At 64.2% G+C, this 113,663-nt stretch carries 103 protein-coding genes and 1 pseudogene (2 of these 104 cut by a window edge); 43 read left to right on the top strand and 61 right to left on the bottom strand.

Annotation, left to right across the window (positions count from 1 at the left end; translation table 11 throughout):
- A protein-coding gene (glgX, locus tag AC07Y0_RS23875) for a glycogen debranching protein GlgX (protein WP_498680080.1) crosses the window boundary here: on the top strand, positions 1-1,226 show its 3' portion. It extends 859 nt beyond the left edge of the window; 1,226 of the gene's 2,085 nt are visible here — the last part of the coding sequence; its start codon lies off the left edge, out of view; it ends in the stop codon at positions 1,224-1,226.
- A gap of 33 nt (positions 1,227-1,259) precedes the next feature.
- Here glgX and AC07Y0_RS23870 read toward each other — a convergent pair whose 3' ends face one another.
- Entirely contained in the window at positions 1,260-2,270 is a 1,011-nt protein-coding gene (locus AC07Y0_RS23870; RefSeq protein ID WP_498680079.1) for a diguanylate cyclase, read from the bottom strand.
- 424 nt (positions 2,271-2,694) lie between these two features.
- On the bottom strand, positions 2,695-3,882 hold the full coding sequence (locus AC07Y0_RS23865; protein ID WP_454289443.1) for an acyl-CoA dehydrogenase: 1,188 nt from the start codon (positions 3,880-3,882) through the stop codon (positions 2,695-2,697).
- 99 nt (positions 3,883-3,981) lie between these two features.
- On the opposite strand from AC07Y0_RS23865, the gene AC07Y0_RS23860 reads away from it, so the two are divergent.
- From AC07Y0_RS23860 to AC07Y0_RS23825, 8 genes are all read left to right on the top strand, one after another.
- Positions 3,982-4,905, top strand: coding sequence for a LysR family transcriptional regulator (locus AC07Y0_RS23860; RefSeq protein ID WP_498680078.1), 924 nt, complete (start codon positions 3,982-3,984; stop codon positions 4,903-4,905).
- Between the two features lie 73 nt (positions 4,906-4,978).
- The gene (locus AC07Y0_RS23855) at positions 4,979-5,656 is read left to right on the top strand and encodes a FadR/GntR family transcriptional regulator (protein ID WP_498680077.1); all 678 of its coding nucleotides are present in this window, start codon (positions 4,979-4,981) and stop codon (positions 5,654-5,656) included.
- A gap of 62 nt (positions 5,657-5,718) precedes the next feature.
- Entirely contained in the window at positions 5,719-6,936 is a 1,218-nt protein-coding gene (locus AC07Y0_RS23850) for a CynX/NimT family MFS transporter (protein WP_498680328.1), read from the top strand.
- 109 nt (positions 6,937-7,045) lie between these two features.
- Positions 7,046-12,502 carry an MG2 domain-containing protein gene (locus AC07Y0_RS23845; protein ID WP_498680076.1) on the top strand — a complete coding sequence of 1,819 codons (5,457 nt, stop codon included), beginning with the start codon at positions 7,046-7,048 and terminating at the stop codon, positions 12,500-12,502.
- Positions 12,502-14,592, top strand: a complete 2,091-nt coding sequence (gene pbpC, locus AC07Y0_RS23840) for a penicillin-binding protein 1C (protein WP_498680075.1) — start codon at positions 12,502-12,504, stop codon at positions 14,590-14,592. Before AC07Y0_RS23845 ends, pbpC begins: the two co-directional genes overlap by 1 nt.
- A 133-nt stretch (positions 14,593-14,725) precedes the next feature.
- Positions 14,726-15,079, top strand: a complete 354-nt coding sequence (locus AC07Y0_RS23835; RefSeq protein ID WP_498680327.1) for a hypothetical protein — start codon at positions 14,726-14,728, stop codon at positions 15,077-15,079.
- A gap of 98 nt (positions 15,080-15,177) precedes the next feature.
- A complete protein-coding gene (locus tag AC07Y0_RS23830) occupies positions 15,178-15,597 on the top strand; it encodes an OsmC family protein (RefSeq protein ID WP_498680074.1) in 420 nt (139 codons plus the stop codon).
- Positions 15,598-15,954: 357 nt separating this feature from the next.
- Positions 15,955-17,052, top strand: a complete 1,098-nt coding sequence (locus AC07Y0_RS23825) for a DUF475 domain-containing protein (protein ID WP_498680073.1) — start codon at positions 15,955-15,957, stop codon at positions 17,050-17,052.
- 74 nt (positions 17,053-17,126) lie between these two features.
- On the opposite strand, the gene AC07Y0_RS23820 is transcribed toward AC07Y0_RS23825, so the two are convergent.
- The 3 genes from AC07Y0_RS23820 to AC07Y0_RS23810 all read right to left on the bottom strand — a co-directional run bounded on the left by AC07Y0_RS23820 (position 17,127) and on the right by AC07Y0_RS23810 (position 18,966).
- On the bottom strand, positions 17,127-17,300 hold the full coding sequence (locus AC07Y0_RS23820; RefSeq protein WP_498680072.1) for a hypothetical protein: 174 nt from the start codon (positions 17,298-17,300) through the stop codon (positions 17,127-17,129).
- Between the two features lie 62 nt (positions 17,301-17,362).
- On the bottom strand, positions 17,363-17,812 hold the full coding sequence (locus AC07Y0_RS23815) for an acyl-CoA thioesterase (RefSeq protein WP_498680071.1): 450 nt from the start codon (positions 17,810-17,812) through the stop codon (positions 17,363-17,365).
- Positions 17,806-18,966, bottom strand: coding sequence for an iron-containing alcohol dehydrogenase (locus AC07Y0_RS23810; protein ID WP_498680070.1), 1,161 nt, complete (start codon positions 18,964-18,966; stop codon positions 17,806-17,808). The genes AC07Y0_RS23815 and AC07Y0_RS23810 overlap by 7 nt, the downstream gene beginning before the upstream one ends.
- 193 nt (positions 18,967-19,159) lie before the next feature.
- Between AC07Y0_RS23810 and AC07Y0_RS23805 the strand changes: the two genes are divergently transcribed.
- Both AC07Y0_RS23805 and AC07Y0_RS23800 read left to right on the top strand, forming a co-directional pair.
- Entirely contained in the window at positions 19,160-19,783 is a 624-nt protein-coding gene (locus AC07Y0_RS23805; protein ID WP_498680069.1) for an exopolysaccharide biosynthesis protein, read from the top strand.
- Positions 19,784-19,957: 174 nt separating this feature from the next.
- On the top strand, positions 19,958-21,181 hold the full coding sequence (locus AC07Y0_RS23800) for a YeeE/YedE family protein (RefSeq protein WP_498680068.1): 1,224 nt from the start codon (positions 19,958-19,960) through the stop codon (positions 21,179-21,181).
- Positions 21,182-21,200: 19 nt separating this feature from the next.
- On the opposite strand, the gene AC07Y0_RS23795 is transcribed toward AC07Y0_RS23800, so the two are convergent.
- Positions 21,201-22,142 carry a LysR family transcriptional regulator gene (locus AC07Y0_RS23795; RefSeq protein ID WP_498680067.1) on the bottom strand — a complete coding sequence of 314 codons (942 nt, stop codon included), beginning with the start codon at positions 22,140-22,142 and terminating at the stop codon, positions 21,201-21,203.
- Between the two features lie 105 nt (positions 22,143-22,247).
- Between AC07Y0_RS23795 and AC07Y0_RS23790 the strand changes: the two genes are divergently transcribed.
- Genes AC07Y0_RS23790 through AC07Y0_RS23750 form a run of 9 tightly spaced genes read left to right on the top strand, consistent with a single transcriptional unit; the run spans position 22,248 to position 31,500 of the window.
- Positions 22,248-23,297: a class 1 fructose-bisphosphatase gene (locus AC07Y0_RS23790; protein WP_498680066.1), complete on the top strand. Its 1,050-nt coding sequence runs from the start codon at positions 22,248-22,250 to the stop codon at positions 23,295-23,297.
- Positions 23,298-23,307: 10 nt separating this feature from the next.
- Positions 23,308-24,177: a phosphoribulokinase gene (locus AC07Y0_RS23785; protein WP_498680065.1), complete on the top strand. Its 870-nt coding sequence runs from the start codon at positions 23,308-23,310 to the stop codon at positions 24,175-24,177.
- An 11-nt stretch (positions 24,178-24,188) separates the two neighbouring features.
- Positions 24,189-26,216: a transketolase gene (tkt, locus tag AC07Y0_RS23780; protein WP_498680064.1), complete on the top strand. Its 2,028-nt coding sequence runs from the start codon at positions 24,189-24,191 to the stop codon at positions 26,214-26,216.
- 49 nt (positions 26,217-26,265) lie between these two features.
- Positions 26,266-27,345: a class II fructose-bisphosphate aldolase gene (fba, locus tag AC07Y0_RS23775; RefSeq protein WP_498680063.1), complete on the top strand. Its 1,080-nt coding sequence runs from the start codon at positions 26,266-26,268 to the stop codon at positions 27,343-27,345.
- A 31-nt stretch (positions 27,346-27,376) separates the two neighbouring features.
- Positions 27,377-28,837, top strand: coding sequence for a form I ribulose bisphosphate carboxylase large subunit (locus AC07Y0_RS23770; protein ID WP_498680062.1), 1,461 nt, complete (start codon positions 27,377-27,379; stop codon positions 28,835-28,837).
- Positions 28,838-28,863: 26 nt separating this feature from the next.
- Entirely contained in the window at positions 28,864-29,253 is a 390-nt protein-coding gene (locus tag AC07Y0_RS23765) for a ribulose bisphosphate carboxylase small subunit (RefSeq protein ID WP_498680061.1), read from the top strand.
- Positions 29,254-29,268: 15 nt separating this feature from the next.
- A complete protein-coding gene (cbbX, locus tag AC07Y0_RS23760) occupies positions 29,269-30,213 on the top strand; it encodes a CbbX protein (RefSeq protein WP_498680060.1) in 945 nt (314 codons plus the stop codon).
- Positions 30,210-30,905, top strand: a complete 696-nt coding sequence (gene rpe, locus AC07Y0_RS23755) for a ribulose-phosphate 3-epimerase (protein WP_498680059.1) — start codon at positions 30,210-30,212, stop codon at positions 30,903-30,905. Before cbbX ends, rpe begins: the two co-directional genes overlap by 4 nt.
- 4 nt (positions 30,906-30,909) lie before the next feature.
- Positions 30,910-31,500, top strand: a complete 591-nt coding sequence (locus AC07Y0_RS23750; RefSeq protein WP_498680058.1) for a thioredoxin family protein — start codon at positions 30,910-30,912, stop codon at positions 31,498-31,500.
- A 249-nt stretch (positions 31,501-31,749) separates the two neighbouring features.
- On the opposite strand, the gene gfa is transcribed toward AC07Y0_RS23750, so the two are convergent.
- From gfa to AC07Y0_RS23700, 10 genes are all read right to left on the bottom strand, one after another.
- Entirely contained in the window at positions 31,750-32,319 is a 570-nt protein-coding gene (gene gfa / locus AC07Y0_RS23745; protein WP_498680057.1) for an S-(hydroxymethyl)glutathione synthase, read from the bottom strand.
- A 136-nt stretch (positions 32,320-32,455) separates the two neighbouring features.
- On the bottom strand, positions 32,456-33,250 hold the full coding sequence (locus AC07Y0_RS23740) for an ABC transporter permease (RefSeq protein WP_498680056.1): 795 nt from the start codon (positions 33,248-33,250) through the stop codon (positions 32,456-32,458).
- Complete coding sequence (locus AC07Y0_RS23735; protein ID WP_498680055.1) at positions 33,247-33,975, bottom strand: ABC transporter ATP-binding protein; 729 nt, start codon at positions 33,973-33,975, stop codon at positions 33,247-33,249. The genes AC07Y0_RS23740 and AC07Y0_RS23735 overlap by 4 nt, the downstream gene beginning before the upstream one ends.
- Positions 33,972-34,604, bottom strand: a complete 633-nt coding sequence (locus AC07Y0_RS23730) for an ABC transporter ATP-binding protein (protein WP_498680054.1) — start codon at positions 34,602-34,604, stop codon at positions 33,972-33,974. The genes AC07Y0_RS23735 and AC07Y0_RS23730 overlap by 4 nt, the downstream gene beginning before the upstream one ends.
- Positions 34,601-35,362 carry an ABC transporter permease gene (locus tag AC07Y0_RS23725; protein ID WP_498680053.1) on the bottom strand — a complete coding sequence of 254 codons (762 nt, stop codon included), beginning with the start codon at positions 35,360-35,362 and terminating at the stop codon, positions 34,601-34,603. The genes AC07Y0_RS23730 and AC07Y0_RS23725 overlap by 4 nt, the downstream gene beginning before the upstream one ends.
- The gene (locus AC07Y0_RS23720) at positions 35,355-36,326 is read right to left on the bottom strand and encodes an ABC transporter substrate-binding protein (RefSeq protein ID WP_498680052.1); all 972 of its coding nucleotides are present in this window, start codon (positions 36,324-36,326) and stop codon (positions 35,355-35,357) included. The genes AC07Y0_RS23725 and AC07Y0_RS23720 overlap by 8 nt, the downstream gene beginning before the upstream one ends.
- 95 nt (positions 36,327-36,421) lie before the next feature.
- Complete coding sequence (locus tag AC07Y0_RS23715; RefSeq protein WP_498680051.1) at positions 36,422-36,679, bottom strand: hypothetical protein; 258 nt, start codon at positions 36,677-36,679, stop codon at positions 36,422-36,424.
- A 27-nt stretch (positions 36,680-36,706) separates the two neighbouring features.
- Complete coding sequence (locus tag AC07Y0_RS23710) at positions 36,707-37,174, bottom strand: hypothetical protein (protein WP_498680050.1); 468 nt, start codon at positions 37,172-37,174, stop codon at positions 36,707-36,709.
- A 39-nt stretch (positions 37,175-37,213) separates the two neighbouring features.
- Positions 37,214-38,188, bottom strand: a complete 975-nt coding sequence (locus AC07Y0_RS23705) for a YVTN family beta-propeller repeat protein (RefSeq protein WP_498680049.1) — start codon at positions 38,186-38,188, stop codon at positions 37,214-37,216.
- Between the two features lies 1 nt (position 38,189).
- Positions 38,190-39,377 carry an ABC transporter substrate-binding protein gene (locus AC07Y0_RS23700; RefSeq protein WP_498680048.1) on the bottom strand — a complete coding sequence of 396 codons (1,188 nt, stop codon included), beginning with the start codon at positions 39,375-39,377 and terminating at the stop codon, positions 38,190-38,192.
- Between the two features lie 124 nt (positions 39,378-39,501).
- Between AC07Y0_RS23700 and AC07Y0_RS23695 the strand changes: the two genes are divergently transcribed.
- From AC07Y0_RS23695 to AC07Y0_RS23680, 4 genes are read left to right on the top strand one after another with little or no spacing between them, the layout of a single operon-like run.
- Positions 39,502-40,011 (top strand): DUF3280 domain-containing protein, encoded by a 510-nt coding sequence (locus AC07Y0_RS23695; RefSeq protein WP_498680047.1) that lies wholly within the window; start codon positions 39,502-39,504, stop codon positions 40,009-40,011.
- A gap of 8 nt (positions 40,012-40,019) precedes the next feature.
- Positions 40,020-40,553: an SRPBCC family protein gene (locus AC07Y0_RS23690; RefSeq protein ID WP_454747597.1), complete on the top strand. Its 534-nt coding sequence runs from the start codon at positions 40,020-40,022 to the stop codon at positions 40,551-40,553.
- Entirely contained in the window at positions 40,525-41,502 is a 978-nt protein-coding gene (locus tag AC07Y0_RS23685; RefSeq protein ID WP_498680046.1) for a beta-propeller fold lactonase family protein, read from the top strand. Before AC07Y0_RS23690 ends, AC07Y0_RS23685 begins: the two co-directional genes overlap by 29 nt.
- 4 nt (positions 41,503-41,506) lie before the next feature.
- Positions 41,507-42,337 (top strand): quinoprotein dehydrogenase-associated SoxYZ-like carrier, encoded by an 831-nt coding sequence (locus AC07Y0_RS23680; RefSeq protein ID WP_498680045.1) that lies wholly within the window; start codon positions 41,507-41,509, stop codon positions 42,335-42,337.
- Here AC07Y0_RS23680 and AC07Y0_RS23675 read toward each other — a convergent pair.
- From AC07Y0_RS23675 to AC07Y0_RS23650, 6 genes are all read right to left on the bottom strand, one after another.
- Positions 42,331-42,918 carry a PQQ-dependent catabolism-associated CXXCW motif protein gene (locus AC07Y0_RS23675; RefSeq protein ID WP_498680044.1) on the bottom strand — a complete coding sequence of 196 codons (588 nt, stop codon included), beginning with the start codon at positions 42,916-42,918 and terminating at the stop codon, positions 42,331-42,333. The genes AC07Y0_RS23680 and AC07Y0_RS23675 overlap by 7 nt on opposite strands.
- A complete protein-coding gene (locus tag AC07Y0_RS23670) occupies positions 42,915-43,781 on the bottom strand; it encodes a substrate-binding domain-containing protein (protein ID WP_498680043.1) in 867 nt (288 codons plus the stop codon). The genes AC07Y0_RS23675 and AC07Y0_RS23670 overlap by 4 nt, the downstream gene beginning before the upstream one ends.
- Positions 43,741-44,271, bottom strand: a complete 531-nt coding sequence (locus AC07Y0_RS23665; protein WP_498680042.1) for a c-type cytochrome, methanol metabolism-related — start codon at positions 44,269-44,271, stop codon at positions 43,741-43,743. The genes AC07Y0_RS23670 and AC07Y0_RS23665 overlap by 41 nt, the downstream gene beginning before the upstream one ends.
- 79 nt (positions 44,272-44,350) lie before the next feature.
- Positions 44,351-46,153 (bottom strand): lanthanide-dependent methanol dehydrogenase XoxF5, encoded by a 1,803-nt coding sequence (gene xoxF5, locus AC07Y0_RS23660; protein WP_498680041.1) that lies wholly within the window; start codon positions 46,151-46,153, stop codon positions 44,351-44,353.
- A 275-nt stretch (positions 46,154-46,428) separates the two neighbouring features.
- A complete protein-coding gene (gene fghA, locus AC07Y0_RS23655; RefSeq protein ID WP_498680040.1) occupies positions 46,429-47,259 on the bottom strand; it encodes an S-formylglutathione hydrolase in 831 nt (276 codons plus the stop codon).
- Positions 47,260-47,267: 8 nt separating this feature from the next.
- On the bottom strand, positions 47,268-48,395 hold the full coding sequence (locus AC07Y0_RS23650) for an S-(hydroxymethyl)glutathione dehydrogenase/class III alcohol dehydrogenase (RefSeq protein ID WP_028737966.1): 1,128 nt from the start codon (positions 48,393-48,395) through the stop codon (positions 47,268-47,270).
- 170 nt (positions 48,396-48,565) lie between these two features.
- On the opposite strand from AC07Y0_RS23650, the gene AC07Y0_RS23645 reads away from it, so the two are divergent.
- Positions 48,566-49,156 carry a hypothetical protein gene (locus AC07Y0_RS23645; RefSeq protein ID WP_498680326.1) on the top strand — a complete coding sequence of 197 codons (591 nt, stop codon included), beginning with the start codon at positions 48,566-48,568 and terminating at the stop codon, positions 49,154-49,156.
- 9 nt (positions 49,157-49,165) lie between these two features.
- Here the strand turns inward: AC07Y0_RS23645 and AC07Y0_RS23640 are convergent, their stop codons facing one another.
- Positions 49,166-50,230 carry a quinoprotein relay system zinc metallohydrolase 2 gene (locus tag AC07Y0_RS23640; protein ID WP_498680039.1) on the bottom strand — a complete coding sequence of 355 codons (1,065 nt, stop codon included), beginning with the start codon at positions 50,228-50,230 and terminating at the stop codon, positions 49,166-49,168.
- 169 nt (positions 50,231-50,399) lie between these two features.
- Here AC07Y0_RS23640 and AC07Y0_RS23635 point away from each other — a divergent pair, with 169 nt between their 5' ends.
- Entirely contained in the window at positions 50,400-51,212 is an 813-nt protein-coding gene (locus AC07Y0_RS23635) for a quinoprotein dehydrogenase-associated SoxYZ-like carrier (protein ID WP_498680038.1), read from the top strand.
- An 18-nt stretch (positions 51,213-51,230) separates the two neighbouring features.
- Here the strand turns inward: AC07Y0_RS23635 and AC07Y0_RS23630 are convergent, their stop codons facing one another.
- The 5 genes from AC07Y0_RS23630 to AC07Y0_RS23610 form a co-directional block, all read right to left on the bottom strand.
- Positions 51,231-51,581 (bottom strand): hypothetical protein, encoded by a 351-nt coding sequence (locus AC07Y0_RS23630; RefSeq protein ID WP_498680037.1) that lies wholly within the window; start codon positions 51,579-51,581, stop codon positions 51,231-51,233.
- A complete protein-coding gene (locus AC07Y0_RS23625) occupies positions 51,578-52,258 on the bottom strand; it encodes a hypothetical protein (RefSeq protein ID WP_498680036.1) in 681 nt (226 codons plus the stop codon). Before AC07Y0_RS23625 ends, AC07Y0_RS23630 begins: the two co-directional genes overlap by 4 nt.
- 74 nt (positions 52,259-52,332) lie before the next feature.
- The gene (locus AC07Y0_RS23620) at positions 52,333-54,579 is read right to left on the bottom strand and encodes a hybrid sensor histidine kinase/response regulator (protein ID WP_498680035.1); all 2,247 of its coding nucleotides are present in this window, start codon (positions 54,577-54,579) and stop codon (positions 52,333-52,335) included.
- On the bottom strand, positions 54,576-55,745 hold the full coding sequence (locus tag AC07Y0_RS23615; RefSeq protein ID WP_498680325.1) for an FIST N-terminal domain-containing protein: 1,170 nt from the start codon (positions 55,743-55,745) through the stop codon (positions 54,576-54,578). The genes AC07Y0_RS23620 and AC07Y0_RS23615 overlap by 4 nt, the downstream gene beginning before the upstream one ends.
- A gap of 47 nt (positions 55,746-55,792) precedes the next feature.
- Positions 55,793-56,482 carry a response regulator gene (locus AC07Y0_RS23610; protein ID WP_498680034.1) on the bottom strand — a complete coding sequence of 230 codons (690 nt, stop codon included), beginning with the start codon at positions 56,480-56,482 and terminating at the stop codon, positions 55,793-55,795.
- 426 nt (positions 56,483-56,908) lie between these two features.
- Between AC07Y0_RS23610 and AC07Y0_RS23605 the strand changes: the two genes are divergently transcribed.
- On the top strand, positions 56,909-58,528 hold the full coding sequence (locus tag AC07Y0_RS23605) for a thiamine pyrophosphate-dependent enzyme (RefSeq protein WP_498680033.1): 1,620 nt from the start codon (positions 56,909-56,911) through the stop codon (positions 58,526-58,528).
- A 33-nt stretch (positions 58,529-58,561) separates the two neighbouring features.
- Here AC07Y0_RS23605 and AC07Y0_RS23600 read toward each other — a convergent pair whose 3' ends face one another.
- The 5 genes and pseudogenes from AC07Y0_RS23600 to nirK form a co-directional block, all read right to left on the bottom strand.
- Complete coding sequence (locus AC07Y0_RS23600; RefSeq protein ID WP_498680032.1) at positions 58,562-59,161, bottom strand: DUF922 domain-containing Zn-dependent protease; 600 nt, start codon at positions 59,159-59,161, stop codon at positions 58,562-58,564.
- Between the two features lie 154 nt (positions 59,162-59,315).
- Positions 59,316-59,759 carry a pseudoazurin gene (locus tag AC07Y0_RS23595; RefSeq protein ID WP_498680031.1) on the bottom strand — a complete coding sequence of 148 codons (444 nt, stop codon included), beginning with the start codon at positions 59,757-59,759 and terminating at the stop codon, positions 59,316-59,318.
- A gap of 128 nt (positions 59,760-59,887) precedes the next feature.
- Positions 59,888-60,589: a Crp/Fnr family transcriptional regulator gene (locus tag AC07Y0_RS23590; RefSeq protein WP_498680030.1), complete on the bottom strand. Its 702-nt coding sequence runs from the start codon at positions 60,587-60,589 to the stop codon at positions 59,888-59,890.
- A gap of 92 nt (positions 60,590-60,681) precedes the next feature.
- Complete coding sequence (locus AC07Y0_RS23585) at positions 60,682-61,578, bottom strand: SUMF1/EgtB/PvdO family nonheme iron enzyme (RefSeq protein WP_498680029.1); 897 nt, start codon at positions 61,576-61,578, stop codon at positions 60,682-60,684.
- An 88-nt stretch (positions 61,579-61,666) separates the two neighbouring features.
- Positions 61,667-62,810 (bottom strand): annotated as a pseudogene (nirK, locus tag AC07Y0_RS23580) (copper-containing nitrite reductase).
- Between the two features lie 259 nt (positions 62,811-63,069).
- Between nirK and AC07Y0_RS23575 the strand changes: the two are divergent.
- Positions 63,070-64,281, top strand: a complete 1,212-nt coding sequence (locus AC07Y0_RS23575) for an NnrS family protein (RefSeq protein ID WP_498680028.1) — start codon at positions 63,070-63,072, stop codon at positions 64,279-64,281.
- A 69-nt stretch (positions 64,282-64,350) separates the two neighbouring features.
- Here AC07Y0_RS23575 and AC07Y0_RS23570 read toward each other — a convergent pair whose 3' ends face one another.
- The 4 genes from AC07Y0_RS23570 to AC07Y0_RS23555 are packed head-to-tail and all read right to left on the bottom strand — an operon-like array spanning position 64,351 to position 66,876.
- Positions 64,351-64,671: a metal-sulfur cluster assembly factor gene (locus AC07Y0_RS23570; protein WP_498680027.1), complete on the bottom strand. Its 321-nt coding sequence runs from the start codon at positions 64,669-64,671 to the stop codon at positions 64,351-64,353.
- Positions 64,672-64,675: 4 nt separating this feature from the next.
- Entirely contained in the window at positions 64,676-65,197 is a 522-nt protein-coding gene (locus AC07Y0_RS23565) for a DUF2249 domain-containing protein (protein WP_498680026.1), read from the bottom strand.
- Positions 65,197-66,555 carry a hypothetical protein gene (locus AC07Y0_RS23560; RefSeq protein ID WP_498680025.1) on the bottom strand — a complete coding sequence of 453 codons (1,359 nt, stop codon included), beginning with the start codon at positions 66,553-66,555 and terminating at the stop codon, positions 65,197-65,199. Before AC07Y0_RS23560 ends, AC07Y0_RS23565 begins: the two co-directional genes overlap by 1 nt.
- A 39-nt stretch (positions 66,556-66,594) precedes the next feature.
- Positions 66,595-66,876 carry a DUF2249 domain-containing protein gene (locus AC07Y0_RS23555; RefSeq protein WP_498680024.1) on the bottom strand — a complete coding sequence of 94 codons (282 nt, stop codon included), beginning with the start codon at positions 66,874-66,876 and terminating at the stop codon, positions 66,595-66,597.
- A gap of 216 nt (positions 66,877-67,092) precedes the next feature.
- On the opposite strand from AC07Y0_RS23555, the gene hemN reads away from it, so the two are divergent.
- Entirely contained in the window at positions 67,093-68,445 is a 1,353-nt protein-coding gene (gene hemN / locus AC07Y0_RS23550) for an oxygen-independent coproporphyrinogen III oxidase (RefSeq protein WP_498680023.1), read from the top strand.
- Positions 68,446-68,527: 82 nt separating this feature from the next.
- On the opposite strand, the gene AC07Y0_RS23545 is transcribed toward hemN, so the two are convergent.
- The 6 genes from AC07Y0_RS23545 to AC07Y0_RS23520 form a co-directional block, all read right to left on the bottom strand.
- Positions 68,528-70,426, bottom strand: coding sequence for a nitric oxide reductase activation protein NorD (locus tag AC07Y0_RS23545; protein ID WP_498680022.1), 1,899 nt, complete (start codon positions 70,424-70,426; stop codon positions 68,528-68,530).
- A gap of 11 nt (positions 70,427-70,437) precedes the next feature.
- Positions 70,438-71,244, bottom strand: coding sequence for a CbbQ/NirQ/NorQ/GpvN family protein (locus AC07Y0_RS23540; protein ID WP_498680021.1), 807 nt, complete (start codon positions 71,242-71,244; stop codon positions 70,438-70,440).
- Between the two features lie 185 nt (positions 71,245-71,429).
- Entirely contained in the window at positions 71,430-72,776 is a 1,347-nt protein-coding gene (locus AC07Y0_RS23535; RefSeq protein WP_498680020.1) for a cbb3-type cytochrome c oxidase subunit I, read from the bottom strand.
- A gap of 28 nt (positions 72,777-72,804) precedes the next feature.
- The gene (locus AC07Y0_RS23530) at positions 72,805-73,257 is read right to left on the bottom strand and encodes a c-type cytochrome (RefSeq protein WP_028737943.1); all 453 of its coding nucleotides are present in this window, start codon (positions 73,255-73,257) and stop codon (positions 72,805-72,807) included.
- A gap of 178 nt (positions 73,258-73,435) precedes the next feature.
- Positions 73,436-73,675, bottom strand: coding sequence for a cytochrome C oxidase subunit IV family protein (locus tag AC07Y0_RS23525; RefSeq protein WP_498680019.1), 240 nt, complete (start codon positions 73,673-73,675; stop codon positions 73,436-73,438).
- Between the two features lie 46 nt (positions 73,676-73,721).
- On the bottom strand, positions 73,722-74,291 hold the full coding sequence (locus AC07Y0_RS23520; RefSeq protein ID WP_498680018.1) for a cytochrome c oxidase subunit 3: 570 nt from the start codon (positions 74,289-74,291) through the stop codon (positions 73,722-73,724).
- A gap of 102 nt (positions 74,292-74,393) precedes the next feature.
- Between AC07Y0_RS23520 and AC07Y0_RS23515 the strand changes: the two genes are divergently transcribed.
- From AC07Y0_RS23515 to AC07Y0_RS23505, 3 genes are read left to right on the top strand one after another with little or no spacing between them, the layout of a single operon-like run.
- Positions 74,394-74,549 carry a hypothetical protein gene (locus AC07Y0_RS23515; RefSeq protein ID WP_498680017.1) on the top strand — a complete coding sequence of 52 codons (156 nt, stop codon included), beginning with the start codon at positions 74,394-74,396 and terminating at the stop codon, positions 74,547-74,549.
- A gap of 13 nt (positions 74,550-74,562) precedes the next feature.
- Positions 74,563-75,036, top strand: a complete 474-nt coding sequence (locus tag AC07Y0_RS23510) for a hemerythrin domain-containing protein (protein ID WP_498680016.1) — start codon at positions 74,563-74,565, stop codon at positions 75,034-75,036.
- Positions 75,033-75,716 (top strand): NnrU family protein, encoded by a 684-nt coding sequence (locus AC07Y0_RS23505; protein ID WP_498680015.1) that lies wholly within the window; start codon positions 75,033-75,035, stop codon positions 75,714-75,716. Before AC07Y0_RS23510 ends, AC07Y0_RS23505 begins: the two co-directional genes overlap by 4 nt.
- Here the strand turns inward: AC07Y0_RS23505 and AC07Y0_RS23500 are convergent.
- Both AC07Y0_RS23500 and AC07Y0_RS23495 read right to left on the bottom strand, forming a co-directional pair.
- Positions 75,713-76,297 (bottom strand): UbiX family flavin prenyltransferase, encoded by a 585-nt coding sequence (locus AC07Y0_RS23500; RefSeq protein ID WP_498680014.1) that lies wholly within the window; start codon positions 76,295-76,297, stop codon positions 75,713-75,715. The two genes, AC07Y0_RS23505 and AC07Y0_RS23500, sit on opposite strands and share 4 nt — an antisense overlap.
- On the bottom strand, positions 76,294-77,802 hold the full coding sequence (locus tag AC07Y0_RS23495; RefSeq protein ID WP_498680013.1) for a UbiD family decarboxylase: 1,509 nt from the start codon (positions 77,800-77,802) through the stop codon (positions 76,294-76,296). The genes AC07Y0_RS23500 and AC07Y0_RS23495 overlap by 4 nt, the downstream gene beginning before the upstream one ends.
- Positions 77,803-77,912: 110 nt before the next feature.
- On the opposite strand from AC07Y0_RS23495, the gene ubiT reads away from it, so the two are divergent.
- Genes ubiT through ubiV form a run of 3 tightly spaced genes read left to right on the top strand, consistent with a single transcriptional unit; the run spans position 77,913 to position 80,361 of the window.
- Complete coding sequence (gene ubiT / locus AC07Y0_RS23490; RefSeq protein WP_498680012.1) at positions 77,913-78,422, top strand: ubiquinone anaerobic biosynthesis accessory factor UbiT; 510 nt, start codon at positions 77,913-77,915, stop codon at positions 78,420-78,422.
- Positions 78,413-79,390, top strand: coding sequence for a ubiquinone anaerobic biosynthesis protein UbiU (gene ubiU, locus AC07Y0_RS23485; protein WP_498680011.1), 978 nt, complete (start codon positions 78,413-78,415; stop codon positions 79,388-79,390). Before ubiT ends, ubiU begins: the two co-directional genes overlap by 10 nt.
- A 2-nt stretch (positions 79,391-79,392) precedes the next feature.
- Positions 79,393-80,361: a ubiquinone anaerobic biosynthesis protein UbiV gene (gene ubiV / locus AC07Y0_RS23480; RefSeq protein WP_498680010.1), complete on the top strand. Its 969-nt coding sequence runs from the start codon at positions 79,393-79,395 to the stop codon at positions 80,359-80,361.
- Between the two features lie 48 nt (positions 80,362-80,409).
- On the opposite strand, the gene AC07Y0_RS23475 is transcribed toward ubiV, so the two are convergent.
- Positions 80,410-82,032, bottom strand: a complete 1,623-nt coding sequence (locus AC07Y0_RS23475) for an ABC-F family ATP-binding cassette domain-containing protein (RefSeq protein WP_498680009.1) — start codon at positions 82,030-82,032, stop codon at positions 80,410-80,412.
- Between the two features lie 292 nt (positions 82,033-82,324).
- Here AC07Y0_RS23475 and AC07Y0_RS23470 point away from each other — a divergent pair, with 292 nt between their 5' ends.
- The 5 genes from AC07Y0_RS23470 (at position 82,325) to AC07Y0_RS23450 (ending at position 88,761) form a co-directional block, all read left to right on the top strand.
- On the top strand, positions 82,325-84,148 hold the full coding sequence (locus AC07Y0_RS23470) for a sensor histidine kinase (protein WP_498680008.1): 1,824 nt from the start codon (positions 82,325-82,327) through the stop codon (positions 84,146-84,148).
- On the top strand, positions 84,148-85,503 hold the full coding sequence (locus AC07Y0_RS23465) for a sigma-54-dependent transcriptional regulator (RefSeq protein ID WP_498680007.1): 1,356 nt from the start codon (positions 84,148-84,150) through the stop codon (positions 85,501-85,503). Before AC07Y0_RS23470 ends, AC07Y0_RS23465 begins: the two co-directional genes overlap by 1 nt.
- Positions 85,504-85,706: 203 nt before the next feature.
- Positions 85,707-86,690 carry a tripartite tricarboxylate transporter substrate-binding protein gene (locus tag AC07Y0_RS23460; protein WP_498680006.1) on the top strand — a complete coding sequence of 328 codons (984 nt, stop codon included), beginning with the start codon at positions 85,707-85,709 and terminating at the stop codon, positions 86,688-86,690.
- A 94-nt stretch (positions 86,691-86,784) separates the two neighbouring features.
- Complete coding sequence (locus AC07Y0_RS23455; protein ID WP_498680005.1) at positions 86,785-87,246, top strand: tripartite tricarboxylate transporter TctB family protein; 462 nt, start codon at positions 86,785-86,787, stop codon at positions 87,244-87,246.
- Between the two features lie 9 nt (positions 87,247-87,255).
- A complete protein-coding gene (locus tag AC07Y0_RS23450; RefSeq protein WP_498680004.1) occupies positions 87,256-88,761 on the top strand; it encodes a tripartite tricarboxylate transporter permease in 1,506 nt (501 codons plus the stop codon).
- 138 nt (positions 88,762-88,899) lie between these two features.
- Here the strand turns inward: AC07Y0_RS23450 and AC07Y0_RS23445 are convergent, their stop codons facing one another.
- The 4 genes from AC07Y0_RS23445 to AC07Y0_RS23430 form a co-directional block, all read right to left on the bottom strand.
- Positions 88,900-90,327 (bottom strand): aldehyde dehydrogenase family protein, encoded by a 1,428-nt coding sequence (locus AC07Y0_RS23445; RefSeq protein WP_498680003.1) that lies wholly within the window; start codon positions 90,325-90,327, stop codon positions 88,900-88,902.
- Between the two features lie 77 nt (positions 90,328-90,404).
- The gene (locus AC07Y0_RS23440) at positions 90,405-91,892 is read right to left on the bottom strand and encodes a glutamine synthetase family protein (protein WP_028738229.1); all 1,488 of its coding nucleotides are present in this window, start codon (positions 91,890-91,892) and stop codon (positions 90,405-90,407) included.
- Positions 91,893-91,938: 46 nt separating this feature from the next.
- On the bottom strand, positions 91,939-93,261 hold the full coding sequence (locus AC07Y0_RS23435) for a type I glutamate--ammonia ligase (protein ID WP_498680002.1): 1,323 nt from the start codon (positions 93,259-93,261) through the stop codon (positions 91,939-91,941).
- 67 nt (positions 93,262-93,328) lie between these two features.
- On the bottom strand, positions 93,329-96,235 hold the full coding sequence (locus AC07Y0_RS23430; protein WP_498680001.1) for a sulfite reductase subunit alpha: 2,907 nt from the start codon (positions 96,233-96,235) through the stop codon (positions 93,329-93,331).
- 469 nt (positions 96,236-96,704) lie between these two features.
- Between AC07Y0_RS23430 and AC07Y0_RS23425 the strand changes: the two genes are divergently transcribed.
- The 3 genes from AC07Y0_RS23425 (at position 96,705) to AC07Y0_RS23415 (ending at position 100,157) form a co-directional block, all read left to right on the top strand.
- A complete protein-coding gene (locus tag AC07Y0_RS23425) occupies positions 96,705-97,430 on the top strand; it encodes a type 1 glutamine amidotransferase (RefSeq protein ID WP_498680000.1) in 726 nt (241 codons plus the stop codon).
- A 104-nt stretch (positions 97,431-97,534) separates the two neighbouring features.
- Complete coding sequence (locus AC07Y0_RS23420) at positions 97,535-98,710, top strand: PAS domain-containing protein (RefSeq protein ID WP_498679999.1); 1,176 nt, start codon at positions 97,535-97,537, stop codon at positions 98,708-98,710.
- A 4-nt stretch (positions 98,711-98,714) separates the two neighbouring features.
- Positions 98,715-100,157, top strand: coding sequence for a sigma 54-interacting transcriptional regulator (locus tag AC07Y0_RS23415; RefSeq protein ID WP_498679998.1), 1,443 nt, complete (start codon positions 98,715-98,717; stop codon positions 100,155-100,157).
- Between the two features lie 36 nt (positions 100,158-100,193).
- Here AC07Y0_RS23415 and AC07Y0_RS23410 read toward each other — a convergent pair whose 3' ends face one another.
- The 11 genes from AC07Y0_RS23410 to AC07Y0_RS23360 all read right to left on the bottom strand — a co-directional run.
- Positions 100,194-100,976, bottom strand: a complete 783-nt coding sequence (locus AC07Y0_RS23410) for an ABC transporter permease (protein ID WP_498679997.1) — start codon at positions 100,974-100,976, stop codon at positions 100,194-100,196.
- An 11-nt stretch (positions 100,977-100,987) separates the two neighbouring features.
- Positions 100,988-101,857 (bottom strand): ABC transporter permease, encoded by an 870-nt coding sequence (locus tag AC07Y0_RS23405; RefSeq protein WP_037173803.1) that lies wholly within the window; start codon positions 101,855-101,857, stop codon positions 100,988-100,990.
- Positions 101,854-102,972: an ABC transporter ATP-binding protein gene (locus tag AC07Y0_RS23400; protein WP_498679996.1), complete on the bottom strand. Its 1,119-nt coding sequence runs from the start codon at positions 102,970-102,972 to the stop codon at positions 101,854-101,856. Before AC07Y0_RS23400 ends, AC07Y0_RS23405 begins: the two co-directional genes overlap by 4 nt.
- Before the next feature lie 86 nt (positions 102,973-103,058).
- The gene (locus AC07Y0_RS23395; RefSeq protein WP_498679995.1) at positions 103,059-104,123 is read right to left on the bottom strand and encodes an ABC transporter substrate-binding protein; all 1,065 of its coding nucleotides are present in this window, start codon (positions 104,121-104,123) and stop codon (positions 103,059-103,061) included.
- A gap of 445 nt (positions 104,124-104,568) precedes the next feature.
- Positions 104,569-105,453 (bottom strand): formyltetrahydrofolate deformylase, encoded by an 885-nt coding sequence (gene purU / locus AC07Y0_RS23390; RefSeq protein WP_498679994.1) that lies wholly within the window; start codon positions 105,451-105,453, stop codon positions 104,569-104,571.
- Positions 105,454-105,664: 211 nt separating this feature from the next.
- A complete protein-coding gene (gene glnT / locus AC07Y0_RS23385) occupies positions 105,665-106,972 on the bottom strand; it encodes a type III glutamate--ammonia ligase (RefSeq protein ID WP_498679993.1) in 1,308 nt (435 codons plus the stop codon).
- Between the two features lie 84 nt (positions 106,973-107,056).
- Entirely contained in the window at positions 107,057-108,385 is a 1,329-nt protein-coding gene (locus AC07Y0_RS23380) for an FMN-binding glutamate synthase family protein (RefSeq protein ID WP_498679992.1), read from the bottom strand.
- Positions 108,386-108,401: 16 nt separating this feature from the next.
- Positions 108,402-109,088, bottom strand: a complete 687-nt coding sequence (locus AC07Y0_RS23375) for a GltB/FmdC/FwdC-like GXGXG domain-containing protein (protein WP_498679991.1) — start codon at positions 109,086-109,088, stop codon at positions 108,402-108,404.
- Between the two features lie 34 nt (positions 109,089-109,122).
- Positions 109,123-110,028 carry a class II glutamine amidotransferase gene (locus tag AC07Y0_RS23370; RefSeq protein ID WP_498679990.1) on the bottom strand — a complete coding sequence of 302 codons (906 nt, stop codon included), beginning with the start codon at positions 110,026-110,028 and terminating at the stop codon, positions 109,123-109,125.
- 91 nt (positions 110,029-110,119) lie between these two features.
- Entirely contained in the window at positions 110,120-110,788 is a 669-nt protein-coding gene (locus AC07Y0_RS23365; RefSeq protein ID WP_498679989.1) for a helix-turn-helix domain-containing protein, read from the bottom strand.
- A 284-nt stretch (positions 110,789-111,072) separates the two neighbouring features.
- Positions 111,073-113,663, bottom strand: partial view of a DNA translocase FtsK gene (locus tag AC07Y0_RS23360; RefSeq protein ID WP_498679988.1) — the 3' portion only. 223 nt of this gene lie beyond the right edge of the window; only the last 2,591 of its 2,814 coding nucleotides appear in the window; the start codon falls outside the window, past its right edge; it ends in the stop codon at positions 111,073-111,075.

The raw sequence follows: 113,663 nt of genomic DNA, 5'->3' as shown, positions 1-113,663 counted from the left end.
GACCGACCCTCTCCTTCAAGGGCATCGACAATTTCTCCTACTACCGCACCATGCCCGACAATCACCGCTACTACATCAACGACACGGGAACCGGGAACACGGTCAACACCTCCCATCCCCGCGTCCTGCAGATGGTGATGGACAGCCTGCGTTACTGGGTGGAGGACATGCATGTCGACGGATTCCGCTTCGATCTCGGAACCATTCTCGGTCGCGAGCCGGAGGGCTTCGACCAGCGCGGCGGCTTCTTTGACGCCGTGGCGCAGGATCCGGTCCTGTCGAAGGTCAAGCTGATCGGTGAGCCCTGGGACATCGGCCCTGGAGGATACCATGTCGGCGGCTTCCCGCCGGGTTGGGCCGAGTGGAACGACAAGTATCGCGACTCGACCCGCGACTACTGGCTGGACAAGGACAATGGCGCGCCGGACTTCGCGGCCCGACTGCTGGGCTCAGGCGACATCTACGACCTCAGGGGCCGGCGCCCGTGGGCCAGCGTCAACTTCGTCACCGCCCATGACGGCTTCACCCTCAATGACCTCGTTTCCTATGACGGCAAGCACAACGAGGCGAACGGCGAGGGCAACAACGACGGCCACAACGACAACCGGAGCCACAATTACGGCACCGAAGGCCCGACGGATGACGAGGGCATCAACGCGCTTCGCGAACGTCAGAAGCGCAATTTCCTCGCCACGCTGTTCTTTTCGCATGGGACGCCGATGCTGCTCGCCGGGGACGAATTCGGGCGCTCGCAGATGGGCAACAACAACGGCTATTGCCAGGACAGCGAGATCAGCTGGCTGCATTGGGAAAACCTGCCGCAGGGCTGCGAGGTGCTACGGGAATTCACGAAAAAGCTCATTGCCCTTCGCAAACAGCAGCCGCTGCTGCGCCGCGCCAGTTGGCGAGACGGTACGACGATCGAATGGTACAACGTGAAGGGCGGTGCCCAGCGCCCGGAGCACTGGCTGGACCGCAATCCCCTCGCGCTGAGACTGCAACGCGACGATCTCGAAAAGATCGAGGGCGCCTGGCCGGAGATCCTGATCCTGTTCAATCCCGTCGATGCGGAAATGCACTTCACGATGCCCAAGAGCCGCGGAGGCGCCAGCAATTGGCAGCTGGAACTCGACACGAGCGATCCTGTTCGGCACGGCGATCAGGTCGCTGCAACGGAGACCATGTCGCTTCTACCCCGTTCGCTCGCCCTGTTCCGCCGCGCCTGACGCGGCGGCCCCGGCGATCAAAAGGGATCCGGCTCAGATCTGTGAAGCGTCGGTGATGACCTCAAAGTCGTAGAGCGCGCCGGCGAGCTTCAAACGGCGGGCCGAGATGAGGATCGGGACGATCTCACCCCTGGCGTTGCGGATTTCCGCACGCTCGCCCGAATAACCGCCCTGCTGGTCCAGCATCGCCAGTCGTCGCTCGCGCGCATCGTTGCCGATCACCAGTCCGGCGGAAACCATTTCGTGGCCGCGGATTTCTTCCCAGGTCTTCCCCACCAACTCCAGATAGGCATTGTTGACGCGCACATAGCGCGAACTGTTCTTGCCGATGGTGGAAATCGAGAAAGCCACGGGAGACAGGTCGAAGAGCGTCTGGATAAGAGCATCCGACGCGCCTTCGGTTTTTCCGGGATCGCCGATCAAGCGGTCCAGATCCTCCAGTCCACGGGCCATCGGGACTTCGTTGTCGACGGGCATGGAGGCTTCGTCGCGAACGACCGCAACCAGACGCCACAGATCGACCTCGAGGAACAAGGGCTTGGTCGCCTCCGTCACCTCGTCCAGACTGGCGGGCAAGGCGCGCGCAGCCTGCCCCAACCGCTCGACCTCGACCGGGGACCGCGCTGCCGCGGCAAGCCCCTGATAGGCTTTGACCGCCATCTGCCTGAGGAGTTCGTAGGCTTCGCCGAGAAGGGCGCGACGGGATGCGTCCAGCGTCTCGTCGACCAGCACCATTTCATCGCTCGTCGGTAACCGTTCGAGAATCCGCCAGACGCGCGCCTCGTCGGGGCTTTCCCACGTCATCGGTGTCCCGTGCGGGGCAAACCGGATCAGCGCCAGCACGGTGTCGGTGGAAAACGCGCTCGGGTCTGCCGGACGGTCGACGCCGTCCGCCCCGACCTCGATCGCCGTCAGACGTGCGGGGCTGCCATTGTCGTCGAAGAAGAGCGAGACCTCGCGCACCTTTTCGGGAAATCCCAACCAAGGATGCTCCCGCCTGAATCCGGCCAGGGCTTGCTTGTCCAATACGGCTACGGCGTACATGTTTGCTTCTCCTCGCAATGGGCAAATCCGGACTCGGATATATGTCACGATCCAATACGTGCCGGCAGTGCGATCGGATCGATTGCGCGCCGACACGGGAGATCGCGCGGTCCGAACGACCGTCCCGTGGGATTGCCGCAGGTGGCGCATCTCAAATTCTAGCAAACCGTGAATCGTTTGCGCACTGCTAACTGCGGAGCAGTTGGTGAACAACTAGATTTCGCTGTCGATGGATAAACCGCAAGAATCGAAGGATTTTCAGGGAAGTTCATGCCAAGACCTCGGAAATCGAGGCTGTGCAATCGCCTCCGTATTCAACAAGACGGACCGTGCCGGCCCGAAATGGACCGGGAACTGCAGCAAGTGCCAAAAAAAGTAAGGCGGCCCGGTGGCCGCCTTTTCGGTTAGCTCACTGCATCCTGCCTCAGAAGAAGGCCTGGATGCCGGTTTGCGCTCGGCCAAGGATCAGCGCATGAACGTCATGCGTGCCCTCGTAGGTGTTGACCGTCTCCAGGTTCTGCGCGTGACGCATGACGTGATACTCGATCTGGATGCCGTTGCCGCCGTGCATGTCGCGGGCCTGGCGGGCGATGTCGAGCGCCTTGCCGCAATTGTTGCGCTTGATCAGCGAGATCATTTCCGGAGCGAACTGGTGCTCGTCCATCAGCCGGCCGACGCGCAGCGAGGCAAACAGGCCGAGCGTGATTTCCGTCTGCATGTCGGCGAGCTTCTTCTGGTAGAGCTGCATGCCGGCAAGCGGCTTGCCGAACTGCTTGCGATCGAGGCCATATTGACGCGCACGATGCCAGCAATCCTCGGCCGCCCCCATGACGCCCCAGGAAATGCCGTAGCGGGCGCGGTTGAGGCAGCCGAACGGACCCTTGAGGCCGGAAACGCCCGGCAGGATCGCATCTTCGCCCACCTCGACGCCGTCCATGACGATTTCGCCCGTGACCGAGGCGCGCAGTGACAGCTTGCCGCCGATCTTCGGTGCAGAGAGGCCCTTCATGCCCTTTTCGAGCACGAAGCCGCGGATCTCGCCGCCATGGGCTTCCGACTTCGCCCAGACGACGAAGACGTCGGCGATCGGCGCATTGGAGATCCACATCTTGGAGCCGCGCAGACGATAGCCGCCCTCGATCTTCTCCGCACGGGTCTTCATGCCGCCCGGATCGGAGCCGGCATCCGGCTCGGTCAGGCCAAAGCAGCCGATCAGCTCGCCCGAGACGAGACCCGGCAGATACTTGTCTTTCTGCTCTTCCGAGCCGTAGGCATAGATCGGATAGATGACCAGCGAGGACTGCACGCTCATCATCGAGCGGTAGCCGGAATCGACACGCTCGACTTCGCGGGCGACAAGACCGTAGGAGACATAGCTCGCATCCGCCGCGCCGTACTTCTCCGGCAGGGTGACACCCAGCAGGCCGGCCTGGCCCATGAGCTTGAACAGTTCGGGCGCAACGGTTTCGCCGAGATAGGCTTCGTTGATGCGCGGCATGAGCTCGCTCTGGGCAAAGGCCTCGGCGGAGGCCTGGATCATGCGCTCGTCTTCGGAGAGCGCCTCCGCCATCAGGAATGGATCACTCCAGGAAAACGGCCGCATTTCGCTCATAGGTCTGATATCCTCTTTAAACTGGTGCATAGATTGATGAAACGGGAAGCGAACGCAAGACATGTTTACTCATGCGGCTATCAGGTCTATTCATAGCCAATGCTGACCCATCAACGCCGTTTCCTGCCTTCGACCAGTGCGCTCGCCGCCTTCGATTCCGTCGCCAAGCTCGGCAGTTTCTCCGCCGCCGCCAACGAACTGAACCTGACCCAGGGCGCGATCAGCCGGCAGATATCCCTCCTCGAAGACCAGCTCGGGGTCAAGCTGTTCGACCGCAACAACCGCGGCGTGGAGCTCACATCCATCGGCCGGGATTATGCCAAGGGGATCGGCGACGCGCTGGCGACCATACGCACCTTGTCATTGGAGGCGATGGCGAAAGCGGAAGACACCCACCTGCGGCTCGCCATCCTGCCGACCTTCGGCACGCGCTGGCTGATGCCGCGCATCCCGGACTTCCTGCAGAAGCACCCCTCGATCATCATCGACTTCGCCACCCGCATAGGCCAGTTCGATTTCGAAAGCTCTGGCCTCGATGCCGCGATCCACATCGGCGAGCCCAACTGGCCCGGCACCGATTGCCAGTTCCTCATGCAGGAAATGGTCGTGCCGGTCTGCAGCCCCGCCTTTCTGCGCGATCATCCCGTGTCGCGGCCGGAAGACATGCTCTCCATGCCGCTGTTCGACATGGCCTCGCGTCCGCGCGCTTGGGAACACTGGTTCGCAAGCCTCGGCATAGCCAACGGCCGCGGCGGCAGCATGCGCTTCGAACAATTCTCAAACGTGGTCCAGGCCTGCCTTGCCGGCCTCGGCATTGCATTGGTGCCGACCTTCCTGATCGAGCCGGAACTGGCGAGCGGGCAACTGGTCCGCGCCTGGAACCACGAGGTAAAGAGCGCCAGCGCCTATTATCTCGTCCGCCCGCTGTCGAAGATGGCCTACCAGCCCGCCACCGCCTTTTCCAACTGGCTGCTGGGACAGGTGCGGGAATTCAACGCTTCGAACGACGGCGCAGCCGGATAACCGAATGAAGGCCAAGCCGCCCACGGCGAAGGTTCCGCTTGCCAAAGTCATCCGATGATTTAATCTATTCGACATGAAGCCCGTTCAGAAGACCAGCCTTGCCGACACGGCGACCGAAGCCATTCGCGCCGAGATCATCTCCGGGCGTTTCGCTGTCGGCTCGCGCCTGCCAAACGAAGCGACCCTGTCGGCCACGCTCGGCATCAGCCGCGGAACCGTTCGCGAGGCCGTAAGGGTGCTGGCCTCTCAGGGCCTGCTCGAAGTGCTGCAGGGTTCCGGCACCTATGTCCGCTCCGCCGTCGACAGCCGCCGCACGCTGGAAGTCGCCCGCCATGCGAGCCTTCGGGACCGCTTCGAGGCCCGCTGCGCGCTCGACGTCGAGGCCGCCCGGCTTGCCGCCAAGCGTGCAGGCCCGGCGACGATCACGCGGCTGCGCGCCCTGCTCGCCCAGCGCGGAAATTCCGATGCCGGCGACCGGGAGAGTTTCATTGCCCGCGACCTCGCCTTCCACAAGGCGGTGATCGCCGCCTCGGCAAACCGCGCCCTGATCGAGCTTTTCGATTTCTTCTCCACCTCGATCGCGGAGACGATCCAGGCCACGATCGCCGGCGACCTGCCCGAACCAGACATGGCCGCCCATGTCGCGATCGTCGACGCGATTGAGACCGGCGACCCGGACAAGGCCGATGCCGCCGTGCGGCGTTTCATGGCGCCGGTCTTCGCCTTCCTCGACGGAAGACTTGAAGCGTGACCATCTCCGGACCGACCAGACCGCTGGACCTTGGCGACGAACTCCTGATCGATGCCGAGGACATGGCACCCGAGGCTCCACCGACCGCTTCGATGAGCCCGCTGGCACGCCTGCTGCTCGGCATCAGCCTGGTGCTGATCGCCTTCAACTTGCGGCCGCTGTTTTCCAGTGCCTCGGCGCTACTGCCGGAAATCCGCTCCGAACTCGGGCTGTCGGCGGCCGGCGCGAGCCTGCTCACCACCGTGCCCGTCGCGTGCCTAGGGCTCTTCTCGCCCCTCGCGCCGCGCCTGGCCGCGCGTCTCGGCGCCGAGCGTACCCTGCTGGCGGCCGTCGCTCTTCTTGCCCTCGGCACGGCTCTGCGCGCCTTCCACTCCCTCCCCCTGCTCTTCCTCGGCACCGCCCTTGCCGGCGCCTGCATCGCCGTCGGCAATGTCCTGCTGCCCGGACTGGTCAAGCGCGACTTTCCCGACAAGGCCGCGCTGATGACCGGCTTCTACACCATGGCGCTCTGTGCCGGTGCAGCGGGCGCCGCCGGCCTCACCCTGCCGATCGAGACGGCGCTTGGCGGTTCGCTCGGCGCTGCCCTGGCGATCTGGGCCATCCCCGCCGCCGTCGTCGGGTTGATCTGGCTGCCCCAGGCCCTCGGCAGCAGGGCGAAACCGGCAAAGACCAGTTTTCGCGTCGAAGGCCTCTGGCGCGACAGGCTCGCCTGGCAGGTCACCCTGTTCATGGGTCTGCAATCGGCTCTCGCCTATTGCGTCTTCGGCTGGCTGGTCCCGATCCTTCGCGATCGCGGCATTGACGGCGTCACCGCGGGCGCGATCGTTTCGCTCTCGGTCATGGTTCAGGCCGCCTCCTGCATCGTCTCACCGCAGATCGCCGTGCGCGGCAAGGACCAGCGCGTGGTGCATGTTGTCCTCGCCGCAATCGCCGTCATCGGCCTGCTCGGCCTTCTGTTCGCACCACTCTGGACCGTGTGGCCCTTTGCCATTTTGCAGGGCATCGGCCAGGGCGGGCTGGTTGCCGTGGCGCTCACCGCCGTCGTGCTGCGCTCGCCCGACCAGCATGTCGCCGCACACCTTTCCGGCATGGCACAATTCGTCGGCTATACGCTGGCCGCCGTCGCACCGCTCTTGGTCGGCCTGATCCGCGACTGGACCGGCAGTTTCGCCGCCACATCCGTCGTCTTCATCGCCTTCGGCGTGGGCGCCGCGATCAACGGCTGGGGTGCGGGGCGCGCCCTGCACGTTGACGTCAGGACCATCCAGAATCCGGCGTGACGCAGACCTGTGTCGGCGCTCACAGCGCGTCATCGGCGCCGATTGACAAGCGCCTGTTATGGACGAAGAGTACTCTCCGCTAAAATGCTCGAGCGTGGGGAGGGACATCATGTCCAGGCGCAGGTCCAACGGTTTCACCGCACTCTTGTTTGGCCTTCTGGCGCTTGCGCCACCCGCGCTTTCCGCCGGCGGACGCAGCGTCGTCACCACGCGCGACGGCGACTATTTTGGGTTCGACCTCAGAACCGAACAGAATGTTTCGCTCGCCCAGTGCCAGTCGAGCTGCATCGCCGACCAGGAATGTCGCGCCTTCACCTACAATCCCAAGGTGAAATGGTGCTTCCTGAAATCCGACTTCAACCAGCTGAACACCTTTGCCGGTGCCGTGGCCGGACGCATCGTCGAGCAGGGCGCGGAACCCGATATCGGCGCGCCCCAGCGACCCGATTTCGTCTCCGACCAGCTGATGGAAGATGCCCGACAGCAGCGCGCGGACCTCGCGCTGGGTGAAGACCAGCAAGGTTTCGGCCATAACGCCCTGCTCGACCAGGGGCGGCAGGCGTTGCTTGCCGGCAATTACGAGGGCGCCCTCCACGCCTTCAAGGGCGCTCTCGCGCTCACCCCCGAAGATCCGGCCCTGTGGATCGAGGTGGCCCGCGCCGCCAATTCCGTCACCGGCAACAGCGAAATGACCGGCCAGGGCGTGCTTGCCGCGCTCAACGGTTTTCTCCTCACCCGCTCCACCCAGGCCCGCGCCGATGCGCTCGCCGTGCTCGCCAAGGGGCTGGAGAATTCGGAAAACTATCGCGGCGCGCTCAGCGCCTACAAGGCCAGCCTCGAACTGGTGACGGCCAAGACCGTGCAGGCCGCCTTTAACGACCTGCGCGCCCGCAAGGGCTTCCGCGTCGTCAGCCACACCGTCGATGCCGACAGCCTGACGCCGCGTGCCTGCGTCGAGTTCTCCGATCCGCTGGTCAAGCGCGGCGTCGACTATACGCCCTTCGTCACTCTCGATGGTTCAGCCCCGAAAGCCGTCGACGCCAAGGACAACCAGATCTGCGTCGAAGGCCTGACCCACGGCCAGCGCTACAAGCTGGCGCTCCGTGCCGGCCTGCCCTCCTCCGTCGAGGAAAACCTCGAGGCCCAGGTCGATCTCGATGTCTATGTGAAGGACCGCTCGGCCGCCGTGCGCTTCACCGGCGACAATTTCGTCCTGCCGTCGACCGCCCGGCGCGGCATTCCGATCGTCTCCGTCAACACCGAGAACGCCAAGCTGGAACTCTACCGGATCGGCGACCGCAATGTGGCCCCGCTGCTGGCCGGCTCGCAGTTCCTCACCCAGCTCGACGGCTACGGCGCCGACCGCATCGAAAGCGAAAGCGGCGAGTTGATCTGGCAGGGCACGATCGACATTGCCAGCGAGCTCAACAAGGACGTGATCACCAGCTTCCCGGTCGATGAGGCACTGCCCAAGCGCCGCGCCGGCATCTATGTGATGACCGCGGCCGTCGCCAATGCCACCAGCGAGGACTGGGACACCCGGGCCACCCAGTGGTTCGTCGTCTCCGACATCGGGCTTTCGACCTTTGCCGGCACTGACGGCCTGCATGTCTTCGCCCGCTCGCTGGCAAGCGCCGCACCGCTGGCCGATGTCGATCTGCAGCTGATCGCCAAGAACAACGAGATCCTCGCCACCGCCCGCACCGATGCAGACGGCCGCGCCCGCTTCGATGCCGGCCTGATGCGCGCCGGGGCAGCCCTTGCTCCCGCCGTCATCGTCGCCCGCAAGGGCGAGGATGACAACGTCTTCCTCGACATGACCCGAGCCGGCTTCGACCTGTCGGACCGCGGCGTCACCGGACGTCCGGCGCCCGGCGCCATCGACGTGCTCGCCTGGACCGAACGCGGCATCTACCGCCCCGGCGAAACCGTCCATGCGGCGGCCCTGTCGCGCGACACCGAGGCCGATGCGATCGAAAGGCTGCCGCTGACCTTCATCTTCAACCGCCCCGACGGCGTCGAATTCCGCCGCATGGTGGTGACCAGCGATACGCTCGGCGGTTATTCCGCCGACCTCCCGCTGCTGGCCGATGCCATGCGCGGCACCTGGACGATCAACATCCACACCGATCCGAAGAAGGAACCGATTGCGCAGAAGGGTTTCCTGGTCGACGATTTTGTGCCGGACCGGCTGGAATTCGACATCACCAGCGAGACCAAGAGCGTCGAGCCGGGCGTCCCCGTTCCGGTCTCTGTCGACGGCCGCTATCTCTATGGCGCTCCGGCGGCCGGCCTGATGCTCGAGGGCGAGGTGAACATCCGCCCGACCCGCACGAGCCCGGCCTTCGAACGTTATGTCTTCGGCCTTGCCGACGAGGAGCAGAGCGAAGACACCCGCATCCCGCTCGAGGCGCTCGAACCGCTCGACGAGGACGGCAAGACCAGCTTCGACGTCGACATCAGCGAACTGCCGTCGACCACGCAGATGCTGGAAGCCGAGATCGTGCTGCGCATGGTCGAAGGCGGTGGCCGGGCCGTCGAGCGCAAGCTCACCCTGCCGGTCCGTCCCGAAGGGGCGATGATCGGCGTGAAGCCGGAGTTCACCGGCGACCTCGCCGAGAATTCCACAGGCCGCTTCCACGTGATCGCCGTCGGACCCGACGGTGAAAAGCAGGCGCTGGCCGGCGCCAGGTGGAAACTCGTCAGCCTGGAACGGAACTACCAGTGGTATCGCGAGGGCTCGTCCTGGCGCTATGAACCGATCATCACCACCAAGCAGGTGGCCGACGGCACCGTGGACATCGAAAGCGACGGCGCGGAGATCGCCGTGCCCGTCACCTGGGGCCGCTATCGCCTCGAGATCGAACAGGCGAGCACCGACGGTTCCGCGTCCAGCGTCGAATTCGACGCCGGCTGGTTCGTCGAGGCCAGCTCGACCGAAACGCCCGACGCGCTGGAAATCGGTCTCGACAAGGAGAACTACAAGGTTGGCGATACCGCCAAGCTGAAGGTGTCCCCGCGCTTTGCCGGCGAACTGTTGCTGACCGTCGGCACCGATACGCTGGTGACCGCCCAGACCGCCAGCATCACCGTCGGCGGTGGCGAAGTCGAGATCCCGATCACGGCCGATTTCGGCCCCGGCGCCTATGTAACCGCCACCCTCTTCCGTCCCGGCGAGGCCCAGGAAAGCCGCATGCCGATGCGCGCGATCGGCGTTACCTGGCTGACGGTCGATCCGGGCGCCGACAAGCTGGCGATCAAGCTTTCGCCCCCGGACAAGACGCTGCCGCGCCAGGCCCTGCAGATCCCGATCGAGGTGGCCGGAGCCGGTATCGGCGAGGAAGCCTATGTCATGGTCGCCGCCGTCGACGTCGGCATCCTCAACCTGACGCGTTACGAAGCGCCCGATCCGGAGACCTGGTATTTCGGCCAGCGCCGCCTGGGCATCGAGATGCGCGACCTCTATGGCCGCCTGATCGACGGTTCGCTCGGTGCGACCGGCAAACTGCGCACCGGCGGTGACGGCGGCGAGATGCCGCTTCAGGGCAATCCGCCGAAGGAAAAGCTCGTCGCCTTCTTCTCCGGTCCGGTGAAGCTGGATGCAGAAGGCAAGGCGACCGTCAGTTTCGACATTCCGCAGTTCAACGGCACGGCCCGCATCATGGCGGTCGCCTGGTCGAAGACTGGCCTCGGCCATGCCCAGACCGATGTGATCATCCGCGATCCGATCGTGGTCACGGCAAGCCTGCCGCGCTTCCTCGCCCCCGGCGACGTCAGCGCGCTCAGGCTCGACATCGTCGCCACCGACGCACCGGCCGGGGACTACACGCTGGCGGTCACGCCGAGCGATCCGGTCTCGGTCAATGCAAACGATGCCACGCAGACGATCAGCCTCGAAGCCGGCGGCAAGACGACGGTGACCCTGCCGCTGACCGGCGTGCAACCGGGCCAGGGTACCATCGACATCACGCTTTCCGGTAGCGATGGGATTTCGCTCGACCAGCAGCTTATCGTCCCGGTCAGGCCGTCCTCGCTGCCGGTCACCGAACGTCGGATTATCAACCTTGCCGCCGGCCGCAGCCTCACCGTTGACGGCGACCTTCTGGCCGACAGCCTGTTGCAGGATGCCTCGGTCAGCCTGAACGTCTCCCGTGCCGAGGGCTTTGACATCCCGGCGCTGATGATGAGCCTCGACCGCTACCCCTATGGCTGCGCCGAGCAGACCACCAGCCGCGCGCTTCCGCTCGTCTATTTCGACGAGCTGCAGTCCGGCTCCGGCCTGCCCGCCGACGCCGAGATCAAGAAGCGTGTCCAGGACGCGGTCTATCGCGTGCTGTCCTACCAGTCGTCCAGCGGCAGTTTCGGCCTCTGGGCACCGGGCTACGAGGACCTCTGGCTCGACGCCTATGTCAGCGATTTCCTGACCCGGGCGCGCGAACAGAAGTTCGACGTGCCGGACGAAGCCATGGTGCAGGCGCTGCAAAACCTGCAGAACCGCATCGGCTACGACACCAACATCAAGGATCGCGGCAACGAGATCGCCTATTCGCTCTACGTGCTTGCCCGTAACCGCAAGGCCGCGATCAGCGACCTGCGCTACTATGCCGACACGATGCTTGGCGATTTCCCGACGCCGCTCTCCAAGGCGCATCTGGCGGCCGCCCTCGCCCTTTACGGCGATGCCGAACGCTCGCGCGCCGTCTTCCTCGATGCCGCCGGCATGTCGGAGGAGGCACGCATCCACAAGGTCAGCCTCAACCGCTCGGACTACGGCTCGTCCTTGCGCGACGCCGCTGCCGTCCTCGCGCTCGCCGCCGAGAGCCGGCCCGTGCCGCCGATCGTGCCCATGCTGGCCAAGGTGGTCAGTGCGGAACTGCGCGAGAAGCGTTACCTCAGCACCCAGGAACAGACCTGGGCGCTGCTCGCCGCCCGCGCGCTCGACCAGGGCGACGAGGGGATCCGCGTGGAGGTCAACGGCGCCGACCATAGCGGCGGCTACCGCGCCAGCATTCCCGGCGACGCGCTGCTTCAACATCCGGTCACGCTGACCAACAAGAGCAGCGATCCGCTGACGGCGTCGGTCACCACGGTCGCCGCGCCGAGCGTGCCGCTGCCGGCAACCGAGGAAGGCTTCACCATCGCCCGCAGCTACTTCACGCTCGACGGCGAGGAAGCCAATGTCAGCGAAGCCAGCCAGAACGAGCGCTACGTCGTCGTGCTCGAAGTCACCGAAAACGACGAATGGCCGGCCGAACTGCTGATCACCGACCTTCTGCCGGCAGGCTTCGAGATCGACAATCCGAGCCTCGTCGACAGCGCCAAGCTCGCCAATTTCGACTGGATCGGCGAAACCGAAACCGCCCATCTCGAATTCCGTAACGACCGCTTCGTGGCGGCCATCACGCGGAACGCGGGGGAGAATGGTGCGATCACGCTGGCCTATGTCGTCCGCGCGGTCACGCCTGGCGTCTATGACCACCCCGCCGCCCATGTCGAGGACATGTATCGGCCGCAGTTCTTCGCCCGCACGGCGACGGGACGCATGGAGGTTCTGGCAGCGGAATAATGAGGCTGGCTCGAACCATCGCCATCGGCACCCTCGCCGCCTCCCTGGCGGCGGGCATGCTGGTCGTCGGCCTTTTCTGGGCCGACCGGGCGTTCCCTCCGCCGCTGGAAGGGACCGCAAGCGTCTCTGCGGAAGTGGTGGATCGCGACGGCCGGTTGTTGCGCGCCTTTGCCACGCGGGACGGGCTTTGGCGCCTGCGGACGCGGGCCGCGGATGTCGATCCGCAATTCCTCAAGATGCTCATTGCCTATGAGGATCGACGGTTCGAGGACCATGACGGGGTCGATCCCGTGGCACTTGGCCGGGCTGCGCTCCAGCTACTGGCCAATGGCCGCATCATCTCCGGCGGCTCGACCATCAGCATGCAGGTGGCACGCCTGATCGAGCCGCGGCGCGAGCGGTCGATCACCGCCAAGCTGATCCAGATCGCCCGGGCGATCCAGATCGAGCGGCGCCTCGGCAAGGCGGAAATCCTTGATCTCTACCTGACGCTCGCGCCCTATGGGGGCAATCTCGAAGGCGTGCGGGCCGCAAGCCTTGCCTATTTCGGCAAGGAGCCGCGCCGGCTGTCGGTGGCGGAGGCCGCCCTGCTCGTCGCCTTGCCGCAACTACCGGAACGTCGCCGGCCCGATCGCCATCCAGCAACGGCCGAAGCCGCCCGTCACCGGGTTCTCAAGCGCATGCAGACGGCCGGTGTGCTCGACGCGAGCGAGATCGCCCGCGCCGACACAAGTGCCGTTCCGACCCGGCGTGCGCAGCTGCCGGCGCTGGCCGCGCACCTGGCCGAAGCCGCGCGCAAGAAGGACTCGACGGCCGAGCGCCACGAAACGACTTTGAACGCAGACATCCAGCAGAGGCTGGAAACCGTCGCGCTGCATGCCTCGGCCAAGCTCGACCCCAAGGTTTCGCTCGCCCTGATGATGGCCGATGCGGAGACCGGCGAAATCCTCGCCGAGGTCGGCGCCGCCGACTATTTCGACGCCTCGCGTTCGGGCTGGATCGACATGACGCGCCAGAGCCGCTCGCCGGGCTCGACGCTGAAACCCTTCATCTACGGCCTCGCCTTCGAAGAGGGCATCGTCGCCCAGGAGACCATCGTCGAGGACCGCCCCGCCGACTTCTTCGGCTATCGACCGAAGAATTTCGACATGACCTATCAGGGTGACGTGTCGGTCCGTCAGGCACTGCAGTTGTCGCTCAACGTGCCGGCGGTTCGTCTACTCGATGCGCTCGGCCCGACCAAGCTGATGGCGCGCCTACGCCGCGCCGAGGTCACGCCGCGCCTGCCGACGGCCGAAGCGCCGGGACTCGCGATCGCGCTCGGCGGGGTCGGCCTGTCGCTGAAGGATCTTGTCCAGCTCTATGCAGGGCTCGCGAGCCGCGAGAAGCCGGTAAGGCTCGGTGACGGCATTCGCGATCTGCCCGGAGCGATCGACAGCCCGCCACTGTTCGAACCCGTCGCCGCCTGGAATGTCGCCGACGTGCTCTCAGCCGTTCTGCCGCCGCTCGGCAGCCCGAAAAGCGGCATCGCCTACAAGACCGGCACCAGCTACGGCTACCGCGACGCCTGGTCCGTCGGCTATGACGGGCGCTACGTGATCGGCGTGTGGATCGGCCGGCCCGACAACGCCGCCATTCCTGGCATCTCCGGCTATGCCACCGCCGCGCCCGTGTTGTTCGAGGCCTTCGCCAAGTCCGGCATTGCCGGCACGCCGCTTCCCCCGGCACCGCGCGGCGCAGCCCGCATCGCCCAGGCCGAGCTGCCCGTCAGCCAGCGGCGGTTCTCCATTCAGGCGAACGGCCTCATCTCGGCATCTGCGCGGGAAAAGCCACCGCAGATCGTCTATCCGCCGGAAGGTGCCCATGTGGAGCTCGGCATCGCGCCGGACGGCACGGCCCTGCCGTTGATCCTCAAGCTGCAGGCCGGGCGCGCGCCGTTCCGCTGGCTCGCCAATGGCAAGCCGCTCGCCGAACCGACGAGGCGGCGCACCAGCGACTGGACGCCCGAGGGCTCCGGCTATTCGACGCTGACCGTGATCGACGCCGCCGGCCGCGCGGCAAGCGTCGGCATTTTCATACGCTCGCCCTGACAAGGCACTGATCCACCGCCCCATCCGGTGCGTATCCCTCAACGGAACACGCTTGGAAACCGGCAGGGAGACCAGACAAATGACGACAGCAAAGGCGATCACGGTGTTTGCAGCGCTTGCCTCTGCGCTTCTTATGACAAGCACCGCCGTTGCCAATCAGGAACGCTACAGCGCCACCGACATTCAGCAGTCGATTATCGGCCGGCGGATCTATCTCGCTGTGCCGCTCGGCGGCGAATTCCCGCTCAATTATCGCCCCAACGGACAGGTGGACGGCTCCGGCGAGGCGCTCGGCCTCGGACGGCTGGCAAAACCCACCGACACCGGTCGCTGGTGGATCGATGGCGACCGCCTCTGCCAGAAGTTCACCAGCTGGTACAAGGGCGAACCGATGTGCTTCGAACTCGAGCGCATCAGTGACAGCAAGCTGAAGTGGACGCGCAACAACGGCCAGACCGGGACGGCCCGCATCGGCAGCGCGCTCTGACCTTACGCACGATCGGCGATACACGGTCACCTGCCGGCTTGCAGGACGGCGCCTTTGACCGCTAAGCATTGGCCATTGCAGAGCGAGAAAGTGAGGCGATGCACGAACCGAAGACGCGGGCGACCGGAGCTACGGCACGACTCGGCCGCACCGGCTTTCCCCATATCGTCACCCCGACGGGCGGAGCGCTGGACATCGTGACCGGAGCATCCCAGCCCGGCTTCAACCCGCTCGACCTGCTCTATGCATCGCTTGCGGCCTGCATCGCGATGAGCGCTCGTATCGCCGCAAGCCGCAGGGGCGTGCTTGAGCATATCCGCGATATCCGCGCGCAGGTCAGTGGAGAAAAGGCGGCAGGTGAACCGTCCCGCATCGCCCGCTTCGAAATCGTTCTCACCATCGACGGCGATCTCGATGCGGCCACGAAAATGGCCCTCGTCCATGAGGCCGAGGAAATCTGCACGGTCAGCAATACGCTTGGCTCAGCCCCCGTTGTGGACCTACGGCTCGCAGAATGAGGCTTTCTCCCGCGCAATGACCGCGGCCCGCATTTGGACAAGCCGGAATACCACCCTAAATCGATTAGCGCGCGGTCAGCGACCAACGAAGTCTTGACGCAAGGTCCGACTTCGTTGAAAACGACCGGGTTCCGTGGCTCAAGGACCAGAGTTCGCCACGGTTAAACTATGGTGCCGGGCCCCTCTGGCGAGAGTATACGGCGCTCTCGTGATGTCGGTACCGCCAGCAATATGAGCCGGCGGATTCAAGAAAATGATCTCTTTGAACATGCCACTAACCCGTGCGTGCTGGGCGACGCGCGGAGAAACCTCACGCCTTTTCTCTTTGACGACGGTTTTCGCCGGGGAGATGCGTCGATGAACAATCAAGCCACCGGAAACAGCACCCTCGGTTATTTCAAATGGGCCTTCATCGTGACCATCGCCGGCCTGGCGCTCGGCGCCTGGCTCGGTTGGCAGACAACCGGCACGATCGGCGGCATGGCGACGGTGTTCTTCATCTGCGCCGTTCTCGCAGTGCTCGAAATCTCTCTCTCTTTCGACAACGCCATCGTCAATGCCAACAAGCTCAAGGACATGACGCCGATCTGGCAGCATCGCTTCCTGACCTGGGGTATCGTGATTGCCGTGTTCGGCATGCGTATCGTCTTCCCGCTGCTGATCGTCGTCATCGCCGCCGGCATCGGGCCGGTCGACGCCATCATCCTCGCGGCGCACGAACCGGCCGAATATGCCCGCATCATGAACGAGGCGCACCTGCCGATCGCAGCCTTCGGCGGCACCTTCCTGATGATGGTCGGCCTCACCTATTTCTTCGACCATGAGAAGGACGTGCACTGGATCGAGATGATCGAGAAGCACATGGCGCGGTCGGCCACCATCAAGGGGATCGAGATCGCCTTCGTCCTCATTCTCATCCTGCTGTTCTCGAACCTGCTCGAGGGCGAGGAATCCGTGACCTTCGTCTATTCGGCGATCTACGGCCTCCTGACCTTCCTCGCCGTCGAAGTGCTGGGTGGGCTTCTCGACCAGTCGCAAAAAACCATGTCGGCAGCGGCCAAGGGCGGTCTCGGCGCCTTCATCTACCTCGAAGTGCTCGACGCCAGCTTCTCCTTCGACGGCGTCATCGGCGCCTTTGCGCTGAGCCAGAACCTCTTCGTCATCGCCATCGGCCTCGGTATCGGCGCCATGTATGTGCGTTCGATGACGATCATGTTGGTCGAAAAGGGAACGCTCGCCGAATACCGATACCTCGAGCACGGCGCCTTCTACGCGATCCTGATCCTGTCAGTGATCATGTATTGCCAGACACTGGTGCACATCCCGGAGGTGATCACCGGCCTCGGTGGCGCCGGCCTGATCGGCGTCTCGCTGTGGTCCTCGATCCGCTACAACCGCCAGGAACGGGCGGAAGAACTGCAGCGCGAGCGGGAAACTGTCGCCGAAAACATCTGAGACGATCGCAACCAGATACAGAGAGGCCGGCGGACACCCGCCGGCCTCTCGTCATTTCCGCCATATCGCGCTGCTCAATCGGGACCGACATCGGCCTTGGCAGCGCCGGGTTCCGGCAAGGAGCCGGTTCCCGGAGTCTCCATCGGGTCGGTCAGTTCCTTGCGGGCGTGCGGGCCGGCCGCCGGCATTTCCTCGTCGCGGCGCTCGCGTTTCAACTCGGCGGGGTCGATCTTCTTCTCGCGGCTCATCATGGTCTCCCGGTTTCCATGTCGGAGAAACAGCAAAGCCCTCCTTCCGGTCCCAGCCACCATCAGTCGACCATAAGCAATGCCAGCGCGAGACGCGTGTCCTCGTCGAGCGCCAGCGGCCGACGCGTCGCGCGATCGACTTGCACATGGATGAAATAGCCTTCCGCCGCGGCCGTCGGCTCTTCATTACGGAACAGGCCGACCTCGTAGCGAACGGACGAACCTCCGAGCCGGGCCACCCGGATGCCGGCATGCACGACATCCGGAAAGGCCATTTCCTCGAAGTAGCGGCAGCCCGTCTCGACGACGACAAAGATTCGACCACCGGCATGGATGTCGAGCACGCCTTTCTCGATCAGAAAGCCGTTCACCGCCGTGTCGAACAGGCTGTAGTGCACCACATTGTTCATGTGGCCATAGATGTCGTTGTCCGCCCAGCGCGTGGTCAGCGTGCGGAAGACCTTGTAGGCAGCACGATCGGCCGCTATTGCCCTGCTCACGCCGCTCACCATGCCGCCCGGTAGATCGCCAGTGCATCGGCCTCGGCAAGGTCGCGGGGGTTGTTGACCAAGAGACGTGTCTGTTTCATCGCATCCTTCGCCATCCGCGGCAGGTCCGCTTCGCCGATGCCGACATCGCGCAGCCGGGTTTGCAGCCCGAGCCTCCGCGACAGGTCGGAAAGACGCTCGATGAAGGCCGCACAGCGCCCCTGCGTCCCCTCCACCGCCACCAGATCGGGAAAGACATCCACGGCGATCTCGGCATAGAGAGCAGCCGCGTCCGGCGCGTTGAAGCGCAACACGTGGGGCAGAACGAGCGCATTGGACAGCCCATGGGGGACATGGAAGATCCCGCCAATCGGATAGGCAAGCGCATGGACAGCCGCCACCGGGGAATTAGCGAAGGCCTGGCCCGCCAGCATCGAGCCGAGCAACATGGCACCCCGTGCCTGGCGATTGGAGCCGTCGAAGACCGCCGTCTCGATATTTGCCCCCAGCAGTTGCAGCGCCTGGCGCGCCAGCATCTTCGACAGGAGATTGTTGTTGGCGTTCTTCGACGCATAGGCTTCGATGGCGTGAACCATCGCATCGACGCCGGTGGCCGCCGTGATCGGCGCCGGCAGCCCGAGCGTGAGGTCGGGATCGAGCAGGGCGAGATCCGGCAGCAGGATCGGCGACGACACGCCGCGCTTCTCCTCGCCGCCGACGGTGATGATCGACACCGGCGTGACTTCCGAACCGGTGCCCGCTGTCGTCGGCACCAAAACGAGCGGAAGGCGTGGACCTTTGGCATTGCCGACGCCCCAGGCGGAATCGATCGGTTCGCCCGAGCCGAGAAGCAAGGCGACGACCTTGGCGACGTCGAGCGAAGAGCCTCCACCGAAACCGATCACGCCGGTCACACCCGCCGCGCGGCCGGCCTCCACGGCCGCCATGACCGTCGCAAGCGAGGGGTCGGCTTCGACCCTGTCGAACACCGTCACCACAAGTCCGGCTTGCTCGAGCGAGCCCAGCGCCGGATCGCACAGACCGAGCCGGCGAAGCCCGGGATCCGTGACAACAAGCGTCCGCGTCCCGCATCGTCCGGCGACCACGGAGGCGAAGTCGGTCGCAGCACCCGGCCTGAAAACGACTTGCGGCGTGGTGTTGAATTGAAACGGCTGCATTGCTCCTCCTTCAGATCCGGTTTCCCGGCCGGCATGCTAGTCGAGGCGCGATGCGATGGCCACAGGAGCCAGCCACGGAAGCGCTCCTGTCCTTGTCCCGTCCGCCGGCGGCCTTACATATAACGACATGCACAGTGCCAGGAAGGGAAGAGCGTCCCGTCGATCGGGCGACAAATATGCAGAGGATCGAACCTTGGACCATGTTCCACCGGAAAACCGGTCAGGGACCGCCTCGCTGCAACTCGCTGCGCTCGCACAAGCCGCCGGCGAAGCGGGAACGATAACGCTTGGCGAACTCCTGGCCGCCATGGGCCGCACCGGCATCGCCTTTGCCATCCTCATCCTGGCGCTGCCGGCTCTGACACCGATCCCCGGCCCGTTCGGCATGTTCTTCGGCACCTGCCTTGCGATCGTCTCGCTGCAGATCATCGGCGGGGCACGGTCCATCTGGTTGCCGCGAGTACTGGCAAGGAGAAGCCTGTCGGCCGCGACCGTCGAACTCGTGGTGCGCCATACCTCCCCCTTCATCCAGCGCGTCGAGACGATCCTGCGCAGGGACAGGCTGAGGCTTCTGACCGGACGCACCGCCGAGACCCTGCTCGGCGTTCCCGTCTTCCTCCTGGCGGTCGCCATTGCGCTGCCGATCCCCTTCGGCAACTTCCTTCCCGTCGCCGCACTCGTGGTCATTGCCATGGGGCTGATGGAACGCGACGGGCTCGCCACCCTGTTCGGCATCCTGCTTGCGGCCGTCGCGCTCGGCACGTCCGGCGGCTTGCTCTACGGCACCGCCTCGGCGCTCGGTTGGGTCATAGGCTAGCGGCGCATCATCTTCCCGCCGTCTCCGGCCTCCGGGCAAAACGGTAAAATTGCCCAAGAAATTCAGCCAATCGAGAAAACGCCGCGCCATTCCCGGGTCGGGGCAGAACAGCCTCTCTCGTCGCTGCGGGCTGCAGGATCTAGGATCGCGACCCTAAACGCAAGGAATCCCCCCATGTCTACAATTGCATCACCGTTGAGCGCGCCCGAACGGCAACCGCTGCTTGGCGCACCCGGGCTTGGCGCTCTCGCCGTCCTCGTTCTCGGAACGCTCGTTCTGGGCTATGCCTATGGCGTCAAGCATGGCGCGCTCTTCCTCGTCGGCGGCGGTCTCGGCATCGCCCTCTATCACGCCGCCTTCGGCTTCACCTCGGCCTGGCGCGTCTTCATCATGGACGGCCGCGGACGCGGCTTGCGGGTGCAGATGATCCTGCTTGCGCTGGCCGTCATCCTGTTCTTCCCCTTCCTCGCGGGCGGAACCCTGTTCGGCAATCCGGTCAAGGGCTTCGTCTCGCCGCTTGGAACCTCTGTACTGGCCGGCGCCTTCATGTTCGGCATCGGCATGCAACTCGGCGGCGGCTGCGCCTCCGGCACGCTGTTCACGGCCGGCGGCGGCAATGCCCGCATGCTGGTCACGCTGCTGTTCTTCATCATGGGTTCTGTGCTGGCCACCATTCATTTCGACTGGTGGGTTGCCCTGCCGTCGCTGGCCCCTGTCTCGCTGGTCGATAAATTCGGCGCCGCCGGCGGCATCTTGGTTTCGCTGATCCTCTTTGCCGTGATCGCCGCCGTCACCATCCTGGTCGAAAAGCGCCGCCATGGCGCACTGGAACGTGAACCGGTCACGCAGCGACAGGGCGTCTCCCGCTTGCTGCGTGGACCATGGCCGCTGGTCGCCGGCGCGGTCGCTCTGGTGCTCCTCAACTTCGCGACACTGGCGCTGGCCGGCCGCCCCTGGGGCATCACCTCGGCCTTCGCGCTGTGGGGTGCGAAGGGTGCGCAACTGATCGGCATCGACCCTTCCGCCTGGGCCTACTGGCAGCTTCCGCCGAATGCCAAGGCACTCAGCGAAAGCGTTCTGGCGGACGTCACCTCGGTCATGGACTTCGGCATCATCGCCGGCGCCATGCTGGCCGCAGCACTCGCCGGCAAGTTCGCCCCGAGCCTCGACATCCCGCTGCGCTCTGTGCTTGCCGCCGTGATCGGCGGTCTGCTGCTCGGCTATGGCGCCCGCATCGCCTATGGCTGCAATATCGGCGCCTATTTCTCCGGCATCGCTTCGGGCAGCCTGCACGGCTGGCTCTGGGCCGTATTCGCATTTGCCGGCAACATGGTGGGCGTGAAGCTGCGCCCCTATTTCTTCTTCGAGAAGAAGATCTTGTCGCGCGCCGACGGCTGATCCGCCAGCGAGCATAGTCTCAGCCGAAGGCGTTGGCGGGATAGGGCTTCGTCACCACCGGCAGGTGGCGGGCCCCTTCCGCCAGCAGAAAACGCTCGAAGGCCTGCATGGCCGGATTTGTCGCGCGATCCGTGCGTGACACGCTGAACCACTGGCGCCGGATCGGCGTGTCGATCACGTCGAGAATGACGAGCCGGCCGAGTTTCACTTCCTGCTCGATGGTGTGCGCCGAGATGAAGGCGAGCCCCAGCCCGGCGATCACCGCCTGCTTGATCGTCTCGTTCGAACCCATTTCCGTGCCCAGTTCCTCCAGCCGTCGCGGCACTTCGCTAAGGAAGATTTCCAGCGAGATCCGCGTCCCCGATCCGCTTTCCCGCACCAGGAACTGTTCCTGGGCGATCCGCTCGCGGGAAATGTCGAGCACACCGGCCAGCGGATGTCCGGCCGGCGCGATGAAGACCAGGGGATGGTCGCCGAACATCTGCGAGCGGACGTCGAAATCGCGCGGCGGCCGACCCATCAGGGCGATGTCGACTTCGTGATCGCGCAGCTTCTGGATGATCTCCGCCCGGTTGCCGATGAACAGGTTGATGTCGATATCGGGCACCTGCTTGCGAAAGGCGGCGATCAGCTGCGGGGCGAAATACTTGCCCGTCGACACCACGCCGAGCCTCAGCCGCCCGCTCCTTAGTCCTTTCATCGAATCGATCGAATCCGCCAGTGTCGCAAGGCTCTCCTCGATCGCATGCGCCGCCTCGAGAAAGGCGAGTCCGAAAGCGGTCGGCACCATGCCTTCACGCGTGCGGTCGAAGACCACCACGCCCGCGTCCCGCTCCAATTGCTGGATCTGCAGGGTGAGCGCCGGCCCGGTCAGCCCCAGCTCTGCGGCCGCGAGATTGATTTTTCCGAGCCGGCTGACGGCTTCCACGGTGCGGAGTTGGCGAAGGGAAACGTTGCGCATATTGGAAAGTAAGTATTTTTAATCTCGTAAGTCAATATAATAAAATTTACAAACTCAACGGTTCCGCCATTCTCTTCCTGACAGCGGATGGGAGGAGACATCGTAATGTCAGGCGCAACCCTCGAGGCTTACCTCGTTTCATGCATCGCCACGCGCGATGAAACGGCGCGCGACGTGGCCGCCATTATCCAGCGGCTCGCAACCGCCGCGCTCGATATCCGTAAGCTGGTCGGCCAGGGCGCGTTGAGCGCCCACCTCCACGGCCTGCGCGGCGGCGCAAACAGCGACGGCGACATGCAAAAGGAAATGGACGTCATCTGCGATGACCTGTTCCTCTCCTCGCTGCAGGGTGCGCCGGTCGCCTTCTACGCCTCGGAAGAACTGGAGCATCCTGTCTCGCTAAATCCGGACGCCCGGCTCGCGGTGGCGATCGACCCGCTCGACGGATCGTCGAACATCGACACCAATGTCTCGGTCGGCACGGTCTTTTCGATCCTTCCGGCAATTGCGAGCGCTGACCACGACCCGATGCCGACATTCCTGCAACCGGGCAGCCGCCAGTTGGCCGCCGGCTTCTTCATCTATGGCCCCCAGACCGCCCTGGTGCTGTCGCTCGGCAAGGGCACGGAGATCTTCATCTTCTCGAGCCGCCTCGGCTGCTTCGTCCAGGGCTACAAGTCCGTCAGCATTGCCGACCGCGCCCATGAATTCGCCATCAACGCCTCGAACTACCGTCACTGGGAAGAGGCGATCCGCCTTTATGTCGACGACTGCCTGGCCGGCGCCGACGGCCCGCGCGAGCGCGATTTCAACATGCGCTGGATCGCATCGCTGGTCGCCGATGCCTATCGCATCCTGGTCAGGGGCGGCATCTTCCTTTATCCGGCCGACAGCCGTAGGGGCTATTCCCAAGGCCGGTTGAGACTGGTCTACGAGGCCAATCCGATCGCCTTCCTCGTCGAGAACGCCGGCGGTGCCGCGACCAATGCCGTCACCCGCATCCTCGACATCGAGCCGGAGAACCTTCACCAGCGCGTGCCGCTGGTCTTCGGTTCACGCCGCGAGGTGGCACGCGTCGCCCGCTACCATGTCGACCCCACCATGATCGGTGAACGCGCGCCGCTGTTCGGCAAGCGCGGCTTGTTCCGGGCCTGAGGAGAATACGATGTCAGCCAAATATCCCATCATTTCGATCACCGGTTCGTCCGGCGCCGGCACGACCACGGTCAAGGACACCTTCGAGAAGATCTTCAAGCGCGAGAACATCTCGGCATCCTTCATCGAGGGCGACGCCTTCCATCGCTACGACCGCGAAGCGATGAAGAAGAAAATCGCCGACGAGAAGGCCAAGGGCAACGACTTCACCCATTTCGCCGCCGAAGCGAACGAACTGGAAATCCTGGAAAGCGTGTTCTCCGAATATGGCCGTCGCGGCGTCGGCCGCACCCGGCACTACATCCACGACGATGCGGAGGCCGCAAAATACGGCTCCGCACCCGGTACTTTCACCGAATGGGAGGAATTCAAGGGCAGCGACCTGCTGTTCTATGAAGGGCTCCACGGCTGTGCCGTGACCGAAACCATCAACCTCGCCCAGCATGGCGACCTGAAGATCGGCGTCGTGCCTGTCATCAATCTCGAATGGATTCAGAAGATCCACCGCGACAAGGCGACCCGCGGCTATTCGACGGAGGCCGTCACCGACACGATCCTTCGCCGCATGCCGGACTATGTCCACTATATCTGCCCGCAATTCTCGCAGACCGACATCAACTTCCAGCGCGTTCCGATCGTCGACACCTCGAACCCGTTCGTCGCCCGCTGGATCCCGACGCCGGCGGAATCGATCCTGGTGATCCGCTTCGCCAATCCGCGCGGCATCGATTTTCCGTACCTGCTGTCGATGCTGCAGAACAGCTTCATGTCGCGCGCCAATTCGATCGTCGTTCCCGGCGACAAGCTCGACCTCGCTATGCAGCTGATCTTCACGCCGCTGATCCACAAACTGCTCGAACGCAAGCACCGCATGTCGTGAGGAGGACACCCATGAACATTTCGCAGAAGATCGAAACCCGCAATGCTGTGTCCGAACAGGACATGGCGAATGCCATCCGCTTCCTCGCCATGGACGCGGTGCAGAAAGCCAATTCGGGCCATCCCGGCATGCCGATGGGCATGGCCGACGCTGTGACCGTCCTCTTCAACCGCTTCATCACCATCGATCCCTCGATGCCGGACTGGCCGAACCGCGACCGCTTCGTGCTGTCCGCCGGACACGGCTCGATGCTGCTCTACGCGATCCACCACCTGATCGGCTTTTCCGACATGCCGATCTCCCAGCTGGCCGCCTTCCGGCAGATGGGTTCGAAGACCGCCGGCCATCCGGAATACGGCCATGCGCTCGGCATCGAGACGACGACCGGTCCACTCGGCCAGGGCATCGCCACCGCCGTCGGCATGGCGATCGCCGAACAGATGATGGCCGCCCGCTTCGGTTCGTCGCTCTCGGATCACTTCACCTACGTGGTCGCCGGCGACGGCTGCCTCCAGGAGGGCATCAGCCACGAGGCGATCGACCTGGCCGGGCACCTGAAGCTGCGCAAGATGATCGTGCTGTGGGACGACAACCACATTTCTATCGATGGCGCGACCGAGCTGTCCACCTCGATGGACCAACTCGCCCGCTTCCGCGCCGCCGGCTGGGATGCGCAGGCCGTCGACGGCCATGATCCGGAAGCGGTCGCCAAGGCGATCGACCGCGCCCGCAAGAGCCGCAAGCCGTCGCTGATCGCTTGCCGGACAAGGATCGGCAAGGGTGCCGCCAGCATGGAAGGCTCGCACAAGACCCATGGCGCGGCCCTTGGCGACAAGGAAGTCGCCGCGACCCGCGAAAAGCTCGGCTGGCATCACCCGCCCTTCTTCGTACCGTCCGACATCAAGTCGGCTTGGGAAAGCGTGGCCTCCCGTGGCCAGACGGCGCGCGAGGCGTGGGAAATCCGCCGCGACACGTCCCGTTCCAGAAAGCGTTATGAGCAGACGATCGAACGTGACCTCGGCCCCGAGGTCGCGCGCCAGCTGACGAAATTCCGTGCGGAGCATCGCAACAAGGCCACCAAGGTGGCGACCCGCCAGGCCTCGCAGATGGCGCTTGAGGCGATCAACGGCGCGACATCACTGACGATCGGCGGCTCTGCCGATCTCACCGGTTCCAACCTCACCATGACCTCCCAGACGGCTCCGATCGCCGCCGGCAACTTCAAGGGCCGCTACCTGCACTATGGCATCCGCGAGCACGGCATGGCGGCGGCGATGAACGGCATTGCGCTGCATGGCGGCTTCATCCCCTATGGCGGCACCTTCCTGGTGTTCTCCGACTATGCCCGGGGCGGGATGCGGCTCTCGGCGCTGATGGGCCTGCCGGTCATCTACGTGCTGACCCACGATTCCATCGGCCTTGGCGAAGACGGACCGACCCACCAGCCGGTCGAGCACCTCGCCATGTTGCGCGCCACGCCGAACCTCAACGTCTTCCGTCCGGCCGACATCATCGAGACGGCCGAATGCTGGGAAATCGCATTGAGGGAAAAGGCGACGCCGAGCGTGCTTGCACTCTCCCGCCAGGCCCTGCCGATGCTGCGCGCGGTCCCCGGCGACGAGAACCTCTCTGCCCGGGGCGCCTATGTATTGCGGGAAGCCAAGGGCCCCCGCGACGTGACGCTGCTTGCCACCGGTTCGGAGGTCGAGATTGCGGTCGCCGCCGCCGACAAGCTTCTTTCCGAAAAGGGCATCGCGGCGGCTGTCGTCTCCATGCCTTGCTGGGAGAAGTTCGAGGCGCAGGACGAGTCCTACCAAAGCAAGACCCTCGGCAGCGCACCGCGCATCGCCATTGAAGCCGCCGGTCGACTCGGTTGGGACCGCTGGATGGGGCCGCGCGGCAGCTTCATCGGCATGCAGGGCTTCGGCGCCTCGGCCCCGGCAGGCGAACTCTACAAGCATTTCGGCATCACCGCCGAGCATGTCGTCGCGGAAGCGCTGCGGCTTGCCGGCCACCACAAGGGCGAGCGCGGTCGATGACGCAAAGCCCCACCCACATCACCACCGCACACAGAGAGGACGCCTGACCATGGCCCGCATCACGCTTCGTCAATTGCTCGACCATGCCGCCGAACGCGGCTACGGCGTGCCTGCCTTCAACATCAACAACATGGAACAGGGCCTCGCCATCATGCAGGCGGCCAAGGCCTGCGATGCGCCGGTCATCCTGCAGGCATCGCGCGGCGCCCGCTCGTATGCCAACGACATCATGCTCGCCAAGATGATGGAAGCGCTGGAGTTGATGTATCCGGACATTCCGCTCTGCATCCACCAGGATCACGGCGACCGGGTCTCCACCTGCCTGTCCGCGATCCAGCACGGCTTCACCTCGGTGATGATGGACGGTTCGTTGAAAGAGGATGCCAAGACGCCAGCCGACTATGCTTACAACGCCGGCATCACGGCAGAAGTGGCGCGACTGGCCCACATGGTTGGCGTCTCGGTGGAGGGCGAACTCGGCTGCCTGGGCTCGCTCGAAACCGGCCATGGCGAGGCGGAGGACGGCCATGGTTTCGAAGGCGCGCTCGACCGTTCGCAATTGCTGACCGATCCCGACGAGGCGGCCCGCTTTGTCGCCGAGACCGGCGTCGATGCGCTGGCCGTCGCGATCGGCACCTCGCACGGCGCCTACAAGTTCACCCGCAAGCCGACCGGCGAAGTGCTCGCCATGGACGTGATCGAGAAGATCCACCGGCGCTTGCCCGACACCCATATCGTCATGCACGGCTCCTCCTCCGTACCTGAGGAATGGCAGGAGATCTTCAACGCCCATGGCGGCGAGATGCGTGAGACCTATGGCGTCCCTGTCGAGGAGATCGTCCGCGGCATCCGCTTCGGTGTGCGCAAGGTCAACATCGACACCGACCTGCGCCTTGCCGCCGCCGCCGAATTCCGCCGCGTCGCCGATACTCGCCGCGACGAATTCGATCCGCGCAAGTTCCTCAAACCCGCCATGGATGCCATGGCCTCTGTCTGCAAGGCCCGCTTCGAGGCCTTCGGCACGGCGGGCAATGCGTCGCGCATCAAGGTCATCCCGATGAGCGACATGGCCAAACGCTATGCGAACGGCAGCCTGAAACCCTCAAACGCGCGGTCAGAAGCCGCCTGAACTCCCATCCGACCAAGGAAAGGACAGTGCCATGAACGCCGATGCGAAAACCGAGATCAAGGGCAAGGAACGCTACAGGGCGGGCGTCCTGAAATACGCCCAGATGGGCTATTGGGACGGCCATTACGAGCCGAAGGACACCGACCTGATCGCCCTGTTCCGCATCACGCCGCAGGAAGGCGTCGATCCGATCGAAGCGGCGGCCGCCGTTGCCGGCGAAAGCTCGACCGCCACCTGGACGGTCGTCTGGACCGACCGTCTGACCGCCTGCGACCAGTACCGCGCCAAGGCCTACCGGGTCGACCCGGTGCCGGGAACGCCGGGGCAGTACTTCTGCTATGTCGCCTATGACCTGATCCTGTTCGAGGAAGGCTCGATCGCCAACCTGACGGCCTCGATCATCGGCAATGTCTTCTCGTTCAAGCCGCTGAAGGCCGCCCGGCTCGAGGACATGCGCTTCCCTGTCGCCTATGTGAAGACCTTCAAGGGCCCGCCGACCGGCATCGTCGTCGAACGCGAGCGGCTCGACAAGTTCGGCAAGCCGCTGCTCGGCGCCACCACCAAGCCGAAGCTCGGCCTGTCGGGCAAGAACTATGGCCGTGTCGTTTACGAAGGGCTGAAGGGCGGGCTCGACTTCATGAAGGACGACGAGAACATCAACTCGCAGCCCTTCATGCATTGGCGCGACCGATTCCTCTACTGCATGGAAGCCGTCAACCATGCTTCCGCCGTCACCGGTGAGGTGAAGGGCCATTACCTCAACATCACCGCCGGCACGATGGAGGAAATGTACCGCCGCGCCGAATTCGCCAAGGAACTCGGCTCGGTCATCGTCATGGTCGACCTGATCGTCGGCTGGACGGCGATCCAGTCGATCTCGGAATGGTGCCGGCAGAACGACATGATCCTGCACATGCACAGGGCCGGCCACGGCACCTACACGCGCCAGAAGAACCACGGCATCTCGTTCCGCGTCATCGCCAAGTGGCTGCGTCTCGCCGGCGTCGACCACCTGCATGCCGGCACCGCCGTCGGCAAGCTGGAAGGCGATCCGATGACCGTGCAGGGCTATTACAACGTCCTGCGCGAAACCAAGAACGAGGTCGACCTGCAACGCGGCATCTTCTTCGAACAGGACTGGGGCGACATCAAGAAGGTCATGCCGGTGGCCTCGGGCGGCATCCATGCCGGACAGATGCACCAGCTGCTCGACCTGTTCGGCGACGACGTGGTGCTGCAGTTCGGCGGCGGCACGATCGGCCATCCGATGGGCATCCAGGCCGGCGCGACCGCCAACCGCGTGGCCCTCGAAGCCATGGTGCTCGCCCGCAACGAGGGCCGCGACATCGCCAATGAAGGGCCGGAGATCCTGAGAGCCGCCGCCAAGTGGTGCAAGCCGCTCGAAGCCGCCCTCGAGACCTGGGGCAATATCAGCTTCAACTACACCTCGACCGACACTTCGGACTTCGTACCGAGCGTAAGTGTCCTCTGACAGAGCGAGAGAAAAGGAGAAACGACATGCGTATCACCCAAGGCTGCTTCTCGTTCCTGCCGGACCTGACGGACGAGCAGATCACCGCGCAGGTGGAATACTGCCTGCGCAAGGGCTGGGCGATCGGGGTCGAGTACACCGACGATCCCCACCCCCGCAACACCTATTGGGAAATGTGGGGTAATCCCATGTTCGACCTGAAGGACGCTAAGGGCGTGATGATGGAGCTCGATGATTGCCGAAAGGCCTATCCGCAGCACTACATCCGTCTCAATGCTTTCGATTCGATCCGCGGTTTCGAGACCGTGACGATGTCCTTCATCGTCAATCGCCCGGCCAAGGAACCGGAACTCAGGATGACCAGGACCGACGGTCCGGGCCGCTCGCAGCATTACTCCTGGTCGACCATCGGCTGACGAAAGGACGAGACAATGGCAATGCCCGAGACAACCGTGACGCAGGAGAGCCCGCCGACTTCGGTCGACCTCGCCGAGGAATACCGGACCTCGGGCGTCGCCGAGATCCTCGAAGAGCTCGACCGTGACCTTGTGGGCCTCAAGCCCGTGAAGCGGCGGATCCGCGAGACGGCGGCGTTGCTGCTGGTCGAGCGCGCCCGCCGCGCCATGGGCCTTTCCCACGAGCCGCCGTCGCTGCACATGAGCTTCACCGGCAATCCCGGCACGGGCAAGACGACGGTTGCCCTGCGCATGGCGAACCTGCTCCACCGCCTCGGCTACATCCGCAAGGGCCACCTCGTCTCGGTGACGCGCGACGACCTGGTCGGCCAGTATATCGGCCACACGGCGCCGAAGACCAAGGAGATCCTCAAGAAAGCCATGGGCGGCGTGCTGTTCATCGACGAGGCCTACTACCTCTACCGGCCGGACAACGAACGCGACTACGGCCAGGAAGCGATCGAGATCCTGTTGCAGGTGATGGAGAACAACCGCGACGACCTCGTGGTGATCCTCGCCGGCTATTCCGACCGCATGGATCGCTTCTTTGAAAGCAATCCTGGCTTCCGCTCGCGTATCGCCCATCACATCGACTTCCCCGACTATGCAAACGACGAACTGCTGTCGATCGCCGAGACCATGCTGGAGCGGCAGGGTTACCACCTCGACGCGGAAGCGACGGCCGTCATGACCGACTACATCGCCCGCCGGCGTAGCCAGCCGCATTTCGCCAATGCGCGGTCCATACGCAACGCGCTCGACCGGGCGCGCCTGCGCCAGGCGAACCGCCTGTTCGAAGAAGCCAAGGGGCCGGTCAATGCCGAGCAGCTGTCGACCATCATCGGCCGCGACATTGCCGCAAGCCGCGTCTTTGCCATGAAGCCGGCCGCACCGCCCGAACATCGTCAGGAGACAGCATGAGCCCGAAGACCATCATTGCCCCCTCGGTCCTGTCTGCGGATTTCTCGCGCCTTGGCGAGGAAGTGGAAGCGGTCTGTCGTGCCGGCGCCGACTGGATCCATCTCGACGTGATGGACGGGCATTTCGTGCCCAACATCACCTTCGGCCCGCCGGTGATCAAGGCGATCCGCAATCGCACCGACAAGGTGTTCGACTGCCACCTGATGATCGAGCCCGTCGACGGCTTTCTCGCCGCCTTCGCCGATGCCGGCTGCGACATCGTCACCGTCCATGCCGAGGCGACCACCCATCTCGATCGCTCGCTGCAGGCGATCCGCGACCTCGGCTGCAAGGCCGGCGTGTCCCTCAATCCCTCGACGCCGGAAAACGTCATCGAATATGTCCTCGACCGCCTCGATCTTGTCCTGCTGATGACGGTCAATCCCGGCTTCGGCGGCCAGGCCTTCATCCCCGCCGTGGTGGACAAGGTCGCGCGCATCAAGGCGATGATCGGCAATCGGCCGATCGTGATCGAAATCGACGGCGGCGTGACACCCGAGACCGCGCCGCTCGTTGCCCGGGCCGGCGCCGACATCCTCGTCGCCGGCTCGGCGATCTTCAAGGGCGGAGCGGATGCCTATGCGGGCAATATTGCCGCCCTGCGCCACGCCGCAGACAATGCGATCCGTCCCCTCGTCCAGAACGAAAGGTAGCTCCATGGCATCCACCGCACCGCTCTGCCATTTCGGTTGGAAAGCCATCGACGCCCGGCTGCCGAGCACCGAGGGACGCGCCCGCTCCATTCTCGATCTTGCCGGACCGAACGGTCTCGTCGTCGCCTTCATCTGCAATCACTGCCCCTATGTGAAAGCGGTGATCGGCCGGATCGTGCGCGATGCGCTGGAGCTCGAGGCGCACGGAATCGGCTTCGTGGCGATCAACTCGAACGATGCGACGGCCTATCCGGAAGACAGCTTCGGCAATATGAAGCGATTTGCCGCCGATCACGCCCTGCCCTTCCCCTATCTGCATGACGCCGACCAGTGGGTCGCCAGGGCCTATGGCGCCGTTTGCACGCCGGATTTTTTCGGCTTCAACAAGCGCATGGAGCTGCAGTATCGCGGACGGCTCGATGCCTCGCGCAAGGAGATCGGCCCGGCGGATCTGAGGCGCGACCTGTTCGAGGCGATGGTCGGGATCGCCAGGACCGGCAAGGGGCCGGAGGAGCAGCATTCGGCAATCGGCTGTTCGATCAAATGGAAGCAGGACCCGTCCTGGGCCGGCGCGGAGATGATGACACACCGTTGAGCACACGATCATTCGTCGCGATCGCCGCGGCATCGAAGACCTCACCCACCAAACTCCAGTCGTATGCAGGCATGTCGCAAACGTCAAAAGCCGCCGATGATCCACCATCGGCGGCTTTGTCTATTGCTGTCGAGCCCGTCTCGACCGGCAGGCCTGCGTGTCCCCCGACAACCTCAAGCCCCGCCCGTTTTGGCTTCCGAAAGGAAGAGACACGGACAGGGCTCAGGGGGAGGAGCTCGGAAGCCTCGCTTAAGCCGGCAGCGCGCCGGATTGCTTGGCAATATGGGTGGAGATCGCATCCATTAAGGCCGGCGACAGCGCATCATAGGGCGGGAGCCCGAGTTCATTGAGGCGCGCGCGGATCTCGCCCATCTTGTCGGGGCTGACCCCGCTCTCGATGACCGACGAAACGAAGGCGGCGAATTCCGGCGGAGACCAGCCGGTCTGGTCGCTGAGTTCGGTATGGACGAAATCCAGGCCATAGAACGGATGCTTGGTGTTCTCGATGCGGCCGTACATATGCGTGCCGCAGTCCTTGCAGGCATAACGCTGGATGGTCGCGTTCGGGTCGACGATGTGAAGCTTCTCGGCGCCGGAGGTAACCTTAACGTTGTCACGCGACACGACGGCGATCTGTGCGAAGATCGCGCCTTTGGGCTTCCAGCACTTGGTGCAGCCGCAGGCATGGTTGTGCGCCGTCTGGGAGCTGATTTCGACGGTCACCGGATTGGTAGCGCATTTGCATTTGAGCGTGCCCCCGGAAAAGCCGGGCTTGGCCGGCGGAAAGCCGTTGTCGATGGCCGGATGCAGTTTGATCATGGGTCCCTCCTCCTCAAGTTTGGACGTCTGAAGCGTCTTCAATCGGGGACAGGATCGGAGCAAATCAGGCGATCGGCAACATAGCGGAAAGTGGCGGTTTTTGGCGCGGTTGCGGCATTCGAGGCGAAGCCGGCAACTACCGGCCGCGGGCCCGCAGCATGGCGCGGGCCGGATCATAGCCCCAGACGGCGGCCAGCATGAAGACGACGAAGCAGCCTGAGACCCAGGCCAGGGCTTCGAGATTGAGCTGACCATAGAGCGCGAAGCGGATCAGTTCGACCGCATGGGTGAACGGGTTGTAGGCACAGATGTCGCGTAGCAGCGGCGAGCTCTCCGCCATCTTCCAAAGCGGGTAGAGGGCCGACGACAGAAAGAACATCGGGAAGATGACGAAATTCATCACGCCGGCGAAGTTCTCCAGCTGGCGTATGGTCGACGAAATCACCAGGCCGAAGGCCCCGAGCATCAGGCCGCTCAGCAACAGCGCCGGAAGCACAGCGAGGTAGCCGAGCGGCGGCAGGTCGATCCCGGTCAGCGCCGCAAGACCCAGGAACACCATGACCTGCAGGATCGACACGATGACACCGGCCAGCAGCTTGGAGAACAGCAGCCACCAGCGCGGCAAGGGCGAGGTCAGCAGAAGCCGCATGGAGCCCATTTCCTGATCGTAGACCAGCGACAGCGACGACTGCATCCCATTGAACAACTGGATCATGCCGCAGAGTCCCGGCAGGATGTAGACCTCGTAGGTAATGTAGGTCTGGTACGGCGGAATGATCGACACGCCGAGCGCCGCACGAAAGCCGGCGGCAAACACGAGAAGCCAGACGAGCGGCCGCACGAGGGCGGCAAGGAATCGACCACGCTGCCTGACGAAACGCAGGTTCTCCCGGGTGATGATGGCGAGGAGCGCGGTCAGCCAGGCCTTCATGCCGTCGCCTCCGTGCCGTCAGCCGTCATCGCGAGGAAGGCCTTGGCCAGGCTGCGGTCGCCGGCCAGTTCAGCCGCCGGACCGTTGCTCAGCACCCGGCCGCGATGCAGCACCACGACCTGGTCCGACATGGCGATCTCGTCCACCAGATGGGTCGCCCAGAGCACGGCAAGCCCGCTTTCGGCGAGCCCATGCACATGGTCGGTGATCGCCTGCCGCGAGGCGGCATCAAGGCCGACGGTCGCTTCGTCGAGCAGCAGGATTTCCGGTTGGTGAACAAGCGCGCGGGCGATCTCCATGCGCCGCCGGTGCCCGCCATTCAGGGAACGCACCAGTTCGTCGGCGCGCTCGGCCATGCCGAGCTGGGCAAGGGCGCGGTCGATTGCCATGGCCGCGGAACGGCCCGACAGGCCGTGCAGTCCGGCGAAGTAGCGCAGGTTGCGGCGCACCGTCATGTCGAGATCGAGCGTCGGCTGCTGGAACACGACGCCGATCCGGGCGAGCGCTGCGCGTGGAGATGTGGCGATATCGAAACCGGCCACATTGATCATCCCCTCGTCGGCAACGATCAGCCGGGTCAGAAGGGCAAAGAGCGTCGACTTGCCCGCACCGTTCGGCCCGAGCAGCGCGCAGAACCGTCCCGGCTCAACATTGAACGAGACATCGTCCAGCGCCTTGCGCTCGCCGTAGCGAAAGCCGACATGGCTGATCTCGAGACCCTTCATGCCGCACCCTCCCGCTTCACCGTCGGAGGGCCCGTCCCATCGGCGATCGTTGCCGGCCGCCCGGCAAGCCGGAGCGTGCGTTTGGCCAGACGCCTCGCCTCCGCCTCGGAATGGGTGACGAGGATGACGGCGGGACCGGTCTCGGCGATCAGCGCCTCGGTCAGTTCCAGCATTTCCTCGGCCGTCTGCGGATCGAGCGAGACATAGGGCTCGTCCATGACGAGAAGTGCCGGGCGCCCGGCAAAGGCGCGGGCCAGCGCCAGTCGCCGCTGCTGGCCGAGCGACAACTGGCCGGGAAAGAGCCGGGCCTTGTCGGCAATACCTATGCGCTCCAGCGCAGCGCGCGCCGCATCCTCGCCGAGCGTCGGATGGATGAGGGTGAGATTCTGCAGCACGCTGCGCCAGGGCAGCAGAACCGGCTCCTGGAACACCATGGCGATGTTCTGCGGCCGGACAATCTCGCCCTCGAAGGCCTCGTCAATGCCGGTGATCAGCCGGAGCAGTGTCGACTTGCCGATCCCGGAAGCACCGAGAATGGCGACCGCCTCGCTATCGCCCATCTCGAAACGGATGTCGCGCAGGATCTCCGATGGACCGAAAGCTTTTCGCCGGACGTCGACCTTGATCATGCCGTCCTCCAGGCCCGCGCCCGCCGTTCGACCGGCTGCAGGATCAAGGCCTCGACCATCAACATGACGACGATGAAGGTCAGCGAATAAACCAGCACCATGGCGACGTCGAACAGCTGGAAATAGAAATGGATCTGGAAACCGACGCCGCTGGAACGGCCGAGAAACTCGACCACCAGCACGATCTTCCAGATGACCGCAATGCCGGAACGCGCGGCACCGGCAATGTAGGGGGCGAGCTGGGGAATGACGACATGACGCAGCCGCGCCATGGGCGGCATGCGATAGACCTTGGCCATGGCATCAAGGTTCGGATCGAGCGCGCGCGCGCCTTCGCGCAAGAGGGTCGCGACGTTCGGGATCTTGTTGAGCACGACCGCGATGATCGCTGCCGTCTCGTTGAGGCCGATCCAGAGATAACAGAGCACGATCAGGACCAGCGCCGGCAGGTTGAGAAACACCACCAGCCAGGGATCGAGCCACCGGTCCAAGGCGGGAAAGCGCCCCATCAGGAAACCGAGCGCCACGCCGATCGCCATGGCCGGCACAAAGGCCATCACCACGCGCGCAAGGGTCATGGCGAGATGATACGGCAAGGCACCGGAGCCGACCGCCCGGGCGAGCGGCTCTGCGAGCGCCCAGGGTTGCGGCAGGATGCTGGCATCCGCCGTCAGCGCCGCCGCGGAGACCCAGACCAGGAGCAGCAGGCCGAGCGATAGCGTGCGGACGATCAGCGGATTTTGGCCATTGTCACTCAAGGTGCAGGAAGACCCCCTTGGGCAGCGTGGTCGCCTTGCCGACAAGCTCCTCGCCGCCGAGTTCGGCCATCAGCCGCAGGAAGCGATCGGCGGCCGCCTCGTCGATCGGCTTGCCGCTCGGAATGCCGGCGCGATAACCGTCACGCAACGCCGCGAACTCGGCATCATCTGCGGCGTTCATCTGACCGCGTAGCCCCTCCCAGGCAGCATCATCGCTGCGCAGCAATTCTTTCGCCGCCACCGAGGCCTTGTAGAGCCCCTGCGCCACCTCGGGATGCGCCTTGACGAATTCGCCCTTGAGCACATAGCCAAGGAGTGGCGTGTCGGGGTCGAGCCCGAGTTCGGTCGCGGCATCGGCGACAGAAACGAGATCACGCATTCCCTTCGCCTTCATCTTGGCGAGGAAGTGCCAGAAGTTGATGGCACCCGCGGTCTCGCCCGACAGCGCCGACTTGAAGATCAGCGGCGGCGCGGCGAACACCTGCTCGGTTTCCTTCGCGAGGTCCATGCCGTATTTCTTCGTGGCAAAGGCCCGCAAAATGAGCCAGCTCTTGTCGAGCGGCCCGCCGGCGATGCCGATCTTCTGCCCCTTGAGATCGGTAAGCGCTTTGACCGGGCTGTCGTCCTTGACCACGAGACCGCCAACCGCGCGCGAATACGGAATGAAGACATAATCCTTGCCGGCGGCGCGCTGGTAGGCGACCCAGATCCAGTCGGCCACCATCGTGTCGGCCTCGCCTCCCTCGAAGGCAACGCGCGTCGCACCGTTGTCGGCATAGTCCTGAACGGACATGACGAACCCGTTCTTCCGGTCGAGCTCGTTCGCCTTGATCGTCGAAATCTCCCAGTTCACCGTACCGGAAGCCAGCATCGCCGCCCTGATCTGCGGCAGATCCTGCGCCATGGCCGGCGCCATGCCGAGCGCCAGCAGGCACCCCGTCAGAAATCGTCTAAAGACACGCATCGCTCGTTCTCCCCGGGATTGCCGCCCTTGCCTTCGCGGCTCGTTGACCAGCGGCTTCTACACAACTCTTCTGGCAATTCGCCAACCTGTCCAGCCTATTCCTTGCGCTTGTCGGCGACGCTCAGGTCGGCGTTGAGGTCCATGTCGTACTGCCCGTCGGCGCAGAAAACGTCGTCCAACTCGAAGCCATCACCGTCGGCCTCGATATTGGCCGGATCGACCTCGCATTGCATGGTCTTCAGCATGTCCTGGATCGCCTTCTGCTTGTCGGCAGGCACCTCGGCGGCCGATGCGACAAAGGGCAAGGAAAGAAAGGCGGCAAGAAATACGGTCGTCATTTTCTGGCTGTGCATCGCAATCGTCCTTATGTCGGTATTGGCTTACTGAATGGAAATCGTCACCTTCTGCGTATCGCTCGTCGTGTTCGGAATGCGAACCTCGTAGGAACCGGGCTTGATGGCGATGAACGACATGGTCGCCACCCCGGCCTTGTCGAATTCAAGGCTGTCGATCGCCATGGGGCGCACCTCGATTCCATTGATGACGATCTCGTTCATCCAGATCGCCCGGAAGAAGGGAGCGCCGGTGATTCCCAGTTCAGCGGAGCCGTCGGCGGTGATCTTCATCTCGTAATAGGCGCCCGATTGCAGCGCCACGTCGCCCTTGCCGAGCGGCTGGCCCGAGGCAAGCGTGATCTCGATCGGCTCGCCGCGATTGCATTTGGCCAGGAGCCCGGCAAAGCCGAGCTTGTCACAGAGCGGTGCCGCAGTGGCCGGCGTGGCGACGATCGGACTGACCAAGGGAATGGCAATGAGAGCGGCCAATCCCGCCAAAAGGTTTATCGTCATCGATGAATTCCTCCCAATATCGTTTCAATTTCAAAATGGTCAGTTCGGTGCGACGACGACCCCCCAGGGCTGCTCGCCGACCGGAACCGAACGAATGACCTTCTCGGCCTTCACGTCGATGATGCTCACATCGTTGGAATTGCCGTTGGTGACGACGAGGAATTCCTCGCCCGGCGTGAAGGCCATCTGCCAGACGCGCTGGCCGACGAGCAGATAGTCGAGCACCTCATCGGTCTTGGCGTCGATCACTGCAACGCGATTGGCCGGCCCGAGCGCGACGAAGACCCGCGATCCGTCGCTGGTCGCCCGGACGCCGACCGGCTGCAGCCATTCCGGCAGAACGCCGGGAACTTCGAAGGTTATCTTCTTGTCGACCTTCGGCTCCCCGGCGCCGAGATTGATGACGGAGACGGTACCGCCGATCTCGGCGCTGACATAGAGCTTCTTGCCGTCGGCCGTGAACTCGGCATAGCGCGGCCGCTGGTCGACAAGCACATTGTGCACGATCTCGTAGGTCGAGGTGTCGATGAAATGCGCCATGTTGGTGGTTTCGGAGGTGTTGATCAGCGTCTTGGAGTCGGGGCTGACCGCGACCCCCTCCGGTTCGACACCGACCGGGATCTCCGCCAGAACCTGATGCGTTTCTGTGTCGACGACCGTCACCAGGTTGTCGTCCTCGTTGGCGACATAGAGTTGCTTGCCCGAGGGGTTGAGCGCGAACAGTTCCGGATCAGGACCGGAGGGAAGGGTATGCAACTCCTTGTAGGTCTCGGGATCGAAGACGCGCACCGTGTCGTCGTCCGAGGCGCACACATAGAGTTCCTTGCCGTCGGGGCTGATGGTGATGCCGCGCGGCCGGTTGCCGGCGGGGAACTCGGCAATCTTCTCCCAGGTCTCGCTATCGAGAACGGTCACCGTGTTGCCGCGCTCGTTGGTCACGAACACCTTGTTGGCGAGGGCGGAGCCGCTGGCCAGAAGGGCGGCAGGCAGGATGATCCAGGCGTAACTCGGCATTCTATCCTCCAAAGGCACGGCATGCGGTTTCGGGTGCGTCTATGCCCAGCGTGTCGAGCGGCGAATGCTGGTGAAGATAGCCGTCCTGGGGAGAGACCGATACGGTGATGCGGCCGTCGCCGAGCAGGATCGGCTGCCGCAGCTGCCCGTTCCACGCGCGGAAGGTCAGCTTCTGGCCCTTGAAAGCGGCGATCTCGAAATCCTTCGACAACAGATAGGAGCGGATCGAGGCGACATCCGGTTTGCCGGACCGCGTCACCGCCTCGCCGATCACGCGGACGGCAAGCCACGCCTGGTAGTCCTCGTCCCGCGCACCACGGCCCGTCAGCTTCTCGAAACGGCGCTGGAATTGCGTCGCGCCCCAGGATTCGTGCGCCTGGTGCCAGCTGAGCGGCATCAGGCCCGCCGAGCCGGCGACCGGGCGCGGATCCCAGGAATGGTAAGGCAGATAAGCCGCGAAGACGTCGGTCTCGTCGGCCGCGACGGTAACGTCGTGCTCCTCGGCGCCTTGCATGAACACCGGGATCTGCTTCTGGACCAGGACATGGCCGGTATCGGTCCGCCGCGCGCCGCCGGTATCGACGAATTCCCGCTCCTCGACGATCTTCGCGCCGAACTTCGTCGCCGACTTCCGGTAGCTTTCGGCGAGCAGCTTGTCCTCAGGATGGGAGCCATGGATCAGGAGGATGCGCGGCCACTTCTTCCACATCAGGAACTGCACGACCCCGTCCGTGAGCATCGACCGGCTCGGCGCGATGTGCAGGACATTGGCCCGGCACTCTGCGTCGCGCAACGCATCGTCCCGCGCCCCGGCATTGAGCAGCAGCACGTCCGATCCCGCCCGATCGGCCAGCGCCTTCAGGATTTCCCCATCGGAAATAACGGCGATCAGCTTGACGCCTTCGGCCTTCAGCGCATCGAACGCCGCCTCGGCCTGTTCCGGAGGCACGGCCTTGGTGGTCAGCTGATAGTCCATACCGGTGAAGGCGCCCGTCGTGCGGTTGTCCTCGTTGCCGAGCGTGGCACCGGCAAAACCAAGATCCGCAGGCGCGACGTCGAGCCGGGAGATCGGCGGCAACTTGGCGCGATCGACGCGAAGGACGGCGGTTTTCACCTCCTCGGCCCACGCAGTCTGCGTTGTCATCCAGGCAGCACAGAAAATGGCAAGCCCAAGCCGCTGTTTCGACATCGTCGGAATGACCTCCCAATCTTCCTGACACATCTTAAAGTGGAGAATAGACGAGAGGTTTGTGCCGCGAAACCGATACTTATGGATCGTGGTGTCGCCGGCTCGCTATGTTAGGCTGGATCGCATGCAGCGTATTCTGATGTCACTTGTGCTGGTCCTGATCCCCGTGTTTGCCTTGGCCGCGCTGGACAAGCCGCTCAAGCCGGGCGCCCGAATTGCCTTTCTCGGCATGACCTTCATCGATACGTCGACGGAAGGCGCCTACGACGGCGAGCGACCCGACCAGACGGCCCGCACCCGCCTTCTCGAAGAGACGACGCGGCAACGCCTGCGCGACGAAGGTTTCGTCGTTCTCGACAACCAGCCGATCGCCGACGAACTCGCCGGCACCACCAATCCCGCCGACTGCTACGGATGCGAATTGCGGATGGCCGAGCGACTCGGCGCCGACTACGTGCTGGTCGGCGAGGTTCAGAAGGTCTCCAACCTGATTCTGTCGATGAATCTGGTTCTGCGCGACGTGAAGTCCGGGGAGGCCTTGCGTGCGCTCGCCGTGGATATCCGCTCGAACACCGACCAGAGCTGGCTGCGCGGGCTCAATTACATCTTCAAGAACCACTTCTTCAAATCGTGAGGAGACCCATGGGACAGCTTCGTAATTTCCTGCTGACATTCTTCCTTCTGGCACCGGCGATCGCCTTTGCCCATGGCCCGACGCGGCAGAAGCTGAGCCTGGCCGTTGACGTCAAGGCTCCCCCGGCAGAGGTCTGGGCGGTGATCGGCAATTTCCAGGACATGAGCTGGCACCCGGCGGTCTTTTCGTCGACCGGCACGGGCGACAATGCGATCGACGCCACGCGCGTTCTGACCCTCGGCAAGGAAGGCGGACCGACGATCTCGGAGCAGCTCTACAAGTATGATGCGACGAAGATGACCTATTCCTATCGCATCACCGCGGTGGACGTGGCCGTCCTGCCGGTCACCAACTACTCGTCCCACCTGACCGTGACGCCGACGGCGACCGGCGGCTCCCATATCGAGTGGCGCGGCGCCTTCTATCGCGGATATCCGAACAACGACCCGCCGGAAAACCTCAACGACGCGGCCGCCATCGCTGCTGTCACCGGCGTCTACAAGGCTGGCCTCGATGCCCTGGAAGCGAAATTCGGCAAGTAGGACGCTCCTGGTCCTCGGTGCCATCGCGGCGCTCTGGGCGCCGCGGTCGGCCACGGCCGACTATGCCTATGTGACAAACCAGTCCTCCAGCGATCTGAGCATCATCGATCTCGAGCGGATGACCGAAGTCCGCCGCATCCCCGTGCCCGGAATGCCGGCCGGCATCGCCGTCTCGGAGGCGCTTCAAGCGGTCTTCACTGTCAGCCCCGACAGCAAGACGCTCCGCCGCTTCGGTATGGCGTCCGACCTTCCGCAGATCGAACGCCAGTTGGACGGGGGTCCGATCGGCGTGGCGGTCGACGAAAAGCGCCGCCGGGTCTTCGTCTCCGACTGGTACAATGCCCGCGTGTGGGTCCTGACGGCAGACGATCTCACCCTCACGGCAGTGCTGGAAACCGGCAGCGCGCCGGCAGGCCTTGCAATCTCACCGGACGGCCGCTGGCTGGCGACCGCTGATCGTGATTCCAATCAGGTGTCGATCTTCGATGCAGAAACGCTCGTGCTCGTCCACCGCATCACGGTCGGCGAGCGGCCCTTCGGCGTGACCTTCGCGCCGGATGGCCGGATATTCTCCGCCGATGTCGGCAGCAATACGGTAACGGCCATCGATCCCGAAAGCGGTGCCATCCTCGGCAAGGCCAAGACGCGCGAGCGGCCCTATGGCCTGGCTTTCGCCGCGGGGCGTGGCTTCGTCACCAACCAGTATGATGACACCGTCAGTGTCTTCGACGCCGAGACCTATGCACCGGTCGCTGTGATCGATGTCGGTGGCTATCCCGAAGGCATCGACACGACCGGGGACGGTCTCAGGGTCGCCGTCGCCAATTGGGATTCGAACACCCTGTCGGTGATCGACGCCCGGACCTTGAAGGTTGTCGGCGAGGTTGCGACCGGCGACGGTCCCAGGGCCTTCGGGCTGTTCCTGTCAGCCAGGATGCAAGAGGAGTAGACCCATGCGTTCGCATTCGCGTCTTCTTGCCGTGGCCTTCGGCCTGGCACTCCTATCGTCGGGTCCCGCCTGCGCCGAAGACGAATGGTCCGATATCCGGCAGCAGCTGTTCGGCGCACGACCGATCGCCGCCGCCGACGGAATCATCACCCTGGATGCGCCCTATCGCTCCGAAAACGACGCAAGGACAGTCATCGGCGCAACGCTCGCCGCACCGCCGGGCCAGATGATCAGGGAAGTCACGCTGGTGCTCGATCGCAATCCTATGCCGGTCTCCGCGGTGTTGCGACTGTCCCAGCCCATGGCGCGCGTCGCCGTCGAAACGACATTGCGGGTCAACGGTCCGACGCCTGTTCACGTCGTCGGCGAACTGACCGACGGTCAGTTGCTGGCCGCGGAGGGCTTCGTCAAGACATCGGGTCAGGGCGCCTGTGCGGCGCCGCCCGGCAGCGACCCGGAGGCAGCGCTGGCGACGCTCGGCAATATGGAGATCGAGATCGGCCATGAGCGCGGGACCGACGATGGCCATCTGTTGGCCAATCTCGCGCGGCTGAGGAACCAGCAGGTGTCGATGAACCTCAAGATCAGCCATCCCAGCCATTCCGGCATGCAGATGGACCAGATCAGCCTGCTCTTCATTCCGATGCGTTATGTCGAGACCGTGGAGATCGATCTGGACGGGCGCCCCTTTGCCGAGCTCACGGGCTCGATCTCGCTCAGTGAAAACCCGGAATTCCACCTGTCGATCCCGGCAGCGACCCATGTGATCGACGTGACGATGACCGATACTGACGGGACGGTCGGCCGCAAGACGCAGAGACTGACGAGTTACTGATCGGCGCCAGGCTCTGGTTGCAGTTGCACGGTCGGATGGCCGGCCGCGGCCCAACCTTCGCTGCCCTCCGGATACCAGTAGACCTTGCCATAGCCAAGCTCGAGCGCGCGCTTGGCTGCGTTCCACGACATCCAGCAGTCGGGAAGACAGAAGAACAGCAGCGGCTTCGTCTGGTCGCCCCCGGTCGCCTTTTCCAGACCGTTGCGGAAATAGGCGAGCGTGGGGTCCGCCAGCTTGCCATAGCCGGTATTCGGCAGCCAGATCGCGCGCTCGATCGAGATGCGGGGCTTCTCGTTCCACACCGTGCCCTCGGGCAGCTTTGCCGGCTTGGGTGGCCGTGGCAGCACGTCGATGAAGGCCGCGCCCCCGCTCTCCCACAGTGCATGCGCTTCGGCGGTCGAAACGACCGTCGCGCCGGCAAGCGTCGCCGGCACCGGAGCACGATATTCGTCTTCCCGGTAAGCGGCCGGCTCCTCGACTGTCTGGCGGGTTGCCCCCTGTGTCGCGGCCGCTTCCTGCGCCGCAGGCGCCGTCGGAACCAGCAAAAGCATGCCGACAAGAAGCAGCTGCGTACGGGTCATTTTGCTGCCTCCAGCGGGGCCGTGCCCATGTCGTTCAGCAGTGGCACGCCCGCCTCCATCAGGATCTGGTTGATTCTTGCCTGATTGCGGCGGATGAGCGAGTTGAGCTTGCGCTCCCAGACCTTTTCACCTTGCCGGACGCCCATGGTGATGCGGTAGAAAAGCTTCGGCGGCAGCGGTTCGGCAAGAAGCGGCGTCACCTTGAAATCCGGGTGGCTCTGCTTGACCAGGGGACCGCCGATCGGCCCCCAAAGGATCGCCGCATCGATGACGCCGGCCTTCAGGTCGGCCAGCATATCCCCGGCCGGATCCTGGTAGCGTCGGTCCACCATCAGGTCGTAGCCCTTGGCCTTGGCCAGAAGGCCGTGAAGCGCCATATGGGTTCCGGGCGGGCTGCCCGCGACCACCCCGACGCGCTTGTCCTTCAGCGCAGGGTCGCCGATGGCCGTGACACCGGCGAGCGGGCCGTCCGTGGGCACGATCAAGACGAAGCCCGAGGTGTAGTAGTGATTGGTATTCAGCACCATCTCGTCGCCTTGCGCATAGCCGATGACGACGTCGCAATTATAGGCCTGCAAGGTCTTGCGGATGAAGCCGGTCGCCATCGGGAACCAGGTATATTCCAGCGGCAGCTTGAGTTCGGCCGCCAGCAGTTCGGCGATCTTGTTCTCGAACCCCGCCCCCGACTTGTCGGACATGGGCATGTTGGCCGGGTCCGCACAGACCCGGAAGGCCGTTTTCGACACGAGGTCGGAGGTCTGCGCCGCCGCCGGGGCTGCGGCGCCCACGGCGAGAAGCAGGCTCACCAGAACGGACAGGCGACTAGTTGCCAAGGCAATCGGCTTCCGCTTGACGGATGGCATCGGATTTCGGCTCCTTCTTGCCCGGCCGGCCTCTCGGCAACGCCTCGGCGCCGCGCGCCTTCAGATAGGTATAGATGTCGTCGAGATAGCACATGACGTTGGCGTTCTGGCCGAATGACGGCATCACCGAGTTCTGCGCGGCATCGACCTTCTTCCGCCCGTTCGTCACCACGTCGACGAAGGCGTAGTAGTCCAGGTCGATCGCCGATTTCTTCAGCGCCGGCGCATAGCTCGATCCTTCGCCTTCCGGTCCGTGACAGACATGGCATTCGGAATGATAGCGACGGAAGCCGGAATAGGTCATCCAGTCCATCGTACCGTCCGGAGCAATATTGAAGGTCGGCACACCATCCGCGGTGTAGTACCGGCCGTTCTCGTTGGTAACGGCAGTGATATTGTCGACCTTTTCCGCATCCTGCGCCGTTGCTGCACTGGCAAACAGCGCCAAGGCGGCAAGCGAGGTCGGCAGAGCTGATAGTCTTCTGGTCATGTTGCGTCCTTTTGGGCCAGAGAACGAACTGGCGCGGGCTGATGTCACCCGCGCCAGCTTCATTGGCGTTGGGCTGCCGTCAGTTCGGCAGCGAGAACACGGTGAGCGTACCACCGAGCGCGGTATAGTCGCTGAGGGCTGCATAGCCGCCCACGGCGCCGAGACCTTCGTTCGGGTTGGTCAGGCCGGCTGCGAGACCGATACCGGCCCAGCCGCCGACGCCGGACAGAACAGCCACATACTGCTTGCCGCCATGGGTGTAGGTCATGACGTTGCCGATGATGCCGGAGGGGGTCTTGAAACGATAGAGTTCCTTGCCCGTATTGGAATCGACGGCCTTCAGGTAGCCTTCGAGCGTGCCGTAGAACACGACATCACCAGCCGTTGCGAGCGCGCCGGACCAGACGGAGAACTTCTCCGGCAGAGACCACTTGATCTTGCCTTCCTTGCCGTCCCAGGCAATGAAGTTACCCATGCCGCCATGGCTGCCCGGAGCGGGATACATCGACAGCGTTGCCCCGACATAGGGCTGGCCGGCGGTGTAGCTGACGCGGAAAGGCTCATAGTCCATGCAGACGTGGTTGGTCGGAACGTAGAACAGCTGGGTTTTCGGCGAATAGGCCGCAGGCTGCTGGTCCTTGGTGCCGAGCGCGGCCGGGCAGATGCCGGTCGAGTTCACGTCTTCGCCGTTCTGTTCGGTCGAATACTGCGCGACGACCTGAGGACGACCGTACTGGTCGGACTTCGGATCCATCACGACTTCGGTCGCCCAGTTGACGGCGGGGTCGTACTTCTCGGCCACCAGCAGTTCGCCGGAGACGCGATCGAGCGTATAGCCGAAACCGTTGCGATCGAAGTGGGTCAGCAACTTGCGTGCCTTGCCGTCGATCTCCTGTTCGGTCAGGATCATCTCGTTGATGCCGTCATAGTCCCATTCGTCGTGCGGGGTCATCTGGTAGACCCATTTGGCCACGCCGGTGTCGGCGTCACGAGCGAAGATGGTCATGGACCAGCGGTTGTCGCCCGGGCGCTGTGCCGGATTCCACGTCGAAGGGTTACCCGAACCGTAGTAGATCAGGTTTTCTTCGGCATCATAGGAATACCAGCCCCAGGTCGTCCCGCCGCCGATCTTCCACTGGTCGCCTTCCCAGGTGTTCAGACCGGAATCGGCACCGACCGGCTTGCCGAGATGGGTGGTCTTCTCCGGATCGATCAGCGTGTCGCTGTCGGGACCCATCGAATAGCCGCGCCACAGAAGCTTGCCATCGGCGATCGAATAGGCCGTGACCGAACCGCGCACGCCGAACTCGCCGCCCGAAATGCCGACGATGAGCTTGTCCTTGACCGGCATAACGGTCGCCGTGTTGGTTTCGCCCTTCTTCGGATCGCCGTTCTTGACGCTCCAGACGACTTTGCCGGTCTTCGCGTCGAGCGCGACGACCGTGGTATCGGCCTGATGCAGGAAGATCTTGCCGTCGGCATAGGCGACGCCGCGGTTGACGGTGTCACAGCACATGACCGGAATGACGTCCGCGTCCTGCTTCGGCTCGTACTTCCAGACGATCTGGCCTTCCTTGCTGAGATCGAGCGCAAACACGGTGTTCGGGAACGGCGCATGGACATACATCATGTCGCCGATGACCAGCGGCGAGCCTTCGTGACCACGCAGCACGCCGGTCGAGAAGGTCCATGCGACCTGCATCTTGCCGACATTGTCCTTGTTGATCTGGTCGAGCTTGGAATAGCGCTGGTTGGCGTAGTCGCCCGTCTGGATGGCCCACTGGTTGGGGTCATCGATGATTTTCTGCAATTCCGGATTGGCGAAGGCGACCTGTGAGCCGCCTATGGTCAACACGGCAAGCAATGTGAGAAGTCGTTTCATTGTATCCTCCCGTTGAGTGATGCCGATCAGGGTCATCCACCCTCTTCGCCCCGGGAAAACCTCGCGGTCTCCTCCTTCCCGGCATCGGCTTTGCGAAAATCCCCCGAGACCTTGCACCTCGGATGTCCGAGGCTTCGATCTCATTATCCTGCTGGTCACGTCCCTCCTGTCGTTAGAGGTGCGCGGCGACTTACACTAAGAAGCCGCGAACCCACCTGTCGCCTTCTGGTGCGACACATCGGCACCGGTTGATGCCGGTGCCATGCGCAGTCTTGTCACGCGGCGTTGAGCCGCTCGGCGTGCCAGCGCACGTGGTCCTCGCCGAAACTCGCCACAAAATAGTAGCTGTGGTCATAGCCCGCCTGCATGCGCAGGACGCCGGGCTGGCGCCGCTCTGCGATCAGGCTGGCCATGGCCTCGGGGCGCAACTGTTCGAGGAACTGGTCCATCGCGCCCTGGTCGATCAGAATCTCGCCGGCCCAGCCCCGTTCGGCGAGCAGCAGGCAGGCGTCGTACTCCACCCAGTGCGCCTCGTCGTCGCCGAGATAGGAGGAGAACTGCTTGCGCCCCCAATCCGATCGTGTCGGATTGACGATCGGGGCAAAGGCGGACACCGAACGAAATTGCGCCGGATTGCGAAAGGCGATCGTCAGGGCGCCGTGCCCCCCCATCGAATGGCCGGTGATACCGTGCACACCGTTGAGCGGCTGCTCCGCCATGAGCAATTCGGGCAGTTCCGAAACAATGTAGTCGTACATCCGAAAGTGCCGGGACCACGGCTTCTGCGTGGCATTGACATAGAAGCCCGCTCCCTGACCGAGGTCATAGGCCTGATCGTCGGCGACGCCTTCGCCCCGCGGCGAAGTGTCCGGAAAGACCAACGCCAGGCCATGTTCCGCCGCGTGGCGCTGCAGCCCCGCCTTGGTCATGGCATTCTCATGCGTGCAGGTCAGTCCCGACAGGTACCAGAGCAACGGCACCGGCCGGTTCCCGGCCTGCGGCGGCAGGAAGAGGCCGAAGGTCATTTCGCCCCCGCAAACCTCGGAGCTATGCCGGTAGACCGACTGTGTACCGCCGAAGCACCGGTTTTGCGATACGAGTTCCATCGGCCCACTCAATAGATCACGACGCCGCGGATGCTTTCGCCCTTGTGCATCATGTCGAAGCCCTTGTTGATGTCGTCGAGCGGCATGGTGTGGGTGATCATCGGGTCGATGAGGATCTTGCCCTGCATGTACCAGTCGACGATCTTCGGCACGTCGGTGCGGCCGCGCGCGCCGCCGAACGCCGTGCCCATCCAGTTGCGGCCGGTGACCAGCTGGAAGGGGCGCGTTGAGATCTCCTGGCCGGCGCCGGCCACGCCGATGATGATCGACTTGCCCCAGCCGCGATGCGAGGCCTCCAGCGCCTGGCGCATCACCTTGGTATTGCCGGTGCAGTCGAAGGTGTAGTCCGCCCCGCCGATCAGGTCGCCATTGCGCTTGGTCAGGTTGACGAGATAGGGCACGATGTCGTCGCCGACTTCCTTCGGATTGACGAAATGCGTCATGCCGAACTTTTCGCCCCAGGCCTTGCGGTCGTTGTTGATGTCGACGCCGATGATCATGTCGGCACCCGCCAGCCGCAGGCCCTGCAGCACGTTGAGCCCGATGCCGCCGAGCCCGAAGACGATGGCGGTCGCGCCGATCTCGACCTTGGCGGTGTTGATCACGGCGCCGATGCCGGTGGTCACGCCGCAGCCGATATAGCAGATCTTGTCGAAGGGGGCGTCCGGGTTGACCTTGGCGACCGCGATCTCCGGCAGCACGGTGAAGTTGGAAAAGGTCGAGCAGCCCATGTAGTGGTGGATCTTGTCCTTGCCGATCGAAAACCGCGAGGTGCCGTCCGGCATCAGCCCCTGGCCCTGGGTGGAGCGGATGGCGGTGCACAGGTTCGTCTTGCGCGACAGGCAGGAATAGCATTCGCGGCATTCCGGCGTGTAGAGCGGAATGACGTGGTCGCCCTTCTTCACCGAGGTGACGCCCGGTCCGACATCGACGACGATGCCGGCGCCCTCATGGCCGAGAATGGCCGGAAACAGGCCTTCCGGATCGGCGCCCGACAGCGTGAAGTCGTCGGTATGGCAGATCCCGGTCGCCTTGACCTCGATCAGCACCTCGCCGGCCCGCGGGCCTTCAAGCTCGACTTCAGTGACGACAAGGGGTTTTCCGGCCTGAACAGCCAGAGCAGCGCGTGTGCGCATGGAATGCCTCCCGGTATCTGCGTTATTGAATGCCGGCCTTCTGCGACCTTGGGGTGAGAGTACAGACCAGCCAAGCGCACTGACAATTGCGACCTTAGTGTGTAAATCAGCACCTTTGGCATCCCCCTCCGTTTGCCTATAGTGACACAAGGTCGAGGAGGGACTTCATGATGAAAGCCGTGAACCTGGTGCTTCTGTTGGCGCTCGTCCCGGGACCGGGCGTCGCCGCAGACTTTTCCGACCCCGACTGGCCCTGCATCCAGCGCAAGGTGGAGAATCTCTCGGCGGGACTGATGTGGCCGCATCCCGTCACAAAGACTGCCCTGTCCCCGGAAGCGGAAGAACTCGCCGCCGTGCTGGCGCTACGCCGCGTCAGCCTGGAGGAAGCCGAAACCCATGTGCGCGATTTCGTCGCCAGGCATCCGTCCGACGCGCAAGCGCTCGGTGCCATCTTCCTGAGCGTTTTCGACAGGCTGTCGGAGAACCGCAAGCACCTGATGTCCGGCATTGCCCGCTACTCGCAGAGCCAGATCGCCCTCTCGGCCAGGATTGACGCCGATCGCATCGAAATGGCGAAATTGAGCGCGGAGAAGGCGCCGGATTTCGACCGGATCGACAAACTCGAGGAAGAGATGGACTGGAACGAGCGCATCTATCTCGACCGCTCGCGGGCGCTCACCTATGTCTGCGAGACGCCGGTCCTGATCGAGAAGCGCGCCTATGCGATCGCGCAGATTCTGCTCAAGCATCTGCCCAAATAGCGTCTGCGGCTACTCCCATTCGAGTTCGGTATAGGCCACGGTGGCGTTGCGCGGATTGTGCAGGTCGAACAGCTGCCAGTGCCCCGCTTCGCTGCGGCCGATCGTCCTGATCGCCGCGCTGAGCGTCAGTCCCGCCTCCAGCGCAGCGCGCGTATCCGCCTCCAGCACGCCGAGATAGCGGGATTGAGGGGCCGCGGCCTCCGGCCAGGCCAGTATGGGACCTCCGTGGCCGGGGACCACCTGACCCGCCGGCATGCGCATCATGTCGCCGAGAACCGCCTGCCAGCCCTTCAGCGAGCCGTCGAGTGCCGGGGCATATTCGTCGAACAGCAGATCGCCGGCAATGAGCACGCGCGACGTTTGGTCGAGTACCGTAAGATCGGTCGCAGTGTGCGCCGTCGGCCAGGACCGAAGCTCGAGAACACGCCCGCCGAGGTCGATGGTCTCCAAAGGTGCAGCATTCCGATCCGGGGCGATGATCCGGCTGCCGAGAAAGGCCTGCGCGCCGATCAGCCGGTCGAAGCTGATCTCGTAACTGCCGGCCCGATCGGCCAGCGCCCGCGGCAGGTTCTGCTGTCCGACGACCACAGCGCCTGCCTCGCGCAACGCCTCGGCGCCGAACACGTGATCCGGATGCATATGGGTCAGGATCAGGTGCGAGATCGGCAGGTCGCTGTGTTCGCGAATGGCGAGATAGACCTGTTCGCCGACCTGACGCGAGCCGCCGGAATCGATGACCGCGATACTGTCGGCACCGACGACGAAGGAAATATTGGCGACATCGCCGGCATTCGTCGCATCCGGCTCGGCGATCGCGCCGCGATGGACGAACAGGCCCGGCATCACCTCGGCAAAGGCGAGACGCGATCGTGGTCGCACCGCGCAGAACGGCTTGCCCGCACCGCCCTTTGACAGCCATGCGGGCGGGCTGGCAAGGACCTGCTCCTCGCAATCCGCCTCACTTGCCGCGGCATGGCCCGGCAGAAGCGCGGTGCGGCAAACCTCATGCGCAACGGCGGCCCCTTGCGGATCGGCGGATGCCAGCAGGCAGATCGTCACGAATGCCTCGAACACATCTCACCTCCGATCCGCCTCGAACATGGTCGCGCTCAGCCTGGGACCGCGCCGGCTACCCCGCAACACATCCGAAAGGCTCGGTTCTGCGCATCGGCGCGCAGGAGTATGATGCATCTCCACACGGCTCTATGTCGTGTCTGGTCCTTGAAAGCGGGGACTTACCGTCATGAGACAGGTACTGGCAGGATTGTCCTTCTTGCTCGCAGCAGGCCTTGCCGGCGCCGAGGAGGCTTTGCCCGACAATCCTCTGATCGATGGACCGACATGGAATACGATCAAGGGCGCCATTGTCGGCGATGCGGTCCTGCGCGATGCGGCGCCACTATTGTCCCTCGTCGCGCCCTATCGCGCCGACGACGCGGCGACCGTGCCGGTGACGATCGAGCAGACAGATCCGACCGGCGGCCCGATCAATGCCATCAAGCTGGTGATTGATGAGAACCCGGCGCCTGTGGCCGCCGAAATCCGCTTCGGTGCGGCCATGATGCCGCTGAAGTTCGAGACGCGCGTCCGGGTCAACCAGTATTCCAATATCCGCGTCATCGCCGAGACCCCGAACGGCAGCTATATGACGGGACGCTTCGTCAAGGCGTCCGGCGGCTGCTCCGCGCCGGCCACCAAGGACTCGGCGGCAGCACTGACCGGCGTGGGCGAGATGCGGCTTAAGCTCTTCGACCTTCCTGTCCCCGACCAGACCTCGCGGCGCGAGGCGCAGATCATGATTCGCCATCCGAACTATTCCGGCTTGCAGCGGGACCAGGTCACCCAGCTCTTCATCGGGGCACATTTCATCAACGAACTCGAAGTCCGCCAGGGCAAAGAGCTGCTGTTCTCTCTCGAAGGCGGGATCTCCATCAGCGAAAATCCGGTCTTCCGCTTCAACTACATCGACAACGGTTCGCCTGACTTCACGGTCCATGCCGTCGATACCGAAGGCAATACCTTCGATCGGGTATTGCCGAAACGGCCACCCGCCTGAGGCCCGGAAGAACGAGGGTCAGAAGCAGAGCATCTCGGCTTCTGCCTGGGCGCGTCTGAGTTCGGCGACCATGGTCTGCGACACGACCGCCGTCTTGTACATCGCCAGTTGCTCGCCGCTCCCCTGCTGCAGGGCGAGCACCGTTTCGGCCTCGACATATTTCTCGTAGGGCAGGATCGACGCGATAATGTCGATGGAGCATGCGCACTTGCGCAGGACCTCGCGGTTCTGACCATTGGTCGCCATGCAGCCGAAGACATAATCGGTGCGGGCCTCTGTCGGATAGTCATTCAACCGCTCGGAAACGCCCTGCCCGCCGGCCGGCGCGGCCAGCAGCATCGCCGCGAGGCAGAGCGCCACCCGTCTCATGGTTTGTCCTCCCCGCCGTCCGACAGAGTGACGGCTGCGGTATAGCCGATGTCCGCCTCGCCGGCCCCTTCCGGCACGGTTGCCTGTAACGAGTAGTACCAGCCGGGTATGTCTTGCGAGACGGTGACGGCGAGCGCGAGTTCGGCAAAACGTCCCATCTGGGCGCGCGCCTTGTCCTCGGCAAACGGCCGGATCGTCACCTGGCTCGCGGCAATGTCGCGCTTGCCGAAGCGTAGCGACACCGGCACGATCTCGGCTTCCTTCAGCAAGGCTTCCTTGACCCGGTTGCGCATGTAAAACGGGCTTCCACCTGACTGCTTGGCGATGTCGGCAAGCGCGCTCTCGAGGAAGTACATGATCAGCGGATTGCCGACCGAGGCCGGGAAGGTGCCGATGAACCGCATCTGCGGGCCCCTGTGCAGGATCAGGGCGACATTGTCGTCCGAGGTCAGTTGCAGGCCGATCGTGTCGTTGTCGGGCGACTCGCCCTTCTTCAGGGGGGACACCACCCGCTTGTAGACCAGGGTGTCTTTGCCCTTCGCGCCCTCAGGCGGCGGTGGCGAAGCTTCGAGGCCCGAGAGAGCTCCCTTGCGGAACAGCAGATCGTAGGTTTCGGCAGCCGACAGTGGCGCGGCCGTCCAGCCGAGAAAGACGAGAAGAAGCAGAAAGACGCGCATGGCAAACCTCCCTTTTTCCGTTGAGCCTAGTGTCGCCGGCGCGCTAGTCACCGCAGACATTGGTCGGTATTGGCTCATGCCGCCCGGCCACGCGTCTGCCAGTCGATCAAGGCCCTCAGCCGCACCAGCTGCACCGGCTTGTTGAGCACGGAGAACGACATTTCCTGGCCGAGTTGGAAGAGTTCGCGCTGGCGATTGGCCGAGATGATGACCGCCGGTATCTCTTCGCCCGCCAGAGCCCTCAGCGTCCGGATCGTGTCTATCCCCGTATCCTCGTCGTCCAGTTGGTAATCCGCCAGCAGGATGTCCGGCGGGGTTCCGATCTCCTGCATCAGCGCCACGGCCTCCGCCGTCGATCCGGCCGCCAGCACGCTGGCCCCCCAGTTTTCCAGCTTGCGCGTCATCGCATGGAGCTCGTCGGCATCGTTCTCGACGATCATGACGATGAGATCGAGGCTGCCTTCGGGCATCGCCTCCACCATGGCGCTCTCTCCGCTACCGACGTAGCCGGGCGCGGCAAGCGGCACCTCGATCGAGAACATCGAACCATGGCCCAGTCGCGATTCAAGCCTGACGGGATGTTCGAGATGCCGGCACGCACGCTCGACGATCGACAGGCCCAGGCCCATGCCGGTGCCCTTGCCGCCGCCACCGCGGGTGAACTCCTTGAAGACCCGCGCTTTGTCTTTCTCCGAAATGCCGATCCCGGTGTCCCAGACCTCGATGCGCAGGCGGTTGCCGGCCAGTCGGCAGCCCACCAGCACGCGGCCGCGCTCGGTGTACTGGATGGCATTGACCACCAGGTTCTGCACGCAGCGCATCAGGTAGCGCTGGTCGCTGGTCACCCATCGGCTCGACGGCACAATGGTCAGATCTATGCCTTTCTCCCCAGCCAGCGGCGCCAGGTCTTCCGCCAGTCCCTGCAGCATGCTTCCCAGGCTGAAGGAGGTGATGTTGAACTCGGCACCCGAACTGTCGAGACGCGAGATGTCGAGAAGGGCCTGCAGCAAGGTCTCGATCGAGTTGAAGGATCGGTTGAGACGGCTCACCACTTCCCTGGCTTCGGACTGCTCGACGGTCTCGGTGAGGGTCGAAAGATAAAGCTTCGCCGCATTGATCGGCTGCAACAGGTCATGGCTTGCTGCGGCGAGAAAGCGTGTCTTGGAAACATGCGCCGCCTCGGCCGCCTCCTTGGCCTGTCGGAGCGCGCCCTCGATCTTCGTCTGTTCATTCGCGTGGACCTGCAGCAGCCGGTTGGCTTCGGTAAGCTCGGCCGTGCGCTCCTGCACGCGCCGCTCGAGCAGGGCCGCGGCTTCCGTTTCCGCGGTGACGTCCATGATCGAGACGATAAAGCCCTCGTCTGGAAGCGAATGAAGCCGCATGTCGAGGCTCATGCCGTCGCGGCGGCGGAAGCGCCGCTGCACGGTCTCGCCGCGCCGGAGCGCCTTGAACCAGCCGGCGACTTCCGGTCCCTGCGACCGCCGGTCGATGATCTCGTGGCGCTCGATATGCTCGATGATCCGCTGGAATCGCGTTCCCTTCTTGAGCAAAGGTAGTGGTATGCCGAGCAGTTCCCCGAACCGTTCGTTGCGCACCAGGAGCTCCCCGCTGGACGAAAACGTGCAGACGCCGAGCGACATGTGATCGAAGGCGGCCTGCAACAGATGCGCCTGCTGGTCGATCAGCCGGTTTTTCTCGCGCCGGTTCTCCCGCACCAGGTCGGTGATCTCGGTCTGCAGGACGGCCATGTTGTCCGAACTGGTCTGGCGATAGGAGATCTGAAACCAGCGATCGTTGCGCAGCGCCATGACGAAGGAGGAGAAGCGCTGCCCGGACGGTCCCTGCGCCGTGGCCATTGCCCCGCTCCTGGCATCGGCGCCATCGCCCTCATCGCGCGACAGATAGCGACTCGAATTGACGGCCGTGAGATACTCGTCAAAGGCGAGCCCCGGCTTGATCAGTTCCTCGATATCCGGCAGCAGATGGCGGAACTGGCTGTTGCAGACCTGCAGCCTGTCCTCGGAAAACAGCGCGAAGCCGCCCTCCATCGCCACCATGGCATCGGCGAGGTTCCGCTGGATTCGCTCTTGCGCCTGATAGGCGATCTCCAGTTCGCTCGACGCGCGGCCGAGCGTGTCGAGCGCCTTTTCCAGGTCCTTGGTCTTCTCCCAGACCTCCGTCTGCAGCGCGATCGCCGACTGGAACAGGGAATAGGCGGTGCCGCCCACCTCATGGCCACGCTCGGCGCGGTTGATCAGCGCCTCGATGATCTTCGCCTGCTTGGCGATCTGGATTTCATACGGGTCGCTCGGATCGATCACAGCGGCGTGCTCCCCCTGGGACGAAAGAAGGCGACGCCGACGAAAGTCTGGTTCACATGCACACCGAGATGCTGTTCGCCATAGGTGCTGAAGCCGACGACGCGGCGTTCGCGGAAGCGGTTCGAGGCCTCCACGTCCAGCCCCTTCCTGTCGATCTCGAGCTTGCGCAGATAGCAGTCGAAGCCGAGGATGAAATCCGGTGCCTCTCCCTGCTTGTCGGTGACGGTAAGCCCGCTGTCGAGCGTGCGAATGATCTCCTTGCCCCGACCGAGCGTCAACAGCAGCCCGTCATCGATCGCCGACAGGAAGGTCAGGCCGTGCTCGCCGTGAATCTGCTGGATCGCCCGCACGTGATAGATGTTGCCATTGCGCACGAGAACCGGGTTCTCGGCGAAAATGGTCGGCGAAAGGGCATCGACCGGCACCCCGACGAGACGGGCATATTCCGTGGCCGCCGGCGAACCGTTGATCTCCAGGACCAGCCGCTCCTCGGGCACCGCCTTGGTGACGACCATGCGGCTTTCGGTCGGTTGGAAATGGTCGAAACCGAGGCCGCAGAAGGCGAGGTCGGTCTCCAGCAGCAGAAGCAGCGCGGCGTTGCTGTGGAACTCGCCATTGCGCAGCACCTGGGTCCGCTCGAACCGCAGGCCGTCGCCGGCCGATCCGCCGAAAACCGGGATGTCCTTCAATCCAGCTTCCAAAGCTGCCACCAGGATATCCTCCTGTTTGGAGAGCCCGTCGGCGAAGATCAGGGCCAGCCGCTTGCGACCGGGCGTGGCGCGGAATTGCTCCGCCAGCCGTTCCGTCTGCTGCATCACCTCGGCGATCGACACCGGAGAGATCGGGGTAAACAACGTCGAAGCCACGCGAAAATGGCCCCGCTCGAAAGCAAGGGCCACCAGTGCGTCGTCCTCATAGCCACGCGGGGTGATCTGTCCCGCCGTGGTGCAGCCGAAGACGACGGCATCCGGCAGGGTTGCCGGCAACGCGGCGGCGATGCCCTCCGGCGAAAGCCGGTTCGGCACGAAGAGCAGGATGAAGCTCGGCCGGGCATGGTCGAGCTGGCGGCGAATGTCCGCAAGTGCCGCGGCCGGCTCGTCGGCATGGGACACGGCGATCCGCACCGCCTTCGCGGGGCTGCGTTCCAGATCCTCCAGAGCCTTCACCGCGCCGCCGACCTCCTGTGAAAGACCCGCCACCACTCGCGGTTCCGTTACTGCAGGCTGTGGCGGATCGAGACTTCCCGCACGAGCATTGCCGCCTGGGTGCGATTGTGCACGCCGAGCCGGCGCAACAATGCCGTGATATGCGCCTTGACGGTGGCCTCCGCCAATTGCATCTCGTAGGCAATGAGCTTGTTCGGCATGCCTTCGCAGATCAGACTGAGGATGCGCGTCTGCTGTTGCGACAGATGGGCGATCTTGCGTGATATGGTTTCAACCGAACGGTCCGTGGCCTGCGCCCGCGTCGGCAGGGTATAGCCGGGCGGCACATAGGTCTTGCCGTTCCAGATGTCGCGCATCGCGTCCTGGAACGTCTGCCGGCCGGTATCCTTCGGGATGAAGCCCGCAGCGCCGGCGGCCATGACAGACTGGACGACCCCTTCTGTGGTGATCGCGGAGATGACGATGACCGGAATGTCCGGCGTTCTCTCCTTGATCTTCATGAAACCACTCAATCCGGACGCATCCGGCAGGTTGAGGTCGAGCATGATCAGATCGGGCGAGAAGCGCATCCGCAACTGCTGCAGCGCCTCGCCCAGTGAAGTTGCTGTTCGAATGCGTCGGGTATTGAATATGCTCTCCATCGTCGTCGCGAGAGCATCGCAATAAAGCGGGTGATCATCGATCACCAATGCCGACTTTATCGAAAGCAAGTGGTCGGACAATTCTGCCCGCGACATGGCTTTCCTCCCAAAAATATCTCCTGATCGTCATCAGCGGAGCAGCCTCCAACTGCCCCGTATGCCACGGAAAATATTCCCGCTCTCAAGCGTGGCTGAGCTCTCCCAAACGCAACCACGCGTAATTTGTTGCACAGATTCGAGGGTAGCGCAATTGCGGAGTTTCTCGACGAAAATGCGACATCAAATGGCGATCAATCAATCACCAAATTATTGAAAACATTACAATATATCAGCATTCTTCCGCACTTAATCCGTTAGGAATTCATTACATTAGGCGGGAGATTGTGGCGCAAGCATGCCCGGCCCCGCACCTTTTCTACGCAGTTTGCCAGGGCCGGACGGCTGCGCTAGCAATCGGCCGGCATGCAGATTAAATTAACGCGTTAACAATTGACATCAGACATTTTCGCGAAGGACCAGACGATGGGGATAAAGAACACCGCTCAGTCCATGGTGGATGCGTTGATCGCCCAAGGGGTCGACACCGTCTTCGGCATACCGGGAGCCCACACCTACGACTTCTCCGACGCGCTGTACAAAGCGCGCAACCAGATCCGGATGATCCATACCCGCCACGAACAGGCCGCCGGATACATGGCCTATGGCTACGCCAAATCGACCGGCCGGCCCGGTGTCTTCACGGTCGTGCCCGGCCCCGGCGTACTCAATGCCGGGGCCGCGCTCTGCACGGCCTACGGGGCGAACGCGCCGATGATGTGTATCACCGGCAATATCATGTCCCACCTGATCGGCCAGGGACGCGGCCAGCTCCACGAACTTCCGGATCAGTTGGCGCTGCTGCGCGGCCTGACCAAGTGGTCCGGTCGTATCGACCACGTCACCGAGGCGTCGGGGGTCATGGCCGAAGCCTATGAAAAGATGATGAGCGGCAGGCGGCGTCCCGTGGCGGTGGAGGTGCCTTGGGACGTGTTTGGCCAGACCGGTCCCGCGATATCCGTGCCGGCCGAGCCGGCACCGGCCCCCATGCCTGACCCCGCCCGCATTGCCGAGGCCGCGGCGCTGATCCGTCAGGCGAGGCGACCGATGATCATGGTGGGTGGCGGCGCCGTCGATGCAGGGGCGGAAGTCCTGGCGTTGGCCAGGGCGATCGGGGCCCCGGTCGTGTCGCACCGCTCCGGCAAAGGCGTCGTCTCCGATGACGAACCCTGCGCCTTCGACCTCGTGGCCGGTTATGACTGGTGGAGGGAATGCGACCTCCTGATCGGCATCGGCTCGCGGCTGGAACTGCAGTTCATGCGCTGGCGCTGGCAGCCGGCCGGGCTGAAGACGATCCGCATCGACATCGATCCGACCGAAATGGTGCGGCTCAAGCCCGGCGTCGGCATCGTCGCCGACGCGGCGGAGGCAACGCGCGCCCTGATCGCCGCCCTCGCTGGCCTTGCATCGTCGGATCGCAGCGGGGAGTTCTCCGCCTGCCGTGCCGAAGCCCGCGCACGGATGCAAGCCGTGCAGCCCCAGATGACCTATCTCGAAGCGATCCGCAGGGCGTTGCCACGGGACGGCTTCTTCGTCGAGGAAGTCAGCCAGATGGGCTTTACCGCCCGCTTCGGCTTTCCGGTCTATGCTCCGCGCCAGTACGTCACCTGCGGATACCAGGACAATCTCGGCTTCGGTTTCAACACGGCGCTCGGGGTCAAAGTCGCCAATCCGGAAAAGGCCGTCGTCTCGGTGTCGGGCGATGGCGGCTTCATGTTCGGCGTCCAGGAACTGGCCACCGCCGTGCAGCACAACATCGCTGTGGTCGCGGTCGTGTTCAACAACAACGCCTTCGGCAATGTCCGCCGCGACCAGGCGACCGTCTATGAAGGGCGGCTGATCGGCTCGGACCTCGCCAATCCCGACTTCGTCGCGCTGGGAAAAAGCTTCGGCGTGGCGTCGGAGCGCGCGGACAGCCCGGCGGCGCTCGAAGAGGCGGTGAAACGGGCGCTTGCCTCGGGTCGCCCGGCGCTGATCGAAGTTCCGGTGGAAACCGGCTCAGAAACCAGTCCCTGGACCTTCCTGCACCCCACCCCGCATACCTGAGAGGCGCCACTCCCGAGGAGAAGGGCGGGGCGGCTAGCCGCCGTTCACCAGTTGCAGGATGAGCGTATGCACGTTACCGCCCGGACTGAGTTCGACTTGGTCGAAGTCGCGGCTGCGCTGCCGCTGTTCCTGCGACAAGGCACCGAGGCGCTTGGTCATCTCGTCTCTGATCTTGCGACAGTTGGGATCGCCGGGCACGGTGAGCCCGACGGTCGCCGCCTCGATCTGTTTCACCATCTCGACGATATAGTCGCCGTGCACCCGCTCGTGATCGCGCACGCCGCTGATGAAGCTCTCCCAGTTTGCCTCGACCGATGCCGGCAGGACATTGGCCGGTTTCGGCAGCACATAGGTGATGATGAGCTTGGGCTTCGCCGTCGCCAGAACGCAGTCGTCGCCGCGCGTTTCGTATTTGCGGGTCCAGGTCAGGGAAAAACTGGTCTGGGCGATCGCCCGCGTGCCGATGCTGAGCTTCGGTCCCCGCGCACCGATCGAGGCGTAGAGTTCCGCGCCGCTTACGCCGGGTACCGAATAGGTCTGCACCTTTTCCACGGGCTGCCATTCAGCCGCCGTAGCTGGCGACGTCGCCGCGAGGCCGGCCAAGATGAGACTGAGTGCAATGCCTGCTTTCACGCGATGATCCTGTGCCTGGTTTCCGCGAAACTAGAATCGAAGCCGCGCTCACGCAATCGGCCAGCTTTCCGTAACGCGATATACAGGGACCGGAACGGAAAAGCCCGCGCCAATCGATACCGGCGCGGGCTTCTCAACGCTCGATGCGTGATGTTTACTGGATGGATGCGAGCGCAGCCACGAAACGTTCCTGGGCTTTCTTCGGCACCTTGACGTCCTTGTAGGCTTCGAGATTGGCAGGAGCGTCGCCGACGACGACGAGGCCGACCATGCCCATGCCGACATGCGGTGCGCACTTGACCCCATAGGCACCGGGCACGTCGAAGGTCACGGTGATCTTCTCGTTCATCTTGCCCTTGAACTCGGCGGCGCCGGCCGGAAGCATGCCCTTGATGATCTCGGCATTGTGGCCCTTGTCGGTCGGGACGAAGGTGACGGTATCGCCGGCGGCAATCTTCACGCCGGCCGGCTCGAAGACCATGGCGCCGTCCTTACCCTTGTTCAGCATGTGGACTTCGTGGTCGGCGGCAGCAGCGGAACCGGCGAAGGCGGCAAGCACGACAGCGGCGGCAGCAAGGCGCTTCAACATCATGGACATTCTCTTATCTCCTTGAAATCAGGACCCTTCGGATCCGTTGGGACAGGAGATACGCCTTTCGCATGGGCCCTTCTTTGTGCTTGCGCAACTAACAAAGCGCAATTTCCGACCCTTTCGATTGCGCCGCCTCAAGAGTGATCCCTGAGCCCCTCGGCAAGCTCCGAAAGGCCGGCAATGTTCCTGACCAGCAATTTCTGCCGGCCGCCCTCGACCAGTCCCAGGCCCTCCCAGGCGCTGAGGATGCGCGACACCGTGTGCAGCGTGGTCCCGGTCATTTCGGCGATGTCCTGGCGGGAAATGGGGAAGTCGATGCGGATACCGCCTTCCTCCTTGCGTCCTGCCTTGCGCGCAAGGCGCACGACGGCGTGGGCGACGCGGCGCTCGACCTCCTGCGTGGACATTTCGCGGATGCGGGTGTGCGCCTCTTCGAGCCTCTGCCCGATCGTCTGCATGGCGGTGACGGCGAGCCGCGGATTATGCTCGACGAAGCTGGGCCACAGATCCGTCGGCCAGCCGAGCGCCAGGCTTTCGGTGGCGGCAATCGCGGTTCCCGGATAGTCACTGCGCTGCAGTGCCTTGGCAAAGCCGAAAAGATCGCCCGGATGCACCACCCGCACGATGATCTGCTGCCCGTCTTCGGTGACCTGGGTCACCTTCAGGCGGCCATGCAGGAGCAGATAGAAACTGACCGCGGGCTGGCCCTGTTCGAATATGTACTCACCCTGCGGAACTCGTCGCGAGGTCGCGTGCGCCAGAAGCTTGTCGAGCTCCTCGTCGCTCATCCGGTCGAATAGCGGAAGAGCCTTGACGACGGTCCGATCGATCTTCACCGTCGCTGATCCTTTCTGCGATCACCCGCGCCCAAACTGTGCCGGGGGCCGAACGAAACCGCCCTTGAGCTACAGTCAATCTGGGTTCTAGACTAGGATGCCGCCTGACGAAAGGCAAAAACGAGCCTTGCATACCAGCTATCGTCACGGACCAGGCGAAAACCGACATTGTCGGGCGGTGTACCGACCGAACAACCGCCGCTCTTCGGGTCGCGGATGAAAGCGCTGAGCGGGGAACGATGCTTGCCCGACGCAATATAGATCCCGCAGCTTTCGCTGGCATGGGCGGCCTTTGCGCCATCGCCCAGTGTGACTTTGCGATTGCAGGTCGACGTCCACTCCCAGACATTGCCGGCGAAATCGGCCAGGCCGTATTCGCCTTCGCCGAAGTGGCCGAGCGGCTGCGGCGCCGGATCGCGCGAGGCTTTGCGCGACGCCTCGCGCTGGTAGTCGGCCAGCCATCGCAGGGCCGGGTTCTTGCTGTCGGGATCGACACCGAGAGCATCGTCCGGAAATTTCGAGCCGGCGGCGAAGGCGAGATCCTCATCGCTCGGAAGGGTCCAGACCGCGTCGGTGCGAGCGCTCAGCCAGCGGGCATAAGCCGTCGCATCGTCATGACTGATCGAAGTGGCGGGCAGGTCGAACGAAGAGGGTGTCGTGGCCTCGCGGGCCGGGCACGCGCCCTGGGCGACGCAGGCATCATATTCGGCCGTCGTCACCTGGTACTTGGTGATATCGAGCGCCCGCGTGCGGCGCACCTCGACCTTCGGCGCATCGACCGCGAAGTCGTTCTTGTAGAACTCGCCGGCCGGCCGGTAGGTGAAATCATGCGGCTCGATCCGGATGGTCGCCGGCACGGGAAAATCGGCTGGCGCCGCCCTGAACAGGCCGGTCTGAACGCCAAGGCCGCCGACGACAGCCATCATGAGAAGCGCCGGCAAGGCGACCGAGGCACCGGAAACGAAATGGGCGTGACGGATGGCGGACATGGCGACCTCCCGGAGGCAGTCGATTGGCGGGCAAATGAAGAGGGTGCCCATGCCCGCACATTTCGGGCATGGGAATTTGCGGAGGTGATCAGCTGGCCGAGGGTGCCAGGACCGAGGTCATCAGGTCGTCATTCCACTCGCCCGTGACGGTGAAGTGTCCGGCGGCGCCGAGTTCGAAGGCCTCGATCAGGTTGTGGTTGACATAGGCGTAGATGCCCGGCTGCTGGAAGGTGTAGTAGGCGGCCCCTGCCGCACCACCGGGGATGAACCAGGTTTCCTGGTCGGTTTCCGGAGGATTGTGGAACTTGCCGGTCGCCCAGACATAGTCGCCGTGGCCGCCGATCAGGTGGGGGCGGGTGTCACGGTTCGCCTGCGAATGGATGACCAGAACCCGATCGCCGACTTCGGCCTTCAAGGCATTCTCGCCGGTCAACGCGCCGACGGCGCCGTTGAAAACGATGTGGCTCGGAGTGAGGGTGCGCATGACCTGCAGCACATCCTGATAGGCATCGCCGGCCGACTCGTACTTCTTGAAGTTGCCCTTCTCGTCCTTCGGAACGTAGAAGTCCTGCTCGCCGACATAGTAGACCTTGTCATAGACCAGTTCATTGCCCTTGCCGTCCTTCAGGCCGTCGCGCGGCAGCACCATGATAGCACCGTTCATGCCCGAGGTGACGTGCCACGGAACCATGCCGGGAGGTGCGCAGTGGTAGACGAAAACGCCAGCCTTGGTGGCCTTGAAGCGCAGTATCGTCTTCTCTCCCGGATTGACCACCGTCAGCGCGCCGCCGCCAAGGGCACCGGTGGCCGAATGGAAGTCGATATTGTGCTGAAGCGTATTGGTATCGGGATTGATCAGCGTCAGTTCGACATAATCGTCCTGGTGGACGACCATCAGCGGACCGGGGACCGAACCGTTGAAGGTCATGGCATGAACCTCGGTTCCCTGGTCGTCGACGATGATCTTCTTTTCCTCGATCGTCATGGTGAACTCAACGACCTTCGGTCCGCCCTCGGCCTTCTGGCTATGGGCATGGACGAAGGGCGGCTTCACGAGTTCGATCTTCTGGCGAGGCAGTGCAGCGATCTGGGCTTCGGTTGCCTTGGGCGTTGGTCTTGATCTCGCCGCCTTCGGCGCGGGCTTCGGACGTGCTGATGATCGGCGCCAGTGCGCCGGCGAAGGCCGCACCGGCCAGGATCGTGCGGCGAGTTACCTGAAACTTCTCGGTCATCGGATTATCTCCTTTAGAGTAGAGCGGAGCGAATGTCGTCCGGTCGAGAATAGTTTTACGCCCGGACCGGAAACGGCAATTTGTGCCAGCACAAACTTCCCTGGGCACAGGGCCACCTGCGTCATTTTGGCAGAGGGAGGCGATTTTGAAGATGCTGAATCCATTGGGAAACCAAGGTTTTGCTTGCGTCTGATCAAAGAGCGGACGCCGGCGTGCCCGTACTGGTGATTGCGATTTGTCAAAACCACGGAGTTTCGCGATGAGCAGCCAGCACACAGCCCGCAGCGGCGGCATCCCACGAGGCCTGTCGAAGACAGGACCGGTCCTGTTCTCCTATGGCTTCAGGCCGTTCTTTCTAGGCGCCGGCCTGACGGCGATCTTTGCCATGGTCTTGTGGATCCTGGCGCTGACGACCGGGCTGGAGATCGGCGGATCCTATGGCGGTCACAACTGGCACGCCCATGAAATGCTATTCGGCTTCGCGCCGGCGGTCGTGGCCGGCTTCCTCCTGACCGCGGTGCCCAACTGGACGGGCCGGTTGCCGGTATCCGGCCGCCCGCTGATGATGCTGTTCGGTCTGTGGGTCGCCGGACGCCTCGTGCTTCTGCAGCCGGACCTGATCGGCGTCGAGATCGCCGCCGCCGTCGACAGCCTGTTCCTGCCTGCCCTGCTCTTCATCTGCGCGCGCGAGATCGTCGCCGGCCGAAAGTGGAAAGACCTGAAAGTCCTGGTGGTGCTCACCTTCCTGTCGGCAGCCAATATCGGCTTCCACGTCACCACGCTGAGCGGAGAGCAGGGCGGTTTGACGCAGAGGCTGGCCGTGTCAGCCTATGTCGTCCTGATCATGATCATCGGCGGCCGGATTATTCCGAGCTTCTCCCGCAACTGGCTGAACCAGCATGGCGCGACACGCTTCCCCATTCCGTTCAATAACTTCGATACCGCGGCGATCGTCGGCGGCGGCGTCGCGCTCTGCGGCTGGACACTCCTTCCCGACAGTCGTCTGACCGGACTGTTCGCCCTCGTCGCCTTCGGCCTGCATGTCGCCCGCCTCGCACGCTGGCGCGGCCATGCCGTCTTCGCCGAAAAGCTGCTTTTCATCCTGCATCTCGCCTATGGTTTCGTGCCGCTCGGTTTTCTCGCTATTGCCCTCGGCTCAGAAGGTTACATTGCCACCAATTCGGTGCTGCACGTCATGACCGTCGGTGCCATCGCCGGGATGATGCTGGCCGTCATGACCCGCGCCACCCGAGGCCACACAGGCCGCGTGCTGGCCGCCTCCCGCATCACCACACTGTCCTACGCGGCTATCCTGCTGGCCGCCTTGCTACGCCCCGCCGCCGACCTGCTGCCGAACTACATGATGGAACTCTATTCGGCGGCCGGCTTCTTCTGGATTGCCGCCTTTGCACTGTTCGTCTTCGAATATGGACCGATGCTGGCCCGCGTCCGACGTGTGGCGATCGGCTGACCGACAGCCAAAGAGCCCGACGCCTGCTGGCGCCGGGCTCCTTGCAGAAGACCGCAAACCAAAGCGAAATCAGTGCCGGGCGACGACTGGAAAAACCCCGGATCGGATCAGATCCGGCGTCCAGCGCGGTTCGTAGGTGAGTTCCACGACGGTCGCCGTCACCCCTTTGACGGCCTCGACGGTCGCCTGAACGGCCTGCTGCAGGAAGCCCGCGGCGGGGCAGCCACGCGAGGTGGTCGTCATGACGATTCGTGCCGCGCCATCCGCATCGACGCTCACGTCGTAGATCAGGCCGAGATCAACGATATTGCCGCCGATTTCCGGATCGGTGATGACCGTGAGCGCCGCGACGATGTCAGCGGCAAGCCCCGATGCGCTGTCGATGTCCATGGTGTCACTCCTGCGCCTCGCCGATGCGGATCAGCATGCGATAGGCCGTTCCGCTCTCGTCGTAATTGCCCACCCACTGGTGGCCACGCTTTTCCAGTTCCGGCAGCAGGAACACCGGTTCGCGCGACAGGAGCGCGAACAGAACCTCGCCCGGGTCCATGAGCTCGGTCTTGGAGAGGATGCGCGCCATCGGCTCTGGCGGATCGAGTTCGGTCAGGTCGAGGTGGAACACCGGTTCGGCCCACAGCGCCGCCGACACGGCACCTTCGGAGGCCGCGACATCGGCCGGCCCGCCCGCTTCGGGCGTGAACAACACCTCCCAGTCGCCGCCGCCAATTTCGGACGCTTCGTGCGAAAAGCCGCGCTTGGCCATGACGTTGAACAGCGGCGCCGGCTTGAAGGTGGCGATCAGGCGAAATCCCTCGCCGGGCTTGAGCGACTGGACGGTTTCCATGATCGCCTGGAAGGGTTCGCCCCCATTGCGCAGGATCGGTCGGACGTCGAGTTCTTTGTAGGGGGTTGTCATCATGACCTCGTGGGCTGAAGGGACGGCAGGAAGAAATTGGGGCGGATCGCTCCGCCAGGCAAGCGTTTGTCGGGCGCGATTTCCATCAGGCGGCGCGTGCGCAGGAATTCGGCGACGAGCGCGACGCTCGCCCCGAACTGTAGCCCGGCCGCCGTCCGAAAGACCAGATCAAGGTCCAGCGCCAGCGCAAGGGTCGCGATCAGCACGCCGGCGTGAAACAGCATAAACCACGCCCGGGCGCGGGGCTCGCGGACGAGATCCTGCACGCGCGGCGTCGGCACGCGGCCAAGCACCGGACCGTAGCACTCGAGCCAGGTGAGGAAAGGAACGATCTTGTAGAGCTTGGCAAGGCCGAGACCGGTCAGCCACCCGAAGCCAAGCAGGTAGACGATGGGGGCGATGTCGACGGCCAGACGCCCAGTCGCCGCAGCCACGGCGAGCCAGGCCGCCCCGACGAAGAGCGCGGCAAAGGAAGCGATGCTGGCAAGACTGTTGAGTTCCAGCTTCGGCCGTCGCCGCGCACGATAGATGGCAAGCAGATCGACCCCGTAGAGACCCAGGCCGACCAGCGAGAACAGCAAGGCCAGCGTCAGGGCGATTGCACTTCCCGCCAGATCGCTCGCCGACAGCAGCACGGCAGCCAGCAGGAGGGCGATGGCCGCCGCGCCTGTCAGCCACACCTTGCGGGCTCCACCGGATGCGCGGTCGGGAGCAAGCAGGAACATCGGCAGCAGCTTGTAGCTGACACCGACCGCCGATACCGTCAGCCAGCCGCCAAGGCCGAGCGCTGCATGCAGCGGCAGTCCCGCCGGCAGGAAAGCCGCCCATGACGGCGGCAGAATGCCTGAAAGGATGAGCGCGAAGCCTGCCCCCAGTCCGAGCGTCGCGACGAGCGCAATCAACCCGAGGGCGACGAAACGGGCAGGCAGGGGCAACGGCCATGCGCCGGCAAGCGTAACACCCACAATCCCGGCGATGGTGAGGTAGCCGAGCGAAAGGAATAGAGCGCCGAGCGAAAGCAGTGGCGCGGCGAAAACCGCACCCCCGCCCATTGCCACGAAGCCGAGCACGAGGCCGGTTTCCCCGACGACGATTGCGAGGAGAGCCGGCAGGGCCGCGCTACCGCCTCTTAGCGGTTTCGCCACCAGCACCGGCACGAACTGCAGGAGTGCGCCGGACATCAGCAGGCCGAACCAGCCCGCAGTGATCAGGTGAACGACAGCCAGCGTCGGCGGCGCCTCGATTGCCGCGCCGGGATAGCCATAGCCCATCGCCAACAGGGCCTCGGCCACAAGCAGGAAGAGGCAGGCCGCGGCGAAATAGCCCATCGTCCAGCGGGAAAGGCTCGCACCTGGCATGTCGGTCACCTCACTGCGGAACCGTTTCCGGCAACCCGCTCAATGCGCTCCGCCGCAGCAGCAGTCGCAACCGGCGCTTTCCAGTCGCGCGATCTCGACCCGCCACAGATCGGGGCCCTGTTGCAGATATTCCCAACCGAACAGGCCGGGAAAATGCGTCTCCAGATGATAGTGCAAAGGCCGGGGATCATGATCGCTGATGATATGCATCGAGCCACCCGGCAGAAGCGCGTTCAGCATCCCGAAGATGCGGGGATGGCGTTCCGGCGGCGGCACGAGGCGTACATCGATCGAAGGCTTGGTCTCTGCAATATCAGTCATTTATCCGTCCTGTTCGTCGAACGGCCCGCCAATCACCGTCGCGGCCCGGGCCCAGCCAGCGCTTTGGATTTAGACCCAAGTCGGGGGAGCGACCTTGTCGCTGCGCAAACAAATCCGCAAAGGCGAAACCGCTTTCGCCGCGATCCTTGGGATTTGGCAAAGAGCAAGAACGCGAACCGATCTACTTCAGGGACACGTTTGAACCGGAGTAGCCCCATGTCCCGCGAACTGATCGAAAAATACGGAGAGGCCCGTCTGCCCCGTTACACCAGCTATCCGACCGCGCCGCGTTTTGCCCCCGGCATCGGTGCTGGCACCTATGGCGACTGGCTGGCCGCCATTCCGGCAAGCGAGGCGATTTCGCTCTACCTGCACATCCCCTTCTGCCGCTCCATGTGCTGGTACTGCGGCTGCCACACGTCGATCACCCAGAAGGACCAGCCGATCCTCGACTATCTCGAGGTGCTGAAGCGCGAGATCCGGCTCGTGGCGAAGGCGGCCGGCAAGCCGCTCAAGGTCGGCCAGATCCATTTCGGCGGCGGCACCCCGACCATCATGACGCCGGAGGAATTTCTCGATCTCTCCGCCTTCCTGCAACGGGAATTCAACGTCGCGCCCAACGCCGGCACAGCCGTCGAGATCGACCCGCGCACCCTCACCCGTTCGATGATCGGCGCGCTCGGCCAGTCGGGCGTGACCCGCGCCAGCCTCGGCGTGCAGAGCTTCGATCCTGTCGTGCAGAAGGCGATCAACCGCATCCAGACCGCCGAGCAGACGTCCGATGCGACGCTGGGCCTGCGCGAGGCCGGCATCGACAGCGTCAATTTCGACCTGATCTACGGCCTGCCGCACCAGACCGTCGCCTCCTGCATCGAGACGGCCAGGACCGCGATCGCCATGCGGCCGGACCGTTTCGCCGTGTTCGGCTATGCCCATATCCCCTCGTTCAAGAAGCACCAGCGCCTGATCGACGAAAGGGCGCTGCCGGATGCCGCCGAGCGCCACGCCCAGGCGGAAGCGATCGCCGAAACCCTGTCCGCCGCCGGCTATCGCCGGATCGGCCTCGACCATTTCGCCCTGCCGGAGGACGATCTTTCGCAGGCCGCGGAAACCGGCCGGCTGCATCGCAACTTCCAAGGCTACACGACGGATGCCTGCAAGACGCTGATCGGCCTCGGTGCCTCGGCGATCGGCCGGACCGTGGACGGCTATATCCAGAACGACGTGGCGATCGGGCAATATGCGCAACGCATCGCGTCGGGCAAGCTCGCCACGGTCAAGGGCTATCGGCTGACGGCGGAGGACCGGCTACGGGCAGCGGTGATCGAACGGCTGATGTGCGATTTCCGCGTCGATCTCGCATCGCTCTGCGAAGCGCACGGTTTCGAGCCGGACCAACTTCTGTCCGGCAATGCCATGTTCCAGCGCCTGCTGGAGGACGGGGTTACCGAGATGACGGACGGCGTGGTCACGGTGCGGCGCGACTGCCGCTTCGTCATCCGCGCCGTGGCGGCCAGCTTCGATGCCTATCTCGACCAGTCGGCCCGCACCCATTCCAAGGCCGCGTGAGCCGACAGAACAGAGCAGACAGAGAAAGGCCCGGCGCTCCCCCTAGCGCCGGGCCTTTCCTTTACGCGGCCTTGCCTCCGCCTCAACCGGCAAGGCCGCGATAGATAGCCGGCAGAGCCGCCGGCAGCCGGGCGATGTTCGACACCACGGCATAGCCGTGCTGGCCGAAGATCGCCGGCACATAGGATTTGGCGTCGCGGTCGACCGTCACGCCGAAGACGCGCACGCCCTTGCGCCGCGCCTCGATGACCGCGCGGCGACTGTCTTCCAGGGCAAAGCGCCCCTCGTAGTGATCGACGTCGTTGGGCTTGCCGTCGGTCAGCACCAGCAGCAGCTGTCGCCGGTTCGGCTGCTCGACGAGCTTGGCCGTCGCATGGCGGATCGCCGCGCCGATGCGGGTGTAGTAGCCCGGCTTGAGCGCCGCGATGCGGTTCTCCACCACAGGGCCCATCTTCTCGCCGAAATCCTTGACGGTCTCGATGCGCACCCAGGAGCGGCGCCGCGAGGTGAACGTCAAGATCGAGTGGTTGTCACCGCAGGCGGCAAGCCCGTTGGCCAGCACCAGAAGCGCTTCCTTCTCGACATCCAGCACGCGCAGGTCGTCGAACCAGGCATCGGTGGAGAGCGACACGTCGACGAGCAGGGTCACGGCAAGGTCATGTGCCTGCGGCCGGCTCATCAGGTGGATGCGGTCACTGCCCTCGCCGCCGGCCTTCAGGTCGGTCCGGCTGCGCACCACGGCATCGAGGTCGAGGTCGGCGCCGTCGAGCTGGGCTCTCAGCATCTCGTGCTTCGGCCGCAGCACTTCGAACTGCCGGCGCACACGGCGGATCAGGCTCTTCATCGCGGCACTGGCTTCCGGACCCTGCACCTCCTCCGGCGCCGGCCCCGCCAGCACACGGCAATAATCCTTGAGATAGGCGTTGCGTCGGTAGTCCCATTCCGGATAGCTCAACTCCGCCGTCAGCGGCGTACGGTCGAGCGCCTCGGGTGGCAGATCGAGATCGAAGCGGAACCGCGCCGATGGCCTGCCCTTCCGCTCGCCGAGCGTCATGTCGTCCAGTTCCTCGGCTGCGGCCGCATCGTGATCGTCGCTGTCGTCGCCGGGGCGATCGACATTGACCATCTCCGCCATCGCGAGGATCTTCTCGAAACGGTTGAGGATGAAGGGGCTGCGGTCCTTGTCGCGGCCGTCGCTCTTTTCGCGCGTCGCGATCTGGCGCCCGGTCGTAGCGCCCTGACGGTCCCCGCCGGCGGCCGGCCGATCCTCTTCGGCGCGTGGTGCACTCTCCTCGCGCAACAGCGCGTCAGGCCACAAAGGCACAGGCATCATCGGCAGATAGCCGGGCGGCGCCTTGACCGGCAAAGGCACCGGATAGGCAAGCGGGGCAAGGCCTGCGCCGGCGCGAAGGAGATTGATGACGCGGTCCTCGATGAGGCTCTCCACGCGCGGCAGCTTGCCGCGCTGACGCTCGACGAGCACTGCGGCGCAGAGCGCACGGTAGCGGGCTATGAGGCCGGGAAACTGGCTAACCACGGCCTGCGCCGTCTGCGCGGCCCTCTCGAGCAAGGCAAGGTCGCGGACGAGCGGATCGTCGGCCGAGACCGGATCGAGCGGCATGACCGCCATCGCGGCTGCCAGCCAGACATAGAGATCGCGGTTGAGTGCGACCGTCGGCAGGAGATCGAGGACCGCGGGCAGCATGACGGTCGCGTGGTCGCGCCCGGGCTGAACCAGCTTCTCCTCGCCAAGGCCCAGCCGCTGGCGGAATTTCAGCCGGTGACCGGAGGTTCGCCCGCGCGCCGGGGCGAGTTGCACGGCCCGCTCCCCACCGAAGCCGCGAAAGCAGACGGAGAGCACCGGCTGGACCTCCTCGAGCAGGACCGCCGCCTCCGGATAGCGCGGCCAGGTGCGCGTATTGCCGGCAATATTGTGCCAGGCCCGCCCGACGGTCTCTTCCAGTTCCAGGAAGTCCAGCATGATGCACCTCTTTAGCGGATGACCGCGCTTGCCAGTTCGAGAAGAGCGGCTCGCACGTCCGGTTCGTCGGTCAGCGGCTCGATCATGGCGCACCGGACCGCATCCCTCGGCGCAAGGCCCGCATCGATCAGGCTGGCGCAATAGACCAGAAGACGGGTGGAAACCCCTTCCTCGAGATCATGGCCTTTCAACGCACGCAGCCGGCGGGCGAGCTCGACCAGCGGCGCGACCATGCCCTCGGCAAGGCCGCTTTCCGCCGAGACGACGGCAATCTCGCGGTCCTTGGGCAGGAAGTCGAACTCGATGGCGACGAAGCGCTGACGGGTGGAAGGCTTCAGCGTCTTCAGAAGATTCTGGTAGCCCGGATTGTAGGATACGACCAGCATGAAGCCGGGTGGAGCGCTCAGCACCTCGCCGGTGCGCTCCAGCGGCAGGATGCGTCGGTCGTCGGTCAGCGGATGCAGCACGACCGCCACGTCCTTGCGCGCCTCGACCACTTCGTCGAGATAGCAGATGCCGCCTTCGCGCACCGCCCGCGTCAAAGGCCCGTCGACCCAGACCGTGTCGCCGCCCTTCAGAAGATAGCGGCCGGTGAGGTCCGCAGCAGCCAGGTCGTCATGGCAGGAGACGGTCGAAAGCGGCAGGCCGAGCTTCGCCGCCATGTGTCCGACGAAACGGGTCTTGCCGCAGCCGGTCGGCCCCTTGAGCAGCAGCGGCAGCTGGCGCATCCAGGCCGTCTCGAACAGTTCGCATTCGCTTCCGGCCGGCGAATAGGCCGGAATGTCGGGCGACGGCGGATTGGTGAGCATGAGGTTCATGGGGTGTATCCTTCTTGGGCAATATTGAGTGAGGCCTGGGCTCGCCGACTGCTTCTCCCCATGGAGGAGAAGCGTCGAACATTCGTCGAGAGGCTTGGGGGCAAGGCGATGAGGGGGCCGTTGGCGCAAGCACCCCCTCACCCGACCCTACCGGCCATCTTCTCCCCGACGGGGAGAAGGCTGGATCACTCGGCGGGTTCGGCCACGCCGCCGAAGGCCGGCGCCTTTTCCTTGCCGGGCATGAGTACCGACCAGGCGAACATCAGCGCAGAGATCAGAACCACGACGCCGGAGCCGAGCCGTACCCAGTAGAACAGCGCGAGCTGGTCCTGGACGGCCATGTAGCTTTCGCCGAGCACCCGCTGCAGATGGACCTGCAGCACGCCGGCGAAGGTGAGTGCGAAGGTCATCACCGACATGGCCGTGCACATCATCCAGAAACTGGCGATCGACAGCCACTGGTTATAGGGCTGGCGGCCACGGATCTCCGGGATCGCATAGGCCATGATCGCAAGGTTGAGCATGACATAGGCGCCGAAGAAGGCGAGGTGGCCATGCGCGGCGGTGACCTGCGTGCCATGGGTGTAGTAGTTGATAGAGGACAGCGTGTGCAGGAAGCCCCAGACGCCGGCGCCGAAGAAGGCCATGACCGAGCAGCCGATCGACCACAGAAGAGCGGCCTTGTTCGGATGCTTGCGACCGGCCTTCCAGGTCATCACGAAGGTGAAGATCACCATGGTGAAGAAGGGAGCGACCTCGAGCGTCGAGAACAGCGAGCCGATCCACTGCCAGTATCCCGGGGCGCCGATCCAGTAGTAGTGGTGGCCGGTGCCGAGGATACCGGAGAACAGCGCCAGGCCGACGATGACGTAGAGCCACTTCTCGACCACTTCGCGATCGATGCCGTTGAGCTTGATCATCAGGAAGGCCAGAACCGAAGCCATGATCAGTTCCCACACGCCTTCGACCCACAGATGCACGACGTACCACCAGTACATCTTGTCGAGCGCCAGATTGACCGGATTGTAGAAGGCGAACAGGAAGAAGATGGCGACACCCCACAGCCCGAAGATCAGGATGTTGGTGACGACTGTCTTGCGGCCTTTGAGCACCGTCAGCGTGATGTTGAACAGGAACATCAGGCAGACGATGACGATGCCGACCTTGATGGCGAAGGGCTGCTCGAGGAATTCGCGGCCCTCGTGGATGTGGAACAGATAACCGACCACGGCGACCGCGGCGGCAATCAGGAAGATCCAGAACTGGGCGATCGCCAGCTTCGGGCTATAGAGTTCCGTCTCCGCCTCTTCCGGCAGAAGATAATAGGTGGCACCCATGAAGCCCATGAGCAGCCAGACGATCAGCGCATTGGTATGAACCATGCGCACGATGTTGAAGGGCAACAGTTCGGACAGCGTATTGGGCAGCACGTAGATCGTGCCGGCGAGCACGCCGAACAGCACCTGGGCGAGGAAGAGGCCGAGCGCGCCGTAGAAATACAGCATCGCGACCTTTTGGGTTTGGTACTTCATTGTCGTTTCTCCTTGTCGCGGCGCTTGCTCAGCCGGCGTCGTTCGGCGGCCACTTCTGCGTTTTGATGCGGCTCGTCCATTCGAGGAAGTCGGCGAGGTCGTTGAGTTCCTGTTCGCTCAGGTTGAACTGCGGCATCTGCCGACGACCTTCGACGCCCGACGGCTGTGCGGCCATCCAGGATTTCAGCGTTTCGCGGGCCCCTTCCGGATCGTCCTTGCCGCCCCAGCGCACCCAGACATTGCCGAGTTCGGGGGCGAAATAAGCGCCTTCGCCGAGCAGGGTGTGACAATTGATACAGGCGTTCTTTTCCCAGACGTGCTTGCCGCGCGCCACGCCGTCGGTCAGCGTGGACTCGTCGGTGGAGGTCGTCCTGATGTAGTAGTGGCTATGGGCGGTGAGGCCCACGAAGATCGTGAAGAAAAAGATGGACCCGCCATAGAAGACGTTGCGGGCCCCTGTCTTGGTTAGGCGCTCTGCCATCCCCATGGTCCTTTCGTTCGCCGCAGCTTTCATTCAGCCGCCGGCCTGGTGAAATCCCCCTGCAGCGGTCGGCGGCCTGGCCGCCCCTCATGCCGTTCTGCGGGACGGTCCCTTTCTAGCGACGGACGAAAAGCCTTCTTTGCTATTTGGCAAACAAACAGGCGATGGTCCGGGAGGCTCAGACCGGAGCGGCGAGCGCCACGAAAATGGTGCGCGAAAGGGCCAGCAGCACGAAGGTGATCGGCCAGGCGACGAGCGCGAAGCGCAGCGCTCCGCCGGCGCGCCTGAGGCCCATGAAGTCGAGAATGACGATGCGCGCCTTGGCAAGCGCTGCCACGAGAACGATGGCGATCGGCACCAGCATGTTGCCGCTGAGAGCCGCCGTGATCGCCCCGCCAACCGCCAGCACGCTGGCCATAACGAAAGCCCAGTGAAGGCGCTCTTGGGAAAACCGGTCCATCGGGTCAGGCCAGGTAGATGATCGGGAACATGACGATCCACACAAGGTCGATCGCATGCCACAGCGTGGTGATCAGCGCGACATTGCCGCGCGACGGCCGCCAGGCGATCAGCAGCATGACGAGCGCGCCGAACACCACATGCAGAAGATGGAAGCCGGTGATGATGAAATAGAGTTCGAAGAAGCCATTGAACGTCTCTTCTCCGGCATAGCGGATCTCGCCGGAATACTCGAAGAGCTTGACGGCGAGGAAAACGAAGCCCAGCAGGGCCGCCGCGATCAGCGAGCGGCGGACCTGCCGGGTTGGGGCGGTGCGGCGCACCGCCAGCGCCGCCTGCCAACCACTGGTGAGAAGCACGACGGTGTTGATTGCCGCCAGACCCGGGCTCAGATGCAGACGTGCCAGGGCGAACCGCTCGGGTTCGAAGGCCGACATCACCAGAAAGGCGCCGATCAGTATCCCGAAGGCGACAAGCTCGCTCCACACGAGCACCCAGAGCAGAAGAACGTCGCTCTCCTCCTCCTCGACCGGGGCCGCCATGGCGACCGCTGCAATATTGGTTCCCATCATCATGCACTTTTTCTTAAGGAGAGCCGATCGGCGCGTCTTTGCGGCAGCACAAAGAAAAATGACAGTCGGCAAGTTAGGGTCGCAGCATCAAAGGAGATTGCTTCCATGACTGACGCCCAGATCGGCCTTTCCGTCGCCACGCCCATCATCATCGGCTTTGCGATTCTGCTTCATCGCATGGGCGTCCTGCAGCGCGGGGGAACCATCTCCGCCGTGCTTGCCTCGGTCGCCATCGCCACCGTGCTTTTCGTCAGTCAGTGAAGAGGAGTTTGTCATGCACCCCGACCGCATCATCGACGAACAGGACCTGAACACGCTGAGGCAGAACCACGAGGAGCTGCTCGGCCTTTGCCGCAATCTCGAGGAGCTGGCCGACAGCCTGCCCTACGCCGTCAACGAGAGACTGTGCCGCGATGTGTCGGACCAAGTCCTGCCGCTATTGTCCCGGACACAGGAATTCGAGGAGCAGCTGCTTTTCCCTGATCTAGACCGGAGCGCCGGTTCCTGCTTCACGGCGATGATGATCGAGCGGCTAAAGAACGAACACCGCTGCGACCGGCTGGCTGCCGAGGAGATTTCTCTGACGCTGAAAGCCATGCTGCGCGGCCATTGCGGCCTGACCTTCGAGACCATCGGCTACATGCTGCGCGGATTCTTCGAATGCGTGCGCCGCCACGTCGCCGCCGAGAAGGCGATGATCGACCAGTTGATCCCGGCCGATCCGGAACCGCGGATGGCCTTGGCATGACCAACCTGTTGATCGCGCTCGGCGCTTTTCTCGCCCTTCACTCCGTACCGGCCATTCCGCCTGTCCGCGCGGGCGCGATCGCTGTGCTCGGCCGGCGCACCTATCTCGGGCTCTATTCGCTGGTCTCGGTGCTCGTCCTCGCCTGGGTGTTCCAGGCAGCGCTCACCACTGACTACATCCCGCTCTGGGAGCCTGCCGGCTGGCAGGCCAAGGTGACGCTGGTTACCGCACCGATCGGTGTCTTCCTCGTGCTGGCCGGTCTTGCCAGCGCCAATCCGCTGTCGGTCACCATGCGCCAGGACACTACCCCGGGCGCCATCACCACGGTGACCCGCCATCCGGTCCTGTGGGGTTTCCTGTTCTGGTCGGTCGGCCATCTTGTGCCGAACGGCGACCTGCGCTCGCTGATCCTGTTCGGAGGGCTGGCGCTTTTCACCGTGTCGGGTTTTGCCCTGCTGGATCGTCGCGCCCGCAAGCGGCTTGGCGGACGCTTCGCTCAGATGGCAAGGGCGTCCTCGCTTGTGCCCTTCGCAGCCGTCCTGTCCGGCCGCAACCGGTTGCGGGTCGACGGCCCTCTCCTGCTCTCGACCCTCGCCGCTGCGGCGGTCACCGGCTGGCTGCTCTTAGGCGGGCACGCCCTTCTGTTCGGCGCCGATCCGCTGCTTGCCACCACTTTCTAGCCCGGAATATCGCCGGTCCATTCGGCCGCCAGCGGCTCGTCCGAGATCCGCAGAAGATCGAGGGCGCGCGCGGCAATGTGATCGACGATCGCCTCAACCGTCTCCGGTCGGCGGTAGAAGGCCGGCACCGGCGGCATGACGATCGCCCCCATCTCGGTCACCGACACCATATTGCGCAAATGCCCGAGATGCAGCGGCGTTTCGCGGGCCAGGAGTATGAGCGGCCGGCGTTCCTTCAGGTGCACGTCCGCAGCTCGGATCAGCAGCGTATCGGCAAGCCCTGTCGCTATGCCGGAGAGGCTGCGCATCGAACACGGCGCAACGATCATGCCGGCGGTGCGAAACGAGCCGCTGGCGATCGCCGCCCCGATATCGCCGATGGCGTAGCGCCTGATTGCCAGCGCTTCGAGTCGGACCAGGGCATCCGCGCCCAGTTCATGGGCAAAGGTCCGCTCCGCCGCCGTCGACACCACCAGATGGGTCTCGACACCGGCAAGCGCGGCCAGCCGCTCCGCGATCCTCATGGCGATCGGCGCACCTGAGGCACCGGACACGCCCAGCACGACGCGCTTGGCACTCATGGCAGATCCCCCAGCCCGAGCTCGCTCCACAGAGCATCGACCTTCGCAGACACCTCCGGCGACATATTGAGAACCCGCCCCCATTCGCGATCCGTTTCCGGTCCGATCTTGGTCGTGGCGTCAAGCCCGAGCTTGCCGCCGAGCCCGGGCTTCGGCGAGGCGAAGTCGAGATAGTCGATCGGCGTTTCGGAGATGATCGTGACATCGCGGCTGGCATCGAAGCGGGTCGACAGCGCCCAGATCACGTCGTGCCAGCTGCGCACGTCGATATCCGGATCGACGGCGATGATCAGCTTGGTATAGCTGAACTGCGGCAGCATCGACCACAGCCCCATCATGATCCGCTTCGCCTGTCCCGGATAACGCTTGTCGATCGACACCACGATGGCGCGGTAGGAACAGGCCTCGGGCGGCAGCCAGAGGTCGGAGATCTCGGGGAACTGCTTCTTCACCAGCGGCAGGAAGAGCTCGTTCATCGCCTCGCCGAGTTTCGACGGCTCGTCCGGCGGCCGGCCGGTATAGGTCGAGAGGTAGAACGGCTTCTTCCGCATGGTGATCGCCGACAAGGTCATCACCGGGAAGCGATCGACCGAATTGTAGTAGCCAGTATGGTCGCCATACGGCCCCTCCTCGGCCATCTCGCGCATCGAAACCGTGCCCTCCAGCACGATTTCCGCATTGGCGGGAACGCAGAGCGGCTGGCTGACCGCCTTAACCACCCGGCTGCGCCGCCGCTTGAGCACGCCGGCAAAACCGAGCTCGCTCATGCCCTCGGGCAACGGCATGACGGCCGCAAGGATCGTGCCCGGGTCCGCGCCGATCACCACGGCGACCGGCATGTCCTGCCCCAGCTTCTGCCACTGGCGATGATGCTTCGCCCCGCCGCGATGGGCGAGCCACCGCGTGATCAGCCTGTCGCGGCCCAGCACCTGCATGCGGTAGATGCCGACATTGACATCGTTGGGATCGTCCGGCGAGCGGGTGATCACTAAAGGCCAGCTGACCAGCGGCGCCGGCTCCCCCGGCCAGCACCACTGGATCGGCAGGCGGCCGAGGTCGACCTGGTCGCCGCGCCAGACGACCTCCTGACAGGAGGCACTGGAAACCTGCTTGACCCGAAGCGAGAGCGCCGACTGCAAGAGCGGTAGTTTCCCCATTGCTTCTTTGAGAGACCGTGGCGGTCGCGGCTCGCGCAATTCGCCGAGCAGATCCGCGAGTCCGCCGATCCCACCGCTCTGGAGCCCGAAGCCCCATTCGATTCGCTCGCGCGTGCCGAACAGATTGGCCAGCAGCGGGATCGGCAGGATCTCGCCGGCCGCATTGACCGGCTTTTCGAACAAGAGCGCCGGCCCGCCGGAAGCAAGCACCCGCCGATGGATCTCCGTCACCTCATGCACCAGCGATACAGGCTTCGTGATGCGCCTGAGGCTGCCGCGGCGTTCCAGTTCGGCGGCGAAATCCTGAAGGTCGGCATAGCGCCGGATGGCAGAGGGTGCGTTTGTCATCCCGCCTGTGTGGCGGCTAAAAATCATCGAGTCTTTGCGCTGGCTCAAACGCTCGCGCCGAGCGAGCCGTTAGCATGGCGCGCACCGCATTCCGCAAAGGCCCTGAAAATATGGAATTTCCCAGAACGCTCGCCACGCCCCTGAACTACGTCCCGATAGCGGTGATCGAGCGAGCGACGGGCCTCCTGTTCAGCCGCATGATGAAAGAGCATCCCGGTCTGTTCGAACGCCTGGGCGAGCACAAGGCCAAGCGTTTCGCCTTTGTGCCCAGCGACGTTCCGCTCGCCTTCGTTGTCGAGCCCGGCCGCCCGTCGATCCGCGTGCTGCGCAAGAGCGGTTCGACGATCACCGCCGACGCGACGGTCGAAGGTCCGCTGTTCATGCTGCTGGCGTTGCTCGAAGGACGGTGCGACGCCGACGCCTTGTTCTTCTCCCGCGACCTCAACGTCACCGGCGACATGGAGGCCATGCTCGCCATGCGAAACGCCCTCGACGACTGCGACATCGACCTGCCGCGCGACCTCTCGACGCTGGCCGGTCCCTTCGCCCCGATCTTCGGCCGCATGGCCGAGGGCATTCGCCGCCGCGCGCTTAGCAGAGAGGGATCCGCATGGAACTGATCTGCCCGGCCGGCACCCCCGCCGCCTTCCGCGAAGCCGTCGATGCCGGCGCCGATGCCGTCTATTGCGGCTTCCGCGACGAGACCAATGCCCGCAACTTTCCCGGTCTCAACTTCAGCCGGGACGAACTGCGCGAGGCGATTGCCTATGCCCGTCGCCACAAGACGCAGACCTTCGTCGCGCTCAACACCTTCATGCGCGCCGGCGACGAAGAGATCTGGTACCGCGCCGCAGCCGACGCCGTGGCGCTTGGCGCCGACGCCCTGATCCTCGCCGATTTCGGCCTGATGGCGCATGTGACGGAGCGCTATCCCGAACAGCGGCTGCACGTCTCGGTCCAGGCCTCCGCCTCCAATGTCGACGCGATCAATTTCCTCGTCGACGCCTTCAACGCCAAGCGGGTCGTTCTGCCACGCACGCTGACCATCGCCGACATCGCCCGCATCGCCCCGAAGATTCGCTGCGAAATCGAGGTCTTCGTCTTCGGCGGGCTTTGCGTCATGGCCGAGGGGCGCTGCTCGCTTTCTTCCTATGCGACCGGCAAGTCGCCCAACATGAACGGCGTCTGCTCTCCGGCAAGCCACGTCCACTACCGCAAGGAAGGCAATGAGCTCGTCTCCGAGCTCGGCGACTACACCATAAACCGCTTCCCGGCCGGCGAGGCCGCCGGCTATCCGACGCTATGCAAGGGCCGTTTCGACATCGCCGACGACCGGGCCTACGCTTTCGAGGATCCTGTCTCGCTCGACGTCATGAGCGAGATCGACGCCTTGACCGCCGCCGGCGTCAGCGCGCTGAAGATCGAGGGTCGCCAGCGCGGCAAGGCCTATGTCGCCGAAGTCGTCTCGACGCTGAAGAAGGCGCTCTCGGCCAAACCCGAACAGCGCACTGCGCTTCTCGCCGGCCTGCGGGGTCTGAGCGAAGGGCAGAAGACCACATCGGGCGCCTACGAGAAGCGCTGGAGATAAGCATGACCGATACCGATACCGATACCCCTTCCCCTTCCCCTTCCCCTTCCCCCTCGCTCACCATGGGTCCCGTCTACTATCTGTGGGACGGCCCCAAATGGCGCGACTTCCATTTCCGCATCGCCGACGAATCGCCCTTCGACGCGGTGGTGATCGGCGAGACCGTGTGCTCCAAGCGCCAGCATTTCATCGAACCCCATCTTGCCGAAGTGACCGAACGGCTCGAGGCGGCCGGCAAGACCGTGGTGTTCTCGACGCTGGCGCTGGTGACGCTGGAGCGGGAAAGCCGGCAGGTGCGCGAACTGGTCGAGGAGAGCGATCATCGGATCGAGGCTAACGACCTTTCGGCGCTCGGGCTGTTGAACGGCAAGCCGCACAATGTCGGCCCGCTGGTCAATGTCTACAATGCGGCAACCGCGAGGCTGCTGGCGAACCGGGGCGCCAGGACCATCTGCCTGCCGCCCGAACTGCCCTTCACCTCCGTCGAGCGGATCGTCGCCGACAGCCCCGGCATCGATTTCGAGGTCTTCGCCTTCGGTCGCATGCCGCTCGCCATTTCGGCGCGCTGCGCCCATGCCCGTTCCAAGGGCAAGATTAAGGACAACTGCCTTTTCGTCTGCGGCGAGGAGCCGGACGGCCTGTCGGTCAAGACGCTGGACCGCCAGTCCTTCCTCGCGCTGAACGGCGTTCAGACCGTGTCCCACACTTGCCAGGCGCTGCTTGGAGAACTGGCGGACCTCGCCGCGTGCGGCGTCTCGGCCATGCGCCTGTCGCCGCAGGACTGCGACATGGTCGCGGTCGCAAGGCTCTATCGCGCCATGCTCGACGGCACGCTGGAGGCCGATGAGGCGATCGACCATCTCCGGGACATCTATCCGGCAGCGCCGCTGTCCAACGGTTTCCACCACGCCCGCGAGGGTGCGGCCTGGGTGGCCCGCGCCCGCGATGTAGCGAGCGGCGCCATGGCCTGACGATCGAGCCGGCCGATCAAGCGGATCGGCCGGGCTCTCCCCAGAACGTCAGCTCCGCAGGCCCGGCGCCTCGTGGCCGGTCCGCGCCACATACTCCGTGTAGCCGCCGCCATACTGGAACGCGCCTTCGGGCGTCAGTTCCAGCACGCGATTGGAAAGCTCCGCCAGGAAGTGACGGTCGTGGCTGACGAACAGCATCGTGCCTTCATACTGCGACAGCGCCTTGATCAGCATTTCCTTGGTGTCGAGATCAAGGTGGTTGGTCGGCTCGTCGAGCACCAGAAGATTCGGCGGGTCGAACAGCATGATCGCCATCACCAGACGCGCCTTCTCTCCACCCGACAGAACGCGACAGCGCTTCTCGATGTCGTCGCCGGAGAAGCCGAAGCAGCCGGCAAGGGCCCGCAGCGGCGCCTGGCCTGCCCGCGGGAAGGTGCTTTCCAGCGTCTCGAAGATCGTCATCTCGCCATCGAGAATATCCATCGCATGCTGGGCGAAATAGCCCATCTTGACGCTGGCGCCGACGCTGACCGTGCCCTGATCGGGTGTGGAATCACCCGCCACCAGCTTCAGCAGGGTCGACTTTCCGGCGCCGTTGACGCCCATGATGCACCAGCGCTCCTTGCGCCGGACCATGAAATCGAAGCCCTCGTAGATGACCCGCTGGCCGTACTTCTTGTGCACGTTCTTCAGATTGACAACGTCTTCGCCCGAGCGCGGTGCCGGCTGGAATTCGAAGGCGACGACCTGGCGGCGCTTCGGCGGCTCGACGCGGTCGATTTTCTCCAGCTTCTTCACCCGGCTCTGCACCTGCGAGGCATGGGATGCGCGCGCCTTGAAGCGCTCGATGAACTTGATTTCCTTGGCCAGCATCGCCTGCTGCCGCTCGAACTGCGCCTGCTGCTGTTTTTCGTTCTGTGCCCGCTGCTGCTCGTAGAACTCGTAATTGCCGGAATAGGTGTTGAGCGAGCCGGCATCGATCTCGATAATCTTGTTGACGATGCGGTTCATGAACTCGCGGTCGTGCGAGGTCATCAACAGCGCGCCTTCATAACCTTTGAGGAACTGCTCCAACCAGATCAGGCTCTCCAGGTCGAGATGGTTCGACGGTTCGTCGAGCAGCATGACATCGGGGCGCATCAGAAGGATGCGGGCCAGCGCCACGCGCATCTTCCAGCCGCCCGACAGCTTGCCGACGTCTCCGTCCATCATTTCCTGGCTGAAGCTCAGGCCAGCCAGCACTTCGCGGGCGCGGCCCTCCAGCGCATAGCCGTCGAGCTCCTCGTAACGAGCCTGGACCTCGCCATAGCGCTCGATAATGGTATCCATCTCGTCCAGCCGGTCCGGATCGACCATGGCGGCCTCAAGCTCGCGCAGCTCGGCAGCGACCTCGCTGACCGGGCCTGCGCCGTTCATCACTTCGGCCACCGCGCTCCGGCCGGACATCTCGCCGACATCCTGGTTGAAATAGCCGATCGTCACGCCCTTCTCGACCGAGATCTGGCCCTCGTCCGGCTGTTCCTCGCCAGTCACCATGCGGAAGACCGTCGTCTTGCCGGCCCCGTTCGGACCGACCAGGCCGATCTTCTCGCCTTTGTTGAGCGCGGCGGAGCTCTCGATGAAGAGAATACGGTGGCTGAGCTGCTTGCTGATGTTTTCGATACGAATCATGACCGGACATGGGGGCTTGAGGGGTTCCGGGGCGCCTTATGTCACGGGTCGCATGATCTGTCGAAATTTTATCGCAGTGCAGCGGCCCGATTTGGTCATTCTGCCGCCGACCACCCTGCATGAGCGGGCATGACGGGCTGGGCGCATCGTTCGACCACGGCGAACTGACAGGCGTACCCGCCCGCCGGACGCGGTTCCACGCAGATCGCCTCTAGGAAACGGTCGCCTGCCTCTCTAAACTCGTGCCGACGGCCGCCCTGGCCGGGGGAACGGAAGAGGAGGCCGTTGTTCCGTGAAACTGCGACATGCCCTGGTCTTTGTCATTCTACCCGTCTTCATCGGGCTTGCCGTCTTCCAGGGCGGCGCTGTGGCCACGCGCGCCTATATGGAAGAGGCATCGCTCCAGGCAAGTTCGGCACTGCGCCTCGCCGTCTCGGCGCTTGGCGGCCACCTGAGCCGTTACGAACCGCTCCCCGCGCTGATCGCCGATCACGACGACATCAAGGCATTGCTGCGCGCGCCCTCCGATCCCGCCCTGAGAGAGACCGCGAACGCCTACCTCAAGGAAATCAACGCCCTGCTCCGGTCCTCCGACATCTATGTCATGACCATGGACGGCGAGACGATCTCGGCCAGCAATTACGACGGGCCGGCGAGCTTCGTCGGGCAGAACTTCAGCTACCGCCCCTATTTCCAGGATGCCGCCAAGGGCCGGCAATCCCGGTTCTACGCCCTCGGCACCACCTCCCTGAAACGCGGCTACTATTTCGCCTCGCCCGTCAGCGTCGATGAAGACATCCGCGGCGTGATCGTCTTCAAGGTCGACATCGATTCGATCGAGGCGTCGTGGAAGGGCGGCGAATACAAGATCTTCGTCGCCGATCCGGAAGGCATCATCTTCATGACCGGCAGCCCGGAGTGGCTCTATAGCGGCATCCATCCGCTGGACGCGGCACGGCTCGCCCGCACCCAGGCCTCGCGTCGCTATGCAGATGCGCCGCTGAAAGAGTTGCCGTTGCGCGAGAGCGAGGAAGGCGGCCACCGGCTGATGACGGTCACGGCGGGCGGCGCTTCCCGCGAATACCTCGTGCTGTCGCACTACATGCCCGAGGCCGACTGGACCGTGAACGTGCTGATGGACACGGCATCGGTGCGCGGCCAGGCCCGCACCGTGGTGATCGCCGTCGTGCTTTTCGTCTGCCTCGCCGGTCTGGCGATCGCCATCCTGCTGCAGCGCCGGGCCCGCACGGCCGAACGGCTGCGTATCGAGGAGCGGGCCCGCAACGAACTCGAGCATCGTGTTGCCGAACGCACCGCCGACCTTGCCCGCGTCAATGAGCAGATCGAACTGGAAATCGCCGAGCGGCGACTTACCGAACAGGAGTTGCGCAAGACCCAGGCCGATCTGATCCAGGCCGGCAAGCTCGCCGGCCTCGGCCAGATGTCCGCAGCCCTGTCGCACGAGTTCAACCAGCCGCTCGCCGCCGCCAAGACCTATGCCGATAGCGCCGCCTTGCTGATCGACCGCGGCCGCACCGGCGAGGCGCGCGACAACCTGCTGCGCATCTCGGGCCTCGTCGACCGCATGGCCTCGATCAGCCGGCACCTGCGGAACTTCGCCCGCAAGCCAAACGAGAAGCTCGGGCCGGTGGCGCTGGACGCGGTGATCGACGACACGCTGGAAATCGTCGCAGCCCGGCTCAAGGTGGCCAACGCGACCCTCGACGTCGACCTCGGTCGCGGACATCTTTTCGTGGTGGCCGGACCGGTTCGCCTGCAGCAGGTCCTCGTCAACATCCTCACCAATGCCGCCGATGCGGTGGAGGGTCAGGCCGACCGCAACATCGAACTCAAAGCTCGCCGCAAGGGCGGCAAGGTCGTCATTACCATCCGCGACCATGGACCCGGCGTCCCCGCAGCCATCGCCGAGCGCATCTTCGACCCCTTCTTCACCACCAAGGGCGTCGGCAAGGGGCTCGGCCTCGGCCTCTCGATTTCCTATAATATCGTCAAGGATTTCGGCGGCAGCCTGTCGGTCGCCAACCATGCGGAAGGCGGCGCGGTGTTCCGCATCGAGCTCGACGCCGCGGAAAAGATGAAGGAGGCGGCTGAGTAATGAACGGCCAGCGCATCCTTTTGATCGACGACGAGGAAGACATGCGCCGGTCCTCGGCCCAGGCGCTCGAACTCTTCGGCCTGGAGGTGACGACCTTTTCGACGCCGGAGCCCGTTCTCGAACTGGTCGGCTACGGTTTCGGCGGCGTCGTCGTCAGCGACATCCGCATGCCCGGCATGGACGGGATGACATTGCTGCAGCACATCCGAGAGGTGGATGCCGAAATCCCCGTGATCCTGGTGACCGGCCATGCCGACGTGCAGCTCGCCGTCAGCGCCATGCGCGCCGGCGTCTATGACTTCCTGGAAAAACCCTTCACCGCCCAGCATCTCGCCGGCATCATCCGCCGGGCCCTGGACCGGCGCAGCCTGGTCATGGAAAACCGCCGGCTGCGCGCCGTCGCCGGCAAGCGCGACGACATAGAGACCCGCCTGCCGGGCAGAACCCAGGTCATGGTCGACCTGCGCTACAGGCTGCGGGCCATCGGCGCCACGGACGCAGACACGCTGATCATCGGTGACACCGGCGTCGGCAAGGAAGTCGTGGCCCGCGCGCTGCATGACGTGAGCGCGCGCGCCAACCGGCCGCTGATCGCCATCAACTGCGCGGCCCTGCCGGAAAACCTGATCGAAAGCGAGCTTTTCGGCCACGAGGCCGGCGCCTTTCCCGGCGCGCTACGGCCGCGCTACGGCAAGTTCGAGCATGCCCGCGGCGGCACGATCCTGCTGGACGAGATCGGCTCCATGCCCTTCGACCTGCAGGCGAAGTTCCTGCGCGTCCTGCAGGAGCGGGTCATTACGCGGCTGGGTTCGAACGAGGTCGTACCGCTCGACGTACGCTTCATCGCCACCAGCAAGGCGGACCTGGAGGCCGAGGTCGCAGCAGGGCGCTTCCGTGCAGACCTCTTCTATCGCCTCAATGTCGCGACCCTGCATGTGCCTGCCCTGGCAGACCGGCTTGCGGACATCCCGATCCTCTTTCTCCAGCTGGTGCGCGAGGCCGCCGCCCGGTACAGGCGCGACGATATCGACGTCTCCCCCGCCCTGCTGGCCGAGATTGCCGCCCGCCCCTGGCCAGGCAATGTCCGCGAATTACGCAACGCCGCCGACCGGCTGGTGCTGGGGCTCGATCCTCTCCCCGACGAAAGCCCGCAGGTCGCCGTGCGCCAGCGCCTCGCCGACAAGGTCGCAACCTATGAACGCGGCATCCTAGCAAGCGCAATTTCCGCCCATGGCGGCAATCTGAGGCCGGTCTACGAGCAGCTCGGCATCTCCCGCAAGACGCTCTACGAGAAGATGCAGAAATACGGGCTCGAACGAAAGCCCGGCATGACGCTCGACGACTTCGATAGCTGATCGGCCGATGGGTGGATTTCCACCCATCATCATCGCGCTTTGTTCCCGAACCCACCCATGCTGCATTGCATGCATCGTCAAAACCGGGCCCGTGCCGCCTCATACCACTTGCGAGCCGCCCTCCGCCCCGCACTGTTGGCGCATCCAGGACCGGCGCGGAAGGAGCCGCACCGGCCTGGCGCAATTCATCCGGGAGGAATTCGATGAAGATCCTGAAAACTATGCTCGGCCTCGGTGCCGCGTTCGCTGTCACGCTGTCGTCCGCCGCCGCCTTTGCCGAGGGCTATCCGGAGCGCACGATCACCATGGTCGTGCCCTTCGCCGCCGGTGGCCCCACCGACACCGTGGCCCGCCTCGTCGCCGAATCGATGTCGAAGGACCTCGGTCAGCAGATCATTGTCGAAAATGTCGGCGGCGCGGGCGGCACGCTCGGCGCCGGCCGGGTCGCTGCCGCTCCGGCGGACGGCTACACCGTGCTGCTGCACCACATCGGCATGGCGACCAGCGCCACACTCTATCGCAAACTCGCCTATGACACGCTGAACGCCTTCGATTATGTCGGCCTCGTTACCGACGTGCCGATGACGATCGTCGCCCGCAAGGACCTCGAGCCGGCCGACCTCAAGGGCCTGGTCGACTACATGAAGGCCAACAAGGATACCGTCACCGTCGCCAATGCCGGCATCGGTGCCGCCTCGCATCTTTGCGGCATGCTGCTGATGAGCGCGATCGACACCCCCATCGTGACCGTGCCCTACAAGGGCACCGGTCCGGCCATGACCGACCTGCTCGGCGGCCAGGTCGACATCATGTGCGACCAGACCACCAATACGACGAAGCAGATCCAGGGCGGCACGATCAAGGCCTATGCCGTGACATCGCCCGCCCGTCTCGACGTTCTGCCGGACGTGCCGACCGCAGCCGAAGGCGGTCTCGCCGATTTCCAGGTCGGTATCTGGCACGGCATCTACGCACCGAAGGGCACCCCTTCGGAGGCCATTGAACGCCTGTCGAAGTCGCTTCAGGTCGCGCTCAAGGACCAGAACGTCGCCGCCCGCTTCGCCGAACTCGGCACCGCACCGTCGCCGGAAGCCGACGCGACGCCGGCAGCACTCAAGGCTAAGCTCGAAAGCGAGATCGCCCGCTGGAAGCCCGTGATCGAAGCCGCCGGCCAGTTCGCCGACTGACCTCTCGCTTTGTGGCTGCCGCCCGCGCGATTGCGGGCGGCAGTCCCGCGCGGCGTGACTCAGCGGCTTTGACGGCCGCACCAAGGGGGACACCATGAAATCCATGAAATTCGACCGGACCGACGCCCTTTGCGGCGCTCTGTTCATGGGGCTTGGCGGCTTTTTCGCCTATCAAAGCCTCAGCCTCGAGCTCGGCACGGCCTTTCGCATGGGACCGGGGCTCTTCCCGCTCATGCTTGCCGCCATTCTGATCCTGCTCGGCACCATCATTCTTCTCCAATCCGGCAAGGTCGAGGGCGAACCGCTCGGCCCGATCGCCTTGAGGGGCATCCTTCTCATCCTGCCGGCGCCGATCTTCTTCGGGCTCACCGTGCGCGGCCTCGGCTTCGTGCCGTCGATCTTCTTCGCAGCGCTGATCGCCGCCTTTGCCTCGCACCGCATGGGCCCGGTCATGGCACTGCTGCTGGCCGCCGCCATCACGGTCTTCTCCGTGATCGTCTTCAGCTACGCCCTCGGCCTGCCCTTCGAACGGTTCGGCCCCTGGACCCGGTTTTAGGAAGAACCCATGGATTTCTTCAGCAATCTCGCCCTCGGCTTTTCCACCGCGGCCTCGCCGGAAAACCTGCTCTTCTGCCTGATCGGCGTTCTGCTCGGCACGCTGATCGGCGTGCTGCCCGGCATCGGCGCCACCGCGACCATCGCCATGCTGCTGCCGATCACCTTTCAGCTCGAGCCGGTCTCTTCGCTGATCATGCTCGCCGGCATCTACTACGGCGCGCAATACGGTGGGTCGACCACCGCGATCCTGATCAACATGCCGGGCGAATCCTCGTCCGCGGTGACTGCGATTGATGGCTACCAGATGGCCCGAAACGGCCGCGCCGGTGCCGCGCTGTCCATCGCCGCGCTCGGCTCTTTCTTCGCCGGCACGGTCTCCACCTTCCTGGTCGCCGTTCTTGCCATCCCGCTCACCGCCGTGGCACTCAAGTTCGGCGCCGCCGAGTACTTCTCTCTTATGGTCGTCGGTCTTGTCTCCTCGATCGCTCTCGCCCACGGTTCGATCGTCAAGGCACTTGCCATGGTCTCGCTCGGCCTGCTGCTCGGCCTCGTCGGCACCGACATCTATTCCGGCACGCCGCGCTTCACCCTCGGCATCCGCGAATATGCCGATGGGTTGAACTTCGTCGCGGTCGCCGTCGGCGTCTTCGGCATCGCCGAGATCCTGCGCAACCTGGAAGGCGAGAAGACCCGCACCGTGCTGATGTCGAAGGTGAGCAACCTCTGGCCGACGCGCGACGACTTCCGCCGCATGGTGGCGCCGGTCCTGCGCGGCACGGCCATCGGTTCGGCGCTCGGCATCCTGCCGGGCGGCGGCGCCATCCTCGCGGCCTTTGCCTCCTACACGGTCGAGAAGCGCATTTCCGACCATCCGGAAGAGTTCGGCCATGGCGCGATCGAGGGCGTCGCAGGTCCGGAATCGGCCAACAATGCCGGTGCCCAGACCTCGTTCATCCCGCTGCTCACCCTCGGCATCCCGGCCAACCCGGTCATGGCGCTGATGGTCGGCGCGATGATCATCCAGGGCATCGTGCCCGGGCCGAACGTCGCCACCGAACAGCCGGCGCTGTTCTGGGGCATCATTGCCTCCATGTGGATCGGCAACTTGATGCTGGTGGTGCTGAACCTGCCGCTGATCGGGCTCTGGGTGAAACTGCTCACCATCCCCTACTACGTGCTCTTTCCGATCATCATGGCCTTCTGCTCGATCGGGGTCTACAGCGTCAATTCCAACGTCTACGACCTCTATGCCGTCGCCGGTTTCGGGCTGCTCGGCTACATCCTGGTCAAGCTGCGTTGCGAGCCGGCGCCGCTGCTGCTCGGCTTCGTGCTCGGGCCGCTGCTGGAGGAGAATCTGCGCCGCGCCATGATCCTGTCGCGCGGCGACCCGATGACCTTCGTCACCCGGCCGATCAGCGCCGTGCTTCTGCTCATTGCCGTGGCCGTCCTCGTCGTCGTCTTCCTGCCCTCGGTGAAGGCGAAGCGCGAAGAGGTCTTCCAGGAAGAGGATTGAGCCCTCGGCCTGATTGCGCAGGCACCCCACGCCCTTCGACGATCGCCCGCGGCAGGAGACTGCCGCGGGCGATTTTCATCTGCCGGTGTTCCCCGGGCCGCCGTAGGACCAGGGGTCCCGGGCGTCTCTGGCCGATACTCAATCCCCGTAGCCGACAATGCCCTTGATCTCGAGGAAATCGTGGATGCCCCAGTCGGCATATTCGCGTCCGTTGCCCGACTGCTTGTAGCCGCCGAACGGGGCGTGCGTGTCCCAGTCCGGATAGTTGAGGTAAACCGACCCGGCGCGCATCTCGAGCGCAACGGCCCGGGCATGCTCGATGTTCTGCGACTGGACGTAAGCCGCAAGGCCATAGACCGTGTCGTTGGCGATGGCGATCGCCTCTTCTTCGGTCTTGTAGGGCAGGATCGACAGCACGGGCCCGAAGACTTCCTCGCGGGCGATCGTCATGTCGTTGGTGACGTTGCCGAAGATCGTCGGGCGGACATAGTAGCCGCGGTTCAGACCCTCGGGGCGTCCGAGGCCACCGGTGACGAGGGTTGCGCCTTCCTTGATGCCGGCCTCGATCAGGCGCTGGATCTTGTCGAACTGCAGCTGGGAAACGACAGGGCCGAGATCGGTATCCTCGGCGGTCGGACTGCCGACCTTGTGGGCTTCGGCAGCGGCCTTGGCGAAGGTCAATGCCTCGTCGTGGCGGTCGGCCGGAACCAGCATGCGGGTCGGCGCATCGCAGGACTGGCCCGAATTGCCGAAGCAGCCCTGCACACCCTTGGTCACGGCCGTTTCGAGATCGGCGTCGGGCAGCACGATATTGGCAGACTTGCCGCCGAGTTCCTGGGCGACGCGTTTGACGGTGTCGGCCGCGGTTTTGGCGACGATGATGCCGGCGCGGGTCGAGCCGGTGAAGGACACCATGTCCACATCCGGGTGGCCGGCCATGACCTGGCCCACATCGGGGCCGTTGCCGTTGACGAGGTTGAACACACCCTTCGGCACGCCGGCCTCTTCCATGATCTCGGCCCAGACGATGCCGGAGATCGGAGCGATTTCCGAGGGCTTCAGGACAACCGTGCAGCCGGCGGCAATCGCCGGCGCGACCTTGCAGACGATCTGGTTGAGCGGCCAGTTCCACGGCGTAATGAGCGCGCAGACGCCGATCGGCTCCTTGACCACGGTGGTCGAGCCGCGCTTCTCGGAGAACGTGTAGTTCTCCAGCGCCTCGATGGTGGATTCCATATGCGCGCGGCCGGCCCAGGCCTGGGCGTCGCGGGCAAAGGACAGTGGCGCGCCCATTTCGTTGGACACAGCAACCGCGATGTCTTCGAAGCGGGCATTGTAGACTTCGAGGATCTTCTTCAACAGCGCCAGGCGCTCGGCGACCGAGGTCTTGGAAAAGCTGGCGAAGGCCTTCTTGGCGGCGGCAACCGCCTTGTCGACATCGGCCTTCGAGCCGACGGAGATCTGGGTATAGGCCTCTTCGTTCGCGGGATTGATGACGTCGAGGGTTGCCGGCACGGCCGGATCGACCCAGGCGCCGTCGATGAAGAATTGCAGATGGTGAGACATGGATAACTCCAATCAGAGGTCGGAAATGGCAAGGCGGACGGCGTCGGGCGCCGTTCGTAAAATTCTGCTCGTATCGCTCAGGGCAGGTAGTCCATGTAGCGGTCGAGATCCCAATTGGTGACTTCCTTGAGGAATCGCTTCCAGTCGTCGCGCTTCATCAGGTCGTACAACTCATAGAGCCTGCCGGGCATGGCTTCCAGTACCAGATCGTCCTTCTGCAGGGCATCCAGCGCTTCGTTGAGGTTGAGCGGGATGAGGTCGACATGGCCGCCCGCCTTCATCACTTCCACGACATTGCGATCTTCCGGTGCGCCGGGGTCGATCTTGTTGGAGATACCGTCGTCGAGCGCCTTGATCAGCGCCGCGCAGAACAGGTGCTGGTTGACCATGGCGTCGACGGCGCGGAACTCGAAGCGGTCGGGTGCCGAGATGCGGATGGTGCAGGAGCGGTTCTGCAGGCCCCAGTTGGCGCCGATCGGTGCCCACAGGCCGACATCGGCAAAGCGGCGATAGGAGTTGACCGTCGAGGCTCCGATCGCGGTGAGCGCGCCGATATGCTTCAGCGCACCGCCAAGGGCATGGTGGCCGATCTCGGTCGGCAACCAGCCTTCCTCCTTGTTCTCGAACTCGTTCACGCCACCCTTGGTGTAGGTGAAGAGTTCTTCCATGCCCGGCAGCTCGCCCGGCACCAGCTGCTGCAGCTCAGCCGATCCGCCGGTCCAGATCGAGCAATTGTGGTGGCAGCCATTGGCCGGCACGCCCATCATCGGCTTTGCCATGAAGCAGGCGATCAGTCCGTGCTGGCGGGCGACCTCGTTGCAGATCTGGCGATAGGTGGTGAGCCGATCGCAGGTCTTCAGCGCATCGTCGAAGGCGAAGTTGAGTTCGAGCAGGCCCGGCGCGTCCTCGACGTCGCCCTGGATCATGTCGAGACCCATGGCGTGCGAATATTCATAGACCTGCGTCCAGATGTGACGGGCGCTTTCGAACTGGCCGATGTGGTAGGCATAGGGTTCGGTGATGCCGGAATAGGGCGTAGCCGAACCGTCCGGGTTCTTCTTCAGCCACAGCATTTCCGGCTCCATGCCAACGCGCAGGTGAAGCCCGTTGTGCTTCTCGCGGAATTCCCGGTCGAAACGCTTGAGGTTGCCGCGGGTATCGCATTCGAAATAGCCGCCCGGATTTTTCGCGTCCTCAAGGCCGTAGAACAGCGTGCAGAAGACACGGGCGACGCGCTTGTCCCAGGGCAGCTGGCAGAAGGTTTCCGGGTCGGGCAGCGCGACCGTCTCGCCATCATTGGCCGAGAAGCCGAACAGCGTGCCGTTCATGTCGGTCGAGACGTTGGTGACGCCGCCCATCCACGTCTGCACGCCCTTGCGGGCATTGTATTCCCAGTGGCGGGCCGGAACCGCCTTGCCGAGAACGCGGCCGGTTATCGAGATGTACTGGTAGTAGATGTATTCGATGCCGAGAGCCTTGATCTTCTCGCTTACCCGCGCGACGCGTTCCTTGCGCATAGGATCGTTCAGTTCGCGGAACATGTCGCAGTTTTCGTGCTTTGCCATAGGGCGTTCTCCTCTTTTGTTTTTGGGTTGGGACGGGTTTGGGGGTTCAGCCTTCGAGATAACGGGCGAGCTCGAAGGCGCTGACGGCGCGGGCAAGGGCGGCATGCTCGATCTCGCAGGCCTTGGCGAAATGCGCGGTGAAGGCCTCGCCGAAATGGCGGGCGGCGAGTTCGCTCGCTCTCAGTCGGTCGGCTGCGTCCTTCAGATCACGCGGCAGGCGGGTGGCGCCCGGCGGAATATCGTCCGGCCCTCCGAAGGGCGTCGCGTCCGGCGGGGTGATCTTGTTCTCCAGTCCGTCCAGACCGCCGGCCAGCGCCAGCGCCAGCGTCAGATGCGGGTTGCAGTCGGCGCCGGGCAGACGGAATTCCAGGCGGGCGCTATCCTCCGCCGACGGAACGGACCGCACCGCCGTGGTGAACGTGTATTCCGCCCAGCTGACCGATTTCGGCGCCCAGGAACCGGGAGCGAAGCGGCGATAGGCATTGACCGTGTGAGCGCAGAGCGCGAAAGCCTCGGGCACGAGCCTGGCCATGCCGCCGATGAAGTGCCTTGCCGCCTGATTGGTCGTGGCAGCCGGATCGGAAAAGACGTTGCGCCCGGTCGCCTTGTCCCGGAGCGACAGGGTGACATGACCGCCGATGCCGGGGAAGGAGCCGCCCATGGAGGCCATGAAGCTCGCCGTCATGTCCTGCCGGCGGGCATAGGCACGGGCCGCCTGGCGGAAGAAGGCGGCATCGTCGGCGGCCTTCATCGGCGTCTCGGCGGCAAGCGTCGCTTCGAAGCAGCCCGGACCCAACTCACCGGCGACCGCAAACAGCGAAACACCGTGATCGACGATGGCTTTCTCCAGGCCGGAAACGAATTCGGCCTGATCGGCCGCCGTCTGGCCCGACCAGCATTTGTTCTCCGGCATGAAGGTGTGCATGGCGGAAAAGCCGCTGTCGCGCAGGCTTGCCGCATTTTCCTTGAGGAAGATCACCTCGAATTCGAAGGCGGCGCGCACCTCGTAGCCCATGCTGGCCGCACGCTCGATCTGGCGCGCCAGCACGGCGCGCGGCATGAGTTCGCGGTTTTCCCCCGCATAGTCGGCAACGATCGCCGCGGCGTTCGGCTCGAAGGCATAGGGGCGAAGCGAGTCCACGTCGAGGCTCAGCGCCTCGGTGAGATAAGGGCCGCCGCCGAACAGGCTGTCGGCCGAGTCCCAGTGCGGCAGCGTGTTGGAAAAGCGCGGGTCCCGCGCCCAGGCAAGGAACTGCTCGCGCTTCAGGCGACGTTCGCGAAAGACGCTCGCATAGTCGAACAGGCCGACATGCAGGATGTCGATCCCATCCCGTTCGAGCCGGGCTGCCAATTCATTGAGCTTTGTCATGCAATCTCTCTCCGATACAGGCGGCCGGAGCCGCCCCTGATAGGGTGGATGAAGGTCGGGACAGCGGTCAGTAGACGTCGCGGGCGTAGCGCTTTTCCTTGCGCAGTCGGTCGAGATAGGCCTCGGCATCGTCCGCCGACATCGCCCCCTCGGAGGCGATGATCTCGACCAGTGCCTGCTCGACGTCGGTCGCCATATGCGTGGCGTCGCCGCAGACGTAGAGGTACCCGCCGTCCTCGAGCCAGGCGAAGAGCTCGCGCGCGTTCTCGCGCATCCGGTGCTGGACATAGACCTTCTCCGCCTGATCGCGGGAGAAGGCGAGATCGAGCCTCGTCAGCAGGCCGGAGACCTGCATGGCGGCGAAGTCATCCTGATAGAGGAAGTCGCGGTCGCGATGCTGGTCTCCGAAGAACAGCCAGTTGCGGCCCTTTGCGCCGCGAGCGCGGCGCTCCTGCAGGAAGGCGCGGAAGGGGGCCACACCGGTGCCGGGACCGATCATGATCATCGGCGCAGCGTCATTTTCCGGGACACGGAAGGCCCGGTTCGGCGACAGGAAGATCGGCGCCGTCTTGCCTTCCCCGACACGGTCGGCCAGGAAGGTGGAGGCGACGCCCTGCCGCGCCCGGCCATGGCTCTGATAGCGGATGGTGGCAACCGTCAGGTGGATGCTGCCCGGATGCTCTTTCGGGCTCGAGGCGATCGAATAGGCGCGGTGCTGGAGCGGCTTCAGCAGACTGATGAAGTCCGGGAGCGACATCGCATCCTTCGGCATCATGCCAAGAAGGTCGAGAATGTCGCGGCCCCGCAGCCAGGCATCAAGGGCCTGACGGTCGCCGTTCTCCAACACGTGGTTCAGTTCGGCATCGCCCGAAAGGCGGGCGACCTCTGCGATCAGTTCACGCGAAGGTGTGCTGATCTCGAAGGCTTCGGTCAGCAGCGTGCCGAGTGGCTTGTCGTGGCCTGCGACCGGGACATGGGCACAGGCGCCGAATTGGTTCATCAGCGCATCGACGAGACCCTTGTCGTTCTGCGGGATGACGCCGATGCAGTCGCCGGCCTCGTAAGCGAGACCGCTGTCGCCGAGTTCGAACTCGATATGCCGCGTGTCCTTGGCCGAACCCGCGCCGGAGAGCCGACGATTGGCCGCCATGCGCGCCGGGTAGGGATTGCGGCGGTTCCATTTGGAGCGGATGGCGGCTTCGGCGGGCAGATCGCCCAATTCCATTTCGGCATCCTCACCTTCCACGGCGCGGGCCGCAGCCAGCGCGCGATCGACCCAGGCAAAGGCGGTGGCCGCATAATTGGTATCGCAATCGACCCGCGGCTCGATCGCCTGCGCCCCGAGGGCTTGAAGCCGCTCGTCCATGTCGCGACCAGCAGCGCAGAAGGTCTCGTAGCCCGAGTCCCCCATGGCCATCAGCGAATAGGAAAGACCGTTGAGGTCCGGCGCGTCTCCGCCGCTGAGCGCTTCCCAGAAGCCGCGCGCCGTGTCCGGCATCTCGCCCTGGCCGTAGGTCGAGGTGACGATCAGCAGGCGTTTCAGCCCGGCAAGCTCGTCCATCTCGATGCTGTCGAGGGGGGCGATACGGGGAGCGAAGCCGCGGCTTCGGGCAATTCCGGCGATATCGCTCGCCATCTGCTCGGCATTGCCAGTCTGCGTGCCGTAAAGGACGGTCAGCGAAACGGCGGGCCCCGTCTCGGCACCGGCAGCGACCACGGGCTTTGCCGGTTCCTCGGCGCTCGGCGGGATGAACGCCTTGCGCTCCCCCTTGTCGAAGGCGATCGGCAGCGTGATCGGCCCGGTATTGCCGCTGTCGGGCAGAAAGCGGGCATTGCCGTCAATGCGCGGATTTCGAACCCGGTGGGCCAGAATGGCGAGCGCCTCCGTCATGTCGCCGCGGGCGATGAAATGGCCAAGGCAGAAATGCGCGCCGCCGCCGAAGCCGAAATGCGGCTTGCGTTCAGCCGTTATGTCGAAGGACGGATCGGCAAAGGCCCGCGGATCGGATGCCGCCGATTGGCCGAACAGGTGGATCGTCGTGCCGCACTTGATCTCGAGCCCCTGATAGACGAAATCCTCGACCGCTTCGCGCGTCACCCAGGTGATCGTCGGGCGGACGCGCATCACTTCCTCGACGGCCGATTTTCCCAGTTCCGGATTGTCGCCCAGCAGCCGCCACTGCTCCGGGTGGCGCATGAACACGTCCATGGCGAGCCCGATCTGGTTGCGGGTGGTGTCGATGCCGCCGAAGATGGCGAGCATGATCAGGTCGTAGAGTTCCCGTTCCGACAAAGCCTCGTCGCTCTGCATGTTGGTACGGACCAGCATGGAGAGGAAATCCTCGCCGAGGTCCTGCTGGCGCAGTTCATCGACCAGCGTCATCACGTAGTCGAACAGCTTGACCGTCGCGGCGTCCACCGTCTCGAGGTCCTGCTTGAAGGTCACGCCGAGGGCCAGCCCCATGTCCGCCGCGAGATCCGCCAGCTCGCGCCATTTGTCGTGCGGCAGCCCGAGTAGCATGCAGATGACGCGCGTCGCATAAGGCTCGGCGAAATCGGCCATGAACTCGCAGGCGCCCTTCTCGATGAACTGGTCGATCAGTTCATTGGCGAGCTTGGCAAATTCAGACCGCAGGCCGATTACCAGCTTGGGCGAGAAGGCGGGATTGGCGAGGCGGCGTAGGCGGGCGTGGTTGGCGCCCTCCTGGCTCAGCAGCATGCGCTCCCACCAGCCGGCGAAATGGCCGGACACGCCGTTCAGCTTCGGCCAGGCGTAGCTGCCCTGCCGGAGACGCGCATCGCGCATCAGCTTGTGCACTTCGTCGTAGCGCAACACGGCCAGCCCGTAGTTGGTCCACGCGCACCAGCTCTTCTCGCGGGCGTCGTTGACCTGTTGCGACCGGATGGAGAAGTCCGGGTCGCTCATATCGAGGAAAGGTAAGCTGCCGATGTCGGTCAAATCGTCTGCGATCATGGTTCCCCTCGCTCTTTGGCGCTTTCCCATGACAGCAGCAAAAGCCGTGCCAGCTGTTTTCAGCTCTATAACCTTTTGTTTTCACAAGAGAAATTTTTAGGACCGCGCGGTGGCGGCCCAAGCAGGCCCGTCGTGATGCGATTTTGCCGGGGGAATTTCCTGCAAACACGCAGCATCAAGGCCTTGTTGCTCGCACCCGCAATATGAACGCGTCCAACCTCGCGATTGCCGGGAGAAAACGGCCATCTCCCCTTCCTCGGGCAAGGCGACCGGAGGCGGGCTGAAGCCATTGACGGTGGCTGATGCGAAATTGACGAAGACCTATGCGTCTGCGCATCAGCGCTGCACACACAAAAAGGCAAGCGACTGAATATATTAAACTATTCTTATGGCACGGATCTTGCTGACTCTATGTAGTGCCGGCCTTCCAGGTCCGGTCCATGGCTGCCATTCTGTCGACGGATTCATCATGCCCAGGAAGACACTTGCCTATATCTCACAGTTCGCCGAACCCGGCAGCTACAGCAAATCCACCTGGCGCCGGATTCACGGCGGCGATGACGAGACCATCGCCATCGCCGCCCTGCTCGACCAGATCGGCATGCTGGACAAGATCGACTATCTCGGCATCAAGGCCCATGAAGGCGAGCCGCTGCCGGATATCGATGCGATCGACGGCGTGATCCTCGGCGGGAGCTTTGCCTCTGTATCCGACAATTATCGCTGGCAGCTCGAGATCGCCGACTGGCTGGCCCGCTGGCGCGCCACCGGCAAGCCGCTGATGGGCATATGCGGCGGCCACCAGCTGATGTCGACGGTGCTCGGCGGCCGGGTCGAGAAAAATCCTGCCGGCCCAGAAGTCGGTAGCCTGCCGCTGGCCTTCACCGACGAAGGCCGCGACCACTACCTGCTGCACGGCTTCGACGAGACCTCCCCCTTCTTCTTCGGCAATTTCGACCGTGTCATCGAGATCCCGCAGGGCACGACCGTACTTGCCACGCGTCCGACGCTCCCGGCCGCGGCCCTCGATCATGGCGGCAACTGGGTCTCGGTGCAGTTTCATCCGGAAACCACCTGCGACCGCATGGCGACCTGCTGGAGCGAGATCGATCCGGCGCAGGCCGCCCGCTACAATTTCATTCCCGGCTGCGAACGCATGATCGGCAATTTCATTGTGGGAACGGGTCTCGTTTGAGTGAAGTGGGGGTTCCGGTTCGCGCCGGATTGCCCGAGAGTGTTTTCAAGGCAGCCGGCCAGGCGATGACGGTCCGGCTCCGATGTCAGAAAGGTCGCAGAACCATGGCGATGATGGAGGGAGCGCTGCCGGACCAGGGCCATGCGGACGCAGGCCTGTCGCTCGAAGCCGATCTTTTGGTCGATGTGATCTCGCACGAGGGACGGGTGCTCTGGTTCAACGAGGCCCAGGCCGAATTGCTCGGAACCTATGACCGCGAAATTTCCGGCTGTGACGCATCCGCGTTCTACACCCCGGAATCCTTCGTGCAAATCCAGCAGATCCTGCGCAATCGCAGCCGTTCGGAGCATGGTGCCACCCTGGAGTTGACGCTGCTGGCGCGCGGCGGCCGGCCGATCCGGACCCTGGCACGGACCCGCTTCGTGAGGTTCAACGGCGAGATCGCGCTGAGGCTCGCCAAGATGGACTACGGCCCCGTGGGAAACCGATATCGGCAGATGGAGGATGATTTCCGCACGCTTCAGGCGATGGTGGAGACCTCCAACGAGGCGCATTGGGGCATCGTCTTCCTCGAGCCGGTCGACACCACCCTGCCGAAGAGCGAAGTGATCCGGCAGGTGTTCGAAAACCAGTCGGTCTGGCGCATGTGCAATCCGGCCATGTCACGCATCTACCAGCTGCCGGAATCCGTCGACTTCAACGAACAGGACGTGCGCCTCTACTGGCCGCGCAGCGCCGCCAACGAGAAGTTCGTCGACGAGATCATCAAGTCCAACTACGCGATCAACGATGCGCTGAGCATCGACCGCCGCCATGACGGCACGCTGCAATATATCCTTAACGACGTCCGGGCCGATATCGTCGACGGCTTCCTGCTGCGACTGTGGGGCAACTGCCGCGACATCACCGAACAGCGTAATGCCGACGACGAGAAGGCCAATGCTTTGAAGCTCGCAATCCGCGCGCTCGACGGCATGCCGGACCCGGTGATCGTGCTCGACGCGGAAGGCAAGGTGATCAACCGCAACAAGGCCTTTGCCGCGGCCTTTTCCGGCAGCCGGACGGTCGAGAGCCAGCTCCTGGCCTATGTCCGTACCCGCAAGAGAGCCTCCGGCTGGTCGCTCTTCACCAATCCCGGCGGTCCCGGGCCCTCCGTCCTGCTCGACGTCCACATCCGCCAGATCCGCGGCATGGACGACAAGGCCTGGACGGCTATAACTGTTCGAGAGCGGGAAGCGCACGCGCCCAAGAGGGCGTCCCGCCAGCCAAAGCGGCCGTAAGAGAATGATGACACCGGGCGACATACCGCAGTTCTATCTAGGCGTCCGGGGGGCGGAGGCGCTGAGCCGCGAAGCCTGGGAGCAGAACTTCCAAAGCGCGCAGTTCCTGGCCTTTGCCAATCTCCTGCCCGACGGGCTGATGATCGTCGACCCCGACGAGGTCGTGGTCTTCCTCAACACCGCCGCCGAGCGCTCCGCCCGGCTTGCATCGCCCTTCGAAAGCCAGGCGCTGTCGACCTTCCTGCGCTTTTCCGACTTCGACATGGATGACTTCCTCGCCTCGGCCGAGCGGGGCCATGCGCAGGGTCTGATCCGGGCGAAGATCTCCGGCAAGGTCTATCAGGCCAGCCGCCGCGTGCTGGTGGTGGCTGGATCGGCCAGTGGCTTCACCGTCTACTTCCTGCGCGACCCGGAGAACCAGGACCGCGCGAAACGCGGCATGACCGGGCGGTCGATTTCCGCCGGAGACCAGAAGGAAAGCGCGCGCCTCCTCTTCCCGGACGGCCTCAGAACCCAGATCGATCAGGCCGTCCGGGCCTATGCGCGCAATTTCCGCATCCTGTTGCTCGGTGAATCCGGCGTCGGCAAGACCGCGATCGCGCGGCATATCCATCTAACCGGCGGGGAGCGCGGCCGCCCCTTCGTCCACGTCAATTGCGGCTCGATCCCCGAGACACTGTTCGAGTCGGAGATGTTCGGCTATGAGCGCGGCGCATTCACCGGCGCGCTCCAGGCAGGCAAGCGCGGCTATATCGAAAGTGCTGCCGGCGGCACGCTGTTTCTCGACGAGATCGGTGAAATCCCGCTGTCGTCGCAGCCGAAGCTGCTGAAATTTCTCGAGGACGGCACCATCCAGCCGGTCGGCTCATCAGTGTCGAAGAAGATCGACACCCGGGTGATCACCGCCACCAACCGCGACCTGACCGAAATGACCCGGCAGGGCGGCTTCCGCAAGGACCTGCTCTATCGCCTGTCGACCTTCCCGGTGGAGATCCCGCTTCTGCGCAATCGCCCGGACAAGGCGGAAATCCTCGACATGATGCTCGAAAGGGCAAGCCAGGAGCGGGGTGCGCCGCTCAGGCTGTCGGCGGCCTGCCGGGCCATTCTGATGCGCCATCCCTTCCCCGGCAACCTGCGCGAGATGAAGAGCGTGGTCGACTACATCGATATTGTCGCAGCCGACGTCGCGAGCCCCGAGCATCTGCCGCCATCGTTCTCGCGCGTCCAGAATGCCACCGCCGATCAGCTCCCGATGGCTGCCACGCCACAAACCGCGATGCCCGAGATCGAGTCGGGTGGACGGACGCTGAAGGACATGGCCCGCGCCTTCGAGGAGCGGATCATCAACGAAGCCCTCGACCGGCTGGGATCGAAGCGGGCGGCGGCCAAGGAGCTTGGCGTCGATATCGCCACCATCGTGCGCAAGACAAACCGCGCCAGCGATTGAAGAAGCCCGGCGCGAACGCCGGGCCCCTTATCCTTCCTACTGCTTCTGCCGCAGCATGCTGACCGAACTCAGGATCAACGCCAGCGATGCGACGACGATCAGTGCGCCGATCGCATTGATCTCGGGCGTGATGCCGCGCCTGAGCGTCGAGTAGATGTACATCGGCAGCGTCACGTCGCGCCCGGTCAGGAAGTAGGTGACCGGGATTTCGTCGAAGGACAGCGTGAAACACAACAGGGCCGAGCCGATGATTGCCGAGCGGATGTTCGGCAGGGTCACATAGAAGAAGGTCTCGATGCCGGTCGCACCGAGATCGGAGCTTGCCTCTGAGAGGTTGCGGTTGACCTTTTCCAGCCGCGCCAAGACCTGCCCGACGACGATGCCGACCAGCGCCGTTGCATGGCCGATCACCACCGCGCCGAGGCTCTGCGGAAGACCGATCTGCTTGTAGAAGTTCAGCATGGCGATACCGGTGACGATGCCCGGCAGCGACAGCGGAAGCAGGATCGTGTTCTTGAACAGCTGCTTGCCGACGAAGGGATAACGGTCGAGCGCGAGTGCCGCCGGCACCCCGATCACAATGGTCAGCGCCGTTGCCGAAATGGCGACGATCAGGCTGTTCTTCAGGGCCTTCAGCAGGTCCTGATTGGCAAAGACCTTCTGGTACCAGCCCCAGGTGAAACCCGAGAGCGGGAAGGAGGTGACCGGGCTGTCATTGAAGGAGAACAGGATCAGGATCGCGACGGGGACATAGAGGAAGAGCAGGGTTCCGACCGCGACGCCGACCAGGCTTTTCTGCCACCAGATGAGTTTGTGCATGATGTTCTCCCTCAGCCCATGGAAACGCGGCCGGCGCGATCGAGCCTGCTGGAAATTTGCAGCACGACGAGCACCAGGGTGAAAATGATCACGGCAAGCGCCGAGCCGAGCGGCCAGTTGAGGGCCGCGCCGAACTGGCTCTGCAGTACGGTTGCGACCATGGTGCCGCTCGGTCCGCCGACGAGTACCGGGGCGACGAAATCGCCGAAGGACAGGCAGAAGGTCATGGTCGCGCCGGCGATGACGCCGGCGGTCGACAGCGGCATGATGACCCGCACAAAGGTTTCGAACGGCCCGGCGCCCAGATCCTGGGAGGCCTCGATCAGGGCGGGCGGAATGCGTTCGAGCGCCGTGAAGATCGGCATCACCATGAAGGGGATGAAGATATAGGTGAGCGTGATCACCATGGCCGCCTGGTTGTAGAGGAAGATGTCGAGCGGTTCATTGACCAGGCCGAGCCAGAGCAGCGCCGAGTTCAGCGCCCCGTCGGTGCCGAGAATGATCTTCCAGGTATAGGCACGCAGGAGATAGGACACCCAGAGCGGCACGACGACGCACATGTAGAGCAGCGTGCGCAGCTTCTCGGAACGGATCGTGAAGACGAGGAAATAGGCCAGCGGATAACCAAGGACGACCGAATAGAAGGTGACGAGCGCAGCGATCTTCAGCGTCCGGAGGATCACGGTCAGATATTGCGGGTCGGAAAACAGAAGGACGTAGTTGCCCCACTGGAAATCCGGGACGAACAGCGGAAACTGGCGCGTCCAGAAGCTCATCATGCCCATCGCCCCATAGGGCAGGATCAGGAAGACGAAGGTCCAGAGCAGCGGCAGGGAAAAGAGCAGCCAGAAACTGGCGGCCTTGCGGGTGCTCGCTTTCATGCGCCGTCCTCCGCTCGGTAGACCAGAACGTCCAGCGGCGCGACGTGGAATTCCATGCGGTTCCCGGGCTGCGGCACATTGCCGTCGGCCGCGACCGTATTGCGGGCGATGTCGACGAAGATCGGCGCTTCGATGCCGTCGATCCGCAACTCGATCTGGAAACGCCCGCCATGGAAGAGCTGGTTGACCACGGTGGCCGAGAGCGCGGAATTGCCGGCGGGCGTCGGGCCGGCCTGCATGCGTTCCGGCCGGATGGCGATCAGCGCCTTGCCGCCGTCCTTCAGGTTTTGCCCCGGCTGCACCTCGACACCGGACATCAACGTCCCGTCGGGCAGCTTGACCTTGGCGAGACCGCCTTCGCGGGCGGCAAAGGTGCAGGCGATCAGGTTCGCCGCACCGATGAAGTCGGCGACATAGGGGCTCGCCGGACGATCGTAGAGCTCCGAAGGTGAACCAATCTGGGCAATGCGGCCACCCTGCATCACGGCGATGCGATCCGACAGCACCAGCGCCTCCTCCTGGTCATGGGTGACCATCAGGAAGGTGATGCCGAGCTTCTGGTGAAGATGTTTCAGCTCGACCTGCATGGCTTCGCGCAGCTTCACGTCGAGGGCGGACAGCGGCTCGTCGAGCAGAAGGACTTTCGGCTGGCGGACCAGTGCGCGAGCCATGGCGACGCGCTGGCGCTGGCCGCCGGATAGCTGCTGCGGCATGCGGTCCGCCTTGTCGGAGAGGCCGACCAGCGCCAGCGCTTCGCCGACGCGCCGGACGCGCTCTTCCTTCGGCTGGCGGTTGGCCCGCACGGTCAGGCCGTAACCGACATTTTCCGCGACCGTCATATGCGGAAACAGGGCGTAGTCCTGGAACACCGTATTGATGTCGCGACGGTAAGGCGGCTCCTGGGTAACGTCGGATCCGGCCAGCGTGATCCGGCCCTTGTCGGCGGTTTCGAAACCGCCGATCAGCCTGAGCGTCGTCGTCTTGCCACAGCCCGAGGGGCCGAGCAGGGTGACGAACTCGCCCGTACCGATTTCGAGGTTGATATTGTGGAGCGCGGTGAAGGTCCCGTAGGCCTTCATCACGTTGTCCAAGGTTACGATCGGTTGCAGCGCCATAGGCAAGTCCTTGGTCGGGTCGAAAATGAACAGCGGAAATCACCGCCGGCATGGCCGGCGGTGATCGGGGTCGCTCTGATCGGTCCTCAGGGAGCCGCTTTCACCGCGTTCCAGACTTCAAGATACTTGTCGAGGCGCGTCGGCATCTGCCACATCACCAGGCTCTTCACGAACTCGATGTTGTTGACCTTCTTCGCTTCCGCGTCGGCTCCGGTCAGGCAGCCGGAAACGGCCTTCGGGTTGACCGGGAAATAGCCGGTCGACCCGACGATGCCGCACTGGCCCTGGGCTGACAGCATGAAGGAGAAGAACTTGTAGGCGCAATCGGTGTTCGGGCTGTCCTTCACCAGCTGCATGGAGTCCATCCAGCCCTCGGCCTTTTCCTTCGGGGTGAATTCGACGACTTCGAAACCCTTGTTCAGCGCGTTGACCTCCTTGCTCTGCAGGCCGGTCCAGGTGTTGGAGACCCAGACTTCCTGGTTGGCGTAGAGTTCCGTCAGTTCGCCGGCGGTCGCCCAGTACTTGCGGATCAACGGCTTTTGCGCGATCAGCTTCTGCTTGACGGCTTCGAGCTGCTCGTCGCTCAGATCGTAGACGTTTTCATAGCCGAGCAAGCGGGCCGTCCAGTAGAGCGACGACTTGTCGTCCCACATGGCGACCTTGCCCTTGTACTTCTCGTCGAACAGGACGCCGATCGAATCCGGCTTCGGATCGACCTTGTCGGCGCGGTACATCAGCGAGATCGAACCCCAGACGAGCGGTACCGACCAGACCGAATCCTCGGCGGTGACGTCGTTGGCGCCCGAAAATTCCGGATAGACGTCGGCCCAGCCCTCGATCTTCGCGGTGTCGATCGGTTCGACGAAGCCTGCCTGACGCATCAGGCCAATGGTGTCGATGGACGGCACGATAATGTCGTAGACACCGCCGCCGGCGGCCAGCTTTGGCGCGAAGTCGTCATTCGAGCCGACATAGGTCGAATTGGTCTTGCAGCCCGAGGCTTCTTCGAATTTCGGAATGAAGGACTGATCGGCATAACCCTCCCAGGTCAGAATGTTCAGTTCGGCTGCACTGGCAAAGGACGGTGCCGCGACGACTGCCGCCGACACCAGGGAAAGCCAAGCGCGGCCCCGCCCGTGAGATTTCGTCATTGTGTTCCCTTTCTGGTTCTAGCGGTTTCCGCTGTCCGTTCGACCGCTTCTAGCGACGGTTCTGACGGCACCGATCCGTTTGATCGGCACGCAATGGCGAAGCAATCGTCATGCCATCCCAGGAACGGGTCAATTATCCAATGGTTTACAATAGGATAGGCGGAGATCAGCAAAGGAGGAAACACAAGCGCTGCAGAATCGCAGCGGAAGATCCGAAAATCTCATCGCCCTTCGGCGGCTATTGCTGCGCCAGATGCGGCCCTGCCTTGGTCCGTGGGGAACTGCCGGCCCGTCCTCTGTGGCAGACCCGGCAGCGCCTCCTGCCTTCTGGTTCAGATATGGGGAGCCGGAAAAGCGGCCGGCCGGTGACCGGCAATCACGACGTCGGTCAACATCGGAACCTGGCCGCAACCTGCGCTGCGCCCATGATCCTGGTCGTCGCCACCTATCCCATCCGTTCCGAAGCGTAGGAGCCTGGGCTCGCCGGGAAGACGACGGTCCGGTTGCCATTGAGGAAGACACGGCGGTGGATATGCGCATGGATCGCCCGCGCCAGCACCTGGCTTTCGACGTCACGCCCGATCGAGACATAGTCCTCGGCACTCTGCGCATGGGTGATGCGCGCAATGTCCTGTTCGATGATCGGGCCTTCGTCGAGATCGGCGGTGACATAGTGGGCCGTCGCGCCGATCAGCTTCACGCCGCGCTGATAGGCCTGCTTGTAGGGATTGGCGCCCTTGAAGCTCGGCAGGAACGAATGGTGGATGTTGATGATCCTGCCGGACATCCTGTTGCACATCACATCGGAGAGAACCTGCATGTAGCGGGCAAGCACGATCAGCTCGGCGCCGGTCTGCTCCACGACATCCATGATACGCGCCTCGGCCCGCACCTTGTTCTCCTTGGTCACCGGAATGTGGTGGAAGGGAATGTCGTGATTGACGACCACCTTCTGGTAGTCGAAATGGTTCGAAACCACGCCGACGATGTCGATCGGCAAGGCGCCGATCTTCCAGCGATAGAGCAGGTCGTTGAGGCAGTGACCGAAGCGCGACACCATCAGCAACACCTTCATGCGCTCGCCGCCGTCGTGGATTTCGGTCTTCATCTCGAACCTGTCGGCAATCGGCTTCAAACCTTCCTCCAGCGCATCGAGACCTTTGCCCTCCTCGGAGAGGAAGCTGATGCGCATGAAGAACCTGCCGGTGTCGAGATCGTCGAACTGCGAGCTGTCGACGATGTTGCAGCCCTGTTCCGCCAGATAGCCGGAAAGCGCAGCAACGATGCCGCGGGTCGACTTGCAGCTAACGGTCAGTACGAAATTCGTCACGACAGATCCTCCTTGAGAGTGTGGGGTCGCTCAGGTGTCGGATCGGCAGGACCCGACACCGTTGGCGATAGGTTTTCAAAGTCCGCAATACAGACCGGTGAGCCGCCGTCGTGGTTCAGGCGGTGTCGGCGGTTCATTGACACGCTGTCGCGGCGGCAAGACGCTTGCACGCCCGGCCGCCCCCTTCAGCGGTCACGAATGGATCGGGGACTCAGATGTCGAGTGTGGTCTGATGTTCCCAGGCGGTGAACTGGGAGCAGTAGGTGTTCCATTCGCCGTGCTTGAGCTTCAGATAGGCCGCCGAGAAATCGGTGCCGAGCGCGGCTTGCAGACCCTTGTCCTCCTCATAGGCGCGCAGTGCGTCGAGAAGGTTGAGCGGCAGCTTCGGCGCGTCCTTCACCATGTGGCCGTCACGGTACATGTCGATATCGTGATGCGGCCCCGGATCGGCATCGCTCTTCAAGCCGCTCAGGCCCGCCGCGATGATGATCGCCTGCAGCAGGTAGGGGTTGACCGCGCCGTCGGGCAGGCGAAGTTCGAAGCGGCCGGGTCCCGGAACGCGCACCATGTGCGTGCGGTTGTTGCCGGTCCAGGTGACGGTATTCGGTGCCCAGGTCGCGCCGGAGATCGTGCGCGGGGCATTGATGCGCTTGTAGGAATTGACCGTGGGGTTGGTGACGGCGGCCAGTGCCGAGGCATGCTTCATGATGCCGCCGAGGAAGGTCTTGCCCTTGGCCGAGAGGCCGAACGGCATGGCCTTGTCGGCAAAGGCATTGGTCTTGCCGTCGATGTCCCAGACCGAGATATGCGCATGGCAGCCATTGCCGGTCAGCCCCTTGAAGGGCTTAGGCATGAAGGTGGCGCGAAGCCCGTACTTCTCGGCGACCGACTTCACCATGAACTTGAAGAAGGAATGCTTGTCGGCGGTCTTCAGCGCGTCGTCATATTCCCAGTTCATCTCGAACTGGCCGTTCGCGTCCTCATGGTCGTTCTGGTAGGGCTTCCAGCCGAGTTCCAGCATGTAGTCGCAAATTTCGGCGATCACGTCGTAGCGACGCATCAGTGCCTGCTGGTCGTAGCAGGGCTTCTCGGCATTATCGAATTCGTCGGAGATTGTCTCGCCGTCGGCGGAGATCAGGAAGAATTCCGGCTCGACGCCGGTCTTCACCCGAAGTCCCATCTCGGCAGCCTCCGCGACGAGCTTTTTGAGCACCACGCGCGGCGCCTGTTCGACCGGCTTGTCCTCCATGACGCAGTCCGCCGCGACCCAGGCGACGTCCTTCTTCCACGGCAGCTGGATGACGGATGATGCATCCGGCACGGCGAACAGGTCGGGATGGGCCGGCGTCAGGTCGAGCCAGGTGGCGAAACCGGCAAAGCCCGCCCCGTCCTTCTGCATGTCGGCAATCGCTTCGGCGGGCACCAGCTTGGCGCGCTGGGCGCCGAACAGGTCCGTATAGCTGATCATGAAATACTTGATGCCGCGCGCGGCGGCGAATTGTGAAAGGTCCTGTGTCACGTCGTTCCCCTATAGTTTTTTGGATTGAGACACATGTTGAAGGAAAATGGCCGCCCCCTGGGAGGTGGGGCGGCCATGCAGTGATTAGAAACCTCCCTTGCCGGGATACCAGCTGGTGCCGGCGAGCGGCACCTGGGCCATCGCGGCGGCTTCCATGGTGAGCGCGCAGAGATCCTCCGGCTCCAGATTGTGCAGCTTGTTCTTGCCGCAGGCGCGCGCGATCGTCTGAGCCTCGAGCGTCATGACCTTGAGATAGTTGGCGAGACGGCGCCCTGCGAGCACCGGGTCGAGACGCTTGGCAAGCTCCGGATCCTGCGTCGTGATGCCGGCCGGGTCCCTGCCCTCGTGCCAGTCGTCATAGGCGCCGGCGGTGGAGCCGAGCTTCTGGTATTCCTCTTCCCAATGCGGGTCGTTGTCGCCGATGGCAACGAGTGCTGCCGTGCCGATCGAGACAACGTCGGCACCGAGCGCCAGCGCCTTGGCGACGTCCGCGCCGGAGCGGATGCCGCCGGAGACGATGAGCTGCACCTTGCGGTGCATGCCGAGGTCCTGAAGCGCCTGGACGGCCGGGCGAATGCAGGCGAGCGTTGGCATCCCGACATTCTCGATGAAGACGTCCTGGGTTGCCGCCGTTCCGCCCTGCATGCCGTCGAGCACCACGACGTCGGCGCCGGCCTTCACGGCAAGCGCCGTGTCGTAATAAGGGCGCGCACCGCCGACCTTCACATAGATCGGCTTTTCCCAGTCGGTGATCTCGCGCAGTTCGAGAATCTTGATTTCCAGGTCGTCCGGGCCGGTCCAGTCGGGATGGCGGCAGGCCGAGCGCTGGTCGATGCCCTTCGGCAGGTTGCGCATCTGCGCCACGCGGTCGGAAATCTTCTGCCCGAGCAGCATGCCGCCGCCGCCGGGCTTGGCGCCCTGGCCGACCACGACTTCGATGGCATCCGCCCGCCGCAGGTCCTTCGGGTTCATACCGTAGCGCGACGGCAGATACTGGTAGACCAGCTTCTCCGAATGGCCACGCTCCTCGTTGGTCATGCCGCCGTCGCCGGTGGTGGTGGACGTGCCGGCGAGCGTCGCGCCGCGGCCGAGTGCTTCCTTGGCATTGCCGGAAAGCGCGCCGAAACTCATGCCGGCAATGGTGATCGGGATCTTCAGTTCGATCGGCTTCTTGGCGAAGCGCGTGCCGAGCACGACGGAGGTGTCGCACTTCTCGCGATAGCCTTCGAGCGGATAACGCGAAATCGACGCGCCGAGGAAGAGCAGGTCGTCGAAATGCGGAACCTTGCGCTTGGTGCCGCCACCACGGATGTCATAGATGCCGGTGGCGGCAGCGCGGCGGATTTCAGCCAGCGTATAGTCGTCGAAGGTAGCGGACTTGCGCGGCGGGGTCGTCGGATTGTGGTAGCTCATCTGCTGGCCCCTCGCCTCAATAGGCTTCTGCATTGTCGATGTTGAAATTGTAGAGCTTGCGGGCCGAACCGTAGCGCTTGAACTCCTCCGGTCTGACGTCCGTGACGCCGGCCCTCTCCAGGAGTTCGGCAAGCTTTTCGAGATGCTTGGGCTTCATCGCCTTTTCGATGCAGTCGGCGCCGAGGCTCTTGACCGTGCCGCGCACGAAGAGCTTGGCCTCATACAGGCTGTCGCCGAGTGCTTCGCCGGCGTCGCCGAGTACGACGAGATGGCCGGACTGACCCATGAAGGCCGACATGTGGCCGATCGAGCCGTGTACGACGATGTCGATACCCTTCATCGAGATGCCGCAGCGCGACGCCGCATTGCCCTTGATGACGAGCAGGCCGCCCTGTCCGGTGGCCCCGGCATACTGGCTGGCATCGCCCTCAATTACGACCGTGCCGGACATCATGTTTTCAGCGACCCCCGGCCCGGCCGAACCGTGCACGGTGATCGTGCCGCCGTCGTTCATGCCGGCGCAGTAGTAGCCGACCGAGCCGCGCACCTCGACGGTGACGGGGCTGTCGATACCGACGGCAACCGCATGGCTGCCGCGCGGATTGACGACCTCGAAGGCGGTGTCGTTGGCGCCGGAACCGAGATTGTGGAGGGCGCTGTTGAGTTCCCGGAGCGGGGTTTGGGAGAGATCGAATACAGGCATGGAGTTCGGACTTTCTTCGTGAAGGACGGACGCCTCAGGCGGCCTTCTCGTGATCCCAGAAATAGACGGTGGCGGGCTCGGGCTCCCAGACCCGGGCGTTCTCGATGCCCGGCAGGTTGACCAGCGCGCGATATTCCGAGCCGAAGGCGACATACTGGTCCGTCTCGGCCATCACCGCCGGCTTGCAGGCGATCGGGTCGCGCACCACGCCGAAACCCGACTTGGTGCCGACGACGAAGGTGAAGAAGCCGTCGAGATCATCCAGCGCGCCGGTCAGCGCCTGGCCCAGATCCTTGCCCTTGGCCATTTCCGCGGTCAGGTAGGCGGCCGCGACTTCCGAGTCGTTCTGCGTCTCGAAGGTCACGCCCTCGCGGATCAGTTCGCGGCGCAGGTTGTTGTGGTTGGACAGCGAGCCGTTGTGTACGAGGCACTGGTCGGCGCCGGTGGAGAACGGGTGGGCGCCGAGCGTGGTGACCGCACTTTCAGTCGCCATGCGGGTATGGCCGATGCCGTGCGTGCCGCCCATGGCGCGCACATCGAAGCGTGCGACGACATCCTTGGGCAGACCGATCTCCTTGAAGATCTCGACGCTTTCGCCGGATCCCATCACCCGAACATCCGGGCGGAGCTCCGCGAGCACGGCACGGATTTCGGCAAGCTGCGCCGCATCGATCTCGATCACCGCATGGGTGCTCTTGACCACGACGGAGGCCGGGACGCCGGCCTTGTGGAGCGCAGTTTCGAGACCGTCGAAATCGCTCTTGGGGTCCGCCGACTGGACGGTCACCTTCGCCTTGCCGGCAGCCGGGTCGCCATAGATGGCAATGCCGGCCGAATCCGGCCCCCGGTCGGTCATGGTGATCAACATGTCCGAAAGCAGAGCCCCCAGCTGGGGCTCCAGACTCTTGTCCTTCAGGAACAAACCAACAATGCCGCACATGGCTGCCATCTCCATTTTCTCGATGGAGTCATGGGTAACAGCCAGCCCCGCAAAAATCAATCAAAAAGAATAAAATATTCCTGTAAGGCAATTATCCCTGCTGCGGGTAAGAGATGATGGACAGATATCGGGCCGGCAGCTTGACCAGTTCCTCGGGCCCGTGCGGCGCATCCGCGTCGAAGAACAGGCTGTCGCCCGGCTGCATCCGATAGAGGCTCTCGCCATGGCGATAGACCACCTCGCCTTCCAGCATGTAGAGGAACTCCATGCCCTCGTGCTGGAAGGTCGGGAAGATGTCCGATTCCGCGTTGAGCGTGATGAGATAGGGCTCCACCGCCACGCCCGACGTGTTGTTCTCGATATGGCCGAGCAGACTGTAGTGGTGGCCGGCGCGCGTGCCGCGCCGCTCGATGTCCACGCCCTCGCCCGCCTTGACGAAGCTGGCGCTCTTCGGCTCCTCATAGCCGCGAAAGAAGGCGGTGATCGGCACGCTGAGCGCGGTGGAGAGCGACTGCAGGGTGTTGAGCGAGGACGAGATATTGCCGTTCTCGATCTTCGACAGCATGCCGACCGACATGCCGGTGGCGGAGGCCAGGTCGGCCACCGTCAGCCCGAGCTTCTTGCGATAGGTGCGCACCTCGTGGCCGATCGCCATTTCCAGCGTGTTGGCCCGCGGTTCGCGCACGGCATGGGGATTCTGCGCCAGAACAGCCTTGGCAACCTTCGCCGCCTTTGCCGCACTCTTCCTGTCCACCGTCATCTCTCCCTCACTCCCGGTTCGCGCGCCGAACCGCCTTTGTCTCATCTACGCTCTAGCGGATTTCGGTTGGATGCCAAGCGCACCCGACCGGAAGGGGAGCGGCGGCCGGGCCGGCAATGTGGATGCGATAGTCACTCAGGACACCACCCTGGAGAAGAGCGACGGCGTTCGGCGATCTGGAGGCGTGGAGCAGGCGGCACGGCTACGGAAGGCCGACCGACCGGTCTCCACTCGACCAGACCCCGGCGCTCCGTCCCGAATGACACCGGCGCGCGGCGTATCCGTCAGCCGATCTGCTCTTCGCTCTCCTTGGCCGCCGGCGGCCGCTGGCCGAGGATCTCGCGCTTGCCGACATGATTCGGCGCGCCGACCAGCCCTTCCTGCTCCATCCTCTCGACCAGGGAGGCGGCGCGGTTGTATCCGATCGACAGGCGCCGCTGGATGTAGGAGGTCGAGCACTTCTTGTCGCGCTGGACCACCTTGACCGCCCGCTCGTAGAGATCGTCGGCATCGGCTTCGCCGCCCATGGCGGTGCTGTCGAACACCGCCGTGTCGTCCTCGTCCTCAGACGCGCCGTCTTCGGTGTCTTCGGTGACACTGCCGAGATAGGCCGGCTGCCCTTGCGTCTTCAGATGCGCGACGACCTTCTCCACCTCATGATCGGAGACGAAAGGCCCGTGCACGCGGGAAATGCGGCCGCCACCGACCATGTGCAGCATGTCGCCCTGGCCGAGCAGGTGTTCGGCGCCCTGCTCGCCGAGAATGGTGCGGCTGTCGATCTTCGACGTCACCTGGAAGGAGATGCGGGTCGGGAAGTTGGCCTTGATCGTGCCGGTAATGACGTCGACCGAGGGGCGCTGCGTCGCCATGATCAGATGGATGCCCGCCGCGCGCGCCATCTGGGCAAGCCGCTGGATCGCCCCTTCGATCTCCTTGCCGGCGACCATCATCAGGTCGGCCATCTCATCGACGATGACGACGATATAGGGCAGTGCCGAAAGATCGAGTTCCTGGTCCTCGAAGACCGGCTCGCCCGTGCCCTTGTCGAAGCCGACGGGAACGGGGAGCATGATCGTCTCGCCCCGGGCGCGGGCTTCCGCCACGCGGGCGTTGAAGCCGTCGATATTGCGCACGCCGAGCCGCGACATCTTGCGATAGCGCTCCTCCATCTCGCGCACGGCCCATTTCAGCGCCAGCACCGCCTTCTTCGGATCGGTGACGACGGGGGTCAGAAGATGCGGAATGCCGTCATAGGCGGAGAGCTCCAGCATTTTCGGGTCGACCATGATCAACCGGCATTCCTCGGGCCGCAGATTGTAGATCAGCGACAGGATCATGGTGTTGATCGCCACCGACTTGCCCGACCCGGTCGTGCCGGCGACGAGCAGATGCGGCATCTTCGCCAGTTCGGCGATCACCGGCTCTCCACCGATCGTCTTGCCGAGGCAGAGCGGCAGGCGGAAGTCGGTGCCGACATAGCTGCTGCTCTCGATCAGTTCGCGCAGGAACACGGTTTCGCGCTCGGCATTGGGCAGTTCGATGCCGATCACGTTGCGGCCGGGAACGACCGCGACGCGCGCCGAAAGCGCCGACATGGAGCGGGCGATATCATCCGACAGATTGATGACGCGCGAGGACTTGACCCCCGGCGCCGGCTCGAACTCATAGAGGGTGACGACGGGACCCGGGCGCACGTCGATGATCTCGCCCTTGACCCCGAAATCCTCGAGAATGCTCTCCAGCAGCCCCGCGCTCTGTTCAAGCGCCTCCTGGCTCATCATGCCGGCCTGGCGCGGGCCGGCGGCCTGCAGCAGTTCGACGGAGGGGAACAGATAGTCCTCCGTCTGGATGAAGGACAGCGGCCCCGGCGCGCGCCTTGCGGCCGAGCGGACAAAGGCAGCGTCCATCGGGGCAACGGCTTTCGAAACGGCGCTCTCCTCAACGGTTTCGACCGCGACGGGCGCGGTGTCCGCAACCGGGGCCGGGACCGTCGGCTGAGCCGGACGGCGCAGCTCGACATGCCGGTACAGGTGGACGGCCGAGGGAGCTTCCACCGCGGGAAGATTGCTGATGGGCGAAAAAGACTTCGGCGCCGGCACGGGCGTTGGAACAGCGACCGAACCGGAAGGCGGCGCCATCCGCACCACCGTCGCAATGACGGGCGCGACAGTCGGGGCGGCCGGAACGGGAGCGGGCTGCGGCACCGGCGGCGTTCTCGTGACGCGCGATACGGCGCGCGGTTCTGCCGCCTCCGAGGCGCCGAGGCTCATCATTTCCCAGAGCAGGTGATCGGGAATGACCGTGAACGGACGTGCCGATGCGGCAGGCGATTGCGGCGGCGCAGGCCGGACGGGCGCTTGAGTGGCGGCAACCTCCGCCTTCGTCTCGATCCCGACAGCAGGCGCTGCCGGCACCATGGCAGCAGCGGGACGCTCGGCAACGGGTGGCGAGACGGTCGCGGTCTGGGTGACGGCCGCCGACCGGACCGGGTTCCGGGCGATCGGCGGGGGCGTCTCGGCGCGCAGCGGTTCACGGGGCGCCCGCGGCGGCACCCTCAGCGGCGCTCCCGTGCGGGGCGGCAGGACAAGCCCCGGCGCCAGATGCCTTTCAGCGGGCACGGTTTGGCGAGAGTCGATTGCCTCAGGTCCCTGCGAGAGCGCTTCGGCGATCTGCCGCTGCAGATCCCCGACGGGCGAGCCGTCGATCTTGGCCGGCGGCGCAAACACCGGATTGCTGCGCCCGATGACATAGTTGGCCGATGGGACTGTCTGGATGTCGGCATCGGTCCCGGGAGCGGCCGGACCGGCCGGCGCCTTGGGACCGGCCGACCCTTGCTGGGCCGCGGCCTCCACGGACTCTCCCTTCAGAACGGCCG

The sequence above is a fragment of the Allorhizobium sp. GW101-3B10 genome, from assembly GCF_059424725.1.
The sequence above is the reverse complement of the archived record's forward strand: the minus strand, read 5'-3'. Positions and strand labels throughout refer to the sequence as shown.

Excerpts from the sequence above, each read along its gene's own strand:
- AC07Y0_RS23870 (WP_498680079.1), bottom strand. The coding sequence starts at position 2,270 with ATGTACGCCGTAGCCGTATTGGACAAGCAAGCCCTGGCCGGATTCAGG.
- AC07Y0_RS23865 (WP_454289443.1), bottom strand. The coding sequence starts at position 3,882 with ATGAGCGAAATGCGGCCGTTTTCCTGGAGTGATCCATTCCTGATGGCG.
- AC07Y0_RS23860 (WP_498680078.1), top strand. The coding sequence starts at position 3,982 with ATGCTGACCCATCAACGCCGTTTCCTGCCTTCGACCAGTGCGCTCGCC.
- AC07Y0_RS23855 (WP_498680077.1), top strand. The coding sequence starts at position 4,979 with ATGAAGCCCGTTCAGAAGACCAGCCTTGCCGACACGGCGACCGAAGCC.
- AC07Y0_RS23850 (WP_498680328.1), top strand. The coding sequence starts at position 5,719 with ATGGCACCCGAGGCTCCACCGACCGCTTCGATGAGCCCGCTGGCACGC.
- AC07Y0_RS23845 (WP_498680076.1), top strand. The coding sequence starts at position 7,046 with ATGTCCAGGCGCAGGTCCAACGGTTTCACCGCACTCTTGTTTGGCCTT.
- pbpC (WP_498680075.1), top strand. The coding sequence starts at position 12,502 with ATGAGGCTGGCTCGAACCATCGCCATCGGCACCCTCGCCGCCTCCCTG.
- AC07Y0_RS23835 (WP_498680327.1), top strand. The coding sequence starts at position 14,726 with ATGACAAGCACCGCCGTTGCCAATCAGGAACGCTACAGCGCCACCGAC.
- AC07Y0_RS23830 (WP_498680074.1), top strand. The coding sequence starts at position 15,178 with ATGCACGAACCGAAGACGCGGGCGACCGGAGCTACGGCACGACTCGGC.
- AC07Y0_RS23825 (WP_498680073.1), top strand. The coding sequence starts at position 15,955 with ATGAACAATCAAGCCACCGGAAACAGCACCCTCGGTTATTTCAAATGG.
- AC07Y0_RS23820 (WP_498680072.1), bottom strand. The coding sequence starts at position 17,300 with ATGAGCCGCGAGAAGAAGATCGACCCCGCCGAGTTGAAACGCGAGCGC.
- AC07Y0_RS23815 (WP_498680071.1), bottom strand. The coding sequence starts at position 17,812 with ATGGTGAGCGGCGTGAGCAGGGCAATAGCGGCCGATCGTGCTGCCTAC.
- AC07Y0_RS23810 (WP_498680070.1), bottom strand. The coding sequence starts at position 18,966 with ATGCAGCCGTTTCAATTCAACACCACGCCGCAAGTCGTTTTCAGGCCG.
- AC07Y0_RS23800 (WP_498680068.1), top strand. The coding sequence starts at position 19,958 with ATGTCTACAATTGCATCACCGTTGAGCGCGCCCGAACGGCAACCGCTG.
- AC07Y0_RS23795 (WP_498680067.1), bottom strand. The coding sequence starts at position 22,142 with ATGCGCAACGTTTCCCTTCGCCAACTCCGCACCGTGGAAGCCGTCAGC.
- AC07Y0_RS23790 (WP_498680066.1), top strand. The coding sequence starts at position 22,248 with ATGTCAGGCGCAACCCTCGAGGCTTACCTCGTTTCATGCATCGCCACG.
- AC07Y0_RS23785 (WP_498680065.1), top strand. The coding sequence starts at position 23,308 with ATGTCAGCCAAATATCCCATCATTTCGATCACCGGTTCGTCCGGCGCC.
- tkt (WP_498680064.1), top strand. The coding sequence starts at position 24,189 with ATGAACATTTCGCAGAAGATCGAAACCCGCAATGCTGTGTCCGAACAG.
- fba (WP_498680063.1), top strand. The coding sequence starts at position 26,266 with ATGGCCCGCATCACGCTTCGTCAATTGCTCGACCATGCCGCCGAACGC.
- AC07Y0_RS23770 (WP_498680062.1), top strand. The coding sequence starts at position 27,377 with ATGAACGCCGATGCGAAAACCGAGATCAAGGGCAAGGAACGCTACAGG.
- AC07Y0_RS23765 (WP_498680061.1), top strand. The coding sequence starts at position 28,864 with ATGCGTATCACCCAAGGCTGCTTCTCGTTCCTGCCGGACCTGACGGAC.
- cbbX (WP_498680060.1), top strand. The coding sequence starts at position 29,269 with ATGGCAATGCCCGAGACAACCGTGACGCAGGAGAGCCCGCCGACTTCG.
- rpe (WP_498680059.1), top strand. The coding sequence starts at position 30,210 with ATGAGCCCGAAGACCATCATTGCCCCCTCGGTCCTGTCTGCGGATTTC.
- AC07Y0_RS23750 (WP_498680058.1), top strand. The coding sequence starts at position 30,910 with ATGGCATCCACCGCACCGCTCTGCCATTTCGGTTGGAAAGCCATCGAC.
- gfa (WP_498680057.1), bottom strand. The coding sequence starts at position 32,319 with ATGATCAAACTGCATCCGGCCATCGACAACGGCTTTCCGCCGGCCAAG.
- AC07Y0_RS23740 (WP_498680056.1), bottom strand. The coding sequence starts at position 33,250 with ATGAAGGCCTGGCTGACCGCGCTCCTCGCCATCATCACCCGGGAGAAC.
- AC07Y0_RS23735 (WP_498680055.1), bottom strand. The coding sequence starts at position 33,975 with ATGAAGGGTCTCGAGATCAGCCATGTCGGCTTTCGCTACGGCGAGCGC.
- AC07Y0_RS23730 (WP_498680054.1), bottom strand. The coding sequence starts at position 34,604 with ATGATCAAGGTCGACGTCCGGCGAAAAGCTTTCGGTCCATCGGAGATC.
- AC07Y0_RS23720 (WP_498680052.1), bottom strand. The coding sequence starts at position 36,326 with ATGCGTGTCTTTAGACGATTTCTGACGGGGTGCCTGCTGGCGCTCGGC.
- AC07Y0_RS23715 (WP_498680051.1), bottom strand. The coding sequence starts at position 36,679 with ATGCACAGCCAGAAAATGACGACCGTATTTCTTGCCGCCTTTCTTTCC.
- AC07Y0_RS23710 (WP_498680050.1), bottom strand. The coding sequence starts at position 37,174 with ATGACGATAAACCTTTTGGCGGGATTGGCCGCTCTCATTGCCATTCCC.
- AC07Y0_RS23705 (WP_498680049.1), bottom strand. The coding sequence starts at position 38,188 with ATGCCGAGTTACGCCTGGATCATCCTGCCTGCCGCCCTTCTGGCCAGC.
- AC07Y0_RS23700 (WP_498680048.1), bottom strand. The coding sequence starts at position 39,377 with ATGTCGAAACAGCGGCTTGGGCTTGCCATTTTCTGTGCTGCCTGGATG.
- AC07Y0_RS23695 (WP_498680047.1), top strand. The coding sequence starts at position 39,502 with ATGCAGCGTATTCTGATGTCACTTGTGCTGGTCCTGATCCCCGTGTTT.
- AC07Y0_RS23690 (WP_454747597.1), top strand. The coding sequence starts at position 40,020 with ATGGGACAGCTTCGTAATTTCCTGCTGACATTCTTCCTTCTGGCACCG.
- AC07Y0_RS23685 (WP_498680046.1), top strand. The coding sequence starts at position 40,525 with ATGCCCTGGAAGCGAAATTCGGCAAGTAGGACGCTCCTGGTCCTCGGT.
- AC07Y0_RS23680 (WP_498680045.1), top strand. The coding sequence starts at position 41,507 with ATGCGTTCGCATTCGCGTCTTCTTGCCGTGGCCTTCGGCCTGGCACTC.
- AC07Y0_RS23675 (WP_498680044.1), bottom strand. The coding sequence starts at position 42,918 with ATGACCCGTACGCAGCTGCTTCTTGTCGGCATGCTTTTGCTGGTTCCG.
- AC07Y0_RS23670 (WP_498680043.1), bottom strand. The coding sequence starts at position 43,781 with ATGCCATCCGTCAAGCGGAAGCCGATTGCCTTGGCAACTAGTCGCCTG.
- AC07Y0_RS23665 (WP_498680042.1), bottom strand. The coding sequence starts at position 44,271 with ATGACCAGAAGACTATCAGCTCTGCCGACCTCGCTTGCCGCCTTGGCG.
- xoxF5 (WP_498680041.1), bottom strand. The coding sequence starts at position 46,153 with ATGAAACGACTTCTCACATTGCTTGCCGTGTTGACCATAGGCGGCTCA.
- fghA (WP_498680040.1), bottom strand. The coding sequence starts at position 47,259 with ATGGAACTCGTATCGCAAAACCGGTGCTTCGGCGGTACACAGTCGGTC.
- AC07Y0_RS23650 (WP_028737966.1), bottom strand. The coding sequence starts at position 48,395 with ATGCGCACACGCGCTGCTCTGGCTGTTCAGGCCGGAAAACCCCTTGTC.
- AC07Y0_RS23645 (WP_498680326.1), top strand. The coding sequence starts at position 48,566 with ATGAAAGCCGTGAACCTGGTGCTTCTGTTGGCGCTCGTCCCGGGACCG.
- AC07Y0_RS23635 (WP_498680038.1), top strand. The coding sequence starts at position 50,400 with ATGAGACAGGTACTGGCAGGATTGTCCTTCTTGCTCGCAGCAGGCCTT.
- AC07Y0_RS23630 (WP_498680037.1), bottom strand. The coding sequence starts at position 51,581 with ATGAGACGGGTGGCGCTCTGCCTCGCGGCGATGCTGCTGGCCGCGCCG.
- AC07Y0_RS23625 (WP_498680036.1), bottom strand. The coding sequence starts at position 52,258 with ATGCGCGTCTTTCTGCTTCTTCTCGTCTTTCTCGGCTGGACGGCCGCG.
- AC07Y0_RS23610 (WP_498680034.1), bottom strand. The coding sequence starts at position 56,482 with ATGTCGCGGGCAGAATTGTCCGACCACTTGCTTTCGATAAAGTCGGCA.
- AC07Y0_RS23605 (WP_498680033.1), top strand. The coding sequence starts at position 56,909 with ATGGGGATAAAGAACACCGCTCAGTCCATGGTGGATGCGTTGATCGCC.
- AC07Y0_RS23595 (WP_498680031.1), bottom strand. The coding sequence starts at position 59,759 with ATGTCCATGATGTTGAAGCGCCTTGCTGCCGCCGCTGTCGTGCTTGCC.
- AC07Y0_RS23585 (WP_498680029.1), bottom strand. The coding sequence starts at position 61,578 with ATGTCCGCCATCCGTCACGCCCATTTCGTTTCCGGTGCCTCGGTCGCC.
- AC07Y0_RS23575 (WP_498680028.1), top strand. The coding sequence starts at position 63,070 with ATGAGCAGCCAGCACACAGCCCGCAGCGGCGGCATCCCACGAGGCCTG.
- AC07Y0_RS23570 (WP_498680027.1), bottom strand. The coding sequence starts at position 64,671 with ATGGACATCGACAGCGCATCGGGGCTTGCCGCTGACATCGTCGCGGCG.
- AC07Y0_RS23565 (WP_498680026.1), bottom strand. The coding sequence starts at position 65,197 with ATGACAACCCCCTACAAAGAACTCGACGTCCGACCGATCCTGCGCAAT.
- AC07Y0_RS23560 (WP_498680025.1), bottom strand. The coding sequence starts at position 66,555 with ATGCCAGGTGCGAGCCTTTCCCGCTGGACGATGGGCTATTTCGCCGCG.
- AC07Y0_RS23555 (WP_498680024.1), bottom strand. The coding sequence starts at position 66,876 with ATGACTGATATTGCAGAGACCAAGCCTTCGATCGATGTACGCCTCGTG.
- hemN (WP_498680023.1), top strand. The coding sequence starts at position 67,093 with ATGTCCCGCGAACTGATCGAAAAATACGGAGAGGCCCGTCTGCCCCGT.
- AC07Y0_RS23545 (WP_498680022.1), bottom strand. The coding sequence starts at position 70,426 with ATGCTGGACTTCCTGGAACTGGAAGAGACCGTCGGGCGGGCCTGGCAC.
- AC07Y0_RS23540 (WP_498680021.1), bottom strand. The coding sequence starts at position 71,244 with ATGAACCTCATGCTCACCAATCCGCCGTCGCCCGACATTCCGGCCTAT.
- AC07Y0_RS23535 (WP_498680020.1), bottom strand. The coding sequence starts at position 72,776 with ATGAAGTACCAAACCCAAAAGGTCGCGATGCTGTATTTCTACGGCGCG.
- AC07Y0_RS23530 (WP_028737943.1), bottom strand. The coding sequence starts at position 73,257 with ATGGCAGAGCGCCTAACCAAGACAGGGGCCCGCAACGTCTTCTATGGC.
- AC07Y0_RS23525 (WP_498680019.1), bottom strand. The coding sequence starts at position 73,675 with ATGGCCAGCGTGCTGGCGGTTGGCGGGGCGATCACGGCGGCTCTCAGC.
- AC07Y0_RS23520 (WP_498680018.1), bottom strand. The coding sequence starts at position 74,291 with ATGATGATGGGAACCAATATTGCAGCGGTCGCCATGGCGGCCCCGGTC.
- AC07Y0_RS23515 (WP_498680017.1), top strand. The coding sequence starts at position 74,394 with ATGACTGACGCCCAGATCGGCCTTTCCGTCGCCACGCCCATCATCATC.
- AC07Y0_RS23510 (WP_498680016.1), top strand. The coding sequence starts at position 74,563 with ATGCACCCCGACCGCATCATCGACGAACAGGACCTGAACACGCTGAGG.
- AC07Y0_RS23505 (WP_498680015.1), top strand. The coding sequence starts at position 75,033 with ATGACCAACCTGTTGATCGCGCTCGGCGCTTTTCTCGCCCTTCACTCC.
- AC07Y0_RS23500 (WP_498680014.1), bottom strand. The coding sequence starts at position 76,297 with ATGAGTGCCAAGCGCGTCGTGCTGGGCGTGTCCGGTGCCTCAGGTGCG.
- AC07Y0_RS23495 (WP_498680013.1), bottom strand. The coding sequence starts at position 77,802 with ATGACAAACGCACCCTCTGCCATCCGGCGCTATGCCGACCTTCAGGAT.
- ubiT (WP_498680012.1), top strand. The coding sequence starts at position 77,913 with ATGGAATTTCCCAGAACGCTCGCCACGCCCCTGAACTACGTCCCGATA.
- ubiU (WP_498680011.1), top strand. The coding sequence starts at position 78,413 with ATGGAACTGATCTGCCCGGCCGGCACCCCCGCCGCCTTCCGCGAAGCC.
- ubiV (WP_498680010.1), top strand. The coding sequence starts at position 79,393 with ATGACCGATACCGATACCGATACCCCTTCCCCTTCCCCTTCCCCTTCC.
- AC07Y0_RS23475 (WP_498680009.1), bottom strand. The coding sequence starts at position 82,032 with ATGATTCGTATCGAAAACATCAGCAAGCAGCTCAGCCACCGTATTCTC.
- AC07Y0_RS23465 (WP_498680007.1), top strand. The coding sequence starts at position 84,148 with ATGAACGGCCAGCGCATCCTTTTGATCGACGACGAGGAAGACATGCGC.
- AC07Y0_RS23460 (WP_498680006.1), top strand. The coding sequence starts at position 85,707 with ATGAAGATCCTGAAAACTATGCTCGGCCTCGGTGCCGCGTTCGCTGTC.
- AC07Y0_RS23455 (WP_498680005.1), top strand. The coding sequence starts at position 86,785 with ATGAAATCCATGAAATTCGACCGGACCGACGCCCTTTGCGGCGCTCTG.
- AC07Y0_RS23450 (WP_498680004.1), top strand. The coding sequence starts at position 87,256 with ATGGATTTCTTCAGCAATCTCGCCCTCGGCTTTTCCACCGCGGCCTCG.
- AC07Y0_RS23445 (WP_498680003.1), bottom strand. The coding sequence starts at position 90,327 with ATGTCTCACCATCTGCAATTCTTCATCGACGGCGCCTGGGTCGATCCG.
- AC07Y0_RS23440 (WP_028738229.1), bottom strand. The coding sequence starts at position 91,892 with ATGGCAAAGCACGAAAACTGCGACATGTTCCGCGAACTGAACGATCCT.
- AC07Y0_RS23435 (WP_498680002.1), bottom strand. The coding sequence starts at position 93,261 with ATGACAAAGCTCAATGAATTGGCAGCCCGGCTCGAACGGGATGGGATC.
- AC07Y0_RS23430 (WP_498680001.1), bottom strand. The coding sequence starts at position 96,235 with ATGATCGCAGACGATTTGACCGACATCGGCAGCTTACCTTTCCTCGAT.
- AC07Y0_RS23425 (WP_498680000.1), top strand. The coding sequence starts at position 96,705 with ATGCCCAGGAAGACACTTGCCTATATCTCACAGTTCGCCGAACCCGGC.
- AC07Y0_RS23420 (WP_498679999.1), top strand. The coding sequence starts at position 97,535 with ATGGCGATGATGGAGGGAGCGCTGCCGGACCAGGGCCATGCGGACGCA.
- AC07Y0_RS23415 (WP_498679998.1), top strand. The coding sequence starts at position 98,715 with ATGATGACACCGGGCGACATACCGCAGTTCTATCTAGGCGTCCGGGGG.
- AC07Y0_RS23410 (WP_498679997.1), bottom strand. The coding sequence starts at position 100,976 with ATGCACAAACTCATCTGGTGGCAGAAAAGCCTGGTCGGCGTCGCGGTC.
- AC07Y0_RS23405 (WP_037173803.1), bottom strand. The coding sequence starts at position 101,857 with ATGAAAGCGAGCACCCGCAAGGCCGCCAGTTTCTGGCTGCTCTTTTCC.
- AC07Y0_RS23400 (WP_498679996.1), bottom strand. The coding sequence starts at position 102,972 with ATGGCGCTGCAACCGATCGTAACCTTGGACAACGTGATGAAGGCCTAC.
- AC07Y0_RS23395 (WP_498679995.1), bottom strand. The coding sequence starts at position 104,123 with ATGACGAAATCTCACGGGCGGGGCCGCGCTTGGCTTTCCCTGGTGTCG.
- AC07Y0_RS23380 (WP_498679992.1), bottom strand. The coding sequence starts at position 108,385 with ATGAGCTACCACAATCCGACGACCCCGCCGCGCAAGTCCGCTACCTTC.
- AC07Y0_RS23375 (WP_498679991.1), bottom strand. The coding sequence starts at position 109,088 with ATGCCTGTATTCGATCTCTCCCAAACCCCGCTCCGGGAACTCAACAGC.
- AC07Y0_RS23370 (WP_498679990.1), bottom strand. The coding sequence starts at position 110,028 with ATGTGCGGCATTGTTGGTTTGTTCCTGAAGGACAAGAGTCTGGAGCCC.
- AC07Y0_RS23365 (WP_498679989.1), bottom strand. The coding sequence starts at position 110,788 with ATGACGGTGGACAGGAAGAGTGCGGCAAAGGCGGCGAAGGTTGCCAAG.